The following is a 111,557-nucleotide window of genomic DNA, read 5'->3' on the forward strand; positions in this document are numbered from 1 at the left end:
GGCGTTCCTCGCGGCTTCGTTGCTGGCCAACCGCTTCATCGGCCGGATGAAGCGGCTCCGCCGCGACACGCTCGAGCTCGCCGACGAACGGCTGCCGGAGACCATTCGCCAGCTCAGCGGCGGGCAGTCGGTCGCGGACAGCGAGGTCGCCGAGCTCGACTACGGCACCGACGAAATCGGCCAGGTCGCGGATGCTTTCAACCGCGCGCACGGTGCGGCCGTAGCGGCGGCGGTCGCCGAATCCCAGACCCGCGCGGGCGTGAACGCGGTGTTCCTCAATATCGCGCACCGCAGCCAGGTAGTGGTGCACCGCCAGCTCGGCCTGCTCGACAAGGCCGAACGCGAGGAAGAGGCCCCCGAGCGCCTCGATCTGCTCTTCGAACTCGATCACCTGGCCACCCGCGCCCGGCGCAACGCCGAGAATCTGATCATCCTCGGCGGTGAACAACCCGGCCGGCGCTGGCGCAACCCGGTCCCGCTGATCGACGTGATCCGCGGCGCGGTCGCCGAAAGCCAGGACTACACCCGCATTCACATCGGCCGGTTGCCCGATACGCAGGTCACCGGCAACGCCGTGGCGGACGTCATCCACCTGCTCGCCGAACTCGCGGACAACGCCACCGCGTACTCACCGCCGGAGTCCCGGGTCGAGATCACCGGCCACCTGGTCGGCACGGGCGTGGCCCTGGAGATCTCCGATCAGGGGCTGGGGATGTCGGCCGAGGAACTCGACCAGCGCAACGCGGTGCTGGCCGATCCGCCGGACTTCAGCGTCGCGGCGCTGTCCGGTGATGCCCGGCTCGGACTCTTCGTCGTTGCCAAACTGGCGGTCCGGCACGGCATTTCGGTGCGGCTGACCGATTCCGACTACGGCGGCATCAAGGCGATCGTCTTGATCCCGATCGCGCTGACCACGCCGGAGATGACGGCCGCGCCGCAGGGTTTCCATGGCCTCGGCGGCTTCACCGGCGGTGACGCCTACGCCCAGCCCGCCGGCCTCACCGCCACACCGGAACCGTCCTCCACAGTGTCCGAGCGCCCGGGCTTGCCGCGGCGCCAACGTACTACCGATACCTTTCCTGGAAGCTCATGAACGATCCGCGCGAATCCTGGTACGACGACGACGCGGGACCCGTCGTCCGACTGTTCGCGCTCACCCGGGGACGGTCCGGTAGCGCGCGCACCGACGTCAATATGCTGACGCTGGTGGTCACTTCGCCCATGGGGCGGCTGCGTCGCCATGAACCGGAGTATGCGGCGATCCAGCATCTGGCCCGGACGCCGCAGTCTGTCGCGGAGATCGCCGCGCACCTGCGCCTGCCCATGACGACCACCAAGATTCTGGTCGGCGACCTGATCAGCGACGGCGTGCTCGACTTCCGCGCGCCGGTCGCGACCCCCGAGAACGGCACGGGCGCAAGCGATATCACGATGCTGCGGGCCCTGCTCAAGGGCATTCAGAAGCTGTAGCAAGAGGCCGGGACAGACACCGCCGCCCCGGCCCCGTCGATCAGCTCAGCCGTGCCGCGAGACGCTTCGCGTTCATGTACGCGATGGCCTCGATCGTCACCATCGGGTTCACCCCGGAAGCCGTCGGGAAGCACGACGCGTCGGCGACAACGATATTCGGCACTTCCCAGGTCGCCCCGTCGGGATCGGTGGCCGAGTCCGCCCGCGATCCGCCCATCCGCGCCGAGCCCATGATGTGCAGCGCCCCCATACTGCATCGGCCCGGAGCGTAGCCCGCGGCCAGTGCGGCGGCTTCGAATTCGGCATGCGAACCGCGCACGCCCGGTTCGTAGGAGACTCCGGCCTGATGCGAGGAGGTGATCGTCTTCGCGCCCGCCGCCTCCAAAATCTCGGCGGCGCCGACGATTCCGCGGTGCACATGGGCGGCGTCGCGGGCCGAGACCACGTACTTGACGATCGGCTCACCGGCCTTGTCCAGTACCACGCTGCCGTGGTCGCGGTCGCGGGTGATCACCGCGACGGCCGCGGTATGCGCCAAGTTCCCCATGAACGCGCGATGTTCGGCCGATCCACGCCAGCTGACCAAACCCATGATCGGACCCGGGTGCAGCGGCATGGTCTCGAAGATGACGCCGTACCCGTTGCCGTCGAGGTCGCTGTGCTGGCGGGACAGCCGGGTCTGCAACCCGCCCTCCCACGGCCGGATCTCCTCGTCGAAGGTGCCGAACACCGCTGTCGCCGGGTGCAGGCGGAGATAGTTGCCGATGTTGTTGTCGCGCAAGCCTGATCGGCGCAGCAGCGCGGGTGTCTGGATGGCGCCCGCGGCGACGACTACCGCCCGCGCGCGCACGACGATCTCGTGTCCCGCGACGGTGACCGCGCGCACGCTTTCGGCGGTGCCCGCTTTGACCTCGATGGACCGCACGTCGGCGCCGACCACCAGGCGCGCGCCCTTGGCGGCGGCGTCGGCGAGCCAGGTCTTGGTCACCGACTGCTTGGCGCCCAGTCGGCAGCCGGAACCGCAACGGCCGCATTCGATCCCGGCGTCGCAGGCGTCGGTGACATTGCGGGGCAGCGTGCCGACCTCCCAGCCCAGCTTCTGCAGGCCACGCTCGAGCACGCTCTCCCGGCCGGACAGCGGCGAGCGGTCGTAGTTGACGCCGAGCCGGCGCTCCACCGCGGTGAGCGCGTCACCGAACTCATCGCTGTCGAACTGCTTGGCGCCCAAGCTCGCCCATTCGGCACGGACCTCGTCGGGGGTGCGTACCGAGGTGCTCCAGTTGACGACCGTGCCGCCGCCCAGGCAGCTACCCGCACCGATCGACATCTGCCCTTCCGCGGTGGACAGTGGCCCCGGTGCGTAGAACTTCGCCATCGCTTCGAAATCGCCCTGGCCGAAGTCTTTGTCGTCGAAGTATTCGCCGCGTTCCAGCACCACGACATCGAGTCCGGCCTCGGCCAGCACCGCGGCGGCGGTGCCGCCGCCGGCGCCTGAGCCGACGATGACCACATCGCAGTCCAGCGTGGTGTTCTCGGTGGGACGCAGCGGCGTCAGCGCGGGTTTCGGGGCGGAGTCGAGCGCGCCGGGCGGGGCCGGATAGCCCATCGCCTGCCACATCGGATTGCCGTCCGGCCCGGCCTGGCCGTAGTACGGGAGCAGCGCGGAAGCCTTGAGCGCCTGGAACATCGCGCGCAGGGCGCCGATCCGCGATTCGCCCAACCGCAGCAGCATGCGCTCGCGATCGGCCACGGGCCGGGCGGAGAAGCGGCGCGGGCTCATCCCGGCCAGCACGCCGAACAGCCGCGAATCCCAGAGTCCGAGTAGGGTGGTCAATTGCTTGGCGTCTTCGGGGCGCGGGCCACGGGCGATCATCTCCAGCACGGCGTCGGCGACCGCACGCTCACCGGCGCCGGGTAGCCCCGATCCGTCGCCGGGCGCGAACGTTTCGCAGATCATTTCCAGCGCCGCGCGCTGCCGTGCCGTAACTTCCATGGCGTCTCTTCCCCAAACCGCAATCCAGAATCACGGCTCACATAGAGCCGTCGATTGTGGACCATACTCTGGGTTGTTAATGCCGTAAAGCGGAGTCGCAGCGTTGATTTGAGAGTTACTTTTTGTTCACCGTGTGATGGAACGAACCTGCTCTTCGTACTTGGCGCGCGTCGCGGCGTCGGCTGGGTGCAGAGCCCGATCACCGTTGAAAAGCCTGCGCACCACCTGCACCGCGCGTTCCGGGGTCGCGGCCAGCGCCACATCGAGCACGCCGAGGTAATTCGGCACGGCCACTTCGGCTCTGCGGGTGTCGCAGGTGCCGACGATGGCGGCGGCCACGTCGGCCGGATCGACGGTGGGCATGCCCTTGCCGAGCGCCAGCCCGGAGGACAGCCGGGTGCGCACGGCCGACGGCAGCACCGTGCTGACGCTGACGCCGTGCGCGGCGAACTCCAGGCGGGTCGCGGCGGACAGGCCGACGGCGGCGAACTTGCTGGCGTTGTAGACCGCCAGACCGGGCACCGGCACCTTGCCGGCCAGCGAGGCGACATTGACGACGTGGCCGTAGCCACGCTCGATCATCCCCGGAACCGCCGCGCGCATGCCATGGATGAGGCCCCACACATTGATGTCCATGGTGGCGTGGCCGACCGAGTCGGGTTCGTCGAGAAAGGAACCCGCGGGCATCACGCCCGCGTTGTTGACCAGGATGTCCACCCGGCCCAGGTCGGCCACGACCTTGTCCCACTGCTCACGCACGCGCACATCGAGTTCCACCGGGCGCGCGCCGATTTCGGCGGCGGCGGCGTCCGCGGCCGCGGTGTCGACGTCCGCGATGACGACATCGGCGCCCCGGTCGGCGAACAGTCGCGCGGTGGACTGCCCGATCCCGCGACCCGCCCCGGTGATCAGCACCCGGGCGTTCCGCAGATCGATGGCGGGATAGCCGTGGCCGAGGATCTTCATACGAAAACTCCTGTTTCGAGCGCGGCGCGGGTGCTGCGCAGACTGTGCCGGAAGGTGTCGAGGCGGCGGCTGCCGTCCATGAAGTTGGGGCCCATCACCGCGAGGTCCGCGGCCGTGGCGCCGAGCGACAGGACCCTGGTGCCCGCGGCGCGCAGTCCGGCGATCTCACCGGCGAGCTTGGCGCTCATCGGGTTTCGCAGCTGACGTTCCAGGAAGTGGCCGGGGCTGGTGGCGGGAACGGGTACGGCCGAGGCCATCGGCGCGATCACTATCACCTCGTCGAGGCCTTGCCCCGCAAGCAGATCCACCGAGGCGGTGGAACCGGCGCCGCCGTCGATGAAGCGGCGACCGGCGATCGAGACCGGCGGCAACCAGCCCGGCACCGCCCAGGAAGCACGCAGTGCCGCGCCGAGCGTGGCCGCCGGGGCATCGAGCGAACCGAACGGAATCCGTTGTCCGGTGGCGTAATCCATGCTCACCAGCCACGTCGCCGGATGCGGCACCCAGGTGCGGCCGGGATTGAGCCGCTCGGCCAGGCGCTGCAACCAGCTCGCGTCACCACCGCCGATCGGCAGCAATCCGCTACTGGCGGTGAGTAACCGCTGACCGGCTGGCGCCCGCAATGCCAGCAGCGGCGCACCCAAGCGCGGCTTGGGCGGCGGCGGAAAACTACCGGGACCCGAGCGCATGTGCTCGGCCAGAACCGGATTCGCGCTACTCCCCTCCTGCATCGCGACGAGTTCGTCGACCGAGATCCCGCTGCCCAGCATGGTCACAATCTCCGCGCCCGCGGAGGTGCCGATCATGATGTCGGCTTCGCGCGGATCCCAGTCCAATACATCTCGCACGGCGGCCAGCGCACCCACGATCCACGCCGCCCCGACCGTGCCACCACACCCGATGGCCAGGCCACGCCGCTGTGACCCGTTTCCATAACCCATAAACCCGACACTAACAGAATTCAAATACTATCGGTATCTGGAATCTATTAGTACGTAGAATCGCGGCCATGGCCCGACTCACCCGCACCGAAAGCCAGGCGCGCACCCGCGCCGATCTGGTTGCGACGGCGCGCGACCTGTTCCTGACCGAGGGATACGCGCGAACCAGCCTGGAACGGGTGGCCGAAGCCGCCGGGTATTCCAAGGGCGCGGTGTACTCCAACTTCCGCACCAAGAAACAGCTGTGCTTGGAGGTACTCGACCTGATCCACGCCACCAAGTTCGACGAGATCACCGAACTGATCTCCACCTCCGACAGCCTGGAGAACCGGCTGGCCCGGCTCCAGGAATGGGCCGAACGCACGCTCGGCGACGTCGGCTGGACCATGCTCGAATTCGAGTTCGCCACCGTCGCCCGCGACGACCCCGAACTGCGCGCCGCGCTGGTCTCCAGCCTCGGGGTGGTCCGCGGCGCCGTTGCCGCGCAACTGCAGACCCTGGCCGGATCGCTGGACATCGAGTTGCCGATGTCGGCGGAGGACGCCGCCACCTCGGTGCTGAGCCTCGGCCTCGGACTGGGCATTCAGCGCGCCATCGATCCGACGATCTCCGCGCGGCTGATCACCGACGCCGTCCGGATGCTGGTCACCCTCGGCGACCGCGCCCGCGCCTAGCTCGAGAAATCGCCTAGCCCGAGAAATGCAGCGTCCACTCGCCGCGGTAGTGCAGGCGAGTGACGTGGCCCGGCGGGATATCGATGCGCCAGAACGATTTCGGTGGCGCGTCCAAGGTGACCAGGAGCGCGGCGCGGACCACCGCTGGGTGGGTGACCGCGACGGTCGACATGCCCTCCGAGGCGATCTCCGCCATCCAGAAACGGGTCCGCTCGATCACCTCGCAGACCGATTCACCGCCGTGCCCCTTGAACGTCGGGTCGGTGAGCCAGGCGTAGAGCTCGTCCTGCGGGACGGACATGAGTTCCCCGCCGCGCCAGGCGCCGGCGTCCAGATCGCGGAGGCGGTCGTCCTCCTCGCCGGGTAGGCCCAGTAGGGCGGCGGTCTCCACCGCTCGGCGTTCGGGTCCGGTGAGCACGCGTGCCGCGGTCAATCGCGTGACGGCGGCCATCGCGCGGCGGCCGGCCTCGGTCAGCGATTCGTCGACTGGAAAACGTGCCTTTCGCATCGCCTCGGTCATGCCATGGCTGACCAGGTCGAGTCTGAGCACCTTTTGCACGCCTGGAAGCGTACGGCTATCAGTAACCTGTCGGTGGCCGGGTGCAAACTGAGGTACATGGCCCCGTTCACCACCGCCACGTTCTCCCCGGCGACCCAGCAGTGGTTCGACGGCGCCTTCCCGGCGCCGACATCCGCCCAGCTCGGCGCGTGGCAGGCGATCGCCGAAGGCGAGCACACCCTGGTCGTAGCCCCTACCGGCTCGGGCAAGACGCTGTCGGCATTCCTGTGGGCGATTGACCAGTTGGCCGCGCGCGAGGAGCCCGTCGCGGGGACCTCGGTGCTCTACATCTCGCCGCTCAAAGCCCTGGCCGTGGACGTCGAACGGAATTTGCGGGCGCCGCTGGTGGGCGTCACCCAGACCGCGAAGCGGCTCGGCTCGGCGCCCCCGGCGATCACCGTCGGGGTGCGCTCGGGTGATACCAGCGCGTCGGACCGGCGGTCCATGCAGCGCACGCCGCCGGACATCCTGATCACCACGCCCGAGTCGCTGTTCCTCATGCTCACCTCCGCCGCGCGGGAGACACTGCGCACGGTGGGCACCGTCATCGTGGACGAGGTGCACGCCATCGCGGGCGGTAAGCGCGGCGCGCACCTGGCACTGTCCCTGGCCCGGCTCGACCAGCTGACCGAAAAACCCGCCCAGCGGATCGGACTGTCGGCGACGGTGCGGCCGCCCGAGGAGGTCGGGCGATTCCTGGTCGGGAACGCGCCGATCACCATCGTCAATCCGCCCGCGCCCAAGACCTTCGACCTCTCGGTCCGGGTGCCCGTACCGGACATGACCGATCTCGGCGATTCCGAACAACCGGGCTCGATCTGGCCGCACGTGGACGAGTCGATCGTCGACCTGGTGCTCGAACACCAGTCCTCGATCGTGTTCGCCAACTCGCGCCGACTGGCCGAACGGCTGACCGCACGCCTGAACGAGACCTACGCCGAGCGCCTCGGCGAGCCGGTGGCCACCGACCACGCCGCGCCCGCGCTGATCGGCCCGACCACCGAGGTGAACCACGGGGCGAATCCGCTGCTGGCGCGCGCCCACCACGGTTCGGTGAGCAAGGAGCAGCGCGCGCTGATCGAGGACGATCTCAAGAGCGGGCGGCTGCGCTGCGTGGTCGCCACCTCCAGCCTGGAACTCGGCATCGATATGGGCGCGGTGGATCTGGTCGTCCAGGTGGAGGCGCCGCCGTCGGTGGCGAGCGGGTTGCAACGCGTCGGCCGCGCCGGGCACCAGGTCGGCGAGATCTCGCGCGGCGTGCTGTTCCCCAAGCACCGCACCGATGTCATCCACTGCGCGGTCGCCGCCCAGCGCATGCTCACCGGGCAGATCGAAGCACTGCAGATTCCCGCCCACCCGCTCGACATCCTGGCGCAGCAGACCGTCGCGGCCTGCGCGCTGGAACCGATCGACGTCGATGCCTGGTTCGACACCGTGCGCGGCACCGGCAGCTATGCCGCGCTGCCCCGCTCGGCCTACGAGTCCGTGCTGGACCTGCTCTCCGGGCGCTACCCCTCCGACGAATTCGCCGAACTCCGGCCGCGATTGGTGTGGGACCGCGACGCGGGCACCCTCACCGGGCGGCCCGGCGCGCAACGGCTGGCGGTCACCTCCGGCGGCGCGATCCCCGACCGGGGCATGTTCGCGGTGTACATGGTGGGCGAGAAGAACTCGCGGGTGGGCGAACTCGACGAGGAGATGGTCTACGAATCCCGGGTCGGCGATGTCTTCGCCCTCGGCGCCACCAGCTGGCGGATCGAGGAGATCACCTTCGATCGCGTGCTGGTGACACCGGCCTTCGGCCAGCCGGGACGACTGCCCTTCTGGCACGGCGACGGGCTCGGCCGCCCGGCCGAACTCGGCGCGGCGCTCGGCGAGTTCATCCGCAAAGCCGGTAAATCCGGCGACACCGGGGCAGCCGATGATCTCGTGCGCACCGCCGGGTTGAACGACAACGCCATCGCGAATCTGTTCGCGCTGCTGGACGAACAGCGCACGGCCACCGGGCAGTTGCCCACCGACAAGACCCTCGTCGTGGAGCGGTTCCGAGACGAGCTCGGCGACTGGCGACTGGTGCTGCACTCCCCCTACGGGTTGCCGGTGCACGCGCCGTGGGCGCTGGCGATCGGCGCACGGCTGCAGGAACGGTTCGGGGTGGACGCCACGCCGAACGCCTCCGACGACGGGATCGTCGTCCGGTTGCCGGACACCACCGACGACCCGCCCGGCGCCGAGCTGTTCGTCTTCGAACCCGACGAGATCGATGACATCGTCACCGAACAGGTCGGCGGCTCAGCGCTTTTCGCGTCCCGTTTCCGGGAATGCGCGGCCCGCGCGCTGCTGCTGCCCCGGCGCGATCCCGGCAAACGCGCACCGCTGTGGCAACAGCGTCAGCGCTCGGCACAGCTGCTCGACGTGGCGCGCAAGTTCCCGGACTTCCCGATCCTGCTGGAAACGGTGCGCGAATGCCTGCGCGATGTGTACGACCTGCCCGCGCTGCGTGAGCTGTTCGGCCGGGTCGCGCGCCGCCAACTGCGCCTGGTGGAAGTCGAGACCGCCACCCCGTCACCGTTCGCCAACGCGTTGCTGTTCGACTACATCGGCCAGTTCATGTACGACGGCGACAGCCCGCTGGCCGAACGGCGCGCCGCCGCGCTGTCCCTGGATTCCAGCCTCCTGGCCGAGTTGCTCGGCCGCGTCGAACTACGAGAGTTGCTCGACGCCACCATCATCGAGGAAGTCGAGCGCGAACTACAGCGCCGCACCCCCGAACGCCGAGCCCGCGACGCCGAGGGCTTGGCCGACCTCCTACGTCTGTTGGGCCCGCTCACCCCGGCCGAAGCCGGAGCGCGTTGCGTACTCGGCCCGGCCGGAAGTGACGAGGGCCGCGACTCCGAGTCGCTGACGGGCGCGGCAGTTCGGGAGGCACACGCCGCCCGAGGAGCCGATGTGGACCCCGGCGTTCGCCGGGAAGCCGGGGCGACTGCGGGCGAAGCAGGCGAAGCTCCAAAAGCTCCGGGCCACACAGGCGCGTCTGCTGGAGGAGGTTCCGGCGACGGCGGCGCAGCTGCCGGAGCCGCTACCCCGGACGACCTCGGGACTTCCGGCGCACACCACCAATGGTTTGCCGAATTGCTGAAAGCCCGTCGGGCCCTGGAGGTTTCGTTCGCCGGCAGTATCTGGTGGGTCGCGGTCGAGGACGCGGCGCGTTTGCGTGATGCCCTGGGTGTACCGCTGCCGATCGGTACCCCCGCGGCGTTCATCGAGCCGGTTCCGGACCCGCTCGGCGACCTCGTCGGCCGCTACGCCCGGACCCACGCTCCGTTCACCACCGAGGCGGTCGCCCAGCGGTTCGGTATCGGCACGGCTGTGGCGGCTACCGCTCTGCATCGACTGGTTACCGAAAAGCGGGTGGTGGAAGGCGAATTCACGCCCGCCGCCACCGGCTCGGAGTGGTGCGACACCCAGGTGCTGCGCCGGCTGCGCCGCCGTTCACTGGCCGCCGCGCGCCACGAGGTGGAGCCGGTCGCCGTTACCGCCTTCGGCCGTTTCCTGCCGTCCTGGCAGCACGTCGGCAGTGCTGAACTGCGCGGCGTCGACGGCGTCGCCACCGTAGTGGAACAGCTTGCGGGCGTGCCGATTCCGGCCTCGGCGTGGGAATCGCTGATTCTGCCCGCCCGGGTTCGCGACTACTCCCCCGCGATGCTCGACGAACTCATGGCCACCGGCGAGGTGATCTGGTCCGGGCACGGGTCCATCACCGCGAAGGACGGCTGGGTCGCCCTGCACCTGACCGATCAGGCGCCGTTCACCCTCGCGCCGCCCGACGACATCGAGCTCGGCGACAAGCACACCGCCCTGCTCAATTCGCTCGGCGGCGGTGGTGCGTACTTCTTCCGTCAGCTCTCCGATGCCACCGGGCTGCTCGACGACACGGCAGTAGCGGCAGCGCTGTGGGATCTCGTGTGGGCCGGTGTCGTCTCGGGCGACACCTTCGCCCCGGTCCGCGCCCTGCTGTCCGGGACGACCCGCACCAGTACCGCGCATCGCACACCGCGCCGCGCCCCGCGAGGGCGCGCGTATCTGCCACGGCAGGCCATGCCGACCCGGTCCGGTCCGCCGACCGTGGCGGGTCGTTGGTCCCTGCTACCGGATCGGGTCTCGGACAACACCGTGCGCGCGCATGCCACCGCGGACATGTTGCTCGAGCGCTACGGGGTGCTGACTCGCGGTTCGGTGCAGAACGAAGGCGTGCCCGGCGGATTCGCGCTGATGTATCGCGTGCTCACCGAGTTCGAGGATCGCGGGCGCTGCCGCCGCGGCTATTTCATCGATTCGCTCGGCGGTGCGCAGTTCTCCACCACCGATGTGGTCGATCGGCTGCGCTCCTTCGATAGCGATCGCATCCGGCCCGCCGACGGCAGGCAGCGGTCGCCGCAGGTGCTGGCGCTGGCCGCTTGCGATCCGGCCAATCCGTACGGCGCGGCCCTGCCCTGGCCCAAGGGCGACGGCGACAGCGGCCACCGCCCGGGGCGCAAGGCCGGTGCACTGGTGGTTCTGGTCGACGGCGATCTGGTGCTCTATCTGGAGCGCGGTGGCAAAACCCTGCTCACCTTCACCGAGGACCCGGACGCCCGGCAAGCCGCCTCGGCCGCCCTGGCCGGTCTGGTCAAGAGCCGCCGGGTCGATTCCCTCGTCATCGACAAGGTGGACGGGGAGACGGTGCACGGCAACACCTTCGCCGCCTTCCTCACCGAAGCGGGGTTCTCGGCGACGCCACGTGGTCTGCGGCTGCGGAGCCGGCCGTGACCAGGTCGGTACGGTTGTCTCATGCCTGAAGGCGACACCATCTTCCTGGCCGCGCACCGGCTACGGCTGGCGCTGGCCGGGAAGACGCTGGTCCGCAGCGATTTCCGGGTGCCGCGCTATGCGACGGTGGATCTGGCGGGTGAGCTGATCGAGGAGGTGGGCAGTTACGGCAAGCACCTGTTCATCCGCACGCCCCAGGTGAGCATCCACACCCATCTGAAGATGGAGGGAATCTGGCGCACCTACTGCATCGGCGAACGCTGGACGCGTCCGCGCGTGCAGGCTCGGGTGGTGCTCACCACGGACGACACCGAGGCCGTCGGTTTCGACCTCGGCAAGGTGGAGGTGCTGCGGCGCTCCGCGGAGCACACCGCCATCGATCATCTGGGCCCCGATCTGCTCGGGCCGAATTGGGATGTCACCGAGGCGGTCCGGCGGCTGGCCGCGCATCCGAATCAGCCGATCGGAGTGGCCCTGCTGGATCAGCGCAATCTGGCGGGTATCGGCAATATTTTCCGCAGCGAGGTCTGTTTCCTGCGCAAGGTGCATCCGGCCACGCCGGTAGCCGAGGTGCCCGACCTGGTCGCGCTGGTCAACGAGGCGCACCGGATTCTCGGCAAAGCCGCGCACGAACCGCCCCGCCGGCCGCTGGTCTACGGCAAGCAGCGCCGGCCGTGCCCGCGCTGTGGCGCCACCATCGTCGTCCGCATGCTCGGCGATCCGGAGCCCGCGGACCGGATCACCCAGCGCGAGCGGGGCATCTATTTCTGTCCCCGCTGTCAGCCGGAGCCCACCGCCTGAATCCGCTTTTCGCTCGCGCACGATGTATTTGCCGTCGTATTGCTAACGCCGCGCCCCCGCATCCCGACAGCATCAGTGGCTATCGGATTCAACAGCGCAGGAGCAGGACGACATGGTGCGGCACTCGGCAGTGAGCCGACGCCTCGCGATCGCCGCCCAACTCGTCGTCGCGGTGCTCGCGATCGCCGCCACGGTGGTTTTCGTCTATTTCCTGCTGCATTCCGCCCCCGCCCCGGGCAGCACGGAGGCGCCGCGGCCCGCGATCACCGGTCCGCCGCACCCCGGCATGTGAAACTCTTGACGGTCTCGTCGAAGCCGCATAACTTACAACTCGTCAGTTACGACGAGGGAGTGACGCCATGGGCGATCCGAGGCGGTATGTGGTCATCGGCGGCGGACTGGCGGGACTCGCGTCCGCGGTCTGGCTCGCCGAAGCGGGCAAGCAGGTCACGCTGCTGGAACGCCGGGGCCGGCTGGGCGGGCGGACGCACGCGATGAAGGCCGAGGCCGTCGACGATCTCCCCGACAACGGCCAGCACGTCATCGCCAGCGGTTACGACCACCTGTTCCGCTACCTGGACAGCGTCGGCACCCGCCGCTACGTCGCGTTCCCGCACGCGGCGACGCTGCGCTGGCCGGACGGCCGCAAGGTTTCCATGCGCACCAACGGGCTGAGCGCCTGGCGCACTTTCACCGGCGCACACCCCGACTCCACGCCGCTGGACCGGCTGCGCGCCGCCGTCGCCACCACCCGCCTGGGCTGGCAGTGCCTCAACCAGCCCGCCGACCTCGCCGACATCACTTCCGAACAGTGGTTCCAGCGCGTCGGCATGCCCGCCAAAGCGCGTGAGGCCCTGTGGGATTGGCTGGCCCTCGGTGTCGCGGCCGAACCCGTCCAGCAGGAGTCCGCGAAGGTCCTCGCCGACGTACTGGCCACCGGCATCCGGCTCGGCCTGAAGCACCGCCGGCCGGTCACCATCGGCTATCCGACCACCGACCTGGACACGCTGTACATCACCGGCGCCAAGGAAGTCTTCGCCCGGCACGGCGTCGAGGTCCGCCACCGCGCGGTGGCCCGCCGGATCCACATCGCCGACGGCCGGGTCACCGGCGTCGCGCTGGCCGACGGCTCGACCGTCCCCGCCGACGCGGTGGTCTGCGCGGTACCCAATTCCAACGTCGCCGGCCTGCTCGACGAACTGCCCGAGCACGCGGAAATCTACGCCGCCGCACAGAAACTCGGCTACACGCCGATCGTCAGCACGAACCTCTATCTGGACCGGCCGCTGGGCACCGAAGCCGAATTCGAGGCGCTGATCGGCGGCACCGGCGTGATCGACGAGGTCTTCGACCGCCAGCGGATGACCGGCCGCAGCACCGACAAAGCCTGGCTGTACTGCCTGACCACCAGCGGCGCCTACGAGCAGATCCACAAGAGTCACGACGAGGTGGTCGCCGAGCAGATGGCGCTGCTGCGCCGCTACTACCCGGCCGCCGCCGAAGCGAAAATCGTACAGGCGCAGGTGGTTCCGATGCCGAAGGCAACCTTCTCCCAGGTCGTCGGCACGCATGGGCTGCGCCCGGACCAGCGCACCTCGGTCCCGACGCTGGTTCTGGCCGGCGACTGGACCGCCACCGACTGGTCGGCCACGATGGAAAGCGCCGTGCAGAGCGCTTCGAGGGCGGTGGACCTACTGCTCGAGTTACCGTCTGTGCCGTGACCACGCAGCGCGCGACGCAGCGCTCCACCAAAGAGCCCGGCAAGCGGCGGATGCCGGCCGCCGAACGACGCGCCCAACTACTGGACGTGGCCCGCGACATCGCCGCCGCGGACGGATTCGCCGCGGTCACCATCGAACGGGTGGCCCGCGAGTCCGATGTCGCCCGCGCCCTGGTCTACCAGCAGTTCACCGACCTGTCGGGCCTGCTGACCGCCCTGCTGGACCGGGAGATGGGCATCGCGCTGGCCGGGGTCAGCAGCGTCGACCTGGACATCGGCGACGCCGGCGCGCTCGCCCACGGCATGCTGAGTTACCTGCACGCCGCGCCGACGAGCTGGCAGATCATGCTCAGCTCACCCGACGGCGGTCCGCCGGGCTTGCGCGAACGCCTGGAACTCGGGCGCAAATACGCCCGGGAGATCGGCGCCCGGCACCTGTCCCGCTTCGCCGGTGTCACCGTGGACCCCGACGGCCCCACCGAGCGAATCATGCTGTGCGCCATCGAGGAACTCGCCCGGCTGCACCTGGCCGACCCGCAGCGTTACCCCGATGAGCTGTTCCTGTCCTATGTACGCTCACTCACCGACTGGGCGGTCGCGCTGGAATCCGGGCGCTGACTGCGGCCGAGCCTCAGTCGTCGGCAAGCTGGATCAGATTGCCGCAGGTGTCATCGAGCACGGCGGTGGTCACCTCGCCCATTTTCAGCGGCTCCTGGGTGAACCGGACGCCCAGGCCGCGCAGGCGTTCGAACTCGGCCCGCACATCGTCTACCCCGAACTGGATGCAGGGGATGCCGTCCTCCCGCAGCCCTTTCTTGTAGGCCGCGGCGACGGGGTTGCCGTCCGGCTCGAGCAACAACTCGGTGCCGCCGGTGTCCTGCGGGGACACCACGGTCAGCCACTTGGCCGCGCCGAGCGGAATGTCGTGCTTCTTCTGGAAGCCGAGCACCTCGGTGTAGAAGTTCAGCGCTTTGTCTTGATCGTCGACGAAAACACTGGTCACTGCGATCCGCATGTCATCAATCCTTGTCGTGGTTCCCGAGCCAGCGATCGGCGAGCCCGCGTAACGGCGCCGTCTCGAGGTAGTGGAATTTGGAACGGCCGTCGCGGGTGCTGCGAACCAGACCGGCCGCCGTCAGCAGGTCGAGATGCTGCGAGATGGCCTGCCGCGAGGAGCTCAGGCCATGCTTCATGGTCAGCCGAGTGCAGAGCTCGAACAAGGTCTGACCGTCCCGGTCGGCCAATTCGTCGAGAATCGCCCGCCGGGTCGGGTCGGCCAGCGCCTTGTACACGTCACCCACAGGGGCAACGATAGGCAAGTATTTACTTGCATGTCAATGGTCAGCCGTCCGACGGCACGGGCTCCAGAATCTGCGGGCGCGGCTCCGGGGCGGCGATGCGCAGCGCGTCGGCCGCGGCGTCGTCGGGTTGCGTCTGGGACTGGATCTCGGCCTCGACCCGAGCCAGATAGGTGCGGATCTCCCGGTCGATATCGGCCTCGCCCCAGCCGAGCGTCGGCGCGACCAACTGGGCCACCTCCTCGGCGCAGTCGCGGCCCCGGTGCGGATACTCGATCGAGATACGGGTGCGCCGGGCCAGGATGTCGTCCAGGTGCAGCGCGCCCTCGGCCGCGGCCGCGTAGACCGCCTCCACTCGCAGATACGACGGCGCGTCCGTAATGGGTTGCAGCAGTTCGGGATAGCCGTCGGCCAGGGCGATCACCTCATCGATGAGCGAGCCGTAGCGGTTCAGCAGATGCTTGATCCGGTACGGATGCAGACCGTATTCCTCGCCCAGCTGCACCGTCTGATTGACCAGTGCGTGATAGCCGTCGGCGCCCAGCAGCGGCACCTTCTCCGTGATCGACGGCGCCACCTTGTCCGGAATGTCTTGCGCCGCTTCGTCTACCGCATCGTAAGCCATCACGCGGTAGGTGGTGTACTTGCCGCCCGCGATGGCCACGAGGCCCGGCGTGATGCGCGCGACCGCGTGTTCCCGGGAAAGTTTGGAGGTGGAGTCGCTCTCCCCGGCCAGCAGCGGCCGCAGGCCGGCGTACACACCGTCGATGTCCTGGTGCGTGAGCGGCGTGACCAGCACCTGGTTCACGTGGTCGAGCAGATAGTCGATATCGGCTTTCGTCGCCGCCGGGTGCGCGAGGTCGAGATTCCAGTCGGTGTCGGTGGTGCCGATGATCCAGTGCGCGTCCCACGGGATGACGAACAGCACCGAGGTGGGCGTGCGCAAGATGATCGCAGCATCGCTGATGATGCGGTCGCGCGGCACCACGATGTGCACGCCTTTGGAGGCGCGCACGTGGAAATGCCCCCGGGCGTGCGCCAGCGCCTGCAGTTCGTCGGTCCAGACGCCGGTCGCGTTGATCACCACATGGGCGTGGATCTCGCCGGTGCCGGCATCATCGCTGTCCCGGATCTTCACGCCGACAACGCGATCCGCCTCGCGCAGGAAACCCACCACCTGGGTGGAGGTTCGGATGACCGCGCCGTAGTGCGCGGCGGTACGGGCCACCGTCATGGTGTGACGGGCGTCGTCGACGACGGTGTCGTAGTAGGTGAGCCCGCCGATCAGTGCGTCCCGGCGCAGGCCCGGAGCCAGTCGCAATGCCGCCGAACGGGATAGGTGATGCTGTCCCGGAACGGATTTCGCGCCGCCCATGCGGTCGTAGAGCACCAGACCGGCGGCCACGTAGGGCCGCTCCCAGATCCGGTGGGTGAGCGGGTAGAGGAACCGCAGCGGCTTGACCAGATGCGGCGCCAGCGCGGACAGCGCGAGTTCGCGTTCCTTGAGCGCCTCGCGCACCAGCCCGAACTCCATCTGCTCCAGATAGCGCAGGCCACCGTGGAACATCTTCGAGGACCGGCTCGAAGTGCCCGACGCCAGATCTCTCGCCTCCACCAGGGCGACTCGCAGTCCGCGAGTGGCCGCGTCCAGCGCGATGCCCGAGCCGACCACACCACCACCCACCACGACCACGTCGAAGTGTTCCTTGCCGAACCGCTCCCACGCCGCACGGCGCTGCTGCGGGCCGAGGAACTGGGTTTCCGGTTTCTTGGTCATGCTCGACTCCTCGTTCTGGGGTCCACTGCGCACGATCGAGCTCCGGCTACAGGCTATGCGAGGAACCCGCGCGGTCACGATCTTGACGCGCTGACTCCGGAACGTTTAGTAGCCTGCACCAATGCCTCGCTACGTGGTCGCGATCGATCAGGGCACGACTTCCTGCAGGTGCATCGTCTTCGACCGGCAGGGCCGCGTCGTCGGGCTGGCACAGAAGGAGCACCGGCAGATCTTCCCGCGCGCCGGCTGGGTCGAGCACGACGCGGAAGAGATCTGGCGCAGCACCGACCAGGTCATCGGCGAGGTGCTGCAGGACAACGACCTGACCGCCGCGGATATCGCCGCGGTGGGCGTGACCAACCAGCGCGAAACCACCGTGGTGTGGGAACGGGCCACCGGCAAGCCGATCTACAACGCGATCGTCTGGCAGGACACCCGCACCGGCAAGCTCGTCACCGAACTCGGCGGCGAGCAGGGCCCGAACCGCTACGCCGAGCGCACCGGACTGCCGTTGTCCACCTACTTCGCCGGACCCAAGTTGCGCTGGATCCTGGATCACGTGGCAGGCGCGAAGGAACGCGCCGAGGCCGGTGAACTGTGTTTCGGCACCATGGACAGCTGGGTGCTGTGGCATCTCACCGGCCTGCACATCACCGACGTCACCAATGCCTCACGCACCATGCTGATGGATCTCCGCACCCTGCAATGGGATTCGGAGATCTGTGCCGAATTCGGCATTCCCGAAGCCATGCTGCCGGAGATCCGCAGCTCGTCCGAGACCTACGGTGAGATCGAAACCGGTGCGCTGCAAGGCATTCCGGTGTCGGGCATCCTCGGCGACCAGCAGGCCGCCACCTTCGGCCAGGCCTGCCTGTCCCCCGGCGAAGCCAAGAACACCTACGGCACCGGCAATTTCATGCTGCTGAACACCGGTACCACTCCGATCGTCAGCAAGCACGGCCTGCTCACCACCGTCTGCTATCAACTCGGTGACCAGTCCCCGGTCTACGCCCTGGAAGGCTCCATCGCGGTCACCGGTTCCCTGGTGCAGTGGTTCCGCGACAACCTCGGCATCATCGGCTCCGCCGACGACATCGAACCCCTCGCCCGCAGCGTCGAAGACAACGGCGGCGCCTACTTCGTGCCCGCCTTCTCCGGCCTCTTCGCCCCACGCTGGCGGCCCGACGCCCGCGGCGTCATCGCCGGCCTCACCCGCTTCGTCAACAAGGCGCACCTGGCGCGGGCGATCTTGGAATCGACCGCCTTCCAAACCCGCGAGGTCGTCGACGCGATGCGCGCCGACGCCGAATCCGAGCACCTGGGCCTGGAACTCACCACCCTCAAGGTCGACGGCGGCATGACCGACAACGACCTGCTGATGCAATTCCAATCCGACATACTCGACGTCCCCGTGGTCCGCCCGGTGGTCAAGGAGACCACCGCCCTCGGCGCCGCCTACGCCGCGGGCCTCGCGGTCGGATTCTGGGCGAATACCGATGACATCCGCGCGAATTGGGCCGCGGACAAGACCTGGGAACCCGCCATGTCCGAAACGGATCGCGAAGCGCGCCTGCGGGAATGGAACAAGGCGGTCGAACGCACCTACAACTGGGCGGAGTGAGCTGCGTCACTCGGCAGAACCGTTTCGGGGGTCTCGGCGTCTAACCCCACGTAAACGATTTTCTGACCGAAGGAACGAAAACTGATGAGACGCACTGTATCTGCGCTCGCTGCCGGTGCATTGGCCACCGGTGCCCTGGCCCTCGCCGCACCGGCGGCACACGCGGGCGCGCCCGGCCAGGCCTGCTCCCGGCCCGGCGCCACCGAGCGGGTCTTCGTCAAAGTCGGCAATGTCGATCGCAAAGCGATCATCGCCTGCGTGAACAACGGCAACGGCCACGTCTGGAAGGTCGTCAACTGGGTGCAGCCGGGCACCAGCGACGGCTGATCCACCCCGGCCCGCGCCCCGCTAACCCGCGGCGCGGGCCAATCGGTCGACGGCCTCGGTAAGGACAGCGCTCTCCGCGGTGGTGAAGCACAAGCGCATCGAGGATCGATAGCCACCGTCGACGGAGAACGCCACACCGGGCACGTAAGCGACCCCCGCGTCCAGAGCGCGGGGCAGCAACTCCTGCGTGTCGGTGCCGTCGGTGAAATCCGCCCAGACGAACATCCCGCCGGTCGCGTCGGTGCATCGCAACCGGTCACCGAACCGGAGACGCACCGCGTGCACGAGCGATTTGGCGCGGCCGGCGTAGACCGTGCGCACATGGTCGACGTGCGCGGCCAGCCAGGCTTCGTCCGCGAGCAGTTCGGCGGTGATGTGATGGGTCAAGGTCGAACCGCACAGATCCGCACCCTGTTTCAACAACTCGACCGCACGGCACACCGGGTCGGGCGCGACCATCCAGCCGACACGCAACGACGGCGCCAGGATCTTCGAGGCGCTGGAGAGACGAATGACGTTGCGGGAGTAGGTCGCTACCGGCGCGGGAGCGGGGCTGTCGAACCACAGCTCGCCATAGGGGTCGTCCTCGATCACCCAGAAGCCGTGCGCCTCAGCGAGTTTCGCGAGCTCGGCACGCCGCTGCGGACTCATCGACACCCCGCCGGGGTTGTGGAAGTTGCTCACCGTGTGCACCAGCGCGGGACGTTCGCCCCGGGCGAGCAGGTCGGCCAGCACATCGATGCGCATACCGTCGGCGTCGAGCGGCACCGCGACGATCCGTGCACCAGCCGCCCGGAACACTTGCAGCGCACCGACATACGCCGGATCCTCGACGACGACCAGCGCACCCGGATCGAGCAGCACCTCGGCGAGCAGCGACAGCGCCTGCTGCGAACCATGCGTGACGAAGACCTCGCCCAGCGCGACCCGGCGTCCGAGCCGTGCCGATTCGCGCTCCGCGAGCACAGCCCGCAGCGCCGGCGCCCCCGGGGATGCGCCGTACTGCAAAGACTCCGCGGTGCGCAGCGCGGACTCCGCGGCGGCGGCGATCCGCTCGCGGGGCATCAGCTCCGCGTCCGGCAGACCACCCGCGAGTCCGATGATCTCGGCGCGGGTGGTCAGCTCGAGCAGGTCACGGATCGCTGAGCTCTGCAGTCCGCCGAGCTTGGTCGCGAGCGGTGGAAGGGTCGGCGACATGGGCAACCTCCGAACTGACGCCAGGTACGCGAAACCCTACTGTCGCACGGGGTGACCATGATATGAAACCGAATTCCCATAATGTGAGAACGCAGTAGGTAGCCGGTGGTCAGTCGCGCCGATTGATCGCGTGGATCAGAATCTTTCCGTCGCGGTTCACCACCGTCACCACCTGCGGATACACATTGGTCACGCCGTTGGGCCGATGCTCGGTGAGATCGACGTCGAAGGTTTCGGGAGTCACCTCGGTGATCCGCAAGCAGTGCGTGGTGCCCGCCGGAATCTCCTCGTTGATCGCCTTCTGGATGGTTTCGACCGGAGAGATATTCTCCGAGTCCGGCGCGACGAAGGTGCGCGCCTTCTCCCCACTGCGTTCCACATAGAAGGCATGCTGGAAACCGAGAATGGCGCCCGGCCCGCTGCCGGTGTTGCCGGCGCCGTTGCCGACGGTCACCCTGCCGTCGGCAAGGGCCGGACAGCTCAAGGCCGCCGTGGTCGTAGGTGGCGGAGCCGCGGTCACCTTGCCGTCGTCGTCCCCGCCGGGATCGCGGTTCAGCGCGATGATGGTCGCCACCAAACCGATGACGACCGCGAGCGCACCCGCGAGGCCGAGTGCGAGCCAGCGGCCCTTGGCACTCGGGGCGTCGGGCTCAGCCACCGGCGCGCGCGGCGCGAGGCGCTGGGCGATCGGGTCATCGGCCCAGGACAGGCCGGAACCGGACCGGCGCGCAGGGGTGACCGGGTCATCGTCGTCGTCGAGGTTGTAGTCGGCGGCCGGTGTGGCCCACCACTGGTCGCGCTCGGTGCCTGCCGATGTGGCCGCCGGGCCAAGAGTGGACGAGCCCCCAGCGGTCGAGTCAGGCGTGACCGGGCGCGGAGTAACCGAGCCGGGCGTGGCCGAGCCCGAAGTGGCCGACCCAGGTGTGGTCCAGCCCGGAGTGCCCGGGCCAGGCGTGGTTCCACCCGGAGTTCCCGCGCCAGGCGCGCCCGAGCCCCGAGTAGCCGAGCCAGGCGGGATAAGGCGCGGAGTAACCGAGGCCGGTGTGACAGCGCTGCCGGGCGTGGCGTGCGGCGTCTGGTAGCGGGTCGTCGCGGCCGAAGAAGGTCCGGAACCGACCTCCGGACCGAAGTCCGCAGGGACCTGCGACTGCGGGCGGGCGGGGGTGGCCGGGCCCGGGGTGCCCGGCGGTGTCTGGTAGCGGGTCGTGGCGGCCGAAGAAGGTTCGGAACCGACCTCCGGACCGAAGTCCGCAGGGACGTGCGGCTGCGAGCGCGCGGGGGTCTCCGGCGCGCGGTAAGTCGGCGTCGAGGGCGGTGGCACCGCCTCACCCGCCGGTCGCCAGCCGAGGTCCGGCCGGTCGGGGGATGGCTGCGCGGTCCAGCTCGGCCCGGTCTTATCCAGTGGCGGACCACGGAACTCTTCGACCGGCGGGCCGAAATCGCTGACGGGGGCTCCGAAATCATCGACTGGGCCACCGAAATCATTGAGCGGGCCGCCGAAATCATTGAGTGGGGCACCGAAATTATTGACGGGAGCGCCCGAACCGCTGGCGGGAGCACGGGAATCGCCGACGGGGGTGCCGGAATCGCCGACCGGCGCACCGAAATCATCGGCTGGTGTGCCGGAGCCGCTGACGGAAGCGCCCGAATCGCTGACGGAAGCGCCGAACCCACTGGCGGGAGCACGGGAATCGCCGACGGGGGTGCCGGAATCGCCGACCGGCGCACCAAAATCATCGGCTGGTGTGCCGGAATCGCCGACCGGGCGACGGGGATCATCAACGCGCGCTCGGGAATCATCGCCCCGCGCACGGGAATCGGCCACGGGCGGACCGAAATCACCCACGGGCGGACCGAAATCGTCCGGGTCCGGTCGCCTCGCCGACTCCGGCGACTGTCGTCCGCCTACCGGCGGCCCGAATTCCGCCCGGGACTGGCCGGACTCGTTGTCCCTGTCATCCTCGGAGCCCACAACCAATCCTTTCCCCAGGACACACGTGTGGGGCGGTCGCGAACGACCGCCCCACCCGTTGAAACAGCTCGGCTCAGTACTGGACCGAACCACCCCACTGGGTGGTGATACCACCGACGTTCACCGTCTGCGGCGCCACATCGCCCGCCGGAATAATCGACGGCAGTGTAACGCGCGCGGCGGCTTCCAGGGCAGCGGCTCCGCCCGGCTGGGCCGCGATCCACTGCTCGACCGCGGACTTGGCGGCGTTGGCCTGCGTGGTGTCCAGCAGGAAGGAGTTCTTGTTGTCGGCCAGACCCTCGCCACCGGTGTAGCTGGTGATCTTGATGCTGTTGGTGTCGAGGTATTCCACGGAGACACCGGCTTCACCGGCACCGGTGGGGGTGCGGTAGCCGATGGTGCCGACGTAGCCGGCCTGGTTGTTGAAGTGGTGGGTGTTGGCGACGAAACCGGGGATCAGCGCACCGCCGTCGACGTTCGCGGACACCTCGGTGCGCGGGCCCTCCATCTCGACGACGGGGGCGGCCGGCGCGGCCTGCAGGCGCGGGGCCTGCCAGCGCGGCGGCTCCTGCACCAGGTTTTCCTGCGACTCCGGCTGCACGGCCGGAACATTCGACTGCGGCTTGGGCTGGACGGCGCCCGGCTGGGCGGGAGTGCCCGGCTCGGCCGGCTTCGGCGCGTTCGGATCGGCCGGGTCGACAGCGGCCGCCGGCAGATCCTCGGCCTGCTGACCCGGCACCGGCAGCGGCGCGACACGCGGGGTGGTGACACCCGGCTGGGTCGGGGCGGCCAGCTTCGGATCCTTCTTCGGATCCGGCTTCACCTCATCGGGATCCGGGGTGGTGACGCCCGGCTGGCTCGGCGTCGGCTTGCTCGGCTCCTGCGGCTCCTCGGCGGGCGCGCCCGGCTGCGGAGCCGGGGTTTCGGGGGTCTCGTCGGGAGTGCCCGGCTGGACCGGGGCGGGAGCGGGTGTGGTGGGGGTGGTGGGCTCGTTCGGGACAGCCCCAGCCGGTGCTGCGAGAAGAGTAGCCACTACAGCGGCTGCCGCCAGCGGCATCGAAGTGCCCGCCACCGCCCGCTGCGCCCCGTTCGGCTTACGGTGTTTCACTTTTCGCAATCCCTTTCGCACACGATCCCCGACGACCCGTGGGCCGTACGCCGTTCCTGTGGTGAAAGGACTTGCTCCCCCGCAACAGCAACTACGCGACCGCCCGCCGATCGCATCTCTGCGGGGAGTCAACCACAAGTTCGTGGTATAGGCAACGCGACGAAAACCGCCCGGCGCCAACCACACTGGGTAATGTGCCGCGGGTTACCTCAAGAGAGTGTTAATCCAAGTCGTCGTGGCGCATGAGCTGGCGTGCGGCTTCGGTGACCGAGCCGGTCAGCGAGGGGTACACGGAGAAGGTCTGGGCCAGGTCGTTCACCGTCAGATTGTTCTGTACCGCGAGCGCGATCGGCAGGATCAACTCCGAGGCGATGGGCGCGACCACCACGCCACCGATGACCACACCGGTCGCCGGACGGCAGAAGATCTTGACGAAACCCCTTCGCAGCCCGGACATCTTGGCCCGCGGGTTGGTGTTCAGCGGCAGCATCACCGTGCGCGCCGGGACCTCGCCGTTGTCGATCGCGGTCTGGCTGACGCCGACGGTCGCGATTTCGGGACGGGTGAACACCGCGGAAGCGACGGTTTTCAGCCGGATCGGCACCACGCCCTCACCGAGCGCGTGGTACATCGCGATCCGGCCCTGCATGGCGGCCACCGAGGCCAGCGGCAGCAGGCCGGTGCAGTCGCCCGCGGCGTAGATGCCGGGCACCGTGGTGCGCGAAACCCGGTCCACCCGAAGGTAACCGCCGCGATCGAGTTCGATGCCGACGCGCTCGATGCCGAGACCGCCGGTGTTGGGGGTCGAGCCGACCGTCATCAGCGCGTGCGAACCGGTGACCGTGCGCCCGTCCGACAGCTTCACCACGATGCCGTCGGCGGTGCGCTCCACCGCGTCGGCGCGCGCGTGCTTGACCAACTCGACGCCACGCTCGGCCAGCGCGTCTTCCAGCACCAGCGCCGCGTCGGCGTCCTCGCCCGGCAGCACCCGGTCGCGGCTGGACACCAGCTTCACCTGCACACCCATCTCGGTGTACGCCGAGACGAACTCCGCACCGGTGACGCCGGAACCGACCACCACCAGGGTCTCCGGCAGCTCCTGCAGGTCGTAGAGCTGACGCCAGTTCAGAATGCGCTCACCGTCGGGTTCGGCGCCGGGCAGCACGCGCGGGCTGGCGCCGGTCGCGATCAGCACCACCTCGGCTTCGATGATCTGCTCGGTTCCGGTGGCCAACTTGGCCAGCACCCGGTGCGCGGCCAGCGGGCCACCGGCCTCCAGGATCTCGCCGGTGCCCTGCAGCACCGACACCCCGGCGGCCTGCAGCTTCGAACGGATATCGGCGGACTGGGCCAGCGCCAGCGCCTTCACGCGGGCGTTCACCTCGGGCATGTCCACGGTGGCCTGGCTCGGATCCAGCGTGATGCCCAGATCCTTGGCGCGGCGCAGCGACGTGCGCACGCCGGTGGAGGCGATGAAAGTCTTGGAGGGCACACAGTCCCACAGCACGCACGCGCCACCGATGCCGTCGGAATCGATCACGGTGACCGACGCGCCGTGCGCGGACGCCACCAGCGCCGCCTCGTAACCGGCCGGGCCGCCACCGATGATGGCAATGCGGGTCATGGGTACCTCCGCTCGAGCTGTCGACCGGGATCTCCGGCGCTGACCCTACAACGTTATCCGGCGAGCGTCCGGCAACCTTGCAGGCCCCAACACGCCGCGCCCCGCGCGGGAAAAAACACAGTCTGGGCCGGATACGGGCGGTAAGGCTCCATTATTGGCTACCCTTTGCTACGTGCCGATCTACGCCGCTTACGGGTCGAACATGGACTCGTCCCAGATGCTCGAGCGCTGTCCGCACTCCCCCATGTCCGGAACGGGCTGGTTGGAGGGCTGGCGGCTCACTTTCGCCGGCGACGATATCGGCTGGGAAGGGCCGCTGGCGACGGTCGTCGAGGACCCGGGATCCCGGGTGTTCGTCGTGCTCTACGACGTGTCCCCGGAGGACGAGCAGAGCCTCGATCGCTGGGAGGGTTCCGATTTCGGGATCCACAAGAAGATTCGCTTGCGCGTCACCCGCAATCCCAACAACAACGCCGAAACCACGCTGGCATGGCTGTACGTGCTGGACGCGTACGAGGGCGGTCTGCCGTCGGCCCGCTACCTCGGGGTGATCGCCGACGCGGCCGAGAAGGCCGGTGCGCCCGAGGATTACGTGCACTCGCTGCGCACGCGCAACAGCAAAAACGTCGGGCCGGGCACCTTCGGCTGAGCACTACTTCGAACCACCGAAGGCCGCCTCCCTGATCAGGGAGGCGGCCTTCGCCGTGTCAAGGGGGTCTAGCCCGCCTGCAGGACGATGTTGCTGAGCACCCGCACGCCGACCGACAGCGCGCGCTCGTCGATATCGAAGGTCGGCTGGTGCAGATCCAGCTGCTCGCCGTGGCCGGACCAGACGCCCAGGCGCGCCATCGCGCCCGGCACCTCCTCCAGATACCAGGAGAAGTCCTCACCGCCACCGGACTGCATGGTGTCGGCCAGCGCGTCCGGGCCGAGTGCGCGGATCGCGGATTCGAACATCCGGGTGGACTGCTCGTCGTTGACCACCGGCGGCACGCCACGGCGGTAATTGAGCTGATACCGCACGCCCGTCGGCGCGAGCAGACCGTCGACGATCTCGTGCACCATCGGCTCCAGCAACGACCAGGTCGCGTGATCGCCGGTGCGCACCGTGCCGGTGAGCATGCCGGTCTGCGGAATCGCGTTGGGCGCCTTGCCCGCCGACACCGCGCCCCACACCATCACCGTGCTGGTGCGCGGATCGATGCGGCGGCTGAGCAGACCGGGCAGGCCGGTGATGACGGTGCCGATCGCATAGACCAGATCGCTGGTCAGGTGCGGGCGCGACGTGTGCCCGCCCGGCGAATCCAGCACCAGTTCGACGGTGTCGGCGGCGGAGGTGATGGCGCCGACCCGGATACCGACCCGGCCCACTTCCAGGCGCGGATCGCAGTGCAGCGCGAAGATCCGGTCCACGCCCTCCATCGCACCGGCCGCGACCATGTCGATCGCACCGCCCGGCATGACTTCCTCGGCGGGCTGGAAGACGAAACGGACGCCCACCGGCAGATTCATCTCCGACAGCGCCAGGGCGGTGCCGAGCAGGATGGTGGTGTGCGCGTCGTGGCCGCAGGCGTGCGAGACACCCGGGACGGTGGAGGCGAAGGACAGCCCGGTGAACTCCTGCAACGGCAACGCGTCCATATCGGCGCGCAGGCCGATGCGGGGGCCGTCGGCGGGGCCGATATCACAGATCAGGCCGGTGCCGCCGGGCATCTTCTGCGGGTTGAGCCCCGCTTTGGTGAGCCAGGAGGAGATGAACTCGGTGGTGCCGAACTCGGTACGCGACAATTCCGGGTTGGCGTGAATGTGTCTGCGCCACTGGACCAGATCGACCGCGTGCTCGGCCAGCCAGGCTTCCACGGCGGCGCGGCCCGCGGCCACGGTGTCGATGACGGCGCGCGGCCCCTTCGTGCGTAGCAACGCTGCCGCGGCATCCACGTCGGGCACCATTGCCTCGTGGGCCGCCGCGGTTCCCGTCGCCGGGCTAGAACCGCCGGTCTTACTCACCGAAAATCCTCCTGTCGTTGAACCAGTCGTTGCAACAACCTGTCTCTCTGTACGTCATCGCGAGCTATCGCGATAGCGGTACGCGCGAGTGCGACCGCACCGTCGACCACCGCGCGATCCGCCGAGGCATTGACACTCGCCGCGGCGAAACCGGGCTGATGCGTCACCGCCCCATCGGCATCGATGCCGATAACCGGGTGGATGCCCGGAATGACGTTGGTGACATTGCCCATATCCGTGCTGCCGAGCGGTCGCTGCGCCTCGAATTCCGGTGCGATCGGTACCCGGCCCAGGTCGGCGATCTGCTCGCGATAGGCACACAGTAGTGCCGGGTCGGGCGTCAGCTCGGTATATGTCGGTGCCAGCGTCCGGATTTCGTGGGTGCAGCCGGTCGCGAGGGCGCCCGCCTCGAAGCAATCCGACGCGCGTCGCATCAATTCTTCGAGGGATGCGGAGTCGACTGCGCGTAGGTAATACAGCAGTTCCGCACGTCCGGGCACGATGTTCGGGGCTACGCCACCGTCGCCGACTATACCGTGAAGTTGCTGACCCGGCCGGATGTGCTGCCGTAGCAAACCGATCGCTACCTGCGCGACGGTAACGGCGTCACCGGCGTTGCGGCCCAATTCGGGGGCGGCGCTGGCGTGCGCCTCCACGCCGTGGAACACCACCTCGATATCGGCCAGGGCCAGCGAGTGCGCGCCCGCGATATCCCGGGGACCGGGGTGCACCATCATCGCCATCGCGACGTCGTCGAAGACGCCGCGGTCCAGCATCAGCACCTTGCCGCCGCCGCTCTCCTCGGCGGGCGTGCCCAAGACCACAACGGTCAGCCCGAGCTCGTCCGCCAGTTCCGCGAGACCGAGCGCGGCGCCGACCGAGGCCGCGGCGATGATGTTGTGGCCGCAGGCGTGTCCCAGTCCCGGGAGGGCGTCGTATTCGGCGCAGAGCGCGACCGTCAGCTCGCCGCTGCCGTAACTGGCGCGGAACGCGGTGGGCAGCTCGGCGACGCCGGTTCGCACCTCGAATCCGCGTTCGGCCAATGGCTCGATGGTCTTGGCGACGCTGCGGTGTTCTTCGAACGCCAGTTCCGGCTCGGCGTGGATGCTGTGCGAAAGCTCGATCAACCGGCTCGCGGCCGTCTCGATCGCCGCATCGGCTCGCGTGCCGCCCGCCGAACGCCCGGCGTGCGGCTCGCCGGGCGACTCAGGATGACCGCTGCGCGGTGGTGGCATGGAACACAGTGTCGCACTGGTGTGCAAATCGGGCGCTGGCGCGGGCCGGGCCCTGGGTCGGACCGAGAGTTATCCGGCGGCGAACGCCAGGTTCTCGGGGGTGGTCCGGACGGCGAGGCCGTCGAGAGCCTTGGCGTGCAACGCGCGCTTGATCACCGGCAGGTTCGGCTTGCGGTTGCCGGCCAGTGCCGCGGCCCGCGCGACAGCCGTGCTCAGCAATGCCTCCGCATCGGCCTTGTCGTCGACGATGCCCGCGGCGATGGCCTGATCGGCGGGGAAGCGGTGACCGGTGGTCATGGCCAGCACGCAGACCTGATTGGTCAGGCGCTCGGTCAGCAGCGAGTTCATGCCGATGGTGAAGGGCATGCCCAGATTCACCTCGGGCAGGCACCAGAAGCCGCGATCGGCGCGCATCACCCGGAAGTCGCAGGAGGTGGCGAGCATCGCGCCCGCCCCGAAGGCGTGGCCGTTGAGCGCGGCGACGGTCGCCATCGGGAAGGTCAGCAGCCGGGTATAGATCGAGTGCACGCGGTCCAGGTACCAGTGCATCCGGTCCAGATTGCCGAACAGCCAATCGGTATCGAGGCCATTGCTGAAGAACTTGCCCGTCGCAGTGGTGACCAGCGCGGCCGGGCCCTCCGACGCCTCGACCGCGTCGAGCAGAGCGTGCACCTGATCGATCCAGTCCGGGTGGAAGCGGTTCTCGTTGTCTGTCTGGCCCTCGGTGCCGAGGTACAGGACGAACACATCACCTTCACGTTCCAGGTACGGCATGCGTGCAGCGTATCCCGGCGCGCGCCGCTCCCCTACTCGCGGGTAGCAAGTTCGCGGGCGGTGCCGGCGGACCAGAACGGACGCGGGCGAGCCGGCCGGACTATCGTGAGTTTCATGCTTGCCCAAGAGGCCGCTCAGGCGATCGCCGAACGTACTGGAGTCGAACGTCACCGGGTCGCGGTGGTGCTCGGATCGGGCTGGCAGGAGGCGGCCGCGGAAATCGGCGCACCCGCCGCGTCGGTGCCGATGCCGGAGCTGCCCGGATTCGGAACGCCCAGCGCGCAAGGCCATGTCGGGATGGTGCACTCGGTGCCCATGCACGACAAATCGGTGCTGCTGCTGATGGGCCGCCAGCATTTGTACGAGGGCTATCAGCCGGCCGAAGTGGTGCACCCGGTGGCGGCCGCGATCGCGGCGGGCGCGGAGATCGTGCTGCTCACCAACGCCGCGGGAGGCATTCGCGCGGGCCTCGAGGTCGGTGAGCCGGTGCTGATCAGCGATCACCTGAACCTCACCGGGCGTACGCCGTTGACCGGGGCCACCTTCGTCGATCTGGTCGACGCGTGGGATCCCCGATTGCGGGCGCTGGCACGCGAAGTCGATCCGAGCCTGACCGAGGGCGTGTACGCGGGCCTGACCGGACCGCAGTACGAAACCCCGGCCGAGATCCGGATGCTGCGCACCATGGGCGCCGATCTGGTCGGTATGTCCACGGTTTTGGAGGCCATCGCCTGCCGGGCGCTCGGCGCACGGGTGCTCGGCATCTCGCTGGTCACCAATCTGGCCGCCGGGATTTCCGGCGCGCACCTGTCGCACGCCGAGGTGCTGGCCGAGGGTCAGGCCGCCGCACCGCGACTGGGCAAACTGATGCGCGGCGTGCTGGAGCGGCTGTAGATGCTGCGTTTCGGCACGGCCGGTCTGCGCGGGCCGCTACGCGACGGCCCGGACGGCATGAACGTGGACACGGTGTCACGGGCCACCGCGGGCCTGTGTGTCTGGTTGCGCGGGCGCTGTCTGGGCGGCGGCACGGTGGTGGTCGGGCGCGACGCCCGGCACGGCTCCGCCGAATTCGCCACCGCGACCGCGGAAATCTTTGCCGCGGCCGGGTTTCCGGTGCTGCTGCTGCCCGAGCCGGTGCCGACGCCGGTGGTCGCGTACGCGGTGCGTGAACTGGGTGCGGTGTGCGGTGTGCAGATCACCGCCTCGCACAACCCGCCCGCCGACAACGGGTACAAGGTGTACCTGGACGGCGGTTCGCAGTTGATCGCACCGGCCGACGCCGAGATCGAACGCTGCATCGAAGCGGTCAGCGGGCCGATCGACCGGCTGCCCGTGGTACCCGCCGACGACGATCTGGTGCGGCGCTACCTCGACCGGGTCGGGCGGCTACGCGAGTTGATCGGCGGGACCGGGACCCGCGCCGGCATCCGGATCGCCCTCACCGCGCTGCACGGCGTCGGTGGCGCGATCGCGGTGCGAGCCCTCGCCGCCGCGGGTTTCACCGATGTGCACGTGGTGGCCGAGCAGTTCGAGCCGGACCCGGATTTCCCCACCGTCGCCTTCCCGAATCCGGAGGAGCCAGGCGCCACCGACCTGCTGCTCGAGCTTGCCGAGCAGGTCGACGCGGACGTGGCGATCGCGCTCGACCCGGATGCGGACCGGTGCGCCGTCGGCGTCCGGGGCTCCGCCGGTTGGCGGATGCTGCGCGGAGACGAAACCGGTGTGCTGCTTGCCGATTGCGTCTTGCGCACCGCGGCGCCGGACGCACTTGTCGCCACCACCCTCGTCTCGTCGCGGCTGCTGTCCAAGCTGGCGCCCGCCCGCGGCGCGCGCTACGCGGAAACGCTCACCGGCTTCAAATGGCTGGCCCGCGCCGGGAACGGCCTGGTCTACGCCTACGAGGAAGCGATCGGGCACTGCGTCGACCCGGCCGCGGTGCGCGACAAGGACGGCATCTCCGCCGCCGTGGTCGCCGCCGACCTGGTCGCACGCCTGAAGGCGCGGGGGCGCACGCCGCAGGACGAACTCGACGATTACGCCCTGGAATTCGGCCTGCACGCGGGCGCGCAGGTCGCACTGCGCCTGGCCGACGCGACCGCTGCCGCGGCGGTGGTGAATCGACTGCGCACCGCACCGCCCGGCGAGATCGCGGGTGCGCCGGTGAAATACACCGATCTGCTCCAGGCCCGGGGCCGGATGCGCACCGACGCCCTGGTTTTCGAGGGCGCCGATTTCCGGATCGTGGTCCGGCCGTCCGGCACCGAACCGAAACTCAAGTGCTACCTGGAGGTGGTGCAGCCGGTTCCGGACCGCGCCGCCCTCGCCGCGGCGAAGACGGCCGCCGCGCAACGGCTGGCACAGCTCCAGAGGTTCACCCAGAATCTGTCGGTTTGAGCTCAGCGGGGGCCGAATTGACGGTCGCCCGCGTCGCCGAGACCCGGGACGATGTAGGCGTTCTCGTTCAGACCCTGGTCGACCACGGCGGTCACCAGACGCACCGGCAAACCCGAATCCGCCAGTGTGGCAATGCCTTCCGGTGCGGCGACGACACAAACCGCGGTGATGTCGGTGGCGCCGCGCGCGGCGAGCAATTCCAGGGTGTGCCGCATCGAACCGCCCGTGGCCAGCATCGGGTCGAGCACGTACACCGGCAGCCCGGACAGATCCTCGGGCAGCGACTGCATATACGGAACCGGCTGGTGGGTGTCCTCGTCGCGGGCGATGCCGACGAACCCGACCCGGGCATCGGGAATCATCTCCACCGCCACGTCGATCATGCCCAGCCCGGCCCGCAGCACCGGCACCAGCAACGGCGGTCGCGCGAGCCGCACACCCTCGGTGAACGCCACCGGAGTGGAGATCTCGAATCGGGTGACCGGGGCCTCCCGCAGCGCCTCGTAGACCAAGATCCGGGTCAGATCGCGCAGGGCGGCGCGGAAGGCCGCGTTGGGTGTCCGCGCGTCGCGCAAAGTGGTCAGTAAGGCGGCGGCGAGTGGGTGCTCCACGGTGTGCGTACGCATGCCGAAACGATAAGGTCGTAGCGGAGCTCGACGCGAGCGTTCATCGGGCGGGGTCATCGAGAAGTTTTTTTCGACCGGCTGGAACCGAATCCCAAGGCCGCGCGTCGAACTAAGTGGATGACGTACTCTGCCTGGGAACAAACGGATGGGGGAAGCACTAATGGCACGTAACTTTTCGGCCGACGCCGAGGGCATCGCCACTTACAGCGCGACCGCCGAGGTGATGGCCACCGAGATGGCCGCCGCGGCCACGAGCGCGGCAGGTGGGAATCCCGCGCTCCTCGGTCCGATCATGGGGTTGATCGGCGGCGATTTCATGGCGGCCTATTCCGCGGCGCACGCCGGGCAGGTCGCCACCATCGCACAGCTCTCGGCCGTGCTGTCCAGCATGGGGCTCGCCACGGGGACCGCGGCCGCCGCGATCACCGAGCAGGATCTGGGCACAGCGGCGGCATTCAAGACTCCCGATCTGGACGGGTGATCCGGTGATCGACATCAATCTGCTGGCCCAGCCGCTGATCAGCCTGCTCTCCAGCTTCGGTTCCGGCGTCATCCCGTCCGGCGGTCCGTCCGACGCACTGACTTCGGCGTCCTCGGCGCTGGAGCAGCTGCATCTGCTCGGCAAGAACAGCATCAACCAGCTGAACACCGCGCTGGACGGCACTACCGCCGACGCGGCCACGGCCAAGGCGCTGCGGGTCCAGACCTCCTCCGCCCAGACCTCCGATCTGCTGACCGAGATGGCCACCGTGGTCAATCAGGCTGCGGCACAGGTGGAGACGGGGCAGAAGGAACTCGACACCGTCGTTCAGTCCTTCGTCAGCAACGCGACCAGCCTGCTGCCCACCCTCACCACCCCGGTCGGCGTGACGGCACTGGTGAGCACGGCGATCGAGCACCTCAATCAGGGCATCGCCGTGGTCAACAAGACCCAGACCGAGCTGAACACCTCCACCGCGAGCATGAAGGAGCTGACGCCGGCACCGTCCACCGCGCCCGCGTCGACCAATGCCAACCTGCTCAGCACCGCGAAGTCCGCGCTGGACAGCCTGACCGGCGGCACCGGCGGCCTCGCCAACACCGCGCTCAGCACGGGCGCCTCGCTGCTGAGCAGCGCCACCAAGGGCTCGTCGACGAAGACCGCCACATCGACGCCGAGCAGCTCGAACACCTCGACAGCCAAGCAGAACACCGGCGAGGTCAAGACCGAGAAGACAGAGAACGGCGGCGTGAAGATCACCCTGCCGGACGGCAGCGTGGTGGAGGCGCCGAACGAGAAGGCCGCCAAGGCCGTCACCTCGGCCCTGACCGCCGTCGGCACGCCGTACGTGTGGGGCGGCAACGACCCGAACAGCGGTATCGACTGTTCCGGCCTCACCAAATGGGCCTACGGCGAGGCCGGCGTGGAACTACCGCGCCTGGCCCAGGAACAGCACATCGGACACCAGCAGGTCTCGCCCGGCGACCTGCAACCAGGCGACTTGGCCGTGTGGGACGGACACGTCGCCATGGTCATCGGCAACGGGCAACTCGTAGAGGCCGGTGATCCGGTCTCGGTCAGTTCCATTCGAACGGAGAACGTGGGTATGGAGTTCTACGGCTTCTATAGGCCTACCGAATGACGCAACCGCAGGAAATCCCGAACGTCACGGTGGCGGCCAGCCAGAATCGGTCCGGCACCATCGCGGTGCGCGCCACCGACCAGGGCATGCCGGTCGAGATCAAGTTCGAGCGCAGCGAATACCGTTATGGCGCACAGGCTCTCGCGGCCGAGATCCTGCGCCTGACCAAGCGCTCCGCTGTCGCCGCCCGGGCCCGCCGCCGCGAGGTGCTGACCGAGGCGGGCATGTCCCCCGAGGTGCTGGACAAGCTCGGCTTGCCCACCCGGCAGCAGGCGGTCGACGAACTGGACCGGATGGATGACGAGGACACGGGTCCCACGAGCTGGATGAGGCCGGTATGAGCGAACGAAACAGCGGCGGCAGCGAGGCGCGGGCATGAGTGCGGAGATGGACGCGCTGGTCGCCAACGCGACGGCGAAGCTGGAAGCCCTGGAGGCCGCGCTGTACGGCCTCAAGCAGGTGCGCGGGGAGTTCACCACCGAGGACGGCGCGGTCAGCGTCACCGTGGACAGCGACGGCGCGCTCATCGGGCTGCGGCTGTCGGAAACGGTCACCTCGATGGCGCCCGCCGAGGTCAGCCAGCTCATCATCTGGGCCTGCCGGCAGGCCGCGGAGGACGCGGGCGGGCAGCGCTCGAACGTCATTGCCGCACTGAACGAGTCGTTCGCACCCGCCGCGGAGGCCACTCCGGGGGTCGTTGGGGGCGGTCGAGATAGTGCCTGACACGGCGAGTCGTTAGGCTTCCGCTCATGGCTTCTGGAGACATCGTCCCGATCGAGCTCGGCCTGACCGACGGCGATCTCGTCACACTGTGGGCACCGCGCTGGCGAGACGGTGACGACGAGTGGGAGGCGTTCCTCGGACACGAGGATTCGCTGTACGGTTTCGAGTCGGTCGCGGAGCTGGCCGCGTTCATCCGGACGGACTCCGACAACGACCTTGTCGACCATCCCGCGTGGAAGGTCGTCGCCGGTCTGTCGGCGGCCGAACTGGAGCCTGAGGACGCGCACACCTACGATCTGGTCGCGGTGCCGGAGCTGGCCGCCGGTGATCCCGACGTGGACACCGTCGCCGAGCTCGAGGACACCCTGTCGATGGTGCGCAACATCGGTGAGGTGTGCGAGCTGGATGTCGTCACCAAGTTCTTCGGCTCGCATCCGGCGCTCGGCGCGCTGGCCGCCGGGGCGAGCTTCTTCGCCGATCGCGAGGGCGAGGAGATCTGGGATCAGATCGGCGCCGCCATCGTCAAGGACTGGGACAACGTCCTCGACGCCGTCGACTCGGTGGTGTCCGTTCCCGCCGTGGACAAGGAGGCGCTCGCGGTCGCCGAGGCGGAGCTGCTCGCCGCCGAGGAGAACATCGTCGACGCCGATGACGCGGCCGACAGCGAGGAAGAAGAGGAATTCGAAACCGTCGACCTGACCAAGGACGACGAGGACGAAGACGACGAGGACGAGGTGGACGACTCGTTCTGGCACGAGGTCGGCATCGACCCGGTCAAGATCGTCACCTCCGAGGGCACCTACTTCACGCTGCGCTGCTACCTCGACGACGAGCCGATCTTCCTCGGTAAAGACGGCACCATCACGGTATTCGGTTCGGAGCGGGCCCTGGCGCGCTACCTGGCCGACGATCACGAGCACGATCTGGCCCGGGTCAGCACCTACACCGACGTGCAGACCGCGGCGGTGGACGGTTCGCTCGAGGTCGAGGTCACCGACGAGAACGTCTATGTGCTGCCTGGTCTGAGTGAGGATCTGGGCGAGGGCCCGGACGCGGTGGATCTGGAACAGCTCGAGCTGGCGGTGGAATTGTTCACCGACGCTTCCGATTACGCCGAGGACGACGCGGTCGAGCAGGCGCTGGCGGTGTCGACGCCGCTGGGCTGGTATGTGTCCTACCTGCTCAATCCGGATCCGACCCGGATGGCGCCGAGCCCGCCGTTCGACGCGGAGTCGAAGGCGTGGCGGGAGCTGGAGCGCAACTTCGAGTCACGGCTCGACCCGCAGAAGTAACTCATCCGACGAGCCCGGCTCCCGACGTTTCGGGGGCCGGGCTCTGTCGTGTCAGCCGAGGCGGATCCAGATCTGTTCGGCACGGCCGAGCAGACGATCGTCCGCACCGTAAACGGCGGTGGCCGCGAACGACTTCCGGCCCTGATCGCCGTGGTTCTTTCCGACGACGACGCATTTCTCCCCGACCACGGGCAGGTCGAACACGGCCGCGGTCATCGAGCCGAGCAGCGCCGGGCGTTCGAACATGCCCGCCAGCGACCAGCCGCCGGGGCAATCCATGGCGGCCCACAGCAGGGCGGTGTCGATGGGCAGGGTGTCGTCGGGCGACCAAGGCGCGGCCACCAGCCCGTCCCCGACCGGCCCGGCCTCGATCCGCAGCCCGTCCGTGCGGGCGCTGCCGCAGACGAAACAGTACGCGAACATCTCGTTGGCCCGATAGGAACTCGACGCCGCCTCGGCCGTCCCGTACGGAATCGGCTGCGGCGCATCACGTTCGAAGCCACCGGGACGCGATTCGGCGATCAGGGTGGCGCCGTCGAGCAGTGCGCCGTCCCGAACCAGCAGCGGCGTCTCCAACGGTGGCTTGTTCCGCAGCACCACTGTCACCACGTCCGCCGCGTGCAGCTCAGCCAGCAGGCCGCCGACGTAACCACCGTTTCCGGAGCCCGGCGGCCCGTTGAAGCGACGCGAAACCCGTAAAACCGTCATGAGCCTCGACGCTGGATCAACCGAGCAGGACGGCGTAGCCGGGCTTGATGATGTCGTCGATGATGCGCAGCCGCTCCGGGAACGGGATGAACGCCGACTTCATCGCGTTGATGGTGAAACGCTCCAGATCCGACCAGCCGTAGTCGAAGGCCGCCACCAGCTTCAGCATCTCCTGGCTCATGCTGGTGTCACTCATGAGGCGGTTGTCGGTGTTGACGGTGACCCGGAAGCGCAGCCGCGCGAGCAAGTCGAACGGATGCTTGTCGATCGAGGGCACCGCGCCGGTCTGCACGTTCGACGACGGGCACAGCTCCAGCGGTATGCGCTTGTCCCGCACGTACTTCGCGACCAAGCCCAGCTGGGCGTCTTCGATCCCGCCCGGCACCGTGATGTCGTCGGTGATGCGGACACCGTGGCCGAGTCGGTCGCAGCCGCAGAACGCCAGCGCCTCGTGGATCGACGGCAGGCCGAACGCCTCACCGGCGTGGATCGTGAAGTAGGCGCTGTTGGCCCGCATGTATTCGAAGGCGTCCAGGTGCCGGCTGGGCGGATAACCCGCTTCGGCGCCGGCGATGTCGAACCCGCCGACGCCGCGATCGCGCCAGCGCACGGTGAGCTCGGCGATCTCCCGCGAGCGCGCCGCGTGCCGCATCGCGGTGAGCAGGCAGGTCACCACGATCGGGCGGCCATCCTGCGCGGCGAGCGCCTCGCCTTCGCGGAAACCGGCGAGGGTGTGTTCCACCACTTCGTCCAGGGTCAGGCCCTGCTCGAGATGTTGCTCGGGAGCGAAGCGCACCTCGGCGTAGACCACGCCGTCGGCGGCGAGGTCCTGGGCGCACTCGCGAGCGACCCGGCGCAAGCCCTCGGGGGTCTGCATGACGGCGACGGTGTGGTCGAAGGTTTCCAGATACCGTTCCAGCGACCCGCTGTTGGCGGCGTTGCGGAACCAATTGCCGAGGGTGACGGCATCATCGGCGGGTAGTTGGTCGTAACCGCAATCGGCGGCGAGCTCCAGCACGGTCGCGGGCCGCAGACCACCGTCGAGGTGATCGTGCAGCAGCGCCTTGGGAGCTTGGCGGATCGAGGCAAGCGTCAAAGGCATCGGTCCTGTCATGTACCCACGCTAGCCCCAGATTCGCGTCCCGGCACCCCGGTTCGTGGAGGTCGTCACATCATCGGGCCATGTGATTGTGCTCTCCTCAGCGGGCGACGCGGTCGAGGATCAACGCCGTCGCGGGCTTCTCCTCGGCGGCGCCGATGTCGAACGCGGCCGAGGCGGCGGCCAGCGCTCCCGCAAACGCCTCGGGGGTATCGGTGTGCAGGGTGAGCAACGGTTGCCCGGCGGTGACGGAATCACCCGGTTTGGCATGCATTTCCACCCCCGCGCCGAACTGGACCGGGTCATCCTGCCGGGCGCGGCCCGCCCCGAGTCGCCACGCGGCCAGGCCGATGCCCATCGCGTCGAGCCGGGTGAGCACGCCGGCACGTTGCGCCCGAACGGTTTCGGTGTGCTTCGCGGCCGGGAGCGGTGCGTCCGGATCGCCGCCCTGTGCCGCGATCATCGCGCGCCACTGGTCCATCGCCCGGCCGTCGGCGAGGACCTCGGCGGGATCGACATCCAGACCGGCCAGCGCCACCATTTCTCGCGCCAGCGCGAGGGTCAGTTCGACGATGTCGGCCGGACCCCCGCCCGCGAGCACCTCGACCGACTCGGCGACCTCGAGCGCGTTGCCCGCGGTGCGCCCCAGCGGAGTATCCATCGAGGTCAGCAAGGCCACCGTGCGGACACCGGAGTCGGTACCCAGTTCCACCATGGCCGTGGCCAATTCACGCGCGTCCGCGAGCGACTTCATGAACGCGCCCGCGCCGACCTTCACATCGAGCACCAGCGCCGCCGTGCCCTCCGCGATCTTCTTGCTCATGATCGAGCTGGCGATCAGCGGAATCGACTCCACAGTCCCGGTGACGTCGCGCAACGCGTAGAGGCGTTTGTCGGCCGGGGCCAGATCGGCACCCGCCGCGCACACCACCGCGCCGATCGCCGGATCCGTCAGGATCTCCCGCATCCGCGCGACCGGGACGTCGGCCCGCCAGCCGGGAATCGACTCCAGCTTGTCCAGGGTGCCGCCGGTGTGCCCGAGCCCGCGGCCCGACAGCTGCGGTACCGCGGCCCCGCACGCCGCCACCAGCGGCGCCAGCGGCAACGTGATCTTGTCCCCCACCCCGCCCGTGGAATGCTTGTCGACCGTCGGCCGCGGCAGATCGGTGAAGTCCATCCGGCTGCCGGAGGCGATCATCGCGGCCGTCCACCGTGCCGTCTCCCGACGCGTCATCCCCCGCCACACGATCGCCATCGCCAGCGCGCTCATCTGCTCGTCGGCGACCTCGCCCTTGGTGAAAGCGTCCACCACCCAATCGATCTGGGTGTCGGAGAGCTCCCCGCCGTCCCGCTTGGTGGTAATGATCGAAACCGCATCCAGCGCCGCCATCCGGCCAGTCTGGCACGGGAAGCGCGCAGGCACTGGTTCTTGTCGGTGCCCTCCGATAGCCTTTGGGCATCATTCATTCGGAGGCTTGGGGGGTTTGATCATGACAGCTGCCGGTATCGACCGTCGCTTCACGAAGCTCGAGGAACGCGTCACGGACATCGAGAACAGCCACAGTGCGTCCATCTACGACCTGAAACGCCGGCTGACCGGTGTCGAGATCGTCTTGGAGAAGAGTTTCGCCCGCCTGCTGCAAGTCGCCGGAGTCCCGGCCACCGAGATCACCCAGCTAACGGCGGCCACCGACGAGGAAATCGACGCCGAACTCGAAGAAGACTGCTGAGGCCGGTTCACCGCTGGAGAGATCGAAGCTGCCCTCGCGGCGGAGGCATCTGGTCACCGAGACGTTCACACTTGCCCGGCGTCCAGGTCGTCCGGACCGAAGGCGTCGGGCAGTAGCTCACGCAGGGGCTTGGGCCCGGCCTTGTGGTCGACCATCAGGCCGGGGCCGCCGTGTTCGTAGAGGAGCTGGCGGCAGCGTCCGCAGGGCATCAAGATTTCGCCGCGGGAATCGGTGACCGAGAGGGCGAGCAGACGTCCCCCGCCGCCGGAATGGAGGTTACCGATGAGTACGCATTCGGCGCAGAGGCCCAATCCATATGAGACATTTTCCACATTGCAACCGCTCACAATTCGGCCATCCGAGCTGAGAGCCGCAGCCCCGACCGGAAACCGCGAGTACGGCGCATAGGCATTGCGCATTACTTGAATTGCATTGTCACGCAGGACATTCCAGTCGATTTCCGGCATCGGAAACCCTCCGTTCACCGGGCCGGGCGAGCCCGCGCGAGGGCCGCGGCGCACCCCTTTACGCATTGAATGAGGTAAACCTAAGTCGCCTCAATGTAGCGCAACGCACGGCACGCCGAATTAGTTCCGGCATAAGTAGAGGATTAGAGTCCACAACAGATCGGTTCAGGTTCCCGGCGGCGGGCCAGCGCTTCAGGAACAAAGCGCGCCCACCTGGGCATTTCGCCCCTCCCGCAGTCGGAATCACGGCCTGTGACCGGGTCCATCAACGACGTTGGAGGCACCGCACTCTATGACCACGATAGAAGCTCCGGCCCAGCCGAAGCGGAAGACGCTGTATCGAGGCGACCCGGGCATGTGGTCCTGGGCGCTGCACCGGATCACCGGTGTCACCATCTTCTTCTTCCTCTTCGTGCACGTCTTGGACACCGCACTGGTCCGGGTCAGCCCCGATACCTACGACCAGGCCATCGAGACCTACAAGAACCCGCTCGTCGCGCTCATGGAAATGGGCCTCGTGGTCTGCGTCCTCTTTCACGCGCTCAACGGCGTTCGCGTGATCCTGGTCGACTTCTGGGCCAAGGGCCCGAAGTACCAGAAGGTGATGCTGTGGTTCATCCTCGCGGTCTGGGCCCTGCTGGCCATCCCCGCCATCGGCCGCATGTTCTTCTACCTCTTTACGGAGCACTGAGATGAGCGCCCCCGTCATCGGCAAGTCTTACGACCGCCCCGCGAGCCTGGACCTGCCGCGCTCGCCGCGAGCCCGCTCCAACAACAACTTCGAGAAGTACGCGTGGCTGTTCATGCGCTTCTCCGGCCTGCTGCTGATCATCCTCGTGCTCGGCCACATGACGATCATGCTGCTGCTCGACGGCGGCGTGAAGCGCCTCAACTTCGCCTTCGTGGCGGGCCGCTGGTCCTCGCCGTTCTGGCAGATCTGGGACCTCACCATGCTGTGGCTGGCTCAGCTGCACGGCGGCAACGGCCTGCGCACCGTCATCGACGATTACTCGCGCAAAGACTCCACCCGCTTCTGGCTGAAGACCGCGCTGGCGGTGTCCCTGATCCTGATCATGGGCGTCGGCACCTACGTCATCTTCACCTTCGACCCCAACATCAGTTAGGAACAGGCGAACTCGCGATGAGTGAGCGCAGCGAACGAATCAATGACACAGCGTGCTTCGCTTATGCCGGAGCCGAGCGAAGCGAGGCGCAGGCATGAGTGATTCCCGCATTCAGGAGCATCGCTACGACGTCGTGATCGTCGGTGCCGGTGGCGCCGGCATGCGCGCGGCGATCGAAGCAGGCCCGCGTGCCCGGACGGCTGTTCTGACCAAGCTGTACCCGACCCGCAGCCACACCGGCGCGGCTCAGGGCGGCATGTGCGCCGCGCTGGCGAACGTCGAAGAGGACAACTGGGAATGGCACACCTTCGACACCGTCAAGGGTGGTGACTACCTGGTCGACCAGGACGCCGCGGAGATCATGGCCAAGGAGGCCATCGACGCGGTGATGGACCTGGAGAAGATGGGTCTGCCGTTCAACCGCACCCCCGAAGGCAAGATCGACCAGCGGCGCTTCGGCGGCCACACCCGCGACCACGGCAAGGCCCCGGTCCGCCGGGCCTGTTACGCCGCCGACCGCACCGGCCACATGATCCTGCAGACGCTGTACCAGAACTGCGTCAAGCACGACGTGGAGTTCTTCAACGAGTTCTACGTGCTCGACCTGGTGATGACCGACACCGACCGCGGCCCCGTGGCCACCGGTGTGGTCGCCTACGAGCTGGCCACCGGCGACATCCACGTCTTCCACGCGAAGTCGATCGTGTTCGCCACCGGCGGCTCGGGTCGCATGTACAAGACCACCTCCAATGCCCACACCCTCACCGGTGACGGCATGGCCATCGTCTTCCGCAAGGGTCTGCCGCTGGAGGACATGGAGTTCCACCAGTTCCATCCGACAGGTCTGGCCGGTCTGGGCATCCTCATCTCCGAGGCGGTCCGCGGCGAAGGTGGCATCCTGCGCAACGCCTCCGGCGAACGTTTTATGGAGCGCTACGCCCCCACCATCAAGGACCTCGCGCCGCGTGACATCGTCGCCCGCTCGATGGTGCTCGAGGTGCTGGAAGGCCGCGGCGCCGGACCGAACAAGGACTACGTCTACATCGACGTGACCCACCTCGGCGAGGACGTGCTGGAGGAGAAGCTCCCCGACATCACCGAATTCGCCCGCACCTACCTGGGTGTGGACCCGGTGCACGAGCTGGTGCCGGTCATGCCGACCTGCCACTACGTGATGGGCGGCATCCCGACCCGGATCCGCGGCGAGGTGCTGCGCAACAACACCGACGTGGTGCCCGGTCTGTACGCCGCCGGCGAGTGCGCGTGCGTCTCGGTGCACGGCTCCAACCGCCTCGGCACCAACTCGCTGCTCGACATCAACGTGTTCGGCCGCCGCGCGGGTATCGCCGCTGCGGAGTACGCGCTGCGCACCGAGTTCGTCGAGATGCCGGAGAATCCGGCCCGGATGGTGCAGGACTGGCTGGCGCTGATCCTGTCCGATCACGGCAACGAGCGTGTCGCCGACATCCGCACCGAGTTGCAGTACACGATGGATATGAACGCCGCCGTGTTCCGCACCGAGGACACCCTCAAGCAGGCGCTGACCGATATCCACGCGCTCAAGGAGCGGTACTCCCGGATCACGGTGCAGGACAAGGGCAAGCGCTACAACAGCGACCTGCTCGAAGCCGTCGAGCTGGGCTTCCTGCTGGAGCTGGCCGAGGTCACCGTGGTCGGCGCGCTCAACCGCAAGGAATCGCGCGGCGGCCACGCCCGCGAGGACTACCCGGACCGCGACGACACCAACTACATGCGCCACACCATGGCCTACAAGACCGGTTCGGATCTGATCTCCGACATCCGGCTCGATTACAAGCCGGTGGTGCAGACCCGTTACGAGCCGATGGAGCGTAAGTACTGATGACTGCTGTAGCGGAACCCACCACGCAGAAGCCCGCGCCGGTTCCCGAGGGCTCGGTCATGGTCACCGTCAAGGTGGCGCGGTTCAACCCGGAGGACGACAAGGGCGCGCACTGGGAGTCCTTCCAGGTGCCGGTCCTGCCGACCGACCGTTTCCTGAACGTGCTCATCTACATCAAGTCCTACTTGGACGGCACGCTCACCTTCCGTCGCTCCTGCGCGCACGGCGTATGCGGTTCGGACGCCATGCGGATCAACGGTGTGAACCGGCTGGCCTGCAAGGTCCTGATGAAGGACATGCTGCCCAAGAACGGCAAGTCCCTCACCATCTCGGTCGAGCCGATCCGCGGCCTGCCCGTGGAGAAGGACCTCGTGGTGAACATGGAGCCGTTCTTCGACGCGTTCCGCGCGGTGAAGCCCTACCTGATGACCTCGGGTAACGAGCCCACCCGCGAACGCATCCAGAGCCAGGCCGACCGCGCCCGGTTCGACGACACCACCAAGTGCATCCTGTGCGCCTGCTGCACCACCTCCTGCCCCGTGTACTGGAGCGACGGCAGCTACTTCGGCCCGGCCGCGATCGTGAACGCACACCGCTTCATCTTCGACAGCCGTGACGAGGGCGCCCGCGAACGCCTGGACATCCTCAACGACGTCGAAGGCGTCTGGCGCTGCCGCACCACCTTCAACTGCACCGACGCCTGCCCCCGCGGCATCGAGGTCACCAAGGCCATCCAGGAAGTCAAGCGCGCCCTGCTGTTCACGCGCTAGGCCCTCAAGGTCCAAAGGCCGCCCGCTTCTTCGGAACCGGGCGGCCTTTGTCATTGGAAGCTATTGAGCCCCAGCGACTTTCGAGCGGCCGCGTTCGGCGCGCAGCGGTGTCTCGTCGTCCATGGTGGCGAAGAACTCGCCGACCACGTCTTCGATCTCCGAAATCGATTCCGCGCAATAGAGAATCGGCTGGTAGTGCGTGATGTCGTAAGTGGCGGTGCCCATTTCGATTACGTCGAGGGGGCGCAGGTCGGCGTCTCGGAATTCGGTGATCTCGCCGAAGGAGGAGAGTAGGCCGGCGCCGTAGCAGCGGACTTCGCCGTGTTCGCGGACTACGCCGAATTCCATGGAGAACCAGAAGACGTCGGCGAGGAATTTCAGGGCTCTGTCGGTGGTCAGCCGGTTCACGGCTTCGCCGACGGTTTGGTAGATGGCCGCGAAACGGGGGCTGGCGATCTGGTTGGCGTGCCCGACGATCTCGTGGATGGCATCCGGCTCCGGGGTGTAGAGCGGGGCGGAGTGATGCCGGATGTACTGGGTGGAGTGGAAGATCCGGTCCGCGAAGGAACCGAAGAACTCGCGCAGCGGCACCAAACCGGCGGCGGGTACGTAGTGGAAACCGCTGAGCGGGAACAGTTTCGCGGAGACTTCGTCCAGTTGCGGGATGTGGTCGTCGGGCAGGTCCAACCTGGCGGCGGCGTCGCGCACCTCCTGGCAGGCGTAGATCTCGTGCTTGCGCGCGAGTTCGTAGGAGACGGTCCGCCACACCTGTTGTTCTTCTTCGGTGTAGGCGATGCGGGGCAGCGGTTTTCCGGGTGCGTACTCGAGCGCCAGCGCGGCGATGGCGTTGCGACGGGCACGGTAGTCGGGATCGCCGACACCGGGATGTTCGTCGCTGAGGTGCACCGTCACATCGCCGTCGCCGCTGCGGGTCACGGGGGAGTACAGCTGAGCTTCGGTGAACATGCCTCAAGGCAAGCACCGCCCGACCGTCGCGACAACGAAAGCGCGTCCAGGTGGGCAAACTGTCTAGGAAACGCGCTGCCGGCTGGTCAGTGGTAGGCGTGCACCACCGCATGGCCCTTGCCGCGGCCGATCAACCATTTGTTGACCGGCGTGGTGATGACGAACGCGACCGCGAAGGCCAGCGCGAGCGAACCCCAGAAGAGCAGGTCACCGAGGCCCGCGTGCATAGCGCCCGGAATCAGCAGCAGCATCGCGTTGTCGACGATCTCCATCACGGTGATCGAGACGGTGTCGGCCGCCAGCGCGATCGACAAGGCCGCGCCGAACGCCACGCCCGCCTTCATCACACCGCGCATGGTCAGCGCGTAGCCGAAGACGAAGGCCAAGACGATGGCCAGCGCCATGGTGGCGGTGTTGTTCCAATTCAGCGCGGTGCCGATCACCATGCCCAGCACCTCGCCGATGGCGCAGCCGGTGAGACAGTGCAAAGTCGCTTGCGCGGCCATTTGCCAGCTGGCCGAGCCGTGCTGCGTAGCGTGCGCGGCGTGGTCGTGTCCGGCGTGGTCGGAATGCGCGTGCTCGGCGTGATGGCCGTGCTCGGCAGGGCTCCCGTGCTCGTGATCCATGCCGGGAACTATACCCCCCTAGGGTAAGAGGTCAAGTTGTCTTCGCAACCTTCGCTGCCTGATTTGCCGCATATGAGCGGGCTCGTGACGCAAGATGGCGAAAGTCCTGTGGCGAAGCCACAACGAAGGAGGACGCCATGCGCACCGTTCGGATCGATCTCGACCAGAAGCTGCTGGCCGCGGCGGCGGCCATCATGGGTACCGCGGAGGCCGACGCCACCGTCAACGAGGCCCTGCGCCGAATCGTGGTACACGAGCGGCAACTGCACCATTTGGAGCGCATCGCCGCCGCGGCACTGTGCCAGCTCCCCGCCTTCGACACCGGGGCCGTAGTCGACGGCTAGGCGGGTTTCGCGCACTGCGTGTCGGGCGGCACGACGAGGTCGTGGAGATACTTCATGACCGGCTCATCGACGCAGGGCACACCGTCGAAGACCGCACCGTGCTGGAAGCCTTCGTAGGTGATCAACGCGGCCCCCAGCGCCCTGGCGAGATTCACGCCGCCCTGATAATGCGTCGCCGGATCGCCGGTCGTCGCCACCACCACCGTTTTCGGCAGACCCGGCGTATCGGGTTGGTGCGGTTGGGTATTGGGCGGCACCGGCCAGAAGGCGCAGACGTCCAGCGGTATCTCCGCGGGCAGCTCGCCGGGGTCGAAGATCGGTCCGGCGGCCCGGTAGCGACGTTCCAGATCGGTCGCGACACCCCGGTCGGTGACGCGCGCGTCCTCCAGGCAGAGCACAGCCTTGTGCACGTAGTCGCCGTTCTCGCCGCCCGGGCTGAACGTGCCCTCCTCGAAGGGGAACGACTCGCCGCGTTTGACGATCCCCAGCACCTTCGTCAGCTCGGGCCAGAACCGCGGGTGGTACAGCCCGTTGATGACGATGCTCAGCACGTCGGAGTACCCCAGCTTCTCCGGGTCCATCAGCACCGCGGGTTCGCGCAACGTCTTCATCAGCTCGCGGAAGGTCTCGGTGGTGCGCGCCGGATCGGTGCCGAGCGGGCAGTCGGGCGCCTTGGCGCAGTCCGCGGCATAGGCGTCGAAGGCGCGCTGGAACGCGGCGCCGTCGACGACCGAGTCGTCGATATTGCGGGCGGGATCGATGCCGCCGTCGAGCACCATCGCACGGACCCGGGTCGGAAACAGCTCGGCGTAGGTGGACCCGAGACGGGTGCCGTAGGAGACGCCGAAGTAGGTCAGCTTCTCGTCTCCGAGCACCGCGCGGACCACGTCGAGATCACGGGCCACGTCGACGGTTCCGACATGCGCCACCAGGTCGAGGCCGGAGCGCTGCACACATGAGGTCGCGAAATCCTCGTGCTCCTCTTCGATCTGATCGATCTCGCCCCAGGCGTTGCTGAAGCCGAGAAGTTGCCGTTCCACCGCCAGCTGTTCGCTGTCTTGGCAATCGAGCCGCGGCGTAGAGGCGCCGAGGCCGCGCACGTCCATGCCGATCACATCGAACCGGTCGGCCAGCGGCGACGCGGCCAGCGCCGCCGGCATGATCAGGCCGGGACCACCGGGCCCGCCCGGGTTGGTGACCAGCGATCCGATCTTGGCGCCCCGAGCCGGCATGCGTGACAGCGCGATTCGCGCGGTGTCACCGTCCGGATCGGCGTAGTCGATGGGCACCGTCACCCGCGCGCATTCCAGCGCTACCTTGCTCTCCTCGGTGCCCTCGAAACCCGCACAGGAACCCCAGCTGATCTGCTGCTGATAGAAGCGGTCCAGCGTCGGTTTCGGCGGCGGCGTGACGGCGGGCGCGCTGGAGCAGGCGGCCGCCAGCAGGGCGGCCGCGGCGACGATTGCCTTGCGGCGTTTCAACATTCGCTATTCCTCGAAATCCGGCTGTACACAGTCTGCCCGACCGGGTGCCGCTCGCGATCGGAGAGGCCCCGGGTCGCCGCGCCCGGAGATGTCGGTGGGGCCTGGCATGATCCGAGTTCTCCAACACGCGAGGGGGTCTGAGATGTCGGTACCTATTGCGAATCTGCCTTTCCGGCAACGGCCGCGGGAGCGGTTGCTGGAGCTCGGCCCGCATGCCCTCAGCGACAGTGAGCTCCTGGCGTTGCTGTTGGGGCAGGGTCGGCGGGGCGCGAGCGTGCTGGAGCTGGCCGCCGAACTACTCGCCGAGCACGGCGGCGTCGCCGGGCTGGCCGCCGCGCGGCCCGAGGAACTGGCCCGCCGCACCGGGATCGGCGCCGCCAAAGCCGCCACCATCATCGCCGCCTTCCACCTCGGCACCCGCGCCCGGCACAGTGCCGACACCGCCGTCCGGCTGGAGAGCGCGGCCGATGTGGTCGGTGTGGCCCGGCCGCTGTTCGCGGGCGCGCGGGTGGAGCGGCTGCTGGTACTGGTCTGCGATGCCCAGAACCGTTTGCGCCGTCAAATTTTCGTCGCCGAAGGTGCCATCGACCAGGTGGCCATCCCGGTTCGCGAGATCCTGAACACGGTGCTGCGGCACGACGGGCGCGCCTTCGCCCTGGTGCACAACCACCCTTCCGGCGACCCGGCCCCCAGCCTCGACGATCGGCGCGCCACCGCGTTGCTCATCGACGCCGCCCACACCGTCGGCCTGCGCTTCCTCGACCACGTGGTACTCGCGGGTGAACACTGGACTCGGGCCGCACCGCTGCTGCGTGTCGCCGACTGAACAGCATCGCGAAACGATTCGATACGGGGTAGGCGGCCGCGCGGCCGGTGCGTGGCAATAGGTTGATCGGTCAGGCGAACAGGAGGCGGTCATGCAGGAGCCCGAGGGCACGCGCGAACTCGGCAGGCTCGGCGAGCCGCCGATCGGGCGACGCTACGACCTCGCGGACCGGCGGCTGTTCCTCCATCGTTCCGGCCACGGCGGCCCGGCGGCGGTGTTCCTGCCCGGCGCCGGCGCGGTCGGCCTGGACTATCTGAATGTTCACGACCGTGTTGCCGACTTCACCACCTCGGTGCTCTACGACCGCGCGGGCACCGGTTGGAGCGACCCGGTCGGATTACCGCGCACCGCAACCGAAGTCGCCACCGAACTGCACGCCCTCCTGCGCATAGCCGAGGTACCCGCCCCCTACGTCCTGGTGGCCCACGCGCTCGGCGGCGCCTATGCCCGCCGCTTCGCCCAGCTCTTCCCCGACGAGGTCGCGGGCCTGGTCGCCCTGGAATCGTTCTTCGAGGACTGGGACGACTACATGCCCGAGACCTTGCACCTCGACAAAAGCCCCACCGCCACCCCCGGCCGCATCCAGACCGCCCTGCTCCGCGTCCTCTCGAAACCCTTCTACAAGAAGATGTTCGCCGCCTGGCCGGCTGAAATCCGCACCCCGCTCGTCGCCGGCCACGTCTCCCCGGAATGGATGGTCAACGGCGCGAAGGAACGCAGCAACCTGCTCGCCCTGCGCACCGAACTCCACTCCGGCGGCCCCCTCCCCGACCTCCCCCTCATCGCCCTCGGCGCGCTCGCCCCCGACCCGGCCCAGCGCGTCGGCTTCTCCAAGAACGCCACCACCGAACTGACCGCCGGCAAGCATCGCCTCTACACCGCCATGACCGAATCGGTAACCCACGGCGAATACCGTGAACTCCCCACCGCCAAGCACAGCACCATCCAGCTGGACGCCCCGGCGGAAATCGTCCGAGCCGTCCGCGATGTGATCGACCACGCGGCGCGGTAGTCCCTACTCCACCAGCGGCATGCCCGCGTCCAGGAATTCGAGGGCGCGGCCGATGTTTTCGGAGTTGACGGGGGTGATCAGGGAGATGGCTATGCCGGCGCCGGCCAGAGCGCCGGCCGCGACGCGGATTTCGAAGTCGTCGACGGACCGGCCGGTGCGTTCGGCGAGGAGGGCGGCGATCATGTCGATGCCGCGTTCGAGTTCGACGCCGATGGCGGGACGAAGTTCGGGAACGTGGTACAGCAGGGCTTGGCGTTCTTGTTCGAAGGCAATTTCCTCCGGGGTCAGGGTGGCGTACACCGCGTTGATCGCGTTGCGCAGCGCCAGGAACGGGCGGACGTCCGGGGGTTGGGCGCGGTACTCGGCGATCATCGGCGGGTCGAGGTCGTCGGCTACCACCAGTTGCTCTTTGCTGGGGAAGTAGCGGAAGAAGGTGCTGGGTGAAACCTCCGCGGCCGCGGCGATCTGCTCGATGGTGGTCTCGCCGTAGCCTTGTTCCCGGAACAGGCGGAATGCCTCGGTCCGGATGGCGCGGCGGGTGCGTTCCTTCTTCCGCTCGCGTAAGCCCGGGACCGCGGGGGCTGCACCTGGTAGCTCAACCGACATGTGTCGATTCTGACGCATGACCGGCGTCTTCGGTCGCATCGAACGGTTGAACCGGCCGGCGCGGCAGCACCCAGAGGGCGAGCGGCACCGCGAGCACACAGATGGCGGTGCACACCCACAGCATCAGACTCATGCCGCTGACGAACGCCGACCGCACCGTTTCCAGCGCCGCCGCGTCGCCGCCGGCCGCCGCCACACCGCTGCTGACTCCGTCGTCGAAGGGGGCGCGGTCGAGCGCGCCGAGTTCACCGCGGTATCGGGTGGCCAGGATGGTGCCGAGCAGTGCGACACCGATGGTGCCGGCGGCCTGGCGCAGGGCCTGCAGCAGCGCGGAGCCGACGCCCGCGCGGTCGACATCCAGGTCGTCGACGGCGACCGCCATGCCGACCGGCATGCCCAGGCCCATACCCGCGCCGACCACGGTGGTCCAGCAGGCGTTGAACCAGTAGGGGCTGCCGGTTTCGGTCAGCGCGCCGAGGCCCAGTCCGACCGCCAGCGCCGCCAAGCCCATCGTCAGCACTACTCGCGCACCGGCTTTCGGCAACAGCCGGCTGCCGACGCGTGCGCCGACGACCAAGCCGCCGATCAGCGGAAGCAACCGCAGTCCACTACCGAGGGCATCGACGCCCAGAACCGCCTGGAAGTACTGCGGCACCGTGAAGAACATGCCGAACATCGCGAACGTCATGAGCACGGTGAACGTCGCACCCCAGCGGAACCCGGCGCCGGCGAACAACCCGAGATCGATCAGCGCGAAACGGCTGCGCCGCTGCCAGATCAGGAAGACCGCGAGGATCAGCACCCCGGCGGCGAGCACCAGCCACGCGATCCCGTCACCCCAGCCTTCGTCGCCGAAACGGATGAAGCCGTATGTGAGCGCGAGCATTCCAGTCATCGACAGCACTACGCCCGCGATGTCCAGGCGACGCTGTTCGGGGTTGCGCGATTCGGGCACCAGGAATCCGACGGCGGCCGCACCGACGAGTGCGATCGGCGCATTGATCAGGAACACCGACCCCCACCAGAAGTTGTCGATCAGCCAGCCGCCGAGCACCGGTCCCAGGGGCAGCCCGAGCGCTGTGGCGGTCACCCAAATCGACAGCGCGCGAGCGCGTTCCGTCTTGTCGGGGAACAGCACCGGCAGCACGGCCAGCGACAGTGGGGTCATGGCGGCGGCCGCGACGCCGAGTAGCACCCGGGCCGCGATGAGCTGGCCCGACGTGTCCGCGAAGGCACAGGCGAGGGAAGCCGCGCCGAACAGCAGCATGGCCGCGAGCAGGATCTTTTTGCGGCCGTATCGGTCACCGAACGCGCCCGCGGGCAGCATCACCGCGGCCAGCGCCAGCGTGTAGGCGGTGCTGAACCATTGCAGCGCAGCGGTATTCGCGTGCAGGTCCACCGCGAGGGTGGGCAGCGCGATGGTCAGCACGGTGATGTCCAGGCCGATGGTCAGCATCGCGAAGGACAGCGCGCCGAGGGCGAACCAGCGCCGAGTTGCCTGGGTGTCCATGACACCTCCTCAAAAATGAGAGTTACGTTATTTTGACAGTAACCCTCATTTTGAAGTCGGTGTCAATATGTTCGGATGTGGCTGGCGCGCGGCCGAAGCCACCACACAGCACAAGCCCAGCTCGGCACGCACCGTTAGGCTCGCTACCGATGAAGATCCAGGGCACCTCACTCCTCGCCGCGCTGAGCGCCGGCGCCGTGCTGGCCGTCTCGGCCGCGACCGGTGGCGCCGCCGCGCAACCCGCACCGCCGAGCTCGGTGACGACGACACCGTTCACCACCCCGAACACCGACGGCTGCCCGCAGCAGACGACGCCGCCCCCGCCGGTCGACTCCTCGGAGGTGCCCGCGCCGGGCTCGACGACACCCAAACCCCTGTCGATCCCGACACCGGCGGTCGGTGGATCCCAGCTCGCCGGCTGCGGCGTGGTGCTGCCGAAGGGTGCACCGGCTGTCCCGCAAGACATTTCGTCGACCGCGTGGATGGTGTCGGATCTGGACACCGGCGCGGTGCTGGCCGCCAAGGACCCGCACGGTCGCTACCGACCGGCCAGCACCATCAAGGTGCTGCTCGCCATCGTCGCGTTACGCACCCTCGATATGGATACCGTGGTTATCGGCACCCAGGCCGACGCCGACGTAGACGGCACCCGCGTCGGCATCGGGCCCGGCGGCCAGTACACCAATCGCCAGCTCATGCAGGCCCTGGTGCTGGCCTCCGGCAATGACGCCGCGCACGCGATCGCCACCCAGCTCGGCGGCGACGAGGCAGCCGTGGCGAAGATGAACGAACTGGCGAAGTCGTTGTACCTGTTGGACACTCGCGCCGCCACGCCCTCCGGGCTGGACGGCCCCGGCATGAGCACCTCGGCCTACGACCTGTCCGCGGCATTCCGCGAAGCCATGACGATCCCGCTGTTCGCCGAACTCATCCACACCGAACAGGTGGATTTTCCCGGCTACCCCAAGAACCCGAAGATCCCGGAGGACAAAGACCACCCGGGCTTCGTCATCGCCAACGACAACCATCTGCTCTACAACTACGAGGGGGCACTCGGCGGCAAAACCGGCTTCACCGACGACTCCCGCCACACCTTCGTCGCCGCCGCCGAGCGCGACGGCCGCCGCCTCGCCGTCACCCTCCTCAAAGCCGAAGTCCAGCCCATTCGCCCCTGGCAGCAGGCGGCCCGGCTCCTGGATTACGGCTTCGCCCTCCCCCGTGGCGCCACGATCGGCGCTCTGCCCAGCCGCAACAGCAACTCCGCCGATCCCACTGCCGCCCTCGCCTCGCCACCGCCGAAGGACGACGCCGCCCCCGCCGCCGAATCCGGCACCAGCAGTATCCGCACCATCTTCCTGGCGGTCGGCATCCTCGCGATCCTGGCCCTGGTGCTCTACATCCATCGCCTGACCAGTCGCCGCCGCTGACCCCTCCCCCAGCGGACAACGCGGTCGGTACCCTCCCCACTCCGGGCGCCGACCGCCCCCCACGCCCACTCCCGACCAACCTTCGGAAGCGTGTCGTCACAGAGTTGGACGCAAACCCACTCCGATCGGTTCCCTCGAATTCCGCCGCTCCCGAGCTGAATTCAGCGACGGCGGCGGACGGCCGAGAGGAGCAAGGTGGTGAGCGCGCCTGCGCTGAAGAGGGCGAGGCCGGTGCCTTTGGGCAGCGTCGGGGTGATGACGCGCGGACGGATGATGGCCGGGGCGGGAACGGCGGCGGTGGACGCGGCGGTGTGGGCGGGGTTGTTCTCGCTGGCTTCGGCGGCCCAGGCGGTGGCGAAGAGAATGATGCGGTAGGTGACGTAGCTGAACACCATGAGGCCGATGATGGAGCCGAAGGTGGCGCCGGCGGGGCTGCGCAGCACGGTCTGCAAGTACAGCGACGCAACGAATTTGAAGATTTCGAAGGCGACGGCGGCGATCAGGGCCGCTTTGGCCGCGCTGGCCAGGGAGATCGGTTCGCGCGGCAGGCGGGCGATGATCCAGGCGAAGACCGCCCAGGTGGCCACCAGCGCAAGGACCAGCGAGACGAGGGAGAGCGCCAGGCGCGCGCCGGGCAGGTCGGCCAGGCCGAGCTTGGTCAGCAGGCTCGCGCCGAGGCCGCTGGAGGACAGCGCGGACAGACCGAGGGAGACGGCGAACGCGAGGGCCAGACCGAGCAGGGCGCCGAAGTCGGACAGTTTGGTCAGCGCCCAATTTCCTTGCTCGGTCTTCTGGTCCCACTGCTCGGTGAGGGCGGCGCGCAGGTTGCTCATCCAGCCCAGGCCCGCGTAGACCGCGCCGAGCAGGCCCAGGATGCCGACCGCGTTGCGGGAGTCGATGGCTTGGTCGATCAGATCGTTGACCTGATCGCCGAATTCACCCGGAATGTTCTCGATGACCTTCTGCTGGATGTCGACGAGCGATTCCGGATGGCGGTGCAGCACGAAACCCGCGATCGAGAACGCCACCATCAACAGCGGGAACAGCGACAGCACAGTGAAGTAGGTGATCCCGGCGGCGTAATAGTCACCGCGCTGCCGGTTGTAGCGCCCGCCCGCGCGGACCAGATGGTCCAGCCACGGGCGGGCCTGGATGCGCTGTTCGATTCCGGCTCTGAGCTTGTCGATCTGCACCTGTCCGCCTCCGAGCATGTCGCGCGCAACAGGTGCGATACGGGTCAGCGTGTCAGGAAACCAACCCGCTCGTAGACCTGTGCGAGAGTGTTGCCGGCGATCTCGCGCGCCCGCTCGGCACCGCTGGCGAGGATGCGGTCGAGTTCGCCCTGATCCGCCAAGTACTCTTCCACCTTCATACGCAATGGCGTGACAAATTCCACCAGCGCGTCGGCGACATCGGATTTCAGGTCGCCGTAGCCCTTGCCCGCGTAATCCTGTTCCAGCGTGACGATCGGCGTGCCGGTCACCGAACTGAGGATCACCAGCAGGTTGCTCACGCCCGGCTTGTTGGCCGTGTCATAGCGGATTTCGCGCTCGGTGTCGGTGACCGCCGACTTGATCTTCTTGGCCGTCACCTTCGGATCGTCGAGCAGATTGATCAGGCCGGCGTCGGTGGAGGCCGACTTGCTCATCTTCGCGGTGGGATCCTGCAAGTCGTAGATCTTCGCGGTGCCCTTCACGATGTGCGCTTCCGGCACCACGAAGGTCTTCTTGAACCGAGCGTTGAAGCGCTGCGCGAGATTGCGGGTCAACTCCAGATGCTGGCGCTGGTCCTCGCCGACGGGCACCTGGTGCGGGCGGTAGAGCAGGATGTCGGCGGCCATCAGCACCGGGTAGGTGAACAGTCCGACAGTCGCGTTCTCCGCGCCCTGCTTGGCCGACTTGTCCTTGAACTGCGTCATCCGGCCGGCCTCGCCGAAGCCGGTGATGCAGGACAGCACCCAGCTCAGCTCGGCGTGCTCGGGCACCTGGCTCTGCACGAACAGCGTCGACTTCTTCGGGTCGATCCCGAGCGCGAGCAGCTGGGCCGCGGCCGCCTTGGTCCGCGCGCGCAGGGCCTTGGGATCCTGCGCCACGGTGATGGCGTGCAGGTCGGGAATGAAGTAGAGCGCGTCGTACTCGTCCTGCATGGTCACCCAGTACTGCAGCGCGCCAAGGTAGTTGCCGAGGTGGAAGGACTCGCTGGTGGGCTGGATCCCGGAGAGCACGCGCTGTTTGCGGTCGGCGGCCGGGGCCTGTGCAGGACTGGACATACTCCGATCTTTTCATGCCGCTCAAGCGGAATTTCGCGCCGCCCGGCTCTGCGGCCGCACGCCCGGCATACTCGGCAGACCCGCGCGGGCGAGTTCGGGTTCGCGGTTGGCGACGAGTTTGTACAGCGGCGCGCTCGGTCCCGCCAGATGATCCCGGAGCACCGGGGGAACCAGCGGCAGGTCGATGTGGGCGGTGCGCACACCGTGGGCGAGCGCGCGGTAACTCAGCTCCTCGACCCGCCCCCACCGCATGCCGTAGATGTCCCGGACCGGTTCCGGCAGGCTGCCCTGCACCAGCAGGAAGAACGCGGAGGTCACCTGCTGCATCGGCACGCGCTGCGGATAGGGCACCCGGGCCCCGGCCAGGTAGGAGCCGACCAGGCGGGCTTCGTCGGTGAGGAACAGTTCGTCCGAGGCCAGGTAGTCGTCGAAATATGCGCGGAACGCGGGGTAGTCGGCGGGTGCGGCCGCGGCGGGCATGCCGAACAGTTCCGCCCAGCGCACATAGTCCTGATACAGCCCTTCCCGCTCCCCCTCGGTGAGCTTGCGGACCAGCAGGTGGTGCATGACCTCGGCGGAATCGAAGGTGAACGCCATCGTCATGAACATCAGATGCGGATCGCGCGCGGAGTAGGCGGTGCCCGCGGGGTGGGCGCCGGCGTCCTCGGGGAGCGTGCCCGCGACGGGCGCGTGCTTCTTCCGGGTGAACTCCAGCGCCCGATCGGCCTCGTCCTTGCTGCCGAGGAACACGGCTTCGAAGAGCCTGCCGGTCAGCGCGAGTCGCGTGTACGGGGTCATCCGGTGTGCGGAATTCTCCGCGGTCCCGATGTAGAGCAGCGGGTGCACGGCCCCGATGACCAGGGCGCGCTGGCCGTAGGTGAGCCCTACCGCGCGCTTCCGCATGACCCGCCGGATCATCGAATTGTCGGCGAAATATCCCGGAGCGCCCACAGCTGCCTCACCTCGTCAATGGAGTCTCCGCATCGAGACCCGCCGACTTCAGGATCGCTCTGATTCCTCATTCTGGCAAGAGTCCATGCCAGATTGGTGTCACACCCGGCACCCGCTTCCCGGTCGGCACTGCAAGAATCGAGTGGTGGCAGCACAGCGGACCTACGGTGGAATCTCCGCGGCCGAGCGGCGCGCGCAGCGTCGCACGGCGCTGCTGGACGCCGCGCTCGAACTCATCGGCACCCAGGGACTCGCCAAACTCACGGTGTCCGGGCTGTGCGCGCAGGCGGGGCTGAACGAGCGGTATTACTACGAGAGTTTCGACAGCCGCGATGCCGTGCTGACCGGCCTGATCGACCGGATCACCGAGGAACTAGCGATCGCCATCGCCGCGGGCCTGCGTGCGGCGCCGGCCGATACCCGGGGCATGGCGCATTCCGCGATCACCGCCGGCATCCGGCTGCTCACCGACGACCCGCGAAAGGCGAAGGTCGCGTTGATAGCCGGCCAGGCGACCCCCGAATTGCGAGCCAGGACAACCGAATCCATCCGGTTGTTCGCGCGCCTCGTCGCCGCGCAGGGCATCGACTTCTACGGCATGACCGACCAGCGGCCCGACCCGGTCATCGATTTCCGGGCCACCTACCTGGTCGGCGGACTGGTGCAAACGCTGACCGCATGGCTACAGGGCGAACTGCCGATCTCCCGGGACGAGTTGATCGAGCACACCACCGACGTGTTCGTGCTGCTGGGCGAGGATCTGGCGCAGCGAATGAAATAGTTCAGTTCGGGGACAGCGGGATCACCTGCGACGCCAGGGAAGCCGGCACCTGCCCCTGGAGCACGACCCGGAAGTTGATGCCCTGGCGTGCCCAATAGCCGGCGCAGTCGGCGATCGCCTCGGCGAACCAGGCCCGCTCGCTCGGCTGATCGGCCAGCAGCTCGGACGAATCCCGCACTACCGCTACGTAACCCGCCGCGTCACCGAGAAATTCGCCGAGATCGCGCAGGCATTCGTCGAAAGCGTCTTTGTTCTCCCCGAAGTAGTACGGGAACTGGAAGGCGGCCGCGAACTCGTCGAAAACGCCTGCGATAGTGCGCATTTTGCCGCCGCGCAGTTCCCGGACCAGATAACCGGACGGGGCGTCGTACCGCAGGCCGCTCAGCTCGGCGGGATCGACATCCAGCGCGCCCAGCACAGGTGGTTGCGCCGCGGCCGTATTCGGCGCCTGCGGGGCTGAAGTCAAGAATCGCGACAGCGGGACCGGCTCGGTCATCAGCGCATCCTCGTGAATGTCTTGTAGTGGTCACCGGTGTACCAAGCCGAGCCGTCGCTACCGGTGACGATGCGCTCGGCGTCGCGAGAACGATTGCGCTGTTTGGGATTCACGTCCCACTCCTGGTAGGTGATGGCTTTGCCCGTGGCATCGGTGCGCGGCAACGTGGAATCCCGGTTCATCCACCGTTCGCCGCCCTTGGTACCGACCGCGTTCGCCGATCCGGGCCAGCGACCCGCGTCGATCTCGCGCAGCGTGACATAGGCGCGGTCCGGTACCCCGGCGACCTTCGGCACCGACGCCGCACCGCTGCTGGACGCCGCACCGACACCCGGCGCCGAGCTCGTGGTGGCGCCGTCGGTGCCGCGCACCGCGACAACCGCGAGCAGCACCACGATCACCACCGCGGCGAACCCGGCCAACGCCCGAAGCGGCGACAGTCTCACCGGTACTGCACCGTTACCGGCGCGTGATCGGACCAGCGCTGGTCATAGGCGGCGGCACGTTCCACGACGGCCTGCTTGGCGCGCTCGGCCAGCCCGCTCAGGGCGAGCTGATAGTCGATGCGCCAGCCGGAGTCGTTGTCGAAGGCGCGGCCGCGGTAGGACCACCAGCTGTAGGGGCCGCTGACGCCGGGGTGCAGGTGGCGCACCACGTCGGTGTAGCCCGAGGCGAGCAGTTCCTGGATCCAGGCCCGCTCCTCGGGCAGGAACCCGGCCGACTTCAGGTTGCCCTTCCAGTTCTTCAGGTCGAGTTCGGTGGGCGCGATGTTCCAGTCGCCGCTGACCACGTAGGCGCCGGTGCGCGACTTCAGGTAGGCGCCGAATTCGGCCATGAAGCGGTACTTTTCGTCCTGGCGGGGCGTGTTCTCCTCGCCCGAGTGCACGTACACGCTGGCCACGGTGGCATCGTCGAAGTCGGCCTCGATGTAGCGCCCGGAGGCACCGAACTCGGCGCTGCCGAACCCGATCCGCACGCACCTCGGTTCCCGCCGCGACAGGATGCCGACACCGGCCCGGCCCTTGGACTCGGGCTCGGCGTGCGCGAGAAACCAGCCGTTCGCCAACGCGGGGGCCAGGGCGGCGCGGGTCTGTTCGTCGGTCGCTCGCGTCTCCTGCACGCAGACGATGTCGGCTTCGGTGACCGCCAGCCATTCGAGCATGCCCTTGCCCGTGGCCGCGCGGACACCATTTACGTTCACGCTCGAGATGATGTACGGCACCTGACGACCGTACAATGCATGTCAGACGAACTCCCGAAAGGGCGACGACGATGATGTCGGATTCCACCGAGCCCACGCCACGAGACGACAAGAAAATCTCGCGGATCGGACAATCCACGCGCCGCGAGCCGGACCGGCTCGCTCCTCCGCCCGGGAAATCCAGCCGCCCGGCACCGATCAAGGCGCTGCACATGGGCTCCGGCGATCCGCTGTTGTTATTGCACGGATTCATGCTGTCGCCGCACTGCTGGGAGCAGACCGCGACCCGGCTGGCCACCCAATGCGAGGTGTTCGCCCCGGCCTTCGCGGGCCACTGGGGCGGCGCGCCCGGCGACGGCTGGTCCACCGACATCTACACCCTGGCCGACCGCATCGAAGATCAACTCGACGAAATGGGCTGGCGCACTTGCCATATCGCCGGTAATTCCCTCGGCGGCTGGGTCGGCATCGAATTGGCCCGCCGCGGCCGTGCGCGCACGCTCACCTTGATCGCACCCGCCGGCGGCTGGAATGCGCCCTCGCTCACCCAATTCCGGGTCGGCCTGAAATTTCTCGCCATCGCGCCGATCATCGGAATCGGCAAGCACGTAGGCGAATTCGTCAAACACAACCCGTTGACCCACCGCCTCACCAAAATGCTGCTGGTCAAGAATCCCGCCGCCGTCTCCCGCGCCGACATCGTCGCGGTCATCGAGGCGGCGCTGCACTGCCAGGCCCTGCTCCCGCTGATCATGGGCACCTTCCGCGCCCCGGCGCTGTCGGACCTGTCCGACCTGCCGACCCCCGTCCGCCTGCTCCTGGCGGAATACGACCGCATCATCCCCAACCGCGTCTACGCCCGCCGCTACCTGACCGAACTGCCGGACTCCGCCGACCGCATCCTGATGAATCGCGTCGGCCACGTTCCCATGCTCGAGGCCCCCGACCGTATCGCCACCCTGATCGCCGAACACGTCTACGCCAGCCGCGGTAACCTGCGCGCGATCTGATCGTCGAGCGGGCGGCGCACCCGGGCCGGGAATTACTGCGCCAGCAGGCCTTTGGCGATATGGGTCACCTGGATCTCGTTGCTGCCCGCGTAGATCATCAGCGACTTGGCGTCACGGGCCAGTTGCTCGACGTGGTATTCGGTCATGTACCCGTTGCCGCCGAACAACTGCACGGCTTCCATCGCGACCTCGGTGGCCGCCTCGGAGGCGTAGAGCTTGATCGCCGAGGCCTCCGCGAGCGTGGGCGGCTTACCGGCGCGGCCGCGCTCGAGCACGTTGAACACCATGTTCTGCACGTTGATCCGCGCCACCTCCATCTTGGCCAGCTTCAGCTGGACCAGCTGGAAACGGCCGATCTCCTGGCCCCAGAGCTTGCGGTTCTTGGCGTACTCCACGCAGAGCCGGTGACATTCGTTGATGATGCCCAGCGCCATGAAGCCGACGCCGATGCGTTCGGCGGTGAAACTGGAGCGGGCGCTTTCGCGGCCGTCGCCGCCCTTGTGCTCTTCGGTCTCGCCGAGCAGCCGGTCTTTGCCCAACCGCACGTTGTCGAAGAACAGTTCGCCGGTCGGCGAGGAGTGCAGACCCATCTTCTTGAACGGCTTGCCCTGGGTCAGGCCGTCCATACCCTTGTCCAGGACGAAGGTCAGCACCTTGCGGTCGCGCTTGTCGGCGCCGTCACCCTCGTCGAGCTTGGCGTAGACCACCATCACATCGGCGAACGGGCCGTTGGTGATGAAGGTCTTCTGGCCGTTGAGGAGGTAATCCTCGCCGTCGCGTTTGACGTAGGTCTTCATGCCGCCGAACGCGTCCGAGCCCGAGTCGGGCTCGGTGATCGCCCAGGCCGCGACCTTCCGCATGGTCACGATGTCCTTGATCCATCGTTCCTGCTGCGCGAGTGTGCCGCGCGAGAGGATGGTGGTCGCGCCGAGTCCGATGGACACGCCCATGGCGGTCACCAAACCCATACAGACGCCGGACAACTCACCGATCAGCACCGCCATCAGCGATTCCTGGCCCGCGAACGGGCTGCCGCCGGAAGACTTCTCCTTGCGCTCCGGTTTCGGTTCACCGGCCGCGACGGCCGCCTCGATCTTGCGCCGCCGGGCCAGCAGTTTGTCGACCGCTTCACCGCCCATGGCGTCGATCCCGAACTCGCTGAACAACTTCCGGATAACCGGGTACGGCAGCATCTCGCCGCTGTCGAGTGCGTCGAGGTGTGGGCGGACTTCCTTGTCGATGAACGCCCGCACGGCATCGCGGATCATCACATCGGTCTCGGACCATTCGAACATCGTTGTTCTCCTACCGGTTTCGGTGCTCAGGGCAGCCTGGCGGCGATGTCGTCGATGAGCCAGGGGCCTTCGGTTTCGATCGTCTTCACGTCGTGCCAGCCCGCAAGCTCGGAGATGGCACCACCCTGTACGGCGAACACCTTGCCGGTGATCGCGCACTTGTCCGAAGCCAAGTATGCGACCAGCGGGGAGATATTGGCCGGGCTGAACGCGTCGAAGTCGCCCTCTTCCAGGTATTCGGCTTCGGCGGCCATGATCTCGCCCATACCGGGGGTGGCGAGGGTGAGCCGGGTCCGCGCGATGGGCGCGATGGCGTTGACCCGCACGCCGTAGCGTTGCAGTTCGTCGGCCGCGACCAGGGTCAACGCGGCGATCCCCGCCTTGGCGGCGCCGTAGTTCGCCTGGCCCGCGTTCGGCACGGTCACGCCGGACGCCGAGGCGGTGTTGACCACCGCGGCGTTGGGCTGGTTGCCTGCCTTGCTCTGCTCTTTCCAATACGCGGCCGCGTGGTGCAACACTGCGGCGTGCCCCTTGAGATGCACGGCGACGACGGCGTCCCACTGGGCTTCGTCCATGCCCGCGATGAACGCGTCGCGCAGGATGCCCGCGTTGTTGATCACGATGTCGAGGCCGCCGAACTCCGAAACAGCCCGGCCGACAAGCTTTTTCGCGCCGTCCCAACTCGCGACGTTTTCCGTGTCGGCGACCGCGCGGCCCCCCGCGGCGATGATCTCGTTCGCCACTTCCTGGGCCGGGCCGACGTCGGCGCCCTCACCGGCGTTACTGCCGCCGAGGTCGTTGACGACGATGGCCGCGCCCTCGCGAGCGAACAGCAGCGCGTGTTCGCGGCCGATGCCGCGGCCCGCGCCGGTGACGACGGCGACTTTTCCTTCGAGAGCACCCATGATGTGCGGCTCCTCTATTGCGGTGGATCCCGGCTTTCGCCGGGATGACGGAGGTGGATCGGCCGGCGGTGGCGCCGGCCGATCGGCGAGAGGTGTTGCTCAGTCGGCGATTTCGGCGAGGCCGTCGCTGAGCACGACGTCCTCTCCGCGCACGGTTTCGAAGGCGTAGGTGGTGACGCCGTCGGCCGAGCCCACCTTCCAGATGCGGGTCTCCAAGTGGTCGCCGGGAAACACCATCTTGGCGAATCGCACCGCGAATCGCTTGAGCCGATTGACATCCGAATCGCCGACCGCGGTCAGCACCGCCCAGGACGCGAACGCCTGAGTGCACAGCCCGTGCGCGATGATGCCGGGCAGTCCCGCGTCCTTGGCGACTTGCTCGTCCAGGTGCAGCGGCACCGGGTCGCCGGAAGCCGGTGCGTAGCGGTAGGTCTGGTCCAGATCTACCTGCTGCGGCACCACCGCGACCGGATCCTGTTGCCGCAGCGCGTCGTCGAACTTGTGCGCGGGTGCGGCCGCCCCGACCGTCTTACCCGCATCGATGCCGCGGAAGAACGCGGTCAGGTACTGCTCATTGACGAGTTCGCCTGCCTCGGTGCGACATTCGATGAGAATCGTGATCGTGCTGCCGTTGGACCGGCTGGTGTAGCCGATGGCCTTGGCCCGTGACACCAGCCGGTCCCCCGGCTGGATCGCGCGGTGGAAATGGAAGTCCTGCTCCCCGTGCACGACCCGGCCGAAGATGTCCATCGGCGCGACGTCGATCACGGGCATCATCATCGCCTCGAACACCGGGACGATGGCGAACACCGGCGAGGCGATCTTGCCCGCCAGGTGCGCCTCGATGGGATCGTTCGTGGCCGCCGCGTACTCGGCGATCCGTGCCGCGGTGACCTCGAATCGTTCGTCGTCGCACCAGGTTTCCAGCCCGGAGTCGTCGAACTCCACGAGCCGGGGCGTCGTTTCCGTCATCGCGCTCTCCTCGGCTCGGCGATCACGCGGCCGTGGCGGCCAGCGCGTCGAGCTGCTCCAGCGACTTGTCGAGTTGCTTGAGCCCGTCCTTCTCGACCGCCTTGCCCAGCGCGCCCTTGATCAGTGCGCCCTCGAAATCACCGGACACCTTCACGACGGAGCCGCCCTCGGCCTTGGGCTGGATATCGAAGGTGAATTCGGTCTTCACGCCCGCCATGCCGGTGCCGCCCAGGGTCAACGTGTTCGGCGAATCCACGGACACCACAGTCCATTCCAGCTTGTTGGCCATTCCGAGCATGACGATCTTGGCGACCAGCTTCGCGCCCGCGGTCAGCGTGGCCGGCGGCTCCTCCATGAAGCGCTCGTGGATGGAGAACCACTTGTCCCAGGTCTGCGGGTCGGCCACGACCGCCCACAGGGCCTCGGGGGTGGCGTTGACGTCCTTGGTGGCTTCGATGTGTCCCATGCGATGACTCCTTCGTGATGGATAGCGGTTCAGCGGTCGGCGCGCTGATAGGCGGTGACGACCGCCGCGCCCCCGATGCCGATGTTGTGCTGCAATGCGGCGGTCACGTGGTCGACCTGACGCTTGTCGGCGGTGCCGCGCAGTTGCCAGGTGAGTTCGGAGCACTGCGCCAAACCGGTCGCGCCCAGCGGATGGCCCTTGGAGATGAGCCCGCCGGAGGGGTTCACCACCCATTTGCCGCCGTAGGTGGTCTGGTTCTCGTCGATGAGCTTCCCGGCCTCGCCCTCGCCGCACAGCCCCAGCGCTTCGTAGAGCAGCAGTTCATTGGCGGAGAAGCAGTCGTGCAGCTCGATGACCTGGAAGTCCTCCGCCCCGAGACCGGCCTGGTCGTACACCTTGCGCGCGGCCTGGACATTCATGTCGTAGCCGATCAAGTTCTTGGCCGTGCCGTCGAAGGTGGAGGCGAAGTCGGTGGTCATGGTCTGGCCCACGATCTCGACCGCCTGCGCCGCGAGGTCGTGCGAGTTCACGAACGCCTCGCTCGCCAGGACGACCGCGCCGGAGCCGTCGGAGGTCGGCGAGCACTGCAACTTGGTGAGGGGGTCGTAGATCATCCGCGAGGCGAGGATGTCATCCAGCGAGTACGCGTCCTGGAACTGCGAATACGGGTTGTTCACCGAGTGCTTGTGGTTCTTGTAACCGATCTTGGCGAAATGCTCGGCGGTGGTGCCGTACTGCTTCATGTGTTCGCGACCGGCCGCCCCGAACATCCAGGGGGCTACCGGGAACAGCACCTCGGAGATCTCGGCGAGCGCCATGATGTGCTTGGCCATCGGCTGTTCCCGGTCGTCCCAGGTGGACCCGAGCGAGCCCGGCTGCATTTTCTCGAAGCCCAGAGCCAGCGTGCATTCCGCCAGCCCGCCCCGAATCGCCTGTGCCGCGAGGTAGAGCGCGGTGGACCCGGTGGAGCAGTTGTTGTTGACATTGACCACCGGGATGCCGGTCATCCCCAGTTCGTAGACCGCGCGCTGACCTGAGGTGGATTCGCCGTAGACGTATCCGACGTAGGCCTGTTCGACCTCGCGGTAATCGATTCCGGCGTCGGCGAGCGCCTTGGTGCCCGACTCGCGCGCCATATCCGGGTAGTCCCAGTCGGTGCCGTCGTCGTTCTTGCGGCGTCCCGGCTTCTCGAACTTCGTCATGCCGACGCCGACGACGTAAACCTTGTTCGTCATCGAACTCCTCAGGTTCCTGGCCGTCCACACCCCGCTGGTGGACGACGTTGACCGATCCGTGCGGACCGAGCTGCCACAAACATACAGAGATGCACGTAACCACACAAGAGCGAGGCGGCCTACTGCGCTATACCGCGCCATTTATGCAGGCTAAGGCGGTCAGCGGCACATACAGCTGAACGTGTATGTAGATCATCGACCCGGGCGTCATTTCCACGCAACACAATCGATCGCGACCCGCAAACCGGGCGAATGTGTCCTCACTCACGACTGACGTCGATTAACAGCGGCGTAATGGTTCGGAAATTCCCCGTCCACATCAGCGCGCGAAGTTCACACGGTTGCTTTGTGTCTGGTGAGGGGACGAGGAGAAGAACGTGGTCGATGTAGACACCCGCTCGACGAACTCAGATGGAATAGCGGCGGCGAGGGAGACACTGGAGGACTACACCCTCCGGTTCGCGCCGCGCAGTTACCGGAAGTGGAGCCCGGCGGTGGTCGGAATCTCGGCCCTGGGTGGTATCGCCTACCTGGCCGACTTCGCCATCGGCGCGAATATCGGAATCGCGCACGGTACCGGAAACGCCCTGCTCGGCATCGCAATCTTCGCGATTATCGTGATGCTGACCGGTTTCCCGCTGGCCTATTACGCGGCGCGCTACAACATCGATCTCGACTTGATCACGCGCGGTAGCGGATTCGGTTATCACGGCTCGGTGATCACCAATATCGTGTTCGCGTCGTTCACCTTCATCTTCTTCGCGCTCGAGGGTTCGATCATGGCGCAGGGCCTGGAACTCGGGCTCGGAATTCCACTGTGGCTGGGTTATCTATTGTCCACGGTGCTGATCTTTCCGCTGGTCATCTACGGCATGAACACCCTGGCCAAACTCCAGGTGTGGACCACCCCGCTGTGGCTGCTGCTGATGGTGCTGCCGTTCGGATTCCTGGTGGTCCGGCACCCCGAGTCGGTGGACGCCTTCTGGTCCTACGGCGGTAAAGACGGTGCGGGCGTGAGCATTTCGGGCACGCTGCTGGCCGCGGGTGTGTGTCTCTCGCTGATCGCGCAAATCGCCGAGCAGATCGATTACCTGCGGTTCATGCCCCCGCGCACCCCGGAGAACTCGCGCAAGTGGTGGACCTGGATGCTGCTGGCCGGGCCGGGCTGGGTGCTCTTCGGCGCGATCAAACAGGTCGTCGGCCTCTTCCTGGCGGTCTACCTGATCGCGAATCTGCCTGCGGCGCAGGGCATCGCGAACCAGCCGGTGCACCAGTTCCTGGAGATCTACCAGGACATGGTGCCGGGCTGGCTGGCCATGACGCTGGCGGTGGTGCTGGTCGTGATCAGCCAGATCAAGATCAATGTGACCAATGCATATTCCGGCTCGCTGGCCTGGACCAATTCCTACACCCGGGTCACCAAGACCTACCCGGGCCGGTTGGTCTTCCTGGGCGTGAACCTGGCGATCGCGCTGATCCTGATGGAAGCCAACATGTTCGACTTCCTGAACAACATCCTGGGCTTCTACGCCAACTGCGGCATCGCCTGGATCGTCACCGTCGCCACGGATATCGCGATCAACAAGTACGTCCTGAAGATCTCACCGAAGGTGCCGGAGTTCCGGCGCGGCATGCTCTACGACTTCAATCCCGTCGGCCTGGTCGGCTTCGGGCTGTCGGCGGTGCTGTCGATCATGACCTTCTTCGGTCTGTTCGGTGAGCTGCTGAAGCCGTACTCCCCCATCGTCGCGGTGGTCGTGTCGTTCGTCGCGACACCGCTCACCGCGATTCTCACCAAGGGCAAGTACTACCTGCGCCGTACCGACGACGGCATCGACCTGCCGATGTTCGACGAGCACGGCAACCCGACCGGCGCGACACTGACCTGCGTGGCGACCGGCATGGACTTCGAACGTCCGGACATGATCGCGTCGGCGGTGCCGGGTCCGGCCGGGGAGATTCAGTACATCAGCTCACTGGCGCTGTCCACCGACAAAGACGGCATCCACCTGCTGCCCCGCCAGCGGTAAACACGAATCACGAAGGCCGCGACAGACAATCGCCTGTCGCGGCCTTCGCGGTAACTCAGTCGGCTAGGCGGATGCCCGGCAGCGACACCTTCGCCGCCTCTCGCAGGTGCACCGAAGCGCGTTGCCAGCGCCGGTGCGCGCGATTGGGATCGGAGTCGATGAAACTGGAGACGAGTATGCCGCGCAGCGCGTCCATCGCGGTGTAGACGAAATCGCGGGCGTCCCTGCGGGTCACCTCGTCCGGCACGTAGTGGGCCAGCGCCATCAGCACGGCGTTGTTGACGAACGGCTCGACCTTGCCCGCCGCGGCGGCGAGCACCGGGTCGGTGCGGCCCGCCACCCAGAGTTCCATGGCCGCGATGAACAGCGGACCCTGGTGCAGTTCCCACAGGAAATCCAGCACGGTGGCGATGGGATCCGGGCCGGCCTTGATCCGGCCGATCTCCTGCATCGCGGCCTCGGTGCGGCGCTGGGCGAGATGACTGATCGCGGCCACGACCAGGTCGTTCTTCGATCCGAAGTGGTGCACCTGCGCCCCGCGCGTGACACCCGCGCGCTCGGCGACACGCGGCGTTGTCGTTCCGGCGTAACCGAACTCGACCAGACAGTCGATGGTGGCGTCGAGCAGCCGCGTGCGCATCTCGCTGCTACGCTGCTCCTGCGTCCGGCGCGGCTTCTTCGCACCACCTAAGATCCTGGTCACCCGCGCATTCTAGCACTTACATACAGATCTGTATGTTCACTGATAGCTCGGTGAACGCCGCGCGATCCACACCGTGAGCGCGAACAGCAGCACGCCCGCGACAGCCAAGCCCGCGCCCACCATGGCCGGGGCGGTGTAGCCCAGCCCGGCGGCGATGACCAATCCGCCGAGCCACGCGCCCGCGGCGTTGGCCATGTTGAGTGCGGCGTGGTTCAGCGCGGCGGCGAGCGTTTGGGCGTCGGCCGCGACGTCCATCAGTCGCGTTTGCAGACCGGGAGCCAGCGCGGCACCGGAGGCGCCGATCAGGAACGCGCCGATGCCCGCGGTGATCGGATTGTGCGCGGCGGCGACGAAACCGGCGAGGATCACCGCCATGGCGATCAGCACCAGGAACACCGAGCGATCCACACCCCGGTCGGCCAGCACGCCACCGACGATATTGCCGGCGATCATGCCCAGACCGAACAGCATCAAGATGACCGGGACCAGGGCCGCGCGTAATCCGGCCACATCGGTCAGCGTGGTGGCGATGTAGGTGTACACGGCGAACATGCCGCCGAAGCCGACCGCACCCACCAGCAGTGTCAACAGCACCTGCGGACGGCGGAGCGCACCGAGTTCGGTGAGCGGGCTGGTCGTCTTGAAGCCGGTGAGTTCCGGGACGAAGGCGAGAAGTGCGGCGATGGTCGCCAAGCCGATGACGGTGACCACCAGGTAGGCGTCACGCCAGCCGAAATGCTGGCCGAGCCAGGTCGCGCCGGGAACGCCGACAACGTTGGCGGCGCTCAACCCGAGCATAACCGCGGCAACCGCCTTGGCGCGCTGGCCGGCCGGAGCGAGGCTCGCCGCGGCCAGCGAGGCCACGCCGAAGTAGGCGCCGTGTGGCAGACCGGAGACGAATCGGGCGGCGAGCAGAGTGTCGAAGGTCGGCGCGAACACGGTGGCGGCATTGCCCAGCGTGAACGCCACCATCAGCAGCACGAGCAATCGCTTGCGGGCCATTCGCGCGCACAACGCGGCGATCAGCGGTGCGCCGACCACCACACCGAGCGCGTAGGCCGAGACCGCGTGGCCGGCGGTCGGCTCGGAGATATCCATGGCGGCGGCGATGTTCGGCAGCAAGCCCATCGACACGAATTCGGTGGTGCCGATACCGAACCCGCCGAGCGCCAAGGCCAGCATGGCGGGGATATGCCAGCTGGTCCGGTCGGCCACGGGTGGGGTTTGGGTCGACGAGGTCACACAGTGGTCAACTGATCCGCGGCCGAATTCGCTCCCTCGATTGCGGTGAGCTTGCCCACGCCCTGCACCCTGGTCAGGGCTACTGCGTGGCCACTCTCTCCGTCCGCCGCGCAGCGCCTAGAGGCCACCGGGAAAGCCCAGTTGCCGCCACGCCTCGTAGGTCGCGACCGCCGCCGCGTTCGACAGATTCATCGACCGGCGCCCCGGCAGCATCGGGATGCGCAGATGTGCGGTGAGGTGCGGATCGTCGAGCACCTCGTCCGGCAGCCCGGTCGGTTCGGTGCCGAACAGCAGCACGTCACCCACCTGATAGTCGACCTCGGTGTACCGCGTGGCAGCCTGGGTCGTGAACGCGAAAACCCGCTCCGGGCGCAGCGCCTCCCACGCCGAGGCGAGGTTCTCGTGCACCGTCACCGAAGCCAGATCGTGGTAGTCCAGCCCGGCCCGGCGCAGCTTCGCCTCGGACAAATCGAATCCGAGCGGTTCGATCAAATGCAGTTCACACCCGGTCCCCGCGACCATGCGGATCGCGTTGCCGGTGTTCCCCGGAATCGCGGGCTCATGAAACATCACTCGGAACACGCGCCCAGTCAAGCACATGGAGAGACCGCAACCCTGCTGGCTATAGCTTGAACTTACGTGGGAGTGATTCAAGTTTTCGGCGGTTACCTTGACCGTGGAGGGCCAGGTTCAACTTGCCTTGACCGCACCCACAATCATTCAAGACGTCGCCCGGCTGGACGAGGCTGTGGCTCAACTGTTTCGGCCCGAGATTCTGGTGCGACCGATGGACGACAGGCAGATGTCCCAAGAGCAACGCGAGATCCGTAACTACATCGTGGCAACCGGATGCGGTCTCCCAGATCGGGCAACGACGGATAACCCGCAGCTTCCTTGGGGAGCTTCAGCTGACCACCGTTCGGGACACGAGAGGAGAAAGCGCTGATTCGGGCGACATCCGGCCCCATCAAGTGGCCATCGGCCCGCAGAACCGACCCATCGAAGAAGCGCGATTCGTCCCTAGCCCGCCGGGCGACCAGTTGGTGGCTGGTATGTCGGCGTGGGAGACGTGGATCAATGCCCGTCATGCCTTACCTGCCCGGAGGTTCTCAAAGCGATCCGGTGGGACTGAGCGGCTGTCACGGATGAGCGGTCTCGACGCGGCAGTTGGCCGTCGACGTTCGGCGGAACATGATGTGCGGCTCATGGAACCCGGAACACCCGATCAGTCAACCAGATGCCGGGGTCACGCCCGGCGCACCGGTTCCGGCGGGCGGGCCACGCCCGACGGGGTGGGCGGTTATCGCGGGGGTTGTTCCGGCAGGGCGCAGACGCCGCCTTCGGCCATGCCGGTCGGGCGGACGCCTAGGCCCTGGTTGAGGCGGGCGCGGTGGTTCTCCCAGGCGATGGCGGCGGCCAGTTCGGCGAGCTGGGCTTTCGACAGGTGGGTGCGGAGTTTCGTGCGCATGTCCTCGATATCGATTGCGGGTGTGGCGGTCATGGCTTCGGCGAAGGCGAGAACCAGTTTCTCCAGGTCCGTGTAGGCGGCGCTGGTCCGGTAGCGCGGTAGATCGATGAGCTGTTCTTCGGACAGACCGGAGGAGCGTGCCACCGCGGACCCGATATCGAGGCAGAACTCGCAATTGATCAGGCCCGCGACCTTCAATTCGGCGAGCTCTTTGAGTTTCGGGTCCAGCCGGTTGCAGAGAATCAGCATGGTCTCGTGCACCGCGACCGCGAAACCGATCAGCGGGCGTCGGGCCAGCCAGCCGACCAGATCGGAGCGATGACGTTTCGCCTGCCGTAAAGCGCTGGCGTAGTGGCGGATTCGCGAAGCAGCGCGCATTGCCCGTACCCCCGTGTACTCGGTTCCTTTCCACCACCGTACGCCTGAACTACGTCCCGTAGTAGCCCTTTCGCGAGCGGGCTCTGTCGTGGCGCACACTCGGAAACCGGATAGGCTGCGTCCATGCCGAGCACCGCACACAATCCGGCCGGATCCGAGCCGCCCGCACCAGGTTTCGCGCACGCGACGGTCGCCACCGGCAGCCGCGTCGTGCATCTGTCAGGGCAGGTCGGTGTCGACGCTTCCGGTCGAGTGGTGCCGGGTGGCCTCGCGGCGCAGACCACGCAGGCCCTGATCAATCTCGGGCGCGCGCTCGAGGCGGCGGGCGGCAAGGCAGCCGATCTGGTGAGTGTGCGCTTTTACGTGGTGGATTGGGACCCGTCGAAGTTCGAAGCGCTCGGCGCGGCGGGCGCGGCGGCCCGAGAACACTACGAGTTTCCGGAAACCGCCGTCACCCTGGTCGGCGTCGCCGCGCTGTTCACCCCCGAGCATCTCATCGAGATCGAAGGCGTCGCCGTCCTGGACTGAGTCGGGCGACCGCTCCGTGAGGGGTGGTGGGCGGATGCCGGGCGGGCCTGCAAGAATCGGGGGCGTGAGCGACGTCGACTCCGCCGAACAGCACCCGGGCGCGGGGGCGCAATTTCTGCGCGTACACCTGCCGATGGTGCTGGTGGCCCTGGTCATCGTCGTGGCCGTGGTGTTCGTAGCGTGGGATCGCTGGCGCCGCGGCGCGTTCTTCTTCGGCGGCGCCACCCTGCTCGCCGCCGCGCTGCGCCTAGCCCTGCCGACGCCCCGGGTGGGCCTGCTCGCGGTGCGCGGCAAGGCGTTCGACGTCGCGGCCCTGACGTTGCTAGGCACGGCCATCCTGTTCATCGCCGCCACCATCAAAACCCTCGGCGTGCAGTGATCAGCCCGCATACCGCTCGCTGAACACCATTTCGGCGCGGGGCCGCCGGCCGGGATGCGGTGGAACACTGTCGGTGTAGCCGATCGTCACCAGCACCGCGATCGCCAGGTCCGGCCGATCGTCGATGCCGTCGGCTTCTTGACCAGGTCTGGGTCCATGCGGTCAGGCCCCTCGTCGGCGAGGTCGGACAGCTGCCAGAACGGCTCGGCGGGCACCGGATCCGGACGATAGTGCCGGGAGGGTGCGGCGAGTACGGATGGCTTCGGGAACCGAAGGGCTTGTGAGTGCCCCACCCGTCAAGTCCTCGATCGCGTAGCCGGTAAGTGAACGGTGCTCATCGTGGACGCGCTCGCCGACGGCACGCTGCGCTATACCGATCTTCAGCGCCGCATCGACGGCGTCTCCCGGAAGATGCTGACGCAGACCCTCCGTCAACTCGAAAACGACGGATTCGTTTCGCGCACAGCGCATCCCACGGTGCCGCCGCGGGTGGAATACACGCTGACCGACCTGGGACACAGCTTGCGCACGCCGATCGCGGCGCTGCGGGAATGGATCGAGACCGATATCAATCGGATCGAAGCGGCGCGGCGCGAGGCAGCGAAATGACCATGGAAGGTCAGTTGAGTGGCATCGCCGCGACGGCCACCCGGCGTATGGTCGAGCCATAGCCTATTAGGGTGCCGTCCCAGACCTCGGCGGCCGTCCGATGCACCGACCCAGCGTAGGGAGACGGCATGCCAGGCAACTTCGACGGCATCGACTGCGGGCTGTTTCCGTTGTGGACGGTCGCCGCCTTTGTCCATGGGAACGGCGAGGCGCCGGTGGGGACAGCCAGCGCCCGCGATCTGTCCATGGCCGCCGGCCTCGTGTGCTCGTATCTGCCTGTCCCGCAAGCTGATTTCGCGGGCTACTACCTCATCGCGACCCGCGCCGACTCCTACAAAGACCGCTTCACCAACAGCGCGAGCGCGCCGCAGTGGCGCAGTACCCCACTGCACGAAGCCGACGGCTGGGCCGCCGGACCGTGGAGCGTGCTCGAATCACCGCGGGCAGCAGGCGATTAGCGAGGTCGACTACGCCCTGCTGCGCTTACCGTCTCGGCGCCGAGCTCACACCGTGGCGCGGTTCTCGCGCGCCAGACGCAGGGTTTCGATGAGCAGCTTGGATACCGCGGCCGACTCGGTGAGGAACCCGTCGTGGCCGTCGCGCGAGTGCACGACCTCGAGCCGAGCACAACCCGGCAGTCCGTCGGCGAGTTCCTGCTGAGTACGCAGGGGGTAGAGCCGGTCCGAGTCGACACCGCCCACCACGCACGGCACCGGGGTGGCGGCCAGCGCAGCTCGCACACCGCCGCGACCACGACCGATATCGTGCCGGTTCATCGCTTCGGTGAGCAACACGTAGGTGGCGGGATCGAAACGGGCACAGAGCTTTTCAGCCTGATGCTCCAGATAGCTCTGCACCGCGTACCGGCCGCCGCGCCACGGATCCTCCGCGCCCTGCGCGTGATTCTCGAAGCGGTGGTCCAGTTCGCCTTCGGTGCGGTAGGTCAGGTGCGCGATGCGCCGCGCCAGGCCCATGCCGGTCATCGGCGCACGACCGGTGCCGTGATAGTCGCCGCCCTGCCAATCGGGGTCGGCCTTGATGGCGGCGATCTGGGTGGTCTGGGTGCCGATCTGATCGGCGGTGGCCCGCGCGCCGACCGCGAGGATCAACGCGGCCGCCACGCGCTCCGGAGCGCCGACCATCCATTCCAGGACGCGCATGCCGCCCATCGAACCGCCGACGACAGCGGCCAGCCGGTCGATGCCGAGCAGGTCCATCAGGGCGACCTCCGCGCTCACCTGATCACGGATGGAGATCTCGGGAAACCGGGAGCCCCACGGCTTTCCGTCCGGCGCCAATGACGACGGACCGGTGCTGCCCTTGCAGCCGCCGAGCACATTGGTGGCGATGACGCACCATTCGTCGGTGTCGATCGGCGCGCCGGGGCCGACCATGCCGTCCCACCAGCCGGGCAGCGGGTGCAGCTCGTCGGGGGCGCCCACTACGTGCGAGTCACCGGTCAGCGCGTGCTCGACCAGCACCACGTTGTCGAGGGCGGGTGCGAGTTCGCCCCAGCGTTGCACCGCGAGCCGCACATCGGGAACCACGGCGCCGTTCTCCAGGCGCACATCCCCGATCGGGATCACGCCGAGTCGGCCGTCCGGAGCGGGCAGCAGCGATCGGAGGCTCGGTTCGGTCTCCACGGTCACGCCGTCTGACCGATCACACGGGAACAGACCGCCCCGTGGCGGTGGACAATTGCACACATGTGGGGGACCTCCTGAACAGCGCGCTTGCTCCCGTCTTTCGAGAGCCAGGTCATCACCCGGAGCACCCCACCGCTGCTGGAGGGTTGCCGACCAGCGAGCCGGGGCTTCGCGCTGGCACTCATGACCTGAGGGACATGGTAGCTGGCGGTCGGTCAACGATAGAAATCACGTCGACAAGATCACGCCGACGCCGCTGGTCCAGGCCGGAAAACCCGCCGATGACCCGCGGCTCGGACTCAGGTGGACAGCGGTGCGCCGCACAGGTCGCGGAGTTCGTCGAACGCGCGCAGCACGATCGCGCGCGTGGCGCGCGCGGCGACCCGGGGCTCGCCGGTGAGAACCAGGTCCGGGTCGGCGTCGAAGGCGATGTGGCACATCATCTGCCAGGTCGCGACGGCCAAGCGCACCTTGAGCGCGTCGGGTTCCATGCCCAGCCGATCCGCGAGCGCCGCGGTGACCGCCTCGGCCTTGCGGTCGCCGTATTCCATCGCGCGCGCGTTGACCGCCGGGCTGCTGCGCACGATGCGCTGCATCTTCTGGAACCGGCGGAACGAGATCAGCTCGTCGGCGGCGTTGCCCGCGGCCAGGTCGACCATGTGCAGGTAGGCATCGCACATTGCCTGTAGCGGGTTGTCGATGCTGGGCCGGGCCCGCAGCAGGCCGGCGATGGCCTGGCCGAAATCCTCCACCGGGCCGAGGACGATGTCTTCCTTGATCTCGAAGTACCGGTTGACGGTGCGCGGCGAGACGTCGGCCGCGTGCGCGATCTGCTCCACCGTCGTTGCCTCGAAACCCTGCTCGTCGCACAGATCGAGCGCTATTTCGATGATCCGCGACCGAGTCTGCTGCTTCTTGCGTTCCCGCAGCCCGGTGGCCGGCTTGCCGCCCGGCACCGGTTCGGGATCGGCGGTAGGGCCGGTCGATGAGTCCTCGAGCATGCCGCCACCATAACGCAGCTCATGTCTACTCTTGGCCGAATGAGTCAAATGTCGCACTACGACATTTTTCCCTTGACGCCAAAAGTCGCACGATGCCAGGATCGTCTGCGTACTTCTGAAACAGCTCGTCCCAGATGAGGGAGAAAATCCGTGACCCGAACTGCGCCAGCGGTTGACGCACCCGGAAAACAAAGCAGTTCCGCCCGGTGGTGGGCGCTCGGCGTGATCGCGCTGGCCCAGCTGATGGTGGTGCTCGACGCCACCATCGTCACCATCGCGCTGCCATTCGCGCAGCGTGACCTGCACATCAGCGATGGCAACACCCAGTGGGTGCTCACCGCGTACACCCTGATCTTCGGCGGCCTGCTGCTGCTCGGCGGACGTCTCGCCGACTACCTGGGACGACGCAAGATCTTCATGATCGGCCTGATCGGTTTCGCGGCCGCCTCCGCGCTGGCCGGTCTCGCCCAGAACGGCGCCCAGCTGTTCGCGGGCCGCGGCCTGCAGGGCGCTTTCGCCGCCCTGCTCGCCCCGGCGGCGCTCTCGCTGCTGTCGGTGACCTTCACCGAGACCAAGGAACGCGCTCGCGCGTTCGCGGTGTTCGCCGGCATCTCGGCGGGCGGCGCGGCCATCGGCCTGATCGCCGGTGGCGCGCTCACCGAATACGCCTCGTGGCGCTGGACGCTGCTGGTCAACACACCGATCGCGATCCTGGCCCTGGTCGGCGCGTTCAGCTTCGTGATCAAGGATCTGCCGCTGCCCCGCACCGGCGGCTACGACGTGCCCGGCGCGATCACCGTCACCCTGGGCCTGATCGGCATCGTCTACGGCTTCAGCCGCGCGGCCGAGCACGGCTGGAGCGACGGCAGCACCGTCGGCCTGATCGTCGCGGGTGTCGCGCTGCTCGCCGCGTTCGTCTTCATCGAATCCCGCACCGCGAATCCGCTGCTGCCGCTGCGTATTCCGGGTGAGATCAACCGGGGCGGCGCACTGCTGGCCGCGCTGCTGGTCCCGATCGCGATGTTCGCGATGTTCCTGTTCCTGAGCTTCTACCTGCAGAATGTGCTCGGTTACACGCCGCTGAAAGCCGGTGTCGCGTTCCTGGCGTTCCCGGCCGGTATCGCCATCTCCGCAGGTGTCACCAGTGCGCTGCTGCCGAAGTTCGGCCCGCGTCCGCTGATGATCGTCGGCGCCGCACTGGGCGTGGTCGGACTGGTGCTCCTGGCTCAGCTCAGCTTCGGCGACAGCTTCGCCACCAGCGTGCTGCCCGCCCAGTTCCTGATCGCGCTCGGCATGGGTCCGCTGTTCGTCGGCATGCAGGCCGTCGCGCTGCACCAGGTGGACGAGGAGGACTCGGGCGTGGCCAGCGCGCTGCTGAACGCGGCCCAGCAGATCGGTGGCGCGGTCGGCACCGCCTTGCTCACCACCATCTCGGTGCAGGCGGCCAAGGATTACGTGGCCGGGAACCCTGGCGTCGACAACCTGCTCGCCCGCGCCGCCATCCACTCCTACGACGTCGCCTTCTATGTCGGCGCGGGCTTCTTCCTGGCCGCCATCCCGGCGATCGCGTTCATGATCCGGGACAAGCCGGAGAACCTGATCGAGGGCGCCGAAGACGGGGTCAAAATTCCCGTCGGCGTCTGATCCGGCAATAGGTCCCGCGTATCGCGCGCAACTCGCGATGCGCGGGACCTTGCGATTCTCAAATAATGGACAAAAGTACTAATCAGTAACTTTCGTCACGATTCTCACTCGGGGGTACTGGCGCGCGGTGAGGTCGTTAGCAGCAGTACGCTTGTCTTGTTTGACCACATGCCTCACCGACCACGCGGGGCATATACGTTGTCTGTTGGAACAGCTGGGGTCCGCTCACAAGCGTGTTCGCCTGGCCGTGCAATGAGGGCACCATCCTTAGGAGGACACGCAGAACTATGTCCAAAAAGATCAAGGTTGAAGGCACCGTCGTAGAACTCGACGGCGACGAGATGACCCGGATCATCTGGCAGTTCATCAAGGACAAGCTGATCCATCCGTATCTCGACGTGAACCTCGAGTACTACGACCTCGGCATCGAGTACCGGGACAAGACAGACGACCAGGTCACCATCGACGCCGCCAACGCCATCAAGCAGCACGGCGTCGGCGTGAAATGCGCGACCATCACCCCCGACGAGGCGCGCGTCGAGGAATTCGGGCTGAAGAAGATGTGGCGGTCGCCCAACGGCACCATCCGCAACATCCTCGGCGGCACCATTTTCCGGGCCCCGATCATCATTTCCAACGTGCCCCGGCTGGTACCCGGCTGGACGAAGCCGATCATCATCGGCCGGCACGCTTTCGGTGACCAGTACCGCGCCACCGACTTCAAGGTGCACCAGGCCGGCACCGTCACGCTGACCTTCACCCCGGAGGACGGCAGCGAGCCGATCGTGCACGAGGTCGTGAAGATGCCCGAGGACGGCGGCGTCGTCATGGGCATGTACAACTTCAAGCAGTCGATCGTCGACTTCGCGCGGGCCTCGTTCAACTACGGCCTGCAGCAGAACTACCCGGTGTACCTCTCCACGAAGAACACCATCCTGAAGGCCTACGACGGCATGTTCAAGGACACCTTCCAGGAGATCTTCGACGCCGAGTTCAAGACCCAGTTCGACGCGGCCGGGCTCACCTACGAGCACCGCCTCATCGACGATATGGTCGCCTCCTCCATGAAGTGGGAGGGCGGCTACGTCTGGGCCTGCAAGAACTACGACGGCGACGTGCAGTCCGACACCGTGGCCCAGGGCTTCGGTTCGCTCGGCCTGATGACCTCGGTGCTGCTCACCCCGGACGGCAAGACCTGCGAGGCGGAGGCCGCGCACGGCACCGTCACCCGGCACTACCGTCAGCACCAGCAGGGCAAGCCGACCTCGACCAACCCGATCGCGTCGATCTTCGCCTGGACGCGTGGGCTCGAGCACCGCGGCAAGCTGGACAACACCCCCGAGGTGATCGGCTTCGCGCAGGCGCTCGAGGATGTCGTCATCAAGACCGTCGAGGGCGGCCAGATGACCAAGGACCTCGCGCTGCTCGTCGGCGGGGACCAGGGCTACCTGAGCACTGAGGAATTCCTCGGCGCGCTGGACGTCAACTTGGCCCGCGCACTGCGTAGCTGAGCTGTTTTTCGCACGAATCGGGCACCCGCCCCACCGCGTTTCCAGCCGGTGGAACGGGTGCCCGGACTGTTTCCGGCGCTCAGCGAACCGACATGCGGCCGTCCGGGTCGACAGCCGCGCGGATATCGGACAAGCGGCTGGTGTTTGCGGCGAAGTAGCGGTTGGTGGGCTGAGCCGGTTCGAGGTAGTTGATGTAACCGCCCGCCGAATGCGCGCCGACCAGCTGGTGGGCTCGATCGATCCAAGCCGCCGCCTCGCCCGGATCTCGATAGTCCGTGGCGATCCATTGCAGGACCGCGCTGTGGTTACGCCATGGGCAGGCGGTGGCGTCGGCGAGCAGGTCGCGCACGGCGCCGTCGAGCGGATCGACCAGCACCATGCCGCGGCCGCCCGCGCTCGAACGCGAGGAGATGGCTTCAACCACCGCGTCCGCCAACTCGGGCGAGTATCGCGCGACCACATCGGAACCCGCCACCGTGCTCGTGCGGGGTGTATCGGGTCGCCCGCCCGCAAGGCTCAGGACCGCGTCGAGATGACCGAGTGTCCGATGATGTGTGCCGACCGGCGCGGCACCGATAACCCCGGCCAGGCGCGCCGCCGTCGTGACGCCGGTTCCCGCGGTGCAAACCAGCCGGATCGCACAGCCGACCGCGCCGGCGCCGTCCGCGCTGACCTCGACCGAGGCCCAGACGGTGCGCCCGGTCTCCGGCAGCCAGCGTGCCCAGCCGGTCAGTACCTGCTGGGCCGCTGTTCCGGAAAAGGCCAGGCGCACAATGTCTTTCGATGTGGCGGGACAGGTGCGGAAGGTCAGCGAGGTGAGCACGCCGAGGCCACCGCCACCGCCGCGCAGCGCCCAGAACAACTCCGGTCGATTCGCCGCCGAGACGGCTGTGCGCGAACCGTCGGCAAGCACGAGTGTGGCCTCGCGGAGCCGGTCGCAGGTCAACCCGTACAGCCGCGACTCCACGCCGATGCCGCCGCCGAGGGTGAGCCCGGCGATACCGACTGCCGGGCAGGTACCCAGCGGCAGGGTCTGACCGTGCCGGGCCAGTTCGGCTTGAATCCCATAGAGCGACGCGCCTGCGCCGATCACCGCGACGCCGTTGTCGTAGGTGATCTCGCGCATCTGCCGCAGGTCGATGACCAACGCGCCGTCGGCGGCCGACGCGCCGACATAGGAATGCCCGCCACCGCGGACGGCGATCGACAGATCGTGCTCGTCGGCGAAGGCGACGGCCGCGCGCACGTCCTCGGTGTCCGTCGCCCGGACCACGGCGGCGGGGCGCGCGGCGTCGAACCTCGGATCGAAAAGCTGTTTGGCCGTGGCGTATTCGCTGTCGGACGGGAGCAGCACCGGCCCGCGCGAGCGCGTACTCAGACGCGACCAGTCCAGCGAAGGGCCTTGCCGCACAACCGGTTCTGCCGCTGTGCGCGCGGCGAACCCGGAGCTGACCGCCGCGGCCGCTCCAACACTCACCGCGGCGCGCAGGAACGCCGCTCGCGACAGTTGACGGCTGATGCATCCGAGCCTATCCGAGAAGCCGGTCACCTTCGCGCCGAATGCGCGGCCTGGGGCGCGTGCACCAGCGCCGCGGTGATCCGCCGTACGACGGGAAGCACGAGCAGCAGGGTCGGAAACGCGATGGGCCAGGACACCGCCCACGAGCGCAACCAAATACCCAGGGCGAGACCGTCACTCATCAGCGTGCTGATGAACGACACGACGCACGTCATCAGAATCGACAACAGCATCGGCAGGATCACCGCCGAATACCGGGCAGGCAGCTTGCCGAAAGCGTTGCGGGAGTAGGACTTAGCGGAATTCATCGATCGCTCCGTCAGTGTTCGTCAGGCAGCGACTCCGCCGGATCGACGGAGTCGGTGCGTTGGTTGACGTGAACGCTTACGGCGACGCGATGTCGCGAGGCCGAGGATAGAACGGACGCACACGGCGACGCAAGCTCTGCCGCGTCGGCGGCCACTACCTCAGCGGTCAGTACTTCTGCGCCGACACTTGCGCGGCGGGTACTTCAACGGTCGATTTCGAAGCGTTTGAAGCGGGAGCCCGCGCCCGCGATCAGACGCACGGAGCTCTTCGATACGCCGTAATGCTCGGCGAGGAGTTCGATCGCGGCCTTGTTGGCTTTGCCCTCGACGGCCGGCGCGCGCACGTACAGGGTGAGGGTGCCGTCGGCGGCGGTTTCGACGAGCGGGCCCTTACGGCTGTTCGGCTTGACGGTCGCCCTTACCGCTGTCGGTGGCACGCGACTCTCCTGTCCCGGCAACGGTTTCCGCGGGCGCGGATGCTTCCGGACCTACCGTGTGCCGTGGTCGCCGGGGCCGGCGGATCAGTTTCACCAAACCCCACAGGGCCGCGCCGAGCAGCACCAGGAAGCCGAGCCAGGGAATCGCCTTGCCGAGGAAGACAACCGCGTCTTGCAGCCAACCCACCAGGGAATTCCAGCCTTCGACGATGCCGTCCCAGAAGTTGGACGGCCCGTCGTCGGAATGGTCGGCATCGGTGCGGAGCGAAATGGTCAGGGTGGACAGCGCGACCTGGTCGTCGAGACGCCGTTTCTGCGCGGTGAGGCTGTCGAGTTCGCCCTGGCGGCTGGACAGCGCCTGCTCCGCGGCGATCAGATCGGCGGTGTTGTTCGCGCCGGCGATGAGGGCGCGCAGCCGGTCCACCGAGGCCTGGAGCGCCTTGATTCGGGCGTCGAGATCTTCCCACTGCATGGTGACGTCGTCACGGTTGGTGCTGATCTCGGCGACCTCGCCGATCTTGCCGAGACCGTCGATGAAGGCGTCGGTCTTGTCGGCGGGCACCCGGACCGTCAACGACGCGCTGGGCCGATCGTCGTCATCGGTACCGGGTTGCTCTGTGCGCGAATCGATCCGGCCGCCCGCGGCGGTCACCTGACCGGCCACCTGGCCGGCCGCGGCGATCGGATCACCGGCGATGATGTCGACACTGCCGGTCACAACTTCCTTGCGGGACAGCACTTCCCCGCTGGGCTGCTGCTTGCTGTCGCCGGGCGCCTGCTCGCGGAATCCGGGCGGCGCCACCGCCGGGGCGGCCGTCTCGAACGATCGGCCGGAGGCACCGGAGTCGGAGTCGGCGGCATCGTTGTCACCGCAGCCCACGAACAGTGTCAGGCTCAGCAGACCGATGCACAGAACCGCAAGCTTTCGCATGTGCGCAGCGTAGCCGCTGCGGTACGGAGTTATCCGGTGCTCGCGGCGAAATCGGCGGCCCAGCGTGGATCTCGGCCGGTAATCGCCACGATGCGGTCGATGAGCGGGGCTTCGTCCGAGGTCGCGACCGGCGGCCCCCACAGTTCCGGGACCGGACTGTTCGGGACGAACTCGGCGACGTGGTCGAAGCACGGCCGCAAGACATGGTCCGGCAGCGCGAAGGGACGGTCGATCGCGCGCGCCAGATCCCAGCCGTGCACCACGATTTCGGTGTAAGCGATACTGCCCCACATTTCGTTGGTCAGGTCCGCACCCGCGGTCGGGGTGCTGCCCTGCCATGCCGCCGGATCGTCCCACGCGGTGCCGAGGAGCCGGATCCGCTCGGCGAGGACAGCCCGGTCGGCGGCGGTCGACACCGCGGCCGACCCGTCGCGGTCCGGCTCGCCTTCCTTGCGGGCCAGGGCGATGAAGCCCTGCGCTACTTCGTCGATATGGTCGAGGAGATCCGCGACGTGGAACTCGCTGCACGGTGTCGGCACGGTCAATTGTGAGTCGGTGATCTCGGTCAACAGGTCGATCATCGCCGCGCAAGCCGGCTTCAGGTCGATCATCAGCGCACTCCTCCATGGGGCATGGGTCGGGCGTGGCTCGCCCATCCAGTACAAACCCCTAGGCGGCCCGAAAGTCGTCGGGCTCACTCACTTGCCGGAATGCCGGTGTTCGTGGATGCGGGCTTCCACGGCTTCGATACGGGTGTCGGCGGGCGGATGGGTGCTGAGCCAGTGCAGGTAGCCGGCGAGCGGCGAATCGTCGTGTTCGCCCAGCCACTCGTGGTGGACCTCGCGGCACTCCCGGCCGTAGCCGAGGTCGACGGCGACGCGATCGGCACGGAGTTCCTCGCGTTGCGAAAGACGCGCTCGGCCAAGGGGTTCCGCTATGCCGAGCAGGGCCAGCAGCGTGAGCGCGGCGAGCGGGCCGATCAGTAGCAGCAACGCCGCCACCAGGGGGATGAGCACCAGCGCGGCGGAGCCCAGGCCGCCGAGCAGCAGGATCGCCAGGGCCAGGCCCGGTGCCTCCTCGGCTTCCCGCTCCGCGGCGGCCAGGGCCCGCGTCAAGCCGAAACCCAGCACCCTGCCGATCAGCTTGACGGGCACCGAATACCAGCGGGCGAGCGTCGCGGTGTACTTCTTGCCTTCGAGATGATGGCCCAGCTCGTGGGCGAGGACACCTTCGAGTTGGCGACTGTCCAGGGTGTGCAACGCCCAGGTGGTGACGCAGACGATGCCGCCCGGCGCCGCGAAGGCGTTCAGGTCCTCGGAGTCCTGTACCCACAGCGCGTAGTCCGAGCCGTCGACTCCCGCTGCCTGCGTGACGTTTTCCCATGCCACGGCGAGAACGGCTTGCTCCTGCGGTCGCGGGCGGCGGAAACCGTAGGCCACCCGGGCCAGTACCGCGTCGTCGGCGGGCAGGAACGCGAGCGCGCCCGAAGCCAGCCAGAGGGTCCCGGCCGTCAGCGCGCCCCACCAGCCGAACACCGCGAACGGCACGCACACCAGCACCGTGCTCAGCACGATGGACGGCAGCGAAACCACCAGCACCGCAGCCGATTCCAGCCGATGTCGCCAGGTCTCCACCGGCCACAGCAGCGGATTGGGCGTGTATTCCAGGAATTCGTAGATCGGCTCCGGGCGTTGCCCTCTCGGCGCGGGCCGCAGCACGGCGAGGACCCGCTCCCACAGCGTGGACCCGAAGCTCTTTCCCCCGTGTGACATAGCGCCGCACTCCCCCAAGTCGCAGGTGCAATCGCTTGCCAGCGTACCCACGGAAAACCGGTGTGGAACCAGGTTTTCAACGGAAGTCGCGGGACTTGGCTTCGATCCGGAGATCCAGTCGCTGGAGGTGTTCGGCGACCACGCTGACCGCGCCCTCGGCGTTCTGCACCCGGCCGCGGATGAGCAGGGCGGGGGCGGATTGGGCGAGGCGACGGTAGCGAGTCCACAGGCCGACCGAGCAGACGATGTTGATCATGCCGGTCTCGTCCTCGAGATTGAGGAAGGTGACGCCCGCGGCGGTGGCGGGCCGCTGCCGGTGGGTGACCGCGCCGCCCACCAGAACCCGGGAACCGTCGGGGACCGACAGCAGTCGATCGGCCGGGAGGACGCCGAGGGCGTCGAGTCGCGGACGCAGGAATTCCGTCGGATAGCTGCCCGGGGAGACGCCGGTCGCCCACACGTCGGCGGCGGCGAGTTCCAGGTCGCTCATGCCGGGCAGCGCGGGGGCGGTGACAGCCGCGCCGGTGCCCGGCAACCGGTCCGGTCGTTCGCCCGCGGCGGCACCGGCGGCCCAGAGCGCCTCCCGGCGGGTGATCCCCAGACTACCGAGCGCACCGGCGGTGGCGAGCGATTCCGCTTGCGGGACAGTGAGTTCCACCCGCCCGGTCAGGTCGAGGAAGGACGTGTACGGGCCCCGCGCGCGGGCCGCGACGATCTTCTCGGCCAGTTCCGCGCCGATGTGACGGACCGCCGCCAGACCGAGCCGCACCTCCTTGCCGCGGTTCTCCACGGTGGGCTCGGCGAGGCTGGCGTTGATGTCGGGGCCGTGCACCGGCACCCCGTGCCGGCGGGCGTCGGCGACCAGTGACTGCGGGGAGTAGAAGCCCATCGGCTGCGCACGCAGCAGGCCGGCGCAGAACGCGGCCGGATGATGCAGTTTGAACCAGGCCGAATAGAACACGATCGAGGCGAAACTCTGCGAATGACTTTCCGGGAAACCAAAATTCGCGAAAGCGTAGAGCTTCTCGTAGATGCGGTCGGCGACCTCGCCGGTGATGCCGTGCTGGTCCCGCATGCCCTGGTAGAAACGCTCTTTGAGGCGCTCCATACGTTCCGGTGAGCGCTTGGAACCCATGGCGCGGCGCAACTGGTCGGCTTCGGCGGCGGAGAATCCGGCCACGTCGACCGCCATCTGCATGAGCTGTTCCTGGAACAGCGGCACACCGAGCGTGCGCTCGAGCGAATTCTTCAGCGCCGCATGCTCATAGCGCACCTTCTCGAGCTTGTTGCGGCGGCGGATATAGGGGTGCACCGAGCCGCCCTGGATGGGGCCGGGGCGGATGAGCGCGACCTCCACCACCAGGTCGTAGAAGGTGCGGGGCTTGAGCCGGGGCAGCGTCGCCATCTGGGCGCGGGACTCCACCTGGAAGACGCCGATCGAGTCGGCGCGGCACAGCATGTCGTAGACGGCTTTCTCGGTCAGGTCGAGCCGGTGCAGTTCGACGGTCTTGCCCTCGTGCTCGCGCACCATGTCGATCATGTAGTGCAGCGCCGAGAGCATGCCCAGGCCGAGCAGGTCGAACTTCACCAAACCCGCTGCCGCGCAATCGTCTTTGTCCCACTGCAGCACGCTGCGGTTGGCCATGCGGGCCCATTCCACCGGGCAGACATCGGCGATGGGACGGTCACAGATCACCATGCCGCCGGAATGGATGCCGAGATGCCGCGGCAGACCCTCGATCTCGCCGGCCAGGCTCAGCACCTCGGCGGGGATGTCGGTGTCGGTTTCCTCCGTCACGCCGGTCCAACGGCTCACCTGTTTGCTCCACGCGTCCTGCTGGCCCGGCGAAAAGCCCAGCGCGCGTGCGGCATCGCGCACGGCGGACTTGCCGCGATAGGTGATCACGTTCGCCACCTGGGCGGCGTAATCGCGGCCGTATCTGGCGTAGACGTGCTGGATCGCCTCCTCCCGGCGATCGGATTCGATGTCCACGTCGATATCGGGCGGGCCGTCGCGTTCCGGGGAGAGAAAGCGTTCGAACAGCAATTCGTTGGCGACCGGGTCGACATTGGTGATGCCGATGGCGTAGCAGACCGCGGAGTTGGCGGCCGAGCCGCGGCCCTGGCAGAGGATGTCGTTCTGCTTGCAGAAGGTGATGATGTCGTGCACCACCAGGAAGTAACCGGGGAAGCCGAGCTCGGCGATCACCGCGAGCTCGTGCTCGAGCTGCCGGTAGGCCCGCGGGTTCCGTTCCGGCGGGCCGTAGCGTTCGGCCGCGCCGCGCAGGGTGAGCGCGCGCAGCCACGAGTTCTCGTCGTGGCCGGACGGCACGTCGAAGGGCGGCAGCTTCGGCGCGATCAACCGGAGATCGAAGGCACATTCCCGGGCCAGCGCAACGGCATTCGACACCGCCTGCAATCCGGCCCGCCCGGCCCCGGCCGCGAACAACTGCGCCATCTCCGCGCCGGAGCGCAGATGTGCGCCACCGGTGGGCGCGAGCCACCCGGCGATGTCGTCCAGGCTGGAGCGGGCCCGGATCGCGGCCAGGGCCATGGCGCGGCGGCGTTGCGGCGGCGCCGCGAAATGCGCTCCGGTCGTGGCCACGACGGGCAGGCCGCAGCGGTCGGCGAGGGCGATGAGGTAGGCGTTGCGCTCGTCGTCGGTGGGGATGCCGTGGTGGGTCAGCTCCACGCTCACCCGATCGGCGCCGAAGCGTTCCATCAGATCCCGCAGCGCCGCCTCGGCCCGCGGCAGCCGAGTCTCGCCCGCCCCCAGGTCATGTTCCAGCGCTTGGCGCACATGGCCTTTCCGGCAGCCGGTCAAAATGTGCCAGTGCCCGCCCGCGGCGGCGGTGAGGGTGTCCAGGTCGTAGCGGAGGATGCCTTTCTCCCCCGCCGCCAGATGCGCGGCGGCGATCTCCCGGGAGAGCCGGCGGTAACCCTCCTGACCGCGGGCGAGCACCAGCAGATGCGGACCGGCGGGATCCGGCGCGCCGGTGCGTGGCGCGGAATCCGGTGCGGCGGCATGTCCGCCCGCGGTTTTCCCCGACCGCGACCCGGTCCCGAGCGACAGCTCCGACCCGAACACGGTCGGCATGTTCCATTCCTTGGCCGCCTCGAAGAAGCGCACCGTCCCGTAGAAACCGTCGTGGTCGGTGAGCGCGATCGCCTCCAACCCGAGCCGCACCGCCTCCTCGACCAGTTCCTCGGGCTGGCTCGCGCCGTCCAGGAAGCTGTACGCCGAATGCGCGTGCAATTCGGCGTACGGCACCGTCGGGCCGTCCGGCCGCGCTATCGGCTCGGCCTGATACTCGCCGCGCTTGCGCGACCAGGCCGGGCTGTCGCCGCCGTCTCCCGCGGTGGTCGCCGCCGGCTTGGGCCTACCGGACAGCACCCGCTCCATCTCCGCCCAGCTCGGCGGGCCGTTTCCCCAGCTGCTCACCTCCCCGACCCGCTCATCGACGCACGTTCCCGTTCGGCAGGCGCGCGGTGGAGCCGGCGTCGAGCGCGGCCTCCACCCGGTCCAGGCCCGAGCGGATCATCGCGCCGTAGGCGTCGTAGACCAGGACGGCGAGATGGCCGCGCGCGATGGTCAGCTGCATGCGGGCGGTTTCGAAGTCGCCGCAGCGGCGATGACTGTCGGCCAGATTAAGATACAGCGAGGGCAGAAAGCAGCGCAGACCCTCGTCCAGCGGGGTGCCGGGACCGAAGACCGCGGCCAGGGCGCGCTGATCCCAGATCAGCGCGTCGGCGTCGGCCTCCTGCAGGACGGCCAAGTGATGCGCGATCACGCAGCGCTGCAACGGGTCTCCGGCGGGGCGCTGGGAGTCGGTAGGAGGCGTAGCCGACGGGGTGGGTGAGCTCAGCTCGGACCACAACTGTTCGAGGGCGAGCCGTGCCGCCTTCGGGTCGTCGCTGCCGAGCCGCACCGCGGCAAAGATTTCCGCCATCCGATCGTCCGCCATGCGCAGAAGTATCGCACATATGTTCGAGGGTTTCGAGCATGATTCGAACAGGATGGCGAACCTTTCGCGACCGGCCCGAAATGTGGGCGGGCTCACTTGCCGGGTAAACTTACTTCAGAGTAAGTTCGTGCCCATTCGATCTGCGAAGGAGCAGCGATGACACACGCTGACCAGGCCGGCGGAAAGCGGCGCAACCGCCGTGATCTGACCGGCAGGCACGTCCTGATCACCGGCGCGTCCTCAGGCATCGGCCGAGCCGCCGCGCTGGCCGTCGCCGCCAAGGGCGCCACCGTCTTCCTGCTCGCGCGCCGCGGTGACGAACTCGCGGGCGTCGTCGAGGAGATCCGCGCGGCAGGCGGCCAGGCCCACGCGTACCAGTGCGACGTCACCGACAGCGACTCCGTCGACCACGTCGTCAAGACCATCCTGGACGAGCACGGTCACGTGGACATGCTGGTGAACAACGCGGGCCGGTCCATCCGGCGCGCCATCCACCGCTCCACCGACCGGATGCACGACTTCGAGCGCACCATGGCGGTCAACTACTTCGGCGCGCTGCGGATGACCTTGGCGTTGCTGCCCCAGATGCGGGAACGCAAGTTCGGCCACATCGTCCAGATCAGCAGTGCCGGAGTACAGGTCGCGACGCCGCGGTTCTCCGCCTACCTGGCCAGCAAGGCCGCGCTGGACAAGTTCACCGAGGTGGCCGCGGTCGAAACCATGGCCGACGGAGTCACTTTCACCACCATCCACATGCCGCTGGTGCGCACCCCGATGATCACCCCCAGCGGCGCGCAGGGACCTTCGGAATCGCCCGAGTGGGCCGCCGCCACGATCGTGCGCGCCCTCACCGAGCGGCCCAAGCGCATCGACGTGCCGCTGGGCACCCTCGCCGAATACGGCGCGCTGGTCACGCCGAAGATCCGCGATCGCATCCTGCACCGCTACTACCGTGCGCTGCCCGACTCCCCCGCCGCCAAGGGCGAACAGCTCGAGCCCACCCCCGAGGACACCGAAGCCGATGCGCCGCAACCGGAATCGGCGCCGCGCCCGCAGTCCGCGGCGCGCAAGATGACCGGCACCGCGTTACGCCGTGCCGCCCGCTGGGTACCCGGCACCCACTGGTGACTCCGGGCCCGTCGCGCAGGGGGCGACGGGCTCGGTCTTTCTACGCCACGCGCATCTCGGGACGAGTGCGCGCGGACACCGCCCCGGATCCCCACAGCGCGAGGGCGATATACCCGATCTGCTCCGGAATCCGGAACCACAGCGGGGTCGCCGGATCACCGTTGAGCGGGATGTCATCGAGTGCCGCGTGGATGTTGGCGGGCAGCATCAGCACGAACAACAGCGCGAGCACCATGCCGGCGACAGGCCGGGTCGCCGGTATCAAAAGGCCGATGGCCCCGGCCAATTCGACGACTCCGGTCAGGTAGACGAGGAAGTCGGCGAAGGGCATGAAGCCGGGCACCATCGCGACCAGGTCGTCGTGGCTGGGCATCACCGTCACACTGTCGGGCACGAAGTGCGCGCTGCCGGTCATCAGCAGCAGCACCGCCAAGCCGTGGATGGCGCTGGAACGCCAACTAGCGAACCGGCCTACTCCGAAGGCGCCGAGAGCACGGAACAGCAAGGCCGGGACCGCGAGCAAAAGCACAGTGTCGAACATGAGGTGTCTCCTGAGAATCAGTGATCTAGCCGGTGAAGAACAGCCCGGCCCCGCCGGCGTCCCGGGCTGAGACGAAGAACCCGCCGTCGGCGGGACGCGTTGCGGTACCGCCGCTTTCGACGATCTCGCGCGCCCGCTCGGGATCCTCGACGCGAATCGTCATCGCGGCGAGGTACGAGGCGGCGGGCGCCGGCTCGCCTGGCAGCACGTCCTCGACATCGGCGGAATCGACGAATTCGATTCGGGCCGAACCAATTTGCAGCACCGTGCGCGCACCCTCCCGCACGGGGCGACGACCTGCCAGCCGCGCGTACCTGTCGACGATCGCGGCCGACTCGGCTGCCGCGGCGACGATCAGCACCGCACCGATGCCGCGTGCGCCGTTCTTATGGCCGAGATAGCGCGGCTGGTGCACATATTCGCGAGTGAGGTGCTGCGCCAGGCCCAGGCGTGCCTCCGGTGTCGACTCCGGATCGACGTGCACCGCACGGGCCCGCATGACGCGCGGACCATCCGCGGTGTCGACTTCGCGTTCGAGATCCAGTACCCCGGAGGTCCGTAAACCCGCGCCGCGCAGCAGGTCATTCGCGGCGGTGGCGTCGGCGGTGTCGAGATTCAGCAGGCGGAAACCCTCGTATTCCGCGGCTATCGCCCGGGTATGCCAGGGATCGGGCGCGGTGTCATCGACTATGCCGAGCAGTTCGATGTAGGAATCCTCGAACAGCGCGCAGCGATTCGCGGTGCAGCCCGGGACCGGCGGTGCACCGGGGCCCGCGCTCAGCAAGTGCCGGGAGCGTGGGCTCAGCGTGAAGCCGAACGACGCGTAGCGGCGCTCGAGCTCGTCGAGATCGCGGGTGAGGATGCCGGTGTGGTGAAAGCCGTTGATGCCATTGGTCACGGCAGCGATCCTCGGCGGCGCGCCGACCACACGTCCACGACAATCGGTGGCTACGCCGGTATCCGGCACTGTCGTAGCCTGTGCTGGTGGATTCGGTCAGGCTGGATACCGTCGACCTGGCGTTGCTGCACGCGCTGCAGGTCGACGGGCGCGCGCCGTTCAGCCGGATCGCCGAGGTGCTCGAGGTCTCCGACCGCACCATCGCGCGGCGGTTCGCCCGGCTGCGCGCGCGGGGTCTGGCGCGGGTGTGCGGGGTACCCGACAGTTATCGCATCGGCCAGTCGGAATGGCTGGTGCGCTTGCGTGTCCGGGCCGGCGGCGCGAACATCGTGGCCCGCGACCTGGCGCGCCGGCCGGATACCGCGTGGGTGACCGTGCTGGCGGGCGGCGCGGAAGTGATGACCATCCTCCGGGTCGACGGGGAGCAGCCGCTGCCAGCGTTGTCCAGGCATTCGCAGGTGCTGGCGGTCGACACCCAGCGGCTGCTGCGGCATCTCACCGAGCTGCGCTGGCGCGGACGGACCAGCGCGCTTTCCGCCGAGCAGGTGGCCGCACTCGGCCCGCCGGAACCGGGTGTGGCCGAAGCGATCTCGTTGACCGATCTGGACCGGCGGCTGCTTCCCGCCCTGGCGCGGGACGGTCGCGCCGACTATCCGAGCCTGTCCCAGGCGGTCGGCTGGTCCGAATCCGCGGTCCGGCGCCGCCTGGACGAACTGCGCCGCCAGCGCGTGGTGCGGTTCGACGTGGAAATCGATGCCGCCGCCCTCGGCTTTCCGGTGCACGCGCTGCTGTGGCTGAACGTCGCACCCGCGCGGCTTTCCGGCGTGGCCCGGATGCTGGCCGGCCATCCCGAAGTGGCTTTCGCCGGTGCGACCACCGGCGCGCACAACCTGCTGGCCATCGTGGTCTGCCGGAACGCCGCCGCCCTGTTCGACTATCTGACGGACCGGATCGGCACGATCGAGGGCATCGAACGGATGGAGTCCGCGCCGATCACCGCCATCGCCAAGCGGTCCGCGCCCGCCGACTGAGCGAAGACTCGGCGATTCGTGCGGTGGCGTCGGCCCTTTGCGCTCAGGCGAGAGGTTGGATCGGGTCGGCGATTAGCGCGGTGACGGGTTTGGGTGCGGCGCCGCAGCTGGCCTGCCGCGGGGCGAAGGCCACGGTGCGGGCGGTTACCCGCCAGCGGCGGCCGTCGCGGTGCGTGACCACCGCTGTGCCCGCCACGGTGGGATCGGTTGTGGTGGAATCGGTTTCAAGGCGCACGGTAAGGGCGTCGAGAGCGTCCGGATGCTGTTCGCGGACAGCGATTTCCGCGACCTGCTCGATCGGTTTGTGGCCGCTGCGGCCACGGAAACCGGTCAACGAGATGGCACCGCGACGGGCGGCTTCGACTGCCGCCGTGGCGGATTCGGTATCGACGCGGCCATAGGTCAGACCGGTCGGCAGCAGCACCATCGCGGGAGCGAAGCGATGCCCGCCGGTATGCGAGCACTCCCACACCCGCTCGGGGTATGCGGTCGCCAGATCGGCGGCGATCGGGCGGCCCAGCAGCGCACAGCACTGGTCGCGTTTGCCGTGCGCGCATACCAGAATCACCGGATCGTGCACGCGCGCACCGATTCCCGGGGGCGGGCCGCTCAGCAGATGCAGGTCGATGTCGAGCAACTGCTTCAGATCAGTGATCTGGAAACGTTCACACCAGGAACCCTCGGGACGGGAATTGGCGATCAGCACCGTACGGGTGCCGGTGAATTCGTTGCGGCCAGGTCGGCGGATCAAGGTCGGACGGACGTGCGCGGCGGCGGTGCGGGCCGCCAGTTCGGGTGTGATCTCCGGGCCGAGGACCTCGTCGCCGATCACATCACGCCCCCAGGCGCCCGGCTGTTCGATGCACAGCCAGCCGCCGACCCGGGTCGCGGTGCCGGGCAACGGAACGTCGATCGCGGCGGCCGCGGAGCAGGTCAGACCCTCGAAGTTCACGGTTTCACTGTAGGACCCGGGCTTGCTCACGCCGACAAGCCGGCCCGGCCGGGCACCGGCTGGTTCAGGAACGGCAGCACCGTGTGCTTGAACTCGCGGTACCGGTCGCGGTGGATGCTGTGACCGCAGGTGAAATCGGCGACGGTGCAGTCCGGGATGGCCGCGCTCAGCACGGCCAGCTTCACCGGATCGACCATCCCGCCCGGCCCGCCGCGCAGGACCAGGGTCGGCGCGGTGATGTCGGCCAGCCGATCCCACCACTCGGGGTTGGGTTTGCGGAACTGCTCCAGCGCGGTGCGCGTCATGGTGCGATCGAAGGCCAGCACCGCACGCGGATGCCGGACCACGCTGGTGGTGGCATGCCAGAGCTCAGGCACGGTCGGGAACCGGCGGGTCAGCGGTTGCTGCTCGTCGCCGGAACGCAGGGGCAGCGGGCACTCCTCCATGACCAGCCGCCGCACCAGGCCCGGCCGCTCCTGCGCGATACAGGACACCGCGTAGCCGCCCAGCGAATGACCCACCAGGTCCACCGAACGCACCCCGAGGTGGTCGACCAGCCGCAGGACATCGGCGCCGAACTCGCCGAACAGATAGGACTCGGTGTGCGCGCTGCGTCCATGCCCGCGCAGATCCGGAATGATCACCCGCCGCCCAGCACGCAGCAATTTCCGCGCGAACCGATCCCAGGTGTAGCCGTCGCCGCCCATCCCGTGCACCAGCACCACCGGGACCTCGCCGCCCCCGTCCGGCGGCACCGGGCAGGACGCACCCGAATCGCGATACGCGATCCGCACCCCTCCCAGCACCACATCCCGAGTCAGCTCCACGATGTCCGAGGATACTGACAGTTGTCCGCCCCTTGCCCAGGATTTGTCGGGCATCACAGGCCGCCCCCAGGGTTACCCGGCTGGTCTCGAAAGACCCCGATCGGCTGCCGCCGCCGGGTAAATTCATGGCGACCGCTGGGGATTCACGAAATACTGCCGAGATGCCGACTTTCGCGGATTTCGATCGACGCAATTATCCGACCGTGGATGTAGCCACCGGATACGACGGGTGGGCGCCGACCTACGACCGGACCGTGCTGGACTCGATGGACCTGGCGTTGCTGGACCGGCTACGGCAACCGCGCTGGACGCAGGTGCGACGAGCCGCGGACCTCGGATGCGGGACCGGCCGCACCGCGCAGTGGCTGGCCCGGCAAGGCATCTCGCACATCGACGGCGTCGATATGAGCGCGGGCATGCTGGAGCGAGCTCACGACCGCGGCGTGCACACCTCGCTCCGGCAGGCGGATGTGCGCGCCACCGGACTCACCAGCGGCGCCTACGACCTGGTCATCGCCTCCCTGATCGATGAGCATCTGCCCGATCTGGCCCCGTTCTATGCCGAAGCCTGGCGGCTGGCTGCCCCCGGCGGCACCTGCGTCATGGTCAGTTACCACCCGCAATTCATCATGGTGACCGGCATGCCCACGCACTACACGCCCGACTCGGGCGAGCCAGTGGCGATCAGCACCCATCTGCACCTGCTCAGCGAACACCTGACCGCGGCCCTGAACGCGGGCTGGGTCCTCACCGAGATCACCGAAGCCGTGGTGGACGACACCTGGCTCGCCGCCAAACCCAAATGGTCCGAGCTGCGCGGCCAGCCCTTCTCGCTCGCGCTGGTCTGGTCGCGTCAGTCGTAGATGCCTTCGGCGTGCCAGGTGTCGGCGCGGTAGATGAGTAAGAGAACGCGGGTATCGGAGGGGGCGCCGTCGAGTTGGACCTGGGCGCGGGCCGTGACGGTGGAGTCGGGGGTCCACCAGCGATCGTCGATGGGCCAGGGCCCGGCCCAGCCGGCCAGGGGCCAGTGGCGACTGCCCCAGGTCAGCCGGGCCGGAGGTGCGGTGAACAGACCCCGATCGGTGATCCGGACCGGGGTGCCGTCGGCCGCTTGCAGCAGGACCGCGGGGCGGTTCAGCAGGAGCATGGCGGGAGCCGGTTGCGGGAGGCTGCCGGGCCAGGGCTGATCCGGGTCGGCGGCGGGGACCGGTTCGTCACCCAGCACCACCATGGTGATGCGTTCGGCGGGGCCGCGGCCGCCGCTGAGCACGCCGAAGCGCACCGCCTCGCCGCCGAGCAGCCCCTGCACGCGGATCAGGGCGCGGCGCGCGCGCTCGGTTTCCTCGCCGACCCCGCCCCACAGGCCGAGCTGGAGCGTGCCGGCCTGCGCGATCTCGACGGGTTCCAGGCGCAACAGAGTGAGGGGAGCGGTCGGACGGTCGCGGCGGGTCAGCCAGCCGTCGAGTTGCCAGCGCACCCGGTCGGCGGTGCCCTCCGGGGTCAGCGGTTCCGCGCAACGCCAGATCCGGGAGAGTTGCTCGCCCGCTTCGGTTTCCGCGTACACCGACAGGCGCGTGCAGGACACCGACGCGGCCGACAGCACGGCATGCAGCCGGGCGGCCAGCATCCGGCCGGCGAAGGCGGCGGCGTCGACCCGATCGATCGGCGGATCGCAGCGGTACTCCACGTGCAATTCCGGCGGTGGACGGCGTGCGGAGGGCGGGCGTTCCGGTACGGCGCGGGCACAGCGATGCGCCAGCACCGCGTCCCGGCCGAACCGCGAGGCGACATCGGCGGCGGTCAGCGCCGCGAAGTCGCCGATGCGGCGTAAACCCAAGCGATGCAGCAGATCTACGAGTTCATGACGCTCCGGTGCGGCCAGGCTCGGTTCCACCGCCAGCTCGCCGATGGGCAGCGGTGCGAGAAAAGCCGCCCCCTCCCCCGGCGCCACGATCGCGGCCCGCTTGGCCGCGATCACCGCCGTGGACAACTCGTCGGCGATCCCGATCTGCGCTTCCACCCCGACCGCGGCCACCGCGTCGACGAGCCGTTCAGCCGCCGCCTCCTCGGACCCGAAAAACCTTGCCGCACCACGCGCCCCGAGCACCAGCAACCCCGGCCGCAGCACCTCCACCCCGGGCACCGTCTCGTCCACGGCCGCCACCACCGGCTCGAACAACCGCGCGTCCCGATCCGAATCCGCCTGCACCAGAAACAGTTCCGGGCACCGCGCCTGCGCCTCCCGCCGCCGCAACCCACGCCGCACCCCCTCGGCCCGCGCCACCGCCGAACACGCCACCACCTGATTCCCGTACAACACCGCCACCGGCCGCGTCGCCGGCAACTCCGCCATCGCCGCAGCCGCCACCGCAGGCCAATCCAGACACCACACCGCCACCACCCGCGCGCCCACCCGCTCCCCGCCGCTCACGCGGCGGATCGAACTTGGTCTGCACACGAAACACCCTGCCGCACAGGCAATCTCGGGACACGAGACTTCCGAGCGAAAGCGCGCTCCACAGCACCGGCGTCACCACTTGGTGCACTGGTGCCGACGCGAACGTCCGGCTTCCCGCTGCTCGTGCCACCTGCACGCTGAAGGATTGGGCCTCGAAAAGTTACGAGGGGAAGCGCGCTTAACGACAGTCCACAGCGTTCGGCGCACGCGGGTACTGGCAACGTAGCTCGGCACAGCAGCTGCGTAGCTCGGCACAGCAGCCGGGAAGCTCGACACAGCAGCTGCGTAGTTCGATACAGCAGCTGAGGAGAAGTGCGGGAATTTGCTCGGCGCACCGGGAATGCGCGGGTGGTCGACAAGGTGACGGGTGTCATGAGGCGGCGCCTCGGGCGCGGAGTGGGAGTTCAGTGTGGTGGGCGTCGGTTTGCTGGGGGAACCATTGGACGCGGCCGGCGGTGGGGCGCAGATCGAGGTGGCCGTGGCGGGGTGTGCCGGTCTTGCCGCGCACCGCGACTTCCAGGGTCAGGGAGTGCAGGCGGCCGTGGCCGGTGCCGAGTCCGACGTAGCCGGCGATGCGGGCGTCGATGCGCAGAGCGGGGTTGGGCCAGGCGCCGTCGGTGACCACGAGAGTGGCGCCCTTGTTGCGGGCGCGGGCAGCGAGAACGCGGGCGCGGGCGGGCGCGACGGAACCGCCGTCGAGACCGAGAACAACCAGATCCAAGCCGTCCAGCAACACAGAGGCAACCTCGATGGGATCCGGCCCGGGTTCGGCGACCACCGCGAGACGCGCCAAGTCGGCCCCCATCTCCGCCGCGGCGAGCAAGCCGAAGCGGGGCAGGCCCACCACCGCGGCATGGCCGCCGTCCTCGGTGACCGCGGCGAGCAAACCGGCGAGCAGCGAGCGGGCACCCGCGTAGGCCACCACCGAGCCCTTGACCAGGCCGCCGTCCGGCAACAGCTCCGCAAGCGCGGCGGGGACCGGCAGCGCCTCCCGGCGCAGTTCGGCGGCGTGCGGCGCCCGCTCGACAGCGGATTCCCCGCGACCAGGTATAGCGGCCATTTTCCGGCGGAGTTCAGCCAGCTTCTGTTGTTGTGTCTCCCCCACGCGCGCGTCCGAACCCATCACAACCACCTACTTCCCACGATGGACTGGGCGAAGCGAGCGGACCAGCCAGCACCGATCCAGCTATCGATTCATATCGAATATACGTTCGATACCTACTCCAGTAGAAACCCACCCCCCGAATCCGTCAAGCGTGTGGGACTACAGGTCGTCACATGCGGACGCCCACCGGCGCCTGTCGCCGTGGCCAGCACCTCGACCGGCAAGTCCCCGCCGCGGCACTCAGCAGCATGTCCGTCATTCCCAGCGGATCAGCCAGCCACTGAGACGACAGCGTGTCCACCGCCGCCAACGCAGGCCGCCGCCCCCAAGTCACCGCCGCATACCCCCCAAACCGGTGACCCGCGACGTCGCAGCGAACTCCCCCTCATCGCGCGGTCTGATTCGCTCAACAGGGCGAACATCGATCGACCATCTGCCCGAATTCATCTCCCCCAGGCAATGAGGAACATGCCCACGCGGGCCTTCAGCAATGGCGAACCTCAACCGCATCGGCTACGCCAACTTCGACCAGATCACCAAGCAAAATCGAGCATCATCAACAGCGGTGCCCCGGCCAACGACTCGAACCCACCGCCGCGCTCACCATGTATTGCAGTCCAGAACAATGCCGCCGTATACGCGCCCAGGAAAACCGCCGCACCGAAGCGCACCCGTCTAGCGGCAAGGTCACCAGCACCCGAACCGGCGCTGTCACCTCCCCAGCCCACGGAACAGCTTGCCGTCCAACAAGTCGGCTGATCTCCATCGATCACCAACCCGTCCTCATCTGGCCCCACCGCCGGCATCGGCAAAGCCAGTCCAGCCGCCACTCCCCCTATCGGTGACAACCAGCCTGCATTCCGCTCAAACCAGAGGCGATCGCCTTCGCGGTAGGCAGCGACAATTCTGCCCATCCCTCGATATAGGTGCAGGCTTTGCGTAGAGTCGGTCCGCTCCACGCAAAGCCTCGCCGTCTACTGATGAAGTTCGACACCGGCGGGGAGGTCGTACTCTTTGAGCACGACCGCATCGCTGTAGTCGGGATCGAAATCCTCATTATCTCGGGAAACTACGAACTGGATCTTCAAATACATCTCAGGGTTGTAGTCCTTGAGAGGCTCGAGCGACACCCGATGAGAACTGCCGAATGGGTCGGACAGCGCGCCCTCCCAAGAGCCGCCGAATTCCTCGATGTAACTCCGTATGGTGCGGCCTGGATAGCCGTGCCGTTCAACGGGGTTCAGCGCGAGCGCTTCAGCGGTGATTCTGACGCGATTCGTCATGGTAGCTCCCAAAGCATTCGGTGGAGTATCGCCCCAGCACAGAACATCTGATCACAACTGCGGCACACAACAGCCAAACATCTGCATCGCAAGTTGTTCACCACTAGGATTCGACGCCCTTGCGGCACAACCGGTTCCACCCCGTTCCGGTGACCTAACTCACACAAGCGGCCAGGATTGGCCGTAAACGTTTGGGGTGGCAATCCAACTCCCGCTGGAGTGGGTCACCCGGGCGCGAAGGACCGGTGACAACCATCGCCTGTAGCACTCCCGAAGGAGCGTGGTCGGCGGCCACAGCTGGTGACAACTACAGCGTGTCGCGCGGACGGACCGCCCAGAGTCGTTATCCGAGCTCAGAGGCGGAGGCATGGGAACCGTGGCGGCAGACGCCGAGCGGGCAGGGGTGTGCCGGGAGGCGGCGGTTGCCAGAAAACTGGTCAGTTGGGTTTGAAATCACTTGGCACGTTTCGCCTTATCACGGTTCGGCGAGTACGGAGGTCGCCGCGTCGGATACCCTGCAACCCATGATCGAGCGCCCCCGACCCATCGTCGGCCCGGACTATCTGGTCGCCGGCCGCTACCGTCTGCAATCGAAGCTCGGTGGCGGCGGTATGGGCGCGGTCTGGCTGGCGCACGACCGGTTGCTCGATCGCGACGTCGCCATCAAGCAGGTGCTTTCCACGGCCGGGCTGGACGAACGCCAGGCCACCGAGATCCGTAACCAGATCATGCATGAGGGCCGGGTCGCGGCGAAACTGTCGCACGACCACGCCATCGCCGTCTACGACGTGGCGCTGGAAGCCGGCGAACCCTGGCTGGTGATGGAGCATCTGCCCTCGCGCAGCGTGGCCAAGGCGATGGCGGTGTTCGAGACGCTCCCGGTCATCGAGGTGGCGCAGATGGGCGCGCAGGTCGCCGACGCACTCGCCGCCGCGCACGCCGTGGGCATCACGCACCGCGACATCAAACCGGGCAATATCCTTGTGGCCGACCGGGGTCCGGCCGTCGGCATGGCCAAACTCAGCGACTTCGGTATCTCCCGGGGCGCGGGCGAACTCTCCGACGAACCCGAAGGCGTCATCACCGGCACCCCCGCGTATCTACCGCCGGAGGTGGCGCGCGGCGCGCAGCCGACCGAGGCCAGCGATGTCTTCTCACTCGGCGCGACGCTGTACACCGCGATCGAGGGTCAGCCGCCGTTCGGTCTGGACGAGGACGCCAACGTCCTGGTCGAGCGGGCCGCGATGGCGCAGATCATTCCGCCGCAGCGCTGCGGGGTGCTCACCAACGCGCTGCTGCACATGATGGAACCGGCGCCGCAGCGCCGCCCCACCATGGCGGAGGCGCGCGACGAAATCCTCACCGCCGCCTTCGGTCCCGGCACCGGGCCCTACATTCTCGGCGCGCCGGTGCGCGCCGAAGACGGCACCATTCCGGCATGGGCGACCCGCAATTCCGCGTCCGGCGTACGCAGCCCGCATGCGGCCCCGCTACCCCGCCCGCACCGCCAGCAGACGAACGCGCAGCCGGAGCCGACCGGCCAGCGATCCACTAGTCAGCGCCCCCTCGGCCGCAAACCCCCGCAGACCAGCAACGCGCCGTTGGTGATCGCCATCGGCCTGCTCGTCGGCCTCGTCCTCCTCATCGCGATCGTCATCGCGCTCATGTGAGGAAGGCCGCGCTGCCGACCGAGGTGATCGTCTGGGCCGACAATCGGCCTGCATGTCCGCAACCCCTCGTCGGCACTGCAGCGGGAGGCGCCGGGCCGCTCTAGTCGATGCGGCGGCGATGCGCCCAGCGGGTGAGTGCGTTGCGGTTGGACTGCTGGGTTTTGCGGAGCACGTTGGAGGCGTGGGTTTCCACGGTTTTCACCGAGATGAACAAACTTTCGGCGATTTCGCGGTAGGTGTAGCCGCGAGCGAGCAGGCGCAGCACCTCGAGTTCGCGGGGTGTCAGCGAATCCAGCTCGGGATCCAGCGGCGGTTCCGGGACCGGGGACTTTCCGGTGAAGGAGTCGAGCACGAAACCGGCCAGTCGCGGACTGAACACCGCGTCCCCGCCCGCCACCCGGCGGACGCCGGCGGCCAGCTCAGAACCCGAGATCGTCTTGGTGACGTACCCGCGCGCGCCCGCGCGGATCACGGCGATCACGTCTTCGGCGGCATCGGAGACGCTGAGCGCCAAGCACACCGGGCGTACGCTCGCGGCCCCGGCCTGCGCTTGTTCCGGGGCTTCGCCCCAGGCCTCGATACCTTGCAGCACCGCGACCCCGCCGCCGTCGGGCATATGCACGTCGAGCAGCACCACATCCGGCGTGGTCGCCTTGATCCCGGCGATCGCCTCGGCCACCCCACCGGCCTCGCCGACCACTTCCATATCCGCCTCGCGACTCAGTTCCGCCCGCACACCGGACCGGAACACGGCGTGATCATCGACGAGAAAAACCCGCACGGTCACCTGCTTCTCCTCACCCGTGGACCAACCCACCGGACTACACCGGCCGAGCCCGGCCGGCATTCCATCGGTATCACACTCGCGGCGCTACTCGCCGGGGACCGGACGCGCGATACGCGCGGTCGGCGCGTCGGCGGAGATGGGCGAGAACTCCGGCACGCCCTCGGAACTCGCCGCATCGGCTTCTTCGGCCACCCCGGAATCGGTGCGCGGCATGATGATTCGCACTTCGGTGCCGCGCCCCGGATTGGACAGGATCTCCACCTGACCGCCGCGGCGCTCGATCCGTCCGCGAATCGACTTCGCCACACCCTGCCGGTCCTGTGCCACCGCGTGCACATCGAACCCGGCGCCGCGATCACGCACGAAAATACTGACCTGGTGCGGTTCGGCCTCGGCGAACAGGTCGATCTCCGGCACCCCGGCGTGCTTGGCCGCGTTGACCAGCGCCTCCCGGCTCGCGCCGAGCAGCGCCGTGAAATGTTCCTTCGGTAAACCGTTTCCGCTGTCGTCGGTGTCCATCGAGACGTCGCCGACGGTCACCGGAGTCACCTTCACCCCGTGCTGGTCCTCCACCTCACCGGCGATGGTGCGCAGCGCGGCGGCCAGACTCGACTCCGCCGGGCCGGGATCCTCGAACAGCCACTTCCGCAGCTCGCGTTCCTGGCTGCGGGCCAGCCTGGTCACCTCCTGCGGGTCGGCGGCCTGACGCTGGATCAGCGCGAGCGTCTGCAGCACCGAATCGTGCAGGTGGGAAGCGATCTCCTCACGCTCCTCGTTGCGAATGCGCGCGGCGCGTTCGGTATTCAGCGCCCGCATCATGCGCAGCCACAGCGGCACCGTCAGCAGACCCGCACCGACCAGCGTCACCGCCACCGCGATCAGCGCCGAACCGAGCGAGCTCAAATCGATCCGGGCCAGCACCACCACACCGAGCCCGGCCACGATCATGGTGGCCCCGGCGACGATGCGCGCCCACGTCACCACCGAGGAGCGCGCGGGCAGCCCGAGCAACGAGCGCGGGCCGTCGGTGTCGTACTCGCGCCACACCAGCGCCGCACCGACCGCGACCACGATGATCGGCACGATCACCTTCGCCGCCATGGTCCCGTTCATCAGCCAGGACACCGCGATGGTCAGCCCGAGTCCGAGCAGCGCCAGCCCGATCGACCGCCGCCGCTCCGTCCCGGAGGGTTTCACCTCATCCGAACCACCGGGGGTGAAGATCCACAGCAGCCCGTAGGCGACGACGCCCGCTCCGGCCAGCGCGGACAGCAGGACGAAGGCCATCCGCACCTTGAACGCGTCGAGCCCGAGATGATCGGCGATACCGCCGGCCACCCCGCCGACGATCCGCCCACCCGAGCGCCGCTCCAATTTCGGCTGCTCCGCCCCGGCATGAAACACCAGCGTCGGCTTGCCGCGCGGGTCCGCACTTCGGGCAGCGTCGAACGCGGGCATGGACGGGTACATGCCTTCGATACTGGCACGCCACACCGACAGCCAGCATCAGGAATCACCCTGATCTTCGGCTGTCCGGACCGGACCGCGGCGGCCGTATCCGCCTGTTCGGCCGCTCCGGTCCGGATAACTCGCGACGACCACCGCCACCTGTGGTTTCGCACACGCATGAGCCTCCAGGCCCCGGCCCGATCCCGGTCCGGGCTCCTACGTTTTCTCCGGGCCACGAAACAACCGGCCCCGCTCCGCGACCGGAGCGACCGCAGGGGAGGAAATCATGTCCATCAAGTCCGCCGCCGTCATGCTTACCGGGATCGCTGTGGCCGGGGCCGTTTTCGGAGCCGCACCCGCCAACGCCTTCGGCTACCCGGCCCACGAGAACAACTACGCCACACCCACCGGATTCGGATTCACCGTGGGGCACACCGATATGGCGGCGCATCCGGTGGCGCCACAGAACGGTGTGCCGACCACGCGGGAGGTGTTCCTGAACAACACCGCATACGGCCGCGTCGACAGCCTGGGTACGGCCACGCTGAAATCCGGCTACCTGGTCGGCTGTGTGGTCGGCATCGACCTGACCTTCGGAGCGCACGCGGGCGCGGGCTTCGACGCGGGCGTCACCCTGGGTGCCGGCGGCAGCCCCGACGCGCTGGAGTCGAGCCTGGACGCCGGCATCGGCCCGGAGATCTCGGCCTCGATGGACCTGGACCTGGAAATCACGCCGGGCGTGATCAAACGGATCGAGACCGGTGTCAGGGAGCTGTCCGGCAACCGGACCGGCTATGTGATGAGCCGCGATTTCCACTTGCTCGTGGAGGGCTGCGGCGGGCCCTTGACCATCCGCCCTTTCACGACCATCGACGTGGAATCCCCGGAAGCCACGACCAACGGCGCGGTCTACGGGGATCCGATCGTCTTCTGATCAGGCGGTGCGGTACGTCCGGATCACTCCTTGGGGAATCCGATGGAGAACAGCCCCGCGATGACGACGCAGCTGACGACAGAAGAGACGGGGATGAGCCATAGAGCCATGGATTGAAGACTACAGAGTGTAGTAGATCACACTGCATCCAGTGGTGCCGAACGGCTGCTGCCGCAGGGCTTTGCGCGGCCCCGAGGGTCCCGCTCGCCGGGCGACCCCGGAGATCGGGACCGGATTCAGGGTTCACCCCGATGCGCCGAAGCTATGGTCCCGGCCACCATGGAGGGCATGACGAAAACGAGCTTCGGCGATCAGCTCCGGCAGATGTGGCAGACCCGCCCCGTCCGACTGCCGCGGCAGGGCCCGGTCGCCGGTGTCGCGGCCGGGTTCGGCAGGCGGTACAACATCGACCCGGTACTGGTCCGGGTCGCGTTCGTGGTGTCGACGATGTTCGGCGGCGCCGGGATCGTGCTGTACCTGCTGGGCTGGCTGCTGCTGAGCTCGCCGGGCGGCGAATCATCGCGTGCCGAAGGGCTTTTCGGCAAGGGCGAGAGCTCGCAGTCGCACACCAAGACCATCGTGCTGATCGTGGCGCTGTGCATCGCGGTCAGTTCGATGGGCCCGTTCAGTTCCGGCCTGGCCGGGTCCGGGATCATCAGCTTGGCGCTGATGCTGGCGGGCTGGTGGATGCTGCACATGCGGGTGCCGAATCCGCCGCCCGGCACCAGCGCGCTGGACAGCGACTTCGATTTCGGTACCGGCGGCGGGCTGACCGCGACCGGTTACCCCGGCACCGCGTTCCCGACCACCGGGAACTACTACTCCGATGTCATGCCGGTGTACTCGCCGTACACCAAACTTCCGGACGCCTACGTGCCGGACAAGCCGGTCGAGAACGCCGCACCCGCCTCCGACGATCAGCCCACCGTCCTGCTGGACAAGAGCGAAACACGCGTCGATTCCACTGCCGCAGTGGACATCTCGAAGCCGGACGCCGATGATTCAGGGCAAGACGCGAGCGCGTCGAGCACGTCGCCGTCACTGTTCGAGCAGCATGCGCCGAGCGAATCCGGTTCCAGCGCAGGCGCTCCCGAGTTCCTGCCCACGCGGACACCGAGCCCGGCCCCTCCCGGCCTCGTCACTCCGCCGTCCTGGGACCCGCTCGGCGTCGCGCCGCTGGCCTGGGATCTGCCCGAGCCCGCACCGGCCCGTACCGTCGTCGCTCCGCCGCAGAAGCGCCCCCGCTCCCGGCTCACCCCCACCGTGCTCGGCCTGGCCATCCTCGCCGCCGCCGGAGCCGGCGCGGCCGCGGTCTCCGGCGTGGAATGGATGACCCCTGGGCGGATCGCCGCGATCGCCTTGGCCGTGGTCGGCCTCGGCCTGGTGGTCGGCGCGTTCCTCCGCCGCGGCGCCGGCCTGCTGGTGGTGACGGCCCCGCTCGCCGGTTTCGTCGTCCTGGCGTCGCTGATCGGCCCGATCGACGGCGCCACCATCGGCGACCGCGCTTGGGCCCCGAAGTCCGTGAGCGAGTTGCAGCCCGAGTACGCCCTGTCGATCGGCACGGCAACGCTGGACCTGCGTTCGCTGAAGCTGACCGAGAGCCGCACGGTGGACGTGAAGGTGGGGACGGGCGATGTCAGAGTCCTTCTGCCGCAAGACATGACCGTCGACGCCAAGTGCACCGTGAAGATAAGTGACAAAGTCGACTGTCCCCCGGGCATCACCGGCCCGAATACCCCCGACGCACCGGTGCTCCGCCTGAATGTGGATATGCGGATCGGGCAAGTGGAGGTGTCCCGTGGCTGATCAGCCCGAAACCAAGCGCGGATTCTCCCCGTCGCTACTGATAGTCGGCCTGCTGGCCCTCGCGGTCAGTGCCTGGGGCCTGATCGGCCCGGCCACGATGCCGGTCAGCGGCGCGATCTCCTTCGGCTGGATCCTGGTGATCACCGCGATTGTCATCGGCGTCCTCTTGGTGCTCTCGCCACGGAAACGCCGCTAGACCAACCGAATAGCGAAAGGCCCGCCCCGGGAGGCGGGCCTTTCGCATGTCTACCGGAGGATCACTCCCATTCGATGGTGCCCGGCGGCTTGCTCGTCACATCGAGCACTACGCGGTTGACCTCCGCCACCTCGTTGGTGATCCGGGTCGAAATGCGTTCCAGCACTTCATAGGGCAGGCGCGTCCAGTCGGCGGTCATGGCGTCCTCGCTGGACACCGGGCGCAACACGATCGGGTGGCCGTAGGTGCGACCGTCGCCCTGGACGCCGACGCTGCGGACATCGGCCAGCAGCACCACAGGGCACTGCCAGATGGACTTGTCGAGTCCGGCGGCGGTGAGTTCCTCACGCGCGATCGCATCGGCCTGCCGCAACAGCTCGAGCCGTTCCAGAGTCACCTCGCCGATGATGCGGATGCCCAGACCCGGCCCCGGGAACGGCTGGCGCGCAACGATTTCCTCGGGCAGGCCCAGTTCCCGGCCGACCGCGCGGACCTCGTCCTTGAACAGCAGCCGCAGCGGCTCGACCAGATCGAACTCCAGGTCGTCGGGCAGCCCGCCGACATTGTGATGCGACTTGATGTTCGCGGTGCCGGTGCCACCGCCGGATTCCACCACGTCCGGATACAGCGTGCCCTGCACCAGGAACTCGACCTTCGGCGCGACGCCGTCGGCGGCGCCGTGCTCGGCGACCACACCGGCCACGGCTTCCTCGAACGACCGGATGAACTCCCGGCCGATGATCTTGCGCTTCTCCTCCGGATCGGTGACACCCTTCAGCTCACCGAGGAACTTGTCGACCGCGTCGACAGTCACCAGCTTGGCGCCGGTGGAGGCGACGAAATCCTGCTGGACCTGCTCGCGCTCCCCCGCCCGCAGCAGACCGTGGTCGACGAACACACAGGTCAACCTGTCACCGATGGCGCGCTGCACGAGCGCGGCGGCGACGGCGCTGTCCACGCCGCCGGACAGGCCGCAGATCGCGTGGCCGTCACCGACCTGCTCGCGCACCTGCGCGACCAGCGAGTCGGCGATATTGGCGGGCGTCCAGGTGGCTTTGATCTCGGCGATCTCGTGCAGGAAGCGGCTGAGCACCTGCTGGCCGTGCGGCGAATGCAGCACTTCCGGGTGGTACTGCACGCCGGCCAGGCGACGGGCCCGGTCCTCGAACGCGGCGACCGGCGCGCCCGCGCTGGTGCCGGTGACCTCGAACCCGGACGGCGCCTCGGTGACCGCGTCACCGTGGCTCATCCACACCGGCTGGGTGGTGGGCAGGCCACCGTGCAGCAAACCGCCGTCGACCTTGAACTCGGTGCGGCCGTACTCCCGGGTGCCGGTGTGCGCGACGGTGCCGCCGAGCGCCTGGGCCATGGCCTGGAAGCCGTAGCAGATGCCGAAGACGGGGACTTCGAGGTCGAACAGCTTCGCGTCCAGCTGCGGCGCGCCGTCGGCGTACACGCTGGACGGGCCGCCGGACAGAATCACCGCGAGCGGCTGCTTCTCCGCGATCTCCGACACCGACATGGTGTGCGGGATCACCTCGGAGTAGACGCTCGATTCGCGGACTCGACGAGCGATCAGCTGGGCGTACTGGGCACCGAAGTCGACGACGAGGACCGGTCTCTGGGAATCTGCCACCGCCATAGTCTAGAGCGGCGCGTCCGCGCGCCCGTGGGGGGCAGTGGTCCAGCTCGGGTACGTGATACAGCCCACTCATCGATCCAGGGCCGGACCGAGAGCAGCAGCGCAGCAAATCCCACCGCGTACCGGGGCGGCGCTGGTTATCCTCTGCTCGTGCCATTCGCCCGTGCGATAGACGCCGACATCCACTACGAGGACAGCGGCGGTGACGGTCCGGTGGTGCTGCTCGCCCACGAGTTCTTCATGGACCGCACCATGTTCGCGTCCCAAACGGCCGCGCTGGCACCGGAATTCCGCATCGTGTCATGGGACGCGCGCGGCCACGGCCGCACCACCGACCAGGGCCTGCCCTTCACCTACTGGACCGCCGCGCGGGACGCGCTGACCGTCCTGGACCAGCTCGGCGCCGAGCGGGCGGTCATCGGCGGCACCGCGCAGGGCGGCTTCACCGCCCTGCGCACGGCCCTCATTGCGCCGGAACGGGTTTCCGCGCTCATCCTGATCAGCACCGAGGCGCACGGCCACACCCCCGAGCAGTCCACCGCCACCCTCAAGTTCCTGGACGAGTGGTACGACGAGGATTCCCGGCAGCGGGCGGTAAACCAATTGGCGCACTGGTTGATCGGCGACGACGACGGGTACCGCGAGGTGTGGACCAAACGCTGGCTGGCCCGCGACCGCCGCGGTATCGAGGTCGCCGCCGGCTGCCTGCTCGCACGCGACTCGGTGCTCGACCGCCTGGGCGAAATCACCTGCCCCGCACTGGTTATCCACGCCACCGATTCCGGCATCGCGCGCCATCGCGCTCGCCAGCTCAGCCGCGGCCTGGCGCACTCCACCTATGTGGAGATCACCGGCGCCCGCCTGGCGGTCACCATGACCCATGCCGACACGGTCAACCACGCGATCCGGCGGTTCCTCCGCGAGCGGCTCACCCACGCCCGCTGAACCGGACGTGGGCCGCCGGGCTCAGGCGCGAACGGACAGACCGACCTTCTGGAATTCCTTGAGGTCGGAGTAACCGGCCTTGGCCATCGAACGTCGCAGACCGCCGACCAGGTTCAGCGAACCGAACGGATCGTCGGACGGGCCGTAGAGGACGCGCTCCAGGTTCGGGCGCGCCGGTTCGGTGGCCTCGCCGCCGAGATCCCACGGATCGTCCACGTGCAGCATGGAACCGCGCGGCACCGATGGGTGCGCGGCCGAGGACGGCCAATACCAGCCACGGCCCGGCGCTTCGGCCGCCATGGCCAGCGGCACGCCCAGCATGGCGGCGTCCGCGCCACAGGCGATGGCCTTGGCGAGCTGACCCGAGGTGGCGATGTCACCGTCGGCGATGACGTGCACGTAGCGGCCGCCGGTCTCGTCGAGGTAGTCGCGGCGCGCCGCGGCCGCGTCGGCGATCGCGGTGGCCATCGGCACCCCGATACCCAGCACCTCGCCGGTGGTGGTGGCGCCCGGGTAGGAGCCGTAGCCGACGATGACACCGGCCGCGCCGGTACGCATCAGGTGCAGCGCGGTCTTGTGATCACTCACGCCGCCCGCGACCACCGGCACATCCAGTTCGGCGATGAAGGTCTTCAGGTTCAGCGGCTCGCCGTCACCGACGTGCTCGGCGGAGATGATGGTGCCGTGCACGACCAGCAGGTCGATGCCGGTCTGCACCAGCGCCGGAGTCAGAGCCCGCGCGTTCTGCGGGCTGACGCGCACCGCGACGGTCACCCCGGCCGCCCGCACCTGCGCCACCGCGGCGGCGAGCAAATCCGGCTGCATCGGCGCGGCGTGCAATTCCTGCAGCAGCGCGATGGCTCGTTCGTAACCCCCCTTGGCAACCAATTCGACCAGCTGGTCGATCTTGGCTTCGACATCGGCGTGCCGGGCCCACAAGCCCTCGCCGTTGATCACGCCGAGCCCGCCCAGGCGGCCGAGCTCGATGGCGAAGCGCGGCGACACCAGCGCGTCGGTCGGATGCGCCAGGCACGGGATCTCGAACCGGTAGGCGTCGAGCTGCCAGGCCAGCGATACCTGCTTGGACGAACGGGTCCGCCGCGAGGGCACGATGTCGACATCGTCCAGCTCGTAGGTACGCCGGGCGGTCCGGCCCATACCGATCTCGACCATGTCGCGCACGTGTCTACTCCTTGCTTGTCTGTGATTGCCGCGCCGCGGCTTGTCTGTGATCGCCCGAGCCGCGCGGCTGGACTCGCCCGCCATCGAGGTGCGTCCGTGGCTCGGGGGCCGGGGCTGGGCGCGCTCCGATCCGCAGCGGCGCCCGCGCACAGGGCCGCCGGATCGTGATCCACGATCCGGCCGCGCCCCGACTCTCCGCGAACAGGTTAATCGCGCGAGCACGCGCGACTGTCAAGCCGTCTAACCGCGACCAGTGTAGTTCGGGGCCTCGACGGTCATGGTGATGTCGTGCGGGTGGCTTTCCTTCAGGCCCGCCGCGGTGATCTGCACGAACTGCGCTTGCTGCAGATGCTCGATGGAACCGGAGCCGGTGTAGCCCATGGCCGCGCGCAGGCCGCCGACGAGCTGGTGGATGACCTGGCTGACCGGACCGCGGAACGGCACCCGGCCCTCGATGCCCTCGGGCACCAGCTTGTCCTCGGCGAGCACGTCGTCCTGGAAGTAGCGGTCCTTGGAGTAGGACTTACCCTGGCCACGACCCTGCATGGCGCCCAGCGAGCCCATGCCGCGGTAGCTCTTGAACTGCTTGCCGCCCACCAGGATCAGCTCACCCGGGGATTCGGCCGTGCCGGCGAGCAGCGAGCCGAGCATCACGGTGGACGCGCCCGCGGCGATGGCCTTGGCGACGTCGCCGGAGTACTGGATGCCGCCGTCGGCGATCACCGGCACACCGTGCGGCTTGCAGGCGGCGACGGCCTCGAGGATCGCGGTGATCTGCGGCGCGCCGACACCGGCGACCACGCGGGTGGTGCAGATGGAGCCGGGACCGACACCCACCTTGACGGCGTCCGCGCCCGCCTCGACCAGCGCGAGCGCGCCGGCCCGGGTGGCCACGTTGCCGCCGACCACCTGGATGCGCTCGCCGACCTCGGCCTTGACCTTGGTGACCATCTTCAGCACACCGGCCTGATGGCCGTGCGCGGTGTCCACGATCAGCACGTCGACACCGGCGTCGGCCAAAGTCATGGCGCGCGACCAGGAGTCGTCGCCGACCCCGATGGCAGCGCCGACCAGCAGGCGGCCGTCGCGGTCCTTGGTGGCGTTCGGGTATTGATCGGTCTTGACGAAATCCTTGACCGTGATGAGCCCGCGCAACCGGCCGTTGCCGTCCACGATGGGCAGTTTCTCGATCTTGTGGCGGCGCAGCAGACCCAGCGCGGCCTCGGCCGTGACGCCCTCCTGCGCGGTGATCAGCGGCGCCTTGGTCATCACATCGGCGACGCGGCGGTTCTGGTCCACCTCGAAGCGCATGTCGCGGTTGGTGATGATGCCCACCAGCGCGCCGGTCTCGTCCACCACCGGCAGGCCGGAGATGCGGAAGCGGGCGCACATGGCATCCACGTCGGCGAGGGTGTCGGAGGGGCGACAGGTGACCGGATCGGTCACCATGCCCGCTTCGGACCGCTTCACCGTCTCCACCTGGGCGGCCTGATCGGCGGCCGCCAGGTTGCGGTGCAGCACGCCCATGCCGCCCGAACGCGCCATGGCGATGGCCATCCGGGCTTCGGTGACGGTATCCATGGCCGAGCTCACCAGCGGGGTACGGAGGCGGATATCGCGAGTCAGCTGGCTGGACGTCTCCACCGAACTGGGGATGAGATCCGATGCGGCGGGCAGCAGCAACACGTCGTCGAACGTGAGGCCGAGCATGGCGATCTTGTTCGGGTCGTCGCCACCCGTAGGGGGGCGGACTGCGAGCCGTTCGCCCGGTACGGGATTACTCATTCGGATCGACCCCTCCTGGACGTCGAAAGCGAGAGACACCGGGAGCACCGGGGTCACGCACACTGATCGGATGGACGGCAGCGGCGCCGGGCTGGCAGCCTCGGAGCCTGGGCACCATGGTATCTGCCGAGCAAACCTCCGCTTCCGTCAGGCGCGGTTCCCGGGATCGGCGAAACTTGCCCACCACATAGCTGGCGCAGACCGCCCTGTTCTGCGTACCGTGGGTGTGTGCGTGACCATCTACCACCTGGCTTGCCGCCGGATCCCTTCGCCGGAGACCCCTCCGACCCGTCCGCCGCGCTCGATGCCATCGAGCCCGGCGAACCGCTGGATCCCCACGAGCGCCTTGCGGTCGAGGAGGATCTCGCTGATCTCGCGGTTTACGAGGCTCTCCTAGGGCACCGCGGCATCCGCGGGCTCGTGGTCAGCTGCGAAGACTGCAGACAGGACCACTACCACGACTGGGACATGCTGCGCGCAAACCTGCTGCAGCTACTGGTCGACGGGACGGTGCGCCCGCACGAGCCCGCCTACGATCCGACGCCCGAGGCGTACGTCACCTGGGATTACTGCCGGGGATACGCCGACGCCTCGATGAACGAAGCCTTCCACGGCGACGGCTTCGACGGTTTCGACAGCTGATCCGCCCTACCGGCAGCTGGGTCCTTCGTCGGCCGCCCCGGGGTACGCACGCGCACGCTCACCCCGCGGCCACCAGCCCCTGAATACAACAAAACGCCGACCAATTCATCTGGTCGGCGATCGTTGTTTCTACGATGTCAGCTAGCTACTGGGCCCGGGCAGGGTGGGCATGCTCGGAATCTGGAATGTAGCCGTGGTGCCCGGAATCGTGGGCTGGGTGGGGATTGTCACATCGCTACCCGCAGTGGGCGTCACCACCGTGGGCGGAGTCGCGATGGTGGTCGGCGGGACCACCGTCGACGGCACCGTAGGCACCGTCGAGGGGTCCACTGTCACCGGCGGCGGGGTCGTGACCGGCGGCACCGTCGTCACCGGGGGTTCCTCCGTGTCCGGCGGCACGGTGACCGCCGCCGAAGAACCGGGATCCGCCGGCTTCGTCGTGACATCGCCCGGAGTGACCGGCGCCGTGGTGCCGCTCACCGGCGGTTTGGTGCCCGCCGGATCGGTGATCGGATCCAGTTGAGCCGCAAGCGCTCTGCCCTCGGGCGAGGAATCGCGCAGCGTCTCGACCAGTTGCCGCCACTCGGCTTCGAGCTGAGTCTTCTTCTCCGGATCGCTGATCTGCGCGAGGTTCTTCTTCGCCTGCCCCAGCTGCGCCGCGGCCTGCGTCGGATTCGACTGGCTCAGAGCCTGTTGCGCCTCACCCATCTGACCGTCGGCCCGGTTCACCACTGTGGTCAGGGCCTGTTCGCTGAACACGACCTCCTTGACCTTCCACAGCGGATTGCCCGGCTCGGCGTTGTAGGAGAAAGCGGTAACACCACCGAAGACCAGCGCGAGCGCCGCAGCGGTTCCGAGGAGGGGGCGCACCAGCCGCAGATGCCCCCCGGACTGTGCGCCCACACGCACTTTTCGCGCGCCTATTTCTTGGTTGACCGCCGCGACGACCGCGTCCAGATCCGGGCTGCTCGGCAGGGGCGGCGCGATGAGTTCCGCGCGCCAATCCGCCAGCAGCGTCGCGAGCTGGTATTCCTGCTCGCTGTCGGTCTGTACCGGGCCGTCACTGGAGATGGCGTCGATCAGCGCATCATCACGGCGGACCGCCGCGATGTCCACCGGTCCGGCTTCGCCGCCATTTCCGTCGGCGTAGGGACCGCTGTCTCGCGATCCACGTCGCGCCTTCCAGTCGCCCCGACCGCGCTCGCCATCCCTAGCCATACATTTCACCTGCCCTCGCCACTTGAGACTTGAGTTTCGCGAGCGCCCTGTGCTGGGCCACTCGTATCGCACCCGCCGTACTGCCCACGGCGACTGCGGTTTCTTCTGCTGACAAACCCATGACCAAACGAAGGATCAGGATCTCTCGATGCTTTTCGGGCAACGTGGCGAGCAGACGGTTCATCTGCCGGCTCGCTTCCGATTCGAGAGCTCGTTGTTCCGGACCGTGGTCGGTGGATATGACATCTGGTACTTCGGCCATAGCCTCCGCCTTGTTACGGGCGGCGTTGCGATGGGCGTCTGCGACCTTGTGTGACGCGATTCCGTATACGAAGGCCATGAAGGGCCGGCCCTGGTCTTGATACCGGGGCAAGGCTGTCATCACGGCCAGACATACCTCCTGCGCGACATCATCGGCGGAGAGCTGTCCGCGCTCCGCAGCACCGATTCGCGACCGGCAATAGCGGACTACCAACGGTCGGACCAGTTCGAGTACCTGAGCTAGAGCTGTCCTGTCGCCCTGCGCAGCGGCAGCGACGGCGAGGTCCAACTCTTCGCCCGTGTGCGTCATCGTCAGCGAGATTCCTGGCGTTACAAGTGGCACCGGCCCGATGACCTGTGCTTCCGCCTGACCGGCGGAACGGCTCTAACAATAGCGATAGACCGCCGCGAACCGGGCAACACGGTGGGTTGTGGCCTCAACCGGGGGCAGTTGACCCGCGTCGGGCCCGATCACCGAAAGCGCCCGCCACGACGGGAAATAACGTCCGAACAGGCCTGTGCCTCGGCCGCCGCGGTGTCGTCCGACAGGCCGGTGCGCAGCATCGCGCAGGCCCAGCGCAGCGGCAGCAGTCCGTTGTCCCGGCACTGCGCGGCCACGGTGTCCGCGTGCGATCGGGCGGGATCGAGGTCGCCCGATGCCATGCACGCGGCCGCGACAAGGAGTCTGGATTTCACCCGGTGCCGGACCGAGGGCGACGTCTCGGCGAGTCGCGATCCCGCTTCCGCGTGTCGCCGGGCCTGTCCGGCATCGCCCCCGGCCAGGGCCAATTCGGCGCTGACCCAGTACCAGCGGATCCTGGCCCGCCACAACTCCTCGTCGAGCGCTCGTTCGGCACGCCCCAGCAGCCGACCGGCCAGGGCCAACCGGCCGGTGCCGAGCGCGTCGGCGGCGAGGCCGGTGAGCGCATCGCAGACGGCTTCGGTCCGGCCCGGAATGCGCGGGTCGAGCGGAAGCGCCAGCGCGGCCGCCCGGCCGTCGAACGCGGAAGCCTCGGCGTGCCAGCCGAGTTGACGCAACAGTGAACCTTCGGTGCTGGTGGCCAGGGCCCGCATG

The 111,557-nt window shown here is 68.1% G+C and carries 110 protein-coding genes and 1 riboswitch (2 of these 111 only partly in view); of the genes, 45 read left to right on the forward strand and 65 right to left on the reverse strand.

What is annotated here, in order from left to right; genetic code table 11:
• Positions 1–1,093, forward strand: partial view of a sensor histidine kinase gene (locus BJ987_RS00545; protein ID WP_307869381.1) — the 3' portion only. It extends 1,016 nt beyond the left edge of the window; 1,093 of the gene's 2,109 nt are visible here — the last part of the coding sequence; its start codon lies off the left edge, out of view; its stop codon occupies positions 1,091–1,093.
• Complete coding sequence (locus BJ987_RS00550; protein WP_209883638.1) at positions 1,090–1,470, forward strand: DUF742 domain-containing protein; 381 nt, start codon at positions 1,090–1,092, stop codon at positions 1,468–1,470. Before BJ987_RS00545 ends, BJ987_RS00550 begins: the two co-directional genes overlap by 4 nt.
• A 40-nt stretch (positions 1,471–1,510) precedes the next feature.
• Here BJ987_RS00550 and BJ987_RS00555 read toward each other — a convergent pair whose 3' ends face one another.
• The 3 genes from BJ987_RS00555 to BJ987_RS00565 all read right to left on the reverse strand — a co-directional run bounded on the left by BJ987_RS00555 (position 1,511) and on the right by BJ987_RS00565 (position 5,370).
• Positions 1,511–3,463 (reverse strand): GMC family oxidoreductase N-terminal domain-containing protein, encoded by a 1,953-nt coding sequence (locus BJ987_RS00555; protein ID WP_209883640.1) that lies wholly within the window; start codon positions 3,461–3,463, stop codon positions 1,511–1,513.
• 126 nt (positions 3,464–3,589) lie between these two features.
• The gene (locus tag BJ987_RS00560) at positions 3,590–4,429 is read right to left on the reverse strand and encodes an SDR family oxidoreductase (protein WP_209883642.1); all 840 of its coding nucleotides are present in this window, start codon (positions 4,427–4,429) and stop codon (positions 3,590–3,592) included.
• Complete coding sequence (locus BJ987_RS00565) at positions 4,426–5,370, reverse strand: patatin-like phospholipase family protein (RefSeq protein WP_209883644.1); 945 nt, start codon at positions 5,368–5,370, stop codon at positions 4,426–4,428. The genes BJ987_RS00560 and BJ987_RS00565 overlap by 4 nt, the downstream gene beginning before the upstream one ends.
• A 68-nt stretch (positions 5,371–5,438) precedes the next feature.
• On the opposite strand from BJ987_RS00565, the gene BJ987_RS00570 reads away from it, so the two are divergent.
• Positions 5,439–6,044 (forward strand): TetR/AcrR family transcriptional regulator, encoded by a 606-nt coding sequence (locus tag BJ987_RS00570; protein ID WP_209883646.1) that lies wholly within the window; start codon positions 5,439–5,441, stop codon positions 6,042–6,044.
• 13 nt (positions 6,045–6,057) lie between these two features.
• Here BJ987_RS00570 and BJ987_RS00575 read toward each other — a convergent pair whose 3' ends face one another.
• Positions 6,058–6,603 carry a histidine phosphatase family protein gene (locus tag BJ987_RS00575; RefSeq protein WP_307869382.1) on the reverse strand — a complete coding sequence of 182 codons (546 nt, stop codon included), beginning with the start codon at positions 6,601–6,603 and terminating at the stop codon, positions 6,058–6,060.
• A gap of 57 nt (positions 6,604–6,660) precedes the next feature.
• On the opposite strand from BJ987_RS00575, the gene BJ987_RS00580 reads away from it, so the two are divergent.
• The 5 genes from BJ987_RS00580 to BJ987_RS00600 all read left to right on the forward strand — a co-directional run bounded on the left by BJ987_RS00580 (position 6,661) and on the right by BJ987_RS00600 (position 14,551).
• Positions 6,661–11,412 carry an Lhr family ATP-dependent helicase gene (locus BJ987_RS00580; RefSeq protein WP_209883648.1) on the forward strand — a complete coding sequence of 1,584 codons (4,752 nt, stop codon included), beginning with the start codon at positions 6,661–6,663 and terminating at the stop codon, positions 11,410–11,412.
• A 21-nt stretch (positions 11,413–11,433) separates the two neighbouring features.
• Entirely contained in the window at positions 11,434–12,213 is a 780-nt protein-coding gene (locus BJ987_RS00585) for a DNA-formamidopyrimidine glycosylase family protein (RefSeq protein WP_209883650.1), read from the forward strand.
• 130 nt (positions 12,214–12,343) lie between these two features.
• Positions 12,344–12,505 (forward strand): hypothetical protein, encoded by a 162-nt coding sequence (locus tag BJ987_RS00590; protein ID WP_209883652.1) that lies wholly within the window; start codon positions 12,344–12,346, stop codon positions 12,503–12,505.
• A gap of 67 nt (positions 12,506–12,572) precedes the next feature.
• Positions 12,573–13,934: a hydroxysqualene dehydroxylase HpnE gene (gene hpnE, locus BJ987_RS00595; protein WP_209883654.1), complete on the forward strand. Its 1,362-nt coding sequence runs from the start codon at positions 12,573–12,575 to the stop codon at positions 13,932–13,934.
• Positions 13,931–14,551, forward strand: coding sequence for a TetR/AcrR family transcriptional regulator (locus tag BJ987_RS00600; RefSeq protein WP_307869384.1), 621 nt, complete (start codon positions 13,931–13,933; stop codon positions 14,549–14,551). The genes hpnE and BJ987_RS00600 overlap by 4 nt, the downstream gene beginning before the upstream one ends.
• Before the next feature lie 13 nt (positions 14,552–14,564).
• Here the strand turns inward: BJ987_RS00600 and BJ987_RS00605 are convergent, their stop codons facing one another.
• Genes BJ987_RS00605 through glpD form a run of 3 tightly spaced genes read right to left on the reverse strand, consistent with a single transcriptional unit; the run spans position 14,565 to position 17,008 of the window.
• A complete protein-coding gene (locus tag BJ987_RS00605) occupies positions 14,565–14,948 on the reverse strand; it encodes a VOC family protein (protein ID WP_209883656.1) in 384 nt (127 codons plus the stop codon).
• Positions 14,949–14,952: 4 nt separating this feature from the next.
• Positions 14,953–15,234: an ArsR/SmtB family transcription factor gene (locus BJ987_RS00610; RefSeq protein WP_209883658.1), complete on the reverse strand. Its 282-nt coding sequence runs from the start codon at positions 15,232–15,234 to the stop codon at positions 14,953–14,955.
• A gap of 40 nt (positions 15,235–15,274) precedes the next feature.
• Complete coding sequence (glpD, locus tag BJ987_RS00615) at positions 15,275–17,008, reverse strand: glycerol-3-phosphate dehydrogenase (protein ID WP_209883660.1); 1,734 nt, start codon at positions 17,006–17,008, stop codon at positions 15,275–15,277.
• A gap of 121 nt (positions 17,009–17,129) precedes the next feature.
• Here glpD and glpK point away from each other — a divergent pair, with 121 nt between their 5' ends.
• Positions 17,130–18,629, forward strand: a complete 1,500-nt coding sequence (gene glpK, locus BJ987_RS00620; RefSeq protein WP_209883662.1) for a glycerol kinase GlpK — start codon at positions 17,130–17,132, stop codon at positions 18,627–18,629.
• Positions 18,630–18,713: 84 nt separating this feature from the next.
• Positions 18,714–18,956, forward strand: a complete 243-nt coding sequence (locus tag BJ987_RS00625) for a hypothetical protein (protein ID WP_209883664.1) — start codon at positions 18,714–18,716, stop codon at positions 18,954–18,956.
• 21 nt (positions 18,957–18,977) lie between these two features.
• Here the strand turns inward: BJ987_RS00625 and BJ987_RS00630 are convergent, their stop codons facing one another.
• The 4 genes from BJ987_RS00630 to BJ987_RS00645 form a co-directional block, all read right to left on the reverse strand.
• On the reverse strand, positions 18,978–20,153 hold the full coding sequence (locus BJ987_RS00630) for an aminotransferase-like domain-containing protein (RefSeq protein WP_209883666.1): 1,176 nt from the start codon (positions 20,151–20,153) through the stop codon (positions 18,978–18,980).
• 109 nt (positions 20,154–20,262) lie between these two features.
• Complete coding sequence (locus BJ987_RS00635; RefSeq protein WP_209883668.1) at positions 20,263–21,978, reverse strand: DUF8176 domain-containing protein; 1,716 nt, start codon at positions 21,976–21,978, stop codon at positions 20,263–20,265.
• A gap of 220 nt (positions 21,979–22,198) precedes the next feature.
• Positions 22,199–23,233 (reverse strand): hypothetical protein, encoded by a 1,035-nt coding sequence (locus tag BJ987_RS37665; protein WP_307869385.1) that lies wholly within the window; start codon positions 23,231–23,233, stop codon positions 22,199–22,201.
• Positions 23,234–23,453: 220 nt separating this feature from the next.
• The gene (locus BJ987_RS00645) at positions 23,454–24,857 is read right to left on the reverse strand and encodes an NAD(P)H-quinone dehydrogenase (RefSeq protein WP_209883670.1); all 1,404 of its coding nucleotides are present in this window, start codon (positions 24,855–24,857) and stop codon (positions 23,454–23,456) included.
• Between the two features lie 172 nt (positions 24,858–25,029).
• Here BJ987_RS00645 and BJ987_RS00650 point away from each other — a divergent pair, with 172 nt between their 5' ends.
• Positions 25,030–25,506: a gamma-glutamylcyclotransferase family protein gene (locus BJ987_RS00650; RefSeq protein ID WP_209883672.1), complete on the forward strand. Its 477-nt coding sequence runs from the start codon at positions 25,030–25,032 to the stop codon at positions 25,504–25,506.
• A gap of 68 nt (positions 25,507–25,574) precedes the next feature.
• Here the strand turns inward: BJ987_RS00650 and BJ987_RS00655 are convergent, their stop codons facing one another.
• The 3 genes from BJ987_RS00655 to BJ987_RS00665 form a co-directional block, all read right to left on the reverse strand.
• Positions 25,575–26,807, reverse strand: coding sequence for a M20 family metallopeptidase (locus BJ987_RS00655; protein WP_245366338.1), 1,233 nt, complete (start codon positions 26,805–26,807; stop codon positions 25,575–25,577).
• A gap of 53 nt (positions 26,808–26,860) precedes the next feature.
• Positions 26,861–28,099 carry a M20 family metallopeptidase gene (locus tag BJ987_RS00660; protein ID WP_209883674.1) on the reverse strand — a complete coding sequence of 413 codons (1,239 nt, stop codon included), beginning with the start codon at positions 28,097–28,099 and terminating at the stop codon, positions 26,861–26,863.
• Positions 28,100–28,168: 69 nt separating this feature from the next.
• Positions 28,169–28,873, reverse strand: a complete 705-nt coding sequence (locus BJ987_RS00665) for an enoyl-CoA hydratase-related protein (RefSeq protein ID WP_209883676.1) — start codon at positions 28,871–28,873, stop codon at positions 28,169–28,171.
• Between the two features lie 114 nt (positions 28,874–28,987).
• Here BJ987_RS00665 and BJ987_RS00670 point away from each other — a divergent pair, with 114 nt between their 5' ends.
• Together BJ987_RS00670 and BJ987_RS00675 are read left to right on the forward strand one after the other, a co-directional pair.
• Complete coding sequence (locus BJ987_RS00670) at positions 28,988–29,767, forward strand: purine-nucleoside phosphorylase (RefSeq protein ID WP_209883678.1); 780 nt, start codon at positions 28,988–28,990, stop codon at positions 29,765–29,767.
• Positions 29,768–31,267 carry a phospho-sugar mutase gene (locus tag BJ987_RS00675; RefSeq protein ID WP_209883680.1) on the forward strand — a complete coding sequence of 500 codons (1,500 nt, stop codon included), beginning with the start codon at positions 29,768–29,770 and terminating at the stop codon, positions 31,265–31,267.
• A gap of 2 nt (positions 31,268–31,269) precedes the next feature.
• Here the strand turns inward: BJ987_RS00675 and upp are convergent, their stop codons facing one another.
• Positions 31,270–31,893 (reverse strand): uracil phosphoribosyltransferase, encoded by a 624-nt coding sequence (gene upp / locus BJ987_RS00680; protein ID WP_209883682.1) that lies wholly within the window; start codon positions 31,891–31,893, stop codon positions 31,270–31,272.
• A 160-nt stretch (positions 31,894–32,053) separates the two neighbouring features.
• Between upp and BJ987_RS00685 the strand changes: the two genes are divergently transcribed.
• The 5 genes from BJ987_RS00685 to BJ987_RS00705 are packed head-to-tail and all read left to right on the forward strand — an operon-like array spanning position 32,054 to position 35,530.
• Complete coding sequence (locus tag BJ987_RS00685) at positions 32,054–32,374, forward strand: hypothetical protein (RefSeq protein WP_209883684.1); 321 nt, start codon at positions 32,054–32,056, stop codon at positions 32,372–32,374.
• A gap of 4 nt (positions 32,375–32,378) precedes the next feature.
• Positions 32,379–33,515: a C40 family peptidase gene (locus tag BJ987_RS00690; RefSeq protein ID WP_209883686.1), complete on the forward strand. Its 1,137-nt coding sequence runs from the start codon at positions 32,379–32,381 to the stop codon at positions 33,513–33,515.
• Positions 33,512–33,856 carry a hypothetical protein gene (locus tag BJ987_RS00695; RefSeq protein ID WP_209883688.1) on the forward strand — a complete coding sequence of 115 codons (345 nt, stop codon included), beginning with the start codon at positions 33,512–33,514 and terminating at the stop codon, positions 33,854–33,856. The genes BJ987_RS00690 and BJ987_RS00695 overlap by 4 nt, the downstream gene beginning before the upstream one ends.
• A 34-nt stretch (positions 33,857–33,890) precedes the next feature.
• Entirely contained in the window at positions 33,891–34,238 is a 348-nt protein-coding gene (locus BJ987_RS00700) for a YbaB/EbfC family nucleoid-associated protein (RefSeq protein WP_209883690.1), read from the forward strand.
• A 26-nt stretch (positions 34,239–34,264) separates the two neighbouring features.
• On the forward strand, positions 34,265–35,530 hold the full coding sequence (locus BJ987_RS00705; protein ID WP_209883692.1) for a SatS C-terminal domain-containing protein: 1,266 nt from the start codon (positions 34,265–34,267) through the stop codon (positions 35,528–35,530).
• Between the two features lie 51 nt (positions 35,531–35,581).
• Here BJ987_RS00705 and BJ987_RS00710 read toward each other — a convergent pair whose 3' ends face one another.
• From BJ987_RS00710 to BJ987_RS00720, 3 genes are all read right to left on the reverse strand, one after another.
• Positions 35,582–36,238 (reverse strand): hypothetical protein, encoded by a 657-nt coding sequence (locus BJ987_RS00710; protein WP_209883694.1) that lies wholly within the window; start codon positions 36,236–36,238, stop codon positions 35,582–35,584.
• Between the two features lie 16 nt (positions 36,239–36,254).
• Positions 36,255–37,352 (reverse strand): adenosine deaminase, encoded by a 1,098-nt coding sequence (locus BJ987_RS00715; protein ID WP_209883696.1) that lies wholly within the window; start codon positions 37,350–37,352, stop codon positions 36,255–36,257.
• Positions 37,353–37,437: 85 nt separating this feature from the next.
• Positions 37,438–38,727, reverse strand: coding sequence for a thymidine phosphorylase (locus tag BJ987_RS00720; protein ID WP_209883698.1), 1,290 nt, complete (start codon positions 38,725–38,727; stop codon positions 37,438–37,440).
• Positions 38,728–38,827: 100 nt separating this feature from the next.
• Between BJ987_RS00720 and BJ987_RS00725 the strand changes: the two genes are divergently transcribed.
• Positions 38,828–39,067, forward strand: a complete 240-nt coding sequence (locus BJ987_RS00725) for a hypothetical protein (RefSeq protein ID WP_209883700.1) — start codon at positions 38,828–38,830, stop codon at positions 39,065–39,067.
• Between the two features lie 65 nt (positions 39,068–39,132).
• Here BJ987_RS00725 and BJ987_RS00730 read toward each other — a convergent pair whose 3' ends face one another.
• Positions 39,133–39,534 carry a cytidine deaminase gene (locus tag BJ987_RS00730; protein ID WP_209883702.1) on the reverse strand — a complete coding sequence of 134 codons (402 nt, stop codon included), beginning with the start codon at positions 39,532–39,534 and terminating at the stop codon, positions 39,133–39,135.
• 292 nt (positions 39,535–39,826) lie between these two features.
• On the opposite strand from BJ987_RS00730, the gene sdhC reads away from it, so the two are divergent.
• The 4 genes from sdhC to BJ987_RS00750 all read left to right on the forward strand — a co-directional run bounded on the left by sdhC (position 39,827) and on the right by BJ987_RS00750 (position 43,289).
• Positions 39,827–40,225, forward strand: a complete 399-nt coding sequence (sdhC, locus tag BJ987_RS00735) for a succinate dehydrogenase, cytochrome b556 subunit (RefSeq protein ID WP_209883704.1) — start codon at positions 39,827–39,829, stop codon at positions 40,223–40,225.
• A gap of 1 nt (position 40,226) precedes the next feature.
• Entirely contained in the window at positions 40,227–40,658 is a 432-nt protein-coding gene (locus BJ987_RS00740; RefSeq protein ID WP_209883706.1) for a succinate dehydrogenase hydrophobic membrane anchor subunit, read from the forward strand.
• Positions 40,659–40,752: 94 nt separating this feature from the next.
• Entirely contained in the window at positions 40,753–42,519 is a 1,767-nt protein-coding gene (gene sdhA / locus BJ987_RS00745; RefSeq protein ID WP_209883708.1) for a succinate dehydrogenase flavoprotein subunit, read from the forward strand.
• Entirely contained in the window at positions 42,519–43,289 is a 771-nt protein-coding gene (locus BJ987_RS00750; protein WP_209883710.1) for a succinate dehydrogenase iron-sulfur subunit, read from the forward strand. Before sdhA ends, BJ987_RS00750 begins: the two co-directional genes overlap by 1 nt.
• Positions 43,290–43,349: 60 nt before the next feature.
• Here the strand turns inward: BJ987_RS00750 and BJ987_RS00755 are convergent, their stop codons facing one another.
• A complete protein-coding gene (locus BJ987_RS00755; RefSeq protein WP_209883712.1) occupies positions 43,350–44,255 on the reverse strand; it encodes a phenylalanine 4-monooxygenase in 906 nt (301 codons plus the stop codon).
• Between the two features lie 86 nt (positions 44,256–44,341).
• On the reverse strand, positions 44,342–44,881 hold the full coding sequence (locus BJ987_RS00760; RefSeq protein WP_209883714.1) for a DUF4396 domain-containing protein: 540 nt from the start codon (positions 44,879–44,881) through the stop codon (positions 44,342–44,344).
• Positions 44,882–45,018: 137 nt separating this feature from the next.
• Between BJ987_RS00760 and BJ987_RS00765 the strand changes: the two genes are divergently transcribed.
• The gene (locus BJ987_RS00765; RefSeq protein ID WP_209883715.1) at positions 45,019–45,225 is read left to right on the forward strand and encodes a type II toxin-antitoxin system VapB family antitoxin; all 207 of its coding nucleotides are present in this window, start codon (positions 45,019–45,021) and stop codon (positions 45,223–45,225) included.
• Here the strand turns inward: BJ987_RS00765 and BJ987_RS00770 are convergent.
• Positions 45,222–46,709: an alpha/beta hydrolase gene (locus BJ987_RS00770; protein ID WP_209883718.1), complete on the reverse strand. Its 1,488-nt coding sequence runs from the start codon at positions 46,707–46,709 to the stop codon at positions 45,222–45,224. The two genes, BJ987_RS00765 and BJ987_RS00770, sit on opposite strands and share 4 nt — an antisense overlap.
• A 142-nt stretch (positions 46,710–46,851) precedes the next feature.
• Between BJ987_RS00770 and BJ987_RS00775 the strand changes: the two genes are divergently transcribed.
• Positions 46,852–47,535 (forward strand): JAB domain-containing protein, encoded by a 684-nt coding sequence (locus BJ987_RS00775; protein ID WP_209883720.1) that lies wholly within the window; start codon positions 46,852–46,854, stop codon positions 47,533–47,535.
• 91 nt (positions 47,536–47,626) lie between these two features.
• Complete coding sequence (locus BJ987_RS00780) at positions 47,627–48,547, forward strand: alpha/beta fold hydrolase (protein WP_209883722.1); 921 nt, start codon at positions 47,627–47,629, stop codon at positions 48,545–48,547.
• Positions 48,548–48,550: 3 nt separating this feature from the next.
• Here the strand turns inward: BJ987_RS00780 and BJ987_RS00785 are convergent, their stop codons facing one another.
• Positions 48,551–49,153, reverse strand: coding sequence for a TetR family transcriptional regulator (locus tag BJ987_RS00785; protein ID WP_209883724.1), 603 nt, complete (start codon positions 49,151–49,153; stop codon positions 48,551–48,553).
• A complete protein-coding gene (locus tag BJ987_RS00790; RefSeq protein ID WP_209883726.1) occupies positions 49,143–50,663 on the reverse strand; it encodes an MFS transporter in 1,521 nt (506 codons plus the stop codon). Before BJ987_RS00790 ends, BJ987_RS00785 begins: the two co-directional genes overlap by 11 nt.
• Before the next feature lie 149 nt (positions 50,664–50,812).
• Between BJ987_RS00790 and BJ987_RS00795 the strand changes: the two genes are divergently transcribed.
• Positions 50,813–52,090 (forward strand): D-alanyl-D-alanine carboxypeptidase family protein, encoded by a 1,278-nt coding sequence (locus BJ987_RS00795; protein WP_209883728.1) that lies wholly within the window; start codon positions 50,813–50,815, stop codon positions 52,088–52,090.
• Between the two features lie 161 nt (positions 52,091–52,251).
• Here BJ987_RS00795 and yhjD read toward each other — a convergent pair whose 3' ends face one another.
• The 3 genes from yhjD to BJ987_RS00810 are packed head-to-tail and all read right to left on the reverse strand — an operon-like array spanning position 52,252 to position 55,310.
• Positions 52,252–53,283, reverse strand: coding sequence for an inner membrane protein YhjD (gene yhjD / locus BJ987_RS00800; protein WP_307869388.1), 1,032 nt, complete (start codon positions 53,281–53,283; stop codon positions 52,252–52,254).
• Between the two features lie 44 nt (positions 53,284–53,327).
• Entirely contained in the window at positions 53,328–54,359 is a 1,032-nt protein-coding gene (gene trpS, locus BJ987_RS00805) for a tryptophan--tRNA ligase (protein WP_209883732.1), read from the reverse strand.
• Between the two features lie 21 nt (positions 54,360–54,380).
• Positions 54,381–55,310, reverse strand: a complete 930-nt coding sequence (locus BJ987_RS00810; protein WP_209883735.1) for an oxygenase MpaB family protein — start codon at positions 55,308–55,310, stop codon at positions 54,381–54,383.
• Positions 55,311–55,455: 145 nt separating this feature from the next.
• On the opposite strand from BJ987_RS00810, the gene BJ987_RS00815 reads away from it, so the two are divergent.
• On the forward strand, positions 55,456–56,091 hold the full coding sequence (locus tag BJ987_RS00815) for a TetR/AcrR family transcriptional regulator (RefSeq protein WP_307869389.1): 636 nt from the start codon (positions 55,456–55,458) through the stop codon (positions 56,089–56,091).
• A 1-nt stretch (position 56,092) separates the two neighbouring features.
• On the opposite strand, the gene BJ987_RS00820 is transcribed toward BJ987_RS00815, so the two are convergent.
• Genes BJ987_RS00820 through BJ987_RS00830 form a run of 3 tightly spaced genes read right to left on the reverse strand, consistent with a single transcriptional unit; the run spans position 56,093 to position 57,809 of the window.
• The gene (locus BJ987_RS00820) at positions 56,093–56,587 is read right to left on the reverse strand and encodes a barstar family protein (RefSeq protein ID WP_209883739.1); all 495 of its coding nucleotides are present in this window, start codon (positions 56,585–56,587) and stop codon (positions 56,093–56,095) included.
• Positions 56,587–57,033 (reverse strand): ribonuclease domain-containing protein, encoded by a 447-nt coding sequence (locus BJ987_RS00825; protein ID WP_209883741.1) that lies wholly within the window; start codon positions 57,031–57,033, stop codon positions 56,587–56,589. Before BJ987_RS00825 ends, BJ987_RS00820 begins: the two co-directional genes overlap by 1 nt.
• Positions 57,030–57,809, reverse strand: a complete 780-nt coding sequence (locus BJ987_RS00830; RefSeq protein ID WP_209883743.1) for an exodeoxyribonuclease III — start codon at positions 57,807–57,809, stop codon at positions 57,030–57,032. The genes BJ987_RS00825 and BJ987_RS00830 overlap by 4 nt, the downstream gene beginning before the upstream one ends.
• Positions 57,810–57,859: 50 nt before the next feature.
• On the opposite strand from BJ987_RS00830, the gene ephH reads away from it, so the two are divergent.
• Entirely contained in the window at positions 57,860–58,798 is a 939-nt protein-coding gene (ephH, locus tag BJ987_RS00835; RefSeq protein ID WP_245365756.1) for an epoxide hydrolase EphH, read from the forward strand.
• Between the two features lie 32 nt (positions 58,799–58,830).
• Here the strand turns inward: ephH and BJ987_RS00840 are convergent, their stop codons facing one another.
• The 5 genes from BJ987_RS00840 to BJ987_RS00860 all read right to left on the reverse strand — a co-directional run bounded on the left by BJ987_RS00840 (position 58,831) and on the right by BJ987_RS00860 (position 63,671).
• The gene (locus tag BJ987_RS00840; protein WP_209883745.1) at positions 58,831–60,093 is read right to left on the reverse strand and encodes an acyl-CoA dehydrogenase family protein; all 1,263 of its coding nucleotides are present in this window, start codon (positions 60,091–60,093) and stop codon (positions 58,831–58,833) included.
• Between the two features lie 26 nt (positions 60,094–60,119).
• Positions 60,120–60,998 (reverse strand): SDR family oxidoreductase, encoded by an 879-nt coding sequence (locus BJ987_RS00845; protein ID WP_209883747.1) that lies wholly within the window; start codon positions 60,996–60,998, stop codon positions 60,120–60,122.
• Between the two features lie 99 nt (positions 60,999–61,097).
• The gene (locus BJ987_RS00850) at positions 61,098–61,970 is read right to left on the reverse strand and encodes a MaoC/PaaZ C-terminal domain-containing protein (RefSeq protein ID WP_209883749.1); all 873 of its coding nucleotides are present in this window, start codon (positions 61,968–61,970) and stop codon (positions 61,098–61,100) included.
• 22 nt (positions 61,971–61,992) lie between these two features.
• Positions 61,993–62,436 (reverse strand): type II toxin-antitoxin system Rv0910 family toxin, encoded by a 444-nt coding sequence (locus BJ987_RS00855; protein ID WP_209883751.1) that lies wholly within the window; start codon positions 62,434–62,436, stop codon positions 61,993–61,995.
• 29 nt (positions 62,437–62,465) lie between these two features.
• Entirely contained in the window at positions 62,466–63,671 is a 1,206-nt protein-coding gene (locus BJ987_RS00860; RefSeq protein ID WP_209883754.1) for a lipid-transfer protein, read from the reverse strand.
• 377 nt (positions 63,672–64,048) lie between these two features.
• On the opposite strand from BJ987_RS00860, the gene BJ987_RS00865 reads away from it, so the two are divergent.
• The gene (locus BJ987_RS00865; protein ID WP_209883756.1) at positions 64,049–65,701 is read left to right on the forward strand and encodes a purine-cytosine permease family protein; all 1,653 of its coding nucleotides are present in this window, start codon (positions 64,049–64,051) and stop codon (positions 65,699–65,701) included.
• Positions 65,702–65,756: 55 nt separating this feature from the next.
• Here the strand turns inward: BJ987_RS00865 and BJ987_RS00870 are convergent, their stop codons facing one another.
• The 4 genes from BJ987_RS00870 to BJ987_RS00885 all read right to left on the reverse strand — a co-directional run bounded on the left by BJ987_RS00870 (position 65,757) and on the right by BJ987_RS00885 (position 69,492).
• Positions 65,757–66,341 carry a TetR/AcrR family transcriptional regulator gene (locus tag BJ987_RS00870; RefSeq protein WP_209897674.1) on the reverse strand — a complete coding sequence of 195 codons (585 nt, stop codon included), beginning with the start codon at positions 66,339–66,341 and terminating at the stop codon, positions 65,757–65,759.
• A 99-nt stretch (positions 66,342–66,440) separates the two neighbouring features.
• On the reverse strand, positions 66,441–67,586 hold the full coding sequence (locus BJ987_RS00875; RefSeq protein WP_209897676.1) for an MFS transporter: 1,146 nt from the start codon (positions 67,584–67,586) through the stop codon (positions 66,441–66,443).
• Positions 67,587–67,763: 177 nt separating this feature from the next.
• Positions 67,764–68,228 (reverse strand): tRNA (cytidine(34)-2'-O)-methyltransferase, encoded by a 465-nt coding sequence (locus BJ987_RS00880; RefSeq protein ID WP_209883759.1) that lies wholly within the window; start codon positions 68,226–68,228, stop codon positions 67,764–67,766.
• Positions 68,229–68,946: 718 nt separating this feature from the next.
• Positions 68,947–69,492 carry a carboxymuconolactone decarboxylase family protein gene (locus tag BJ987_RS00885; protein ID WP_209883761.1) on the reverse strand — a complete coding sequence of 182 codons (546 nt, stop codon included), beginning with the start codon at positions 69,490–69,492 and terminating at the stop codon, positions 68,947–68,949.
• Positions 69,493–69,615: 123 nt separating this feature from the next.
• On the opposite strand from BJ987_RS00885, the gene BJ987_RS00890 reads away from it, so the two are divergent.
• Positions 69,616–70,020: a RidA family protein gene (locus BJ987_RS00890; protein WP_209883763.1), complete on the forward strand. Its 405-nt coding sequence runs from the start codon at positions 69,616–69,618 to the stop codon at positions 70,018–70,020.
• A 133-nt stretch (positions 70,021–70,153) separates the two neighbouring features.
• Complete coding sequence (locus tag BJ987_RS00895) at positions 70,154–70,399, forward strand: DUF3017 domain-containing protein (protein WP_245366346.1); 246 nt, start codon at positions 70,154–70,156, stop codon at positions 70,397–70,399.
• 86 nt (positions 70,400–70,485) lie between these two features.
• Here BJ987_RS00895 and BJ987_RS00900 read toward each other — a convergent pair whose 3' ends face one another.
• Positions 70,486–70,692 carry a hypothetical protein gene (locus BJ987_RS00900; RefSeq protein ID WP_209883767.1) on the reverse strand — a complete coding sequence of 69 codons (207 nt, stop codon included), beginning with the start codon at positions 70,690–70,692 and terminating at the stop codon, positions 70,486–70,488.
• 46 nt (positions 70,693–70,738) lie between these two features.
• Between BJ987_RS00900 and BJ987_RS00905 the strand changes: the two genes are divergently transcribed.
• Together BJ987_RS00905 and BJ987_RS00910 are read left to right on the forward strand one after the other, a co-directional pair.
• Entirely contained in the window at positions 70,739–71,008 is a 270-nt protein-coding gene (locus BJ987_RS00905; RefSeq protein ID WP_307869392.1) for a winged helix-turn-helix transcriptional regulator, read from the forward strand.
• Between the two features lie 128 nt (positions 71,009–71,136).
• A complete protein-coding gene (locus tag BJ987_RS00910; RefSeq protein ID WP_209883771.1) occupies positions 71,137–71,466 on the forward strand; it encodes a hypothetical protein in 330 nt (109 codons plus the stop codon).
• 45 nt (positions 71,467–71,511) lie between these two features.
• On the opposite strand, the gene metX is transcribed toward BJ987_RS00910, so the two are convergent.
• Both metX and BJ987_RS00920 read right to left on the reverse strand, forming a co-directional pair.
• Positions 71,512–72,657, reverse strand: coding sequence for a homoserine O-acetyltransferase MetX (gene metX, locus BJ987_RS00915; protein ID WP_209883773.1), 1,146 nt, complete (start codon positions 72,655–72,657; stop codon positions 71,512–71,514).
• Between the two features lie 75 nt (positions 72,658–72,732).
• Positions 72,733–72,843, reverse strand: a riboswitch (SAM riboswitch).
• 110 nt (positions 72,844–72,953) lie between these two features.
• Positions 72,954–73,655, reverse strand: a complete 702-nt coding sequence (locus tag BJ987_RS00920) for a TetR/AcrR family transcriptional regulator (protein WP_209883775.1) — start codon at positions 73,653–73,655, stop codon at positions 72,954–72,956.
• 150 nt (positions 73,656–73,805) lie between these two features.
• Here BJ987_RS00920 and BJ987_RS00925 point away from each other — a divergent pair, with 150 nt between their 5' ends.
• Positions 73,806–75,299: an MFS transporter gene (locus BJ987_RS00925; RefSeq protein WP_307869393.1), complete on the forward strand. Its 1,494-nt coding sequence runs from the start codon at positions 73,806–73,808 to the stop codon at positions 75,297–75,299.
• A 287-nt stretch (positions 75,300–75,586) separates the two neighbouring features.
• Positions 75,587–76,810 carry an NADP-dependent isocitrate dehydrogenase gene (locus BJ987_RS00930; protein WP_209883777.1) on the forward strand — a complete coding sequence of 408 codons (1,224 nt, stop codon included), beginning with the start codon at positions 75,587–75,589 and terminating at the stop codon, positions 76,808–76,810.
• A gap of 79 nt (positions 76,811–76,889) precedes the next feature.
• Here BJ987_RS00930 and BJ987_RS00935 read toward each other — a convergent pair whose 3' ends face one another.
• The 8 genes from BJ987_RS00935 to BJ987_RS00970 form a co-directional block, all read right to left on the reverse strand.
• Positions 76,890–78,287 (reverse strand): FAD-binding oxidoreductase, encoded by a 1,398-nt coding sequence (locus tag BJ987_RS00935; protein ID WP_209883779.1) that lies wholly within the window; start codon positions 78,285–78,287, stop codon positions 76,890–76,892.
• Between the two features lie 68 nt (positions 78,288–78,355).
• Positions 78,356–78,637 (reverse strand): DUF2798 domain-containing protein, encoded by a 282-nt coding sequence (locus tag BJ987_RS00940; RefSeq protein ID WP_209883781.1) that lies wholly within the window; start codon positions 78,635–78,637, stop codon positions 78,356–78,358.
• Between the two features lie 203 nt (positions 78,638–78,840).
• On the reverse strand, positions 78,841–79,074 hold the full coding sequence (locus tag BJ987_RS00945) for a DUF167 domain-containing protein (protein ID WP_209883783.1): 234 nt from the start codon (positions 79,072–79,074) through the stop codon (positions 78,841–78,843).
• Positions 79,028–80,005 (reverse strand): DUF4349 domain-containing protein, encoded by a 978-nt coding sequence (locus tag BJ987_RS00950; RefSeq protein WP_209883785.1) that lies wholly within the window; start codon positions 80,003–80,005, stop codon positions 79,028–79,030. Before BJ987_RS00950 ends, BJ987_RS00945 begins: the two co-directional genes overlap by 47 nt.
• Before the next feature lie 29 nt (positions 80,006–80,034).
• Complete coding sequence (locus BJ987_RS00955; protein ID WP_209883787.1) at positions 80,035–80,616, reverse strand: TIGR03086 family metal-binding protein; 582 nt, start codon at positions 80,614–80,616, stop codon at positions 80,035–80,037.
• Positions 80,617–80,703: 87 nt separating this feature from the next.
• On the reverse strand, positions 80,704–81,777 hold the full coding sequence (locus BJ987_RS00960; RefSeq protein WP_209883789.1) for a M48 family metalloprotease: 1,074 nt from the start codon (positions 81,775–81,777) through the stop codon (positions 80,704–80,706).
• A 76-nt stretch (positions 81,778–81,853) separates the two neighbouring features.
• Positions 81,854–85,180 (reverse strand): error-prone DNA polymerase, encoded by a 3,327-nt coding sequence (locus tag BJ987_RS00965; protein WP_209897679.1) that lies wholly within the window; start codon positions 85,178–85,180, stop codon positions 81,854–81,856.
• A 52-nt stretch (positions 85,181–85,232) separates the two neighbouring features.
• A complete protein-coding gene (locus tag BJ987_RS00970; protein WP_209883791.1) occupies positions 85,233–85,742 on the reverse strand; it encodes a hypothetical protein in 510 nt (169 codons plus the stop codon).
• Between the two features lie 156 nt (positions 85,743–85,898).
• Between BJ987_RS00970 and BJ987_RS00975 the strand changes: the two genes are divergently transcribed.
• Positions 85,899–86,870: an SDR family NAD(P)-dependent oxidoreductase gene (locus BJ987_RS00975; protein ID WP_209883793.1), complete on the forward strand. Its 972-nt coding sequence runs from the start codon at positions 85,899–85,901 to the stop codon at positions 86,868–86,870.
• A 40-nt stretch (positions 86,871–86,910) separates the two neighbouring features.
• On the opposite strand, the gene BJ987_RS00980 is transcribed toward BJ987_RS00975, so the two are convergent.
• Complete coding sequence (locus tag BJ987_RS00980) at positions 86,911–87,411, reverse strand: DoxX family protein (protein WP_209883795.1); 501 nt, start codon at positions 87,409–87,411, stop codon at positions 86,911–86,913.
• Positions 87,412–87,436: 25 nt separating this feature from the next.
• The gene (locus BJ987_RS00985; protein ID WP_307869394.1) at positions 87,437–88,309 is read right to left on the reverse strand and encodes a VOC family protein; all 873 of its coding nucleotides are present in this window, start codon (positions 88,307–88,309) and stop codon (positions 87,437–87,439) included.
• Positions 88,310–88,395: 86 nt separating this feature from the next.
• On the opposite strand from BJ987_RS00985, the gene BJ987_RS00990 reads away from it, so the two are divergent.
• Positions 88,396–89,340 (forward strand): Lrp/AsnC family transcriptional regulator, encoded by a 945-nt coding sequence (locus tag BJ987_RS00990; RefSeq protein WP_209883797.1) that lies wholly within the window; start codon positions 88,396–88,398, stop codon positions 89,338–89,340.
• A 43-nt stretch (positions 89,341–89,383) separates the two neighbouring features.
• On the opposite strand, the gene BJ987_RS00995 is transcribed toward BJ987_RS00990, so the two are convergent.
• On the reverse strand, positions 89,384–90,292 hold the full coding sequence (locus tag BJ987_RS00995; RefSeq protein WP_307869395.1) for a ferredoxin family protein: 909 nt from the start codon (positions 90,290–90,292) through the stop codon (positions 89,384–89,386).
• Between the two features lie 26 nt (positions 90,293–90,318).
• On the reverse strand, positions 90,319–91,119 hold the full coding sequence (locus tag BJ987_RS01000; protein WP_307869396.1) for an alpha/beta fold hydrolase: 801 nt from the start codon (positions 91,117–91,119) through the stop codon (positions 90,319–90,321).
• Positions 91,120–91,280: 161 nt separating this feature from the next.
• On the opposite strand from BJ987_RS01000, the gene BJ987_RS01005 reads away from it, so the two are divergent.
• Positions 91,281–91,982, forward strand: coding sequence for a class I SAM-dependent DNA methyltransferase (locus tag BJ987_RS01005; protein ID WP_209883801.1), 702 nt, complete (start codon positions 91,281–91,283; stop codon positions 91,980–91,982).
• Here BJ987_RS01005 and BJ987_RS01010 read toward each other — a convergent pair.
• From BJ987_RS01010 to BJ987_RS01020, 3 genes are all read right to left on the reverse strand, one after another.
• Entirely contained in the window at positions 91,973–93,472 is a 1,500-nt protein-coding gene (locus BJ987_RS01010; protein WP_209897684.1) for a DNA polymerase Y family protein, read from the reverse strand. The genes BJ987_RS01005 and BJ987_RS01010 overlap by 10 nt on opposite strands.
• Positions 93,473–93,947: 475 nt before the next feature.
• Positions 93,948–94,700, reverse strand: coding sequence for a DnaE2-dependent mutagenesis accessory factor ImuA' (imuA', locus tag BJ987_RS01015; RefSeq protein WP_209883803.1), 753 nt, complete (start codon positions 94,698–94,700; stop codon positions 93,948–93,950).
• 956 nt (positions 94,701–95,656) lie between these two features.
• Entirely contained in the window at positions 95,657–95,965 is a 309-nt protein-coding gene (locus tag BJ987_RS01020; protein WP_209883805.1) for a hypothetical protein, read from the reverse strand.
• Positions 95,966–96,489: 524 nt separating this feature from the next.
• Between BJ987_RS01020 and BJ987_RS01025 the strand changes: the two genes are divergently transcribed.
• Positions 96,490–97,635 (forward strand): serine/threonine-protein kinase, encoded by a 1,146-nt coding sequence (locus BJ987_RS01025; protein WP_209883807.1) that lies wholly within the window; start codon positions 96,490–96,492, stop codon positions 97,633–97,635.
• 100 nt (positions 97,636–97,735) lie between these two features.
• Here the strand turns inward: BJ987_RS01025 and BJ987_RS01030 are convergent, their stop codons facing one another.
• Positions 97,736–98,416, reverse strand: coding sequence for a response regulator (locus BJ987_RS01030; RefSeq protein ID WP_307869872.1), 681 nt, complete (start codon positions 98,414–98,416; stop codon positions 97,736–97,738).
• Positions 98,417–98,506: 90 nt separating this feature from the next.
• Positions 98,507–99,892, reverse strand: a complete 1,386-nt coding sequence (locus tag BJ987_RS01035) for an ATP-binding protein (protein ID WP_209883811.1) — start codon at positions 99,890–99,892, stop codon at positions 98,507–98,509.
• Between the two features lie 265 nt (positions 99,893–100,157).
• Here BJ987_RS01035 and BJ987_RS01040 point away from each other — a divergent pair, with 265 nt between their 5' ends.
• From BJ987_RS01040 to BJ987_RS01050, 3 genes are all read left to right on the forward strand, one after another.
• Entirely contained in the window at positions 100,158–100,805 is a 648-nt protein-coding gene (locus BJ987_RS01040) for an MspA family porin (protein ID WP_209883813.1), read from the forward strand.
• A 279-nt stretch (positions 100,806–101,084) separates the two neighbouring features.
• Positions 101,085–102,611, forward strand: coding sequence for a PspC domain-containing protein (locus tag BJ987_RS01045; RefSeq protein ID WP_209883815.1), 1,527 nt, complete (start codon positions 101,085–101,087; stop codon positions 102,609–102,611).
• Positions 102,604–102,807 (forward strand): hypothetical protein, encoded by a 204-nt coding sequence (locus BJ987_RS01050; RefSeq protein ID WP_209883817.1) that lies wholly within the window; start codon positions 102,604–102,606, stop codon positions 102,805–102,807. Before BJ987_RS01045 ends, BJ987_RS01050 begins: the two co-directional genes overlap by 8 nt.
• Before the next feature lie 61 nt (positions 102,808–102,868).
• Here the strand turns inward: BJ987_RS01050 and guaA are convergent, their stop codons facing one another.
• On the reverse strand, positions 102,869–104,449 hold the full coding sequence (gene guaA, locus BJ987_RS01055) for a glutamine-hydrolyzing GMP synthase (RefSeq protein ID WP_209883819.1): 1,581 nt from the start codon (positions 104,447–104,449) through the stop codon (positions 102,869–102,871).
• Between the two features lie 150 nt (positions 104,450–104,599).
• Between guaA and BJ987_RS01060 the strand changes: the two genes are divergently transcribed.
• The gene (locus BJ987_RS01060) at positions 104,600–105,394 is read left to right on the forward strand and encodes an alpha/beta fold hydrolase (protein ID WP_209883821.1); all 795 of its coding nucleotides are present in this window, start codon (positions 104,600–104,602) and stop codon (positions 105,392–105,394) included.
• 21 nt (positions 105,395–105,415) lie between these two features.
• Here BJ987_RS01060 and BJ987_RS01065 read toward each other — a convergent pair whose 3' ends face one another.
• Both BJ987_RS01065 and guaB read right to left on the reverse strand, forming a co-directional pair.
• Positions 105,416–106,576, reverse strand: coding sequence for a GuaB3 family IMP dehydrogenase-related protein (locus BJ987_RS01065; RefSeq protein ID WP_209883823.1), 1,161 nt, complete (start codon positions 106,574–106,576; stop codon positions 105,416–105,418).
• Between the two features lie 240 nt (positions 106,577–106,816).
• Positions 106,817–108,361 carry an IMP dehydrogenase gene (gene guaB, locus BJ987_RS01070; RefSeq protein WP_281070350.1) on the reverse strand — a complete coding sequence of 515 codons (1,545 nt, stop codon included), beginning with the start codon at positions 108,359–108,361 and terminating at the stop codon, positions 106,817–106,819.
• A gap of 228 nt (positions 108,362–108,589) precedes the next feature.
• Between guaB and BJ987_RS01075 the strand changes: the two genes are divergently transcribed.
• Positions 108,590–109,003: a DUF5319 domain-containing protein gene (locus tag BJ987_RS01075; RefSeq protein ID WP_036533470.1), complete on the forward strand. Its 414-nt coding sequence runs from the start codon at positions 108,590–108,592 to the stop codon at positions 109,001–109,003.
• 141 nt (positions 109,004–109,144) lie between these two features.
• Here the strand turns inward: BJ987_RS01075 and BJ987_RS01080 are convergent, their stop codons facing one another.
• From BJ987_RS01080 to BJ987_RS01090, 3 genes are all read right to left on the reverse strand, one after another.
• The gene (locus BJ987_RS01080; RefSeq protein WP_209883825.1) at positions 109,145–110,221 is read right to left on the reverse strand and encodes an anti-sigma-D factor RsdA; all 1,077 of its coding nucleotides are present in this window, start codon (positions 110,219–110,221) and stop codon (positions 109,145–109,147) included.
• The gene (locus BJ987_RS01085; protein ID WP_209883827.1) at positions 110,214–110,792 is read right to left on the reverse strand and encodes a sigma-70 family RNA polymerase sigma factor; all 579 of its coding nucleotides are present in this window, start codon (positions 110,790–110,792) and stop codon (positions 110,214–110,216) included. The genes BJ987_RS01080 and BJ987_RS01085 overlap by 8 nt, the downstream gene beginning before the upstream one ends.
• Before the next feature lie 161 nt (positions 110,793–110,953).
• Positions 110,954–111,557, reverse strand: partial view of a hypothetical protein gene (locus BJ987_RS01090; RefSeq protein ID WP_209883829.1) — the 3' portion only. The gene runs 212 nt beyond the window's last position; 604 of the gene's 816 nt are visible here — the last part of the coding sequence; the start codon falls outside the window, past its right edge; its stop codon occupies positions 110,954–110,956.

The organism is Nocardia goodfellowii (assembly GCF_017875645.1).
Taxonomy (GTDB): Bacteria; Actinomycetota; Actinomycetes; order Mycobacteriales; family Mycobacteriaceae; genus Nocardia; species Nocardia goodfellowii.

What these genes read in the sequence shown, in the direction of transcription:
- BJ987_RS00940 (WP_209883781.1), bottom strand. Translation starts at nt 78,637, where the DNA reads ATGAATTCCGCTAAGTCCTACTCCCGCAACGCTTTCGGCAAGCTGCCT.
- upp (WP_209883682.1), bottom strand. Translation starts at nt 31,893, where the DNA reads ATGCGTACGCACACCGTGGAGCACCCACTCGCCGCCGCCTTACTGACC.
- BJ987_RS00845 (WP_209883747.1), bottom strand. Translation starts at nt 60,998, where the DNA reads ATGGGTGCTCTCGAAGGAAAAGTCGCCGTCGTCACCGGCGCGGGCCGC.
- BJ987_RS01040 (WP_209883813.1), top strand. Translation starts at nt 100,158, where the DNA reads ATGTCCATCAAGTCCGCCGCCGTCATGCTTACCGGGATCGCTGTGGCC.
- ephH (WP_245365756.1), top strand. Translation starts at nt 57,860, where the DNA reads ATGATGTCGGATTCCACCGAGCCCACGCCACGAGACGACAAGAAAATC.
- glpK (WP_209883662.1), top strand. Translation starts at nt 17,130, where the DNA reads ATGCCTCGCTACGTGGTCGCGATCGATCAGGGCACGACTTCCTGCAGG.
- BJ987_RS00820 (WP_209883739.1), bottom strand. Translation starts at nt 56,587, where the DNA reads ATGACCGAGCCGGTCCCGCTGTCGCGATTCTTGACTTCAGCCCCGCAG.
- BJ987_RS00660 (WP_209883674.1), bottom strand. Translation starts at nt 28,099, where the DNA reads ATGCCACCACCGCGCAGCGGTCATCCTGAGTCGCCCGGCGAGCCGCAC.
- BJ987_RS00645 (WP_209883670.1), bottom strand. Translation starts at nt 24,857, where the DNA reads ATGACCCGCATTGCCATCATCGGTGGCGGCCCGGCCGGTTACGAGGCG.
- BJ987_RS00585 (WP_209883650.1), top strand. Translation starts at nt 11,434, where the DNA reads ATGCCTGAAGGCGACACCATCTTCCTGGCCGCGCACCGGCTACGGCTG.
- BJ987_RS00920 (WP_209883775.1), bottom strand. Translation starts at nt 73,655, where the DNA reads ATGCTCGAGGACTCATCGACCGGCCCTACCGCCGATCCCGAACCGGTG.
- BJ987_RS00775 (WP_209883720.1), top strand. Translation starts at nt 46,852, where the DNA reads ATGTCGGTACCTATTGCGAATCTGCCTTTCCGGCAACGGCCGCGGGAG.
- BJ987_RS00625 (WP_209883664.1), top strand. Translation starts at nt 18,714, where the DNA reads ATGAGACGCACTGTATCTGCGCTCGCTGCCGGTGCATTGGCCACCGGT.
- glpD (WP_209883660.1), bottom strand. Translation starts at nt 17,008, where the DNA reads ATGACCAAGAAACCGGAAACCCAGTTCCTCGGCCCGCAGCAGCGCCGT.
- BJ987_RS00885 (WP_209883761.1), bottom strand. Translation starts at nt 69,492, where the DNA reads ATGCGCGCTGCTTCGCGAATCCGCCACTACGCCAGCGCTTTACGGCAG.
- imuA' (WP_209883803.1), bottom strand. Translation starts at nt 94,700, where the DNA reads ATGGGTTCGGACGCGCGCGTGGGGGAGACACAACAACAGAAGCTGGCT.
- BJ987_RS00730 (WP_209883702.1), bottom strand. Translation starts at nt 39,534, where the DNA reads ATGCCGGAAATCGACTGGAATGTCCTGCGTGACAATGCAATTCAAGTA.
- BJ987_RS00760 (WP_209883714.1), bottom strand. Translation starts at nt 44,881, where the DNA reads ATGGATCACGAGCACGGGAGCCCTGCCGAGCACGGCCATCACGCCGAG.
- BJ987_RS00870 (WP_209897674.1), bottom strand. Translation starts at nt 66,341, where the DNA reads ATGCGCACGCGGCTGCTCGACGCCACCATCGACTGTCTGGTCGAGTTC.
- BJ987_RS00740 (WP_209883706.1), top strand. Translation starts at nt 40,227, where the DNA reads ATGAGCGCCCCCGTCATCGGCAAGTCTTACGACCGCCCCGCGAGCCTG.
- BJ987_RS01020 (WP_209883805.1), bottom strand. Translation starts at nt 95,965, where the DNA reads ATGACGAATCGCGTCAGAATCACCGCTGAAGCGCTCGCGCTGAACCCC.
- BJ987_RS00850 (WP_209883749.1), bottom strand. Translation starts at nt 61,970, where the DNA reads ATGACGGAAACGACGCCCCGGCTCGTGGAGTTCGACGACTCCGGGCTG.
- BJ987_RS00725 (WP_209883700.1), top strand. Translation starts at nt 38,828, where the DNA reads ATGACAGCTGCCGGTATCGACCGTCGCTTCACGAAGCTCGAGGAACGC.
- BJ987_RS00780 (WP_209883722.1), top strand. Translation starts at nt 47,627, where the DNA reads ATGCAGGAGCCCGAGGGCACGCGCGAACTCGGCAGGCTCGGCGAGCCG.
- BJ987_RS00715 (WP_209883696.1), bottom strand. Translation starts at nt 37,352, where the DNA reads ATGACAGGACCGATGCCTTTGACGCTTGCCTCGATCCGCCAAGCTCCC.
- BJ987_RS01010 (WP_209897684.1), bottom strand. Translation starts at nt 93,472, where the DNA reads ATGGCGGAGTTGCCGGCGACGCGGCCGGTGGCGGTGTTGTACGGGAAT.
- BJ987_RS00770 (WP_209883718.1), bottom strand. Translation starts at nt 46,709, where the DNA reads ATGTTGAAACGCCGCAAGGCAATCGTCGCCGCGGCCGCCCTGCTGGCG.
- BJ987_RS00855 (WP_209883751.1), bottom strand. Translation starts at nt 62,436, where the DNA reads ATGGGACACATCGAAGCCACCAAGGACGTCAACGCCACCCCCGAGGCC.
- BJ987_RS00685 (WP_209883684.1), top strand. Translation starts at nt 32,054, where the DNA reads ATGGCACGTAACTTTTCGGCCGACGCCGAGGGCATCGCCACTTACAGC.
- BJ987_RS00630 (WP_209883666.1), bottom strand. Translation starts at nt 20,153, where the DNA reads ATGTCGCCGACCCTTCCACCGCTCGCGACCAAGCTCGGCGGACTGCAG.
- BJ987_RS00930 (WP_209883777.1), top strand. Translation starts at nt 75,587, where the DNA reads ATGTCCAAAAAGATCAAGGTTGAAGGCACCGTCGTAGAACTCGACGGC.
- guaA (WP_209883819.1), bottom strand. Translation starts at nt 104,449, where the DNA reads ATGGCGGTGGCAGATTCCCAGAGACCGGTCCTCGTCGTCGACTTCGGT.
- BJ987_RS00975 (WP_209883793.1), top strand. Translation starts at nt 85,899, where the DNA reads ATGACACACGCTGACCAGGCCGGCGGAAAGCGGCGCAACCGCCGTGAT.
- BJ987_RS00670 (WP_209883678.1), top strand. Translation starts at nt 28,988, where the DNA reads ATGCTTGCCCAAGAGGCCGCTCAGGCGATCGCCGAACGTACTGGAGTC.
- sdhA (WP_209883708.1), top strand. Translation starts at nt 40,753, where the DNA reads ATGAGTGATTCCCGCATTCAGGAGCATCGCTACGACGTCGTGATCGTC.
- BJ987_RS00875 (WP_209897676.1), bottom strand. Translation starts at nt 67,586, where the DNA reads ATGCTGGCCTTGGCGCTCGGCGGGTTCGGTATCGGCACCACCGAATTC.
- BJ987_RS00980 (WP_209883795.1), bottom strand. Translation starts at nt 87,411, where the DNA reads ATGTTCGACACTGTGCTTTTGCTCGCGGTCCCGGCCTTGCTGTTCCGT.
- BJ987_RS00965 (WP_209897679.1), bottom strand. Translation starts at nt 85,180, where the DNA reads ATGGAGCGGGTGCTGTCCGGTAGGCCCAAGCCGGCGGCGACCACCGCG.
- BJ987_RS00785 (WP_209883724.1), bottom strand. Translation starts at nt 49,153, where the DNA reads ATGTCGGTTGAGCTACCAGGTGCAGCCCCCGCGGTCCCGGGCTTACGC.
- BJ987_RS00570 (WP_209883646.1), top strand. Translation starts at nt 5,439, where the DNA reads ATGGCCCGACTCACCCGCACCGAAAGCCAGGCGCGCACCCGCGCCGAT.
- BJ987_RS00755 (WP_209883712.1), bottom strand. Translation starts at nt 44,255, where the DNA reads ATGTTCACCGAAGCTCAGCTGTACTCCCCCGTGACCCGCAGCGGCGAC.
- BJ987_RS00750 (WP_209883710.1), top strand. Translation starts at nt 42,519, where the DNA reads ATGACTGCTGTAGCGGAACCCACCACGCAGAAGCCCGCGCCGGTTCCC.
- BJ987_RS01045 (WP_209883815.1), top strand. Translation starts at nt 101,085, where the DNA reads ATGGAGGGCATGACGAAAACGAGCTTCGGCGATCAGCTCCGGCAGATG.
- BJ987_RS00605 (WP_209883656.1), bottom strand. Translation starts at nt 14,948, where the DNA reads ATGCGGATCGCAGTGACCAGTGTTTTCGTCGACGATCAAGACAAAGCG.
- BJ987_RS00700 (WP_209883690.1), top strand. Translation starts at nt 33,891, where the DNA reads ATGAGTGCGGAGATGGACGCGCTGGTCGCCAACGCGACGGCGAAGCTG.
- BJ987_RS00655 (WP_245366338.1), bottom strand. Translation starts at nt 26,807, where the DNA reads ATGGTGCCCGACGTGGATGCCGCGGCAGCGTTGCTACGCACGAAGGGG.
- BJ987_RS01080 (WP_209883825.1), bottom strand. Translation starts at nt 110,221, where the DNA reads ATGGCTAGGGATGGCGAGCGCGGTCGGGGCGACTGGAAGGCGCGACGT.
- trpS (WP_209883732.1), bottom strand. Translation starts at nt 54,359, where the DNA reads ATGTCCAGTCCTGCACAGGCCCCGGCCGCCGACCGCAAACAGCGCGTG.
- BJ987_RS00555 (WP_209883640.1), bottom strand. Translation starts at nt 3,463, where the DNA reads ATGGAAGTTACGGCACGGCAGCGCGCGGCGCTGGAAATGATCTGCGAA.
- BJ987_RS00695 (WP_209883688.1), top strand. Translation starts at nt 33,512, where the DNA reads ATGACGCAACCGCAGGAAATCCCGAACGTCACGGTGGCGGCCAGCCAG.
- BJ987_RS01085 (WP_209883827.1), bottom strand. Translation starts at nt 110,792, where the DNA reads ATGACGCACACGGGCGAAGAGTTGGACCTCGCCGTCGCTGCCGCTGCG.
- BJ987_RS00955 (WP_209883787.1), bottom strand. Translation starts at nt 80,616, where the DNA reads ATGATCGACCTGAAGCCGGCTTGCGCGGCGATGATCGACCTGTTGACC.
- BJ987_RS00705 (WP_209883692.1), top strand. Translation starts at nt 34,265, where the DNA reads ATGGCTTCTGGAGACATCGTCCCGATCGAGCTCGGCCTGACCGACGGC.
- BJ987_RS00710 (WP_209883694.1), bottom strand. Translation starts at nt 36,238, where the DNA reads ATGACGGTTTTACGGGTTTCGCGTCGCTTCAACGGGCCGCCGGGCTCC.
- BJ987_RS00560 (WP_209883642.1), bottom strand. Translation starts at nt 4,429, where the DNA reads ATGAAGATCCTCGGCCACGGCTATCCCGCCATCGATCTGCGGAACGCC.
- BJ987_RS00675 (WP_209883680.1), top strand. Translation starts at nt 29,768, where the DNA reads ATGCTGCGTTTCGGCACGGCCGGTCTGCGCGGGCCGCTACGCGACGGC.
- hpnE (WP_209883654.1), top strand. Translation starts at nt 12,573, where the DNA reads ATGGGCGATCCGAGGCGGTATGTGGTCATCGGCGGCGGACTGGCGGGA.
- BJ987_RS00895 (WP_245366346.1), top strand. Translation starts at nt 70,154, where the DNA reads ATGGTGCTGGTGGCCCTGGTCATCGTCGTGGCCGTGGTGTTCGTAGCG.
- BJ987_RS00580 (WP_209883648.1), top strand. Translation starts at nt 6,661, where the DNA reads ATGGCCCCGTTCACCACCGCCACGTTCTCCCCGGCGACCCAGCAGTGG.
- BJ987_RS00890 (WP_209883763.1), top strand. Translation starts at nt 69,616, where the DNA reads ATGCCGAGCACCGCACACAATCCGGCCGGATCCGAGCCGCCCGCACCA.
- BJ987_RS00950 (WP_209883785.1), bottom strand. Translation starts at nt 80,005, where the DNA reads ATGCGAAAGCTTGCGGTTCTGTGCATCGGTCTGCTGAGCCTGACACTG.
- BJ987_RS00565 (WP_209883644.1), bottom strand. Translation starts at nt 5,370, where the DNA reads ATGGGTTATGGAAACGGGTCACAGCGGCGTGGCCTGGCCATCGGGTGT.
- BJ987_RS00910 (WP_209883771.1), top strand. Translation starts at nt 71,137, where the DNA reads ATGCCAGGCAACTTCGACGGCATCGACTGCGGGCTGTTTCCGTTGTGG.
- BJ987_RS00970 (WP_209883791.1), bottom strand. Translation starts at nt 85,742, where the DNA reads ATGGCGGACGATCGGATGGCGGAAATCTTTGCCGCGGTGCGGCTCGGC.
- BJ987_RS01005 (WP_209883801.1), top strand. Translation starts at nt 91,281, where the DNA reads ATGCCGACTTTCGCGGATTTCGATCGACGCAATTATCCGACCGTGGAT.
- BJ987_RS00720 (WP_209883698.1), bottom strand. Translation starts at nt 38,727, where the DNA reads ATGGCGGCGCTGGATGCGGTTTCGATCATTACCACCAAGCGGGACGGC.
- BJ987_RS01025 (WP_209883807.1), top strand. Translation starts at nt 96,490, where the DNA reads ATGATCGAGCGCCCCCGACCCATCGTCGGCCCGGACTATCTGGTCGCC.
- sdhC (WP_209883704.1), top strand. Translation starts at nt 39,827, where the DNA reads ATGACCACGATAGAAGCTCCGGCCCAGCCGAAGCGGAAGACGCTGTAT.
- BJ987_RS00795 (WP_209883728.1), top strand. Translation starts at nt 50,813, where the DNA reads ATGAAGATCCAGGGCACCTCACTCCTCGCCGCGCTGAGCGCCGGCGCC.
- BJ987_RS00665 (WP_209883676.1), bottom strand. Translation starts at nt 28,873, where the DNA reads ATGCCGTACCTGGAACGTGAAGGTGATGTGTTCGTCCTGTACCTCGGC.
- BJ987_RS00840 (WP_209883745.1), bottom strand. Translation starts at nt 60,093, where the DNA reads ATGTTCGAATGGTCCGAGACCGATGTGATGATCCGCGATGCCGTGCGG.
- BJ987_RS00765 (WP_209883715.1), top strand. Translation starts at nt 45,019, where the DNA reads ATGCGCACCGTTCGGATCGATCTCGACCAGAAGCTGCTGGCCGCGGCG.
- BJ987_RS01035 (WP_209883811.1), bottom strand. Translation starts at nt 99,892, where the DNA reads ATGTACCCGTCCATGCCCGCGTTCGACGCTGCCCGAAGTGCGGACCCG.
- BJ987_RS00790 (WP_209883726.1), bottom strand. Translation starts at nt 50,663, where the DNA reads ATGGACACCCAGGCAACTCGGCGCTGGTTCGCCCTCGGCGCGCTGTCC.
- BJ987_RS00860 (WP_209883754.1), bottom strand. Translation starts at nt 63,671, where the DNA reads ATGACGAACAAGGTTTACGTCGTCGGCGTCGGCATGACGAAGTTCGAG.
- guaB (WP_281070350.1), bottom strand. Translation starts at nt 108,361, where the DNA reads ATGAGTAATCCCGTACCGGGCGAACGGCTCGCAGTCCGCCCCCCTACG.
- BJ987_RS00550 (WP_209883638.1), top strand. Translation starts at nt 1,090, where the DNA reads ATGAACGATCCGCGCGAATCCTGGTACGACGACGACGCGGGACCCGTC.
- BJ987_RS00960 (WP_209883789.1), bottom strand. Translation starts at nt 81,777, where the DNA reads ATGTCACACGGGGGAAAGAGCTTCGGGTCCACGCTGTGGGAGCGGGTC.